We start from the raw sequence: 115,343 nt of genomic DNA, 5'->3' as shown, positions 1-115,343 counted from the left end.
AAATTATCTTTATTTAATGATGGTAAAGAACTTATGGACTACATAACTTTACCTGACATTGTTTTACCAGAAATAGTATTTTTAGATTTAAATATGCCCATAAAAAACGGCATGCAATGTTTAAAAGAAATACGAGACAATGCTACGCTTAAAGATTTATGTGTTGCAATTTACTCTACATCTTCATCTGAGCAAGATATAGAGGAAACGTTTGTTAACGGAGCCAACATATATATTAATAAGCCAAACAGTTTTTCTGCGTTAAAAAAAATTATAGAAAAAATAGTGAAAATTAATTGGCAATACCATACCTCTGCTTTAAACAGAGATAACTTTTTACTTCGTTTATAACTACAATAAAATAGAGCATAAAAAAATTTATTCCTTTTTGTGCTCTATCCATTTTATTTTTACCTCAATCCATTACATCACACCAAAAGAACTTTTTATAAAAAATTGTTTTGGTACATTAGCGAGTCTGTTATTTTAATTAAAACATAGAACGTGGTTAAGTCTTACAAAATATTTATAATTCTACTAATTATTGCTATTGCCTTACTTGCTTTTTTGGGCAGTAATAGTTACAAACAAATAAGAGAACAAGAGAAAACAGCAGAATTAGTTGTGTATACTTTACGTGTAGAGAGTGAAATTAACACCTTGTTTTCTGAGTATGCTTTAATGCAATCTCAAGTACTTAAAAACAAGCTTTTTAATAAAGTAAACCATACTATTTTATTAAAAAAGTACAAAGACAGTGCTAGAGAAACCTTTAGTAAACTTAGTTTTTTAATTAAAGATAAACCAGAACAGCAAAAAAGGTTAAATGAACTTGCTACCATACAATTTAAGTTTTATGAAGCTATAGACGAGTTTAATGCTTACAAAACAGATACAAAAAAAGAAAAAGTAAACGATAGTGCTTTGTTACAAAATGTATCTGTACTTATGGCTAAAATTGAAGGCATAAAAAAGAATATGCTTAGTCACGAAGAACTGTATTTGCAAGAACAACGAGACCAACTAACAACCTCCAGACGTTTAAATCCTATTACTACTCTTTTTTTAGGAATGTCTGCTATACTTATTTTTATAATATCTTTTTGGCAAATAAATAAGCAGCGCAAAAAAAATGATACAACAACTGCTTTTTTAAAAAGTGTTTTAAAAAACACAGAAAACATAGTTAGTTTTTACACTCCTGTAAAAAACACATCAGAAAAGATAATAGATTTTAAAATTGTTTACATTAATCATAACATAGAAAATATATTAGGTACTAAGGTAAAGGAAATGAAAGGTAAATTACTGTCTAACATATTACCTATGCAATTTAAAAATGGCGTTTTTGAACATTTGGTTACATGTTACGAAACCGGGAAAATGCAAAAGTTTAAAAGAAACTATGAGTTTAATAAAACTGACTACAGGTTTAAAAGTAGTGTTGTAAAATTAAATGATGGTGTTTTAGTTACTGCTGCAGATATTACAGATGAACATATTATAAAGAAAAACTTAACTGCTGCCAAAGATAAACTAGAATCTCAGAATTTATTATTATTAGATAATCGTGCATTTTTAAGTAATGTTTTTAAAAGTACGTCTAATATTGTAACCCACTTTAAATCTATTAGAGACGCTTCAAACAAAATAATAGATTTTGAAATTTTGTTTATTAATGATTCTCAAAACGAGAGTATTAAAAATAATATTCCATCAGAATTAAAATATAAGAAAGCTTCTGAAATTTATCCAGATATTTTTAAAAATGGTGTTTTTGAAAAAATGGTTAATTGCATAGAAAAAGAACAGCAAATAGAGTATGAAACTCATATAGAAAAAAATGGTAAAACTATTTGGTTAAATGCAACAGCCATTAAACTTAATGACGGTGTTACTGTTACGTCTAGAGATATTACGTTAGAGAAAATTAGGGCAGAAAAACTAAATATACTTAATGCCGAGTTAGAAATACAAAATTCTATATTTAAAGATGCAGAAGAGGTTGCAGATATTGGCAGTTACGTTTGGTATTTAGACTCTGGTACTGCTGTAATATCAGACAATTTTTATCGTATTTTAGGATATGAGCCTAAAGAATTTGAAGTTACTTTTGATAGTTACCGTAGTTTTATACACCCAGATGACTTAAAACTATACGACCAATTAGGCAAAGAAACAGTAGAAAATGGTACATCTACCATACATACTTACCGTGTTATAACAAAATCTGGTGCTTTTAAGCATATTTACATCAACGGACAAAAAGTTGTTAAAGATGGTAGAGATGCATCTGTTGGTGTGGTACAAGATATTACAGATAGTGTTAAAACTGAAGAAAAATTAAAAGCAAAAAATGAAGAACTAAAACGTTCTAACGCAGAATTAGAATCTTTTAACCGCGTGGCTAGTCATGACTTACAAGAGCCTATGCGCAAAATACAAATGTTTATCTCTAGACTCTCTGAGGGTGAAATAGAAAAACTATCAGACAGGGGAAAAATGTATTTTAATAAGATTGATAGCTCTGCTAACAGAATGCAAACTTTAATTAAATACTTACTTGCCTATTCTAGAATAAACAGAACAAAAAAAGATTTTGTAAAAATTTCTTTAAATGATACTATTGAAAAAGTTTTAGGTGATTTAGAAGAGTTAATTGAAGAATCTGGTGTAGATATTACAATTGATAATTTACCTACCATAAAGGCCATACCTTTTCAAATGGAGCAACTATTTAATAATTTGGTTAATAATGCCATTAAATATAGATCTACAACAGAAACTCCTAAAATTACTATTGAATGCAAAAAACTTACACGAACAGAAATTACCGATACCTTTAATAAAAGAAGAAAAAACTACTACCGCTTAACTATAAAAGATAACGGTATTGGTTTTGACCAAGAAAACGCTAAAAAAATATTTGGTCTTTTTGAGCGCTTACACCAAAAAGAACAATACTCTGGTACTGGTATAGGGTTGGCTATTTGTAAAAAAATAATAGTAAACCACAGAGGACATATTATTGCTAAAAGTAAGCCTGGTGAGGGCTCTACATTTAGCGTGTACTTACCGGCTTAATTTATTTTTTTGATGATTTTTTCTTGAGTTTCATATTTAAAAATTCTACTAATAAAGAAAATGCTATAGCAAAATACAGATAGCCTTTTGGTATAGCGCCAATAGTTTGTCCAAAAAATACTGTGCCAGATAAGTGAGCTGCCTCTGTTATAAGCATAAACCCAATTAATATTAAAAATGATAAAGCAAGTAACTGCATAGATGGGTGCTTACTTATAAATTCTCTTATTGTATTAGCAAAAGCCATCATTATAGTTATAGATATTACAACGGCTATAATCATTAGTATTAAAGAGTGGTTTGCATGTGTACCAATACCATTTGTCATTCCTACAGCTGTTAATATAGAGTCTATAGAAAAAATAAAATCTATAATTACAATTTGTACAATTGCTTTGGGCAATGTGGTTATTTTTTTTGCTTTTAATTCTTCTTCCTCTTCTCCTGGTTCATCTAGTTTTTCATGAATTTCTGATGTACTTTTATATAGAAGAAAAAGTCCACCAAAAAATAAAATAAGTGCCTGCCAACTTATGCCTACTTCTAACCAAGAAGTTGTAATAGTATAAAATGGCTTTTTTAATCCTACTAAAAAAGATACTCCTAATAATAAAAGGATACGTTGTACCATAGCCAGTAACAAACCTAAGTTAGTTGCTTTTTTTTGCTGCTCTTTTGGCAACTTACCAGCAGCTATAGAAATAAACACAATATTATCTATACCTAATATTATTTCTAAAAAGGTTAGGGTTATTAATGCTATCCAAGCATCTGCACTAGAAAAAATCTCTAACATAGTTAATGGCTTTTATGTAAATAAGTTGTTTTAGGAATGTTTTATAAAATTAAAAAAAATACCAACAAAACATTTAAAACAGCTTAAAAGGATTAAAATTTAATGCTATAAGGGCCAAAAACAGGGCTTTTCTAATAATTATATAACATAAAGCTAAAATTGTATAACAAAAAAAGACGGTCTCTTCACCAACTTTGTACCAAACAAAACAACAACGCTATGATACATATAAAACAAGCATGCATTACAAATTCTAGAGTTGGACGTAGCTGGGTTAAAGAATCTCTACGAACTAATAAAGAAAAACAAATATCTAATGATACAGATACAACTACAGATGGTCTAGAAAGCTTAAATAAAGAATAAGGGAATTTCCTTATTAGTATTTAATAAAACAATGATCAAAAAAAATAATATGAAAAAGCTATTAATACCGTTGGCAGTAATTTTAATAATAATTTGGGCTTTAGCCTTTTTTATCTACGCGTTAGGTTACATAGCACATATTTTTTTAGTAGTAGCAACTATCCTTTTTATTATAAAGGTTTTGCAAGAAAAATAATTAAGAATCCCTAAACAAGAAGCATTATGAAAGTTATAAATCTTAGAACAAACAATATAGAACAAGACTTTAATCAATTTAAAGAAGATCTAGGCGGCCGTTTAGAGTATACTCACAAAGAGTATTCTTTAGAATTAGATAATGATTTTGGGAAGGGTGAAATTAAAGGAGTATCTGTAAATAAAAATATATCTTTTATAGAGTATAATTTAATGTTTGCACAAGACACTGTTATTATTAGAAACACTCCTATTACTAACCCTATTTACTTTTTATACTGTGCAGAGGGGCAAATGAGTCACAGTTTTGGACAAGACGGTAAGCAAAGGTCATTAAACCAATTTCAAACAGGAATTTTTGCAAGTGACCCTAGTAAAGACGCTTGTTTTTTCTTTAGAAAAGGACAATCTGTAACATTTTCTAATATTAGTATTAATACATACTCAGAAAATAAAGATGATGAGGCAGATGACTTATTGCAAACTCAACTTTTAAAAACATTTATGCCATCTAAGGAAAAAGAGATTTTTGCTTATGTTGGATCCTACAACCTAAAAATTGCTGAAAAAATGCAGCAATTAGAAGCTATAAAACAAAAAGGAATTGTTAGACAGTTACTTATTAAGGGTATTGTACACACCGTTTTAGCTTTAGAAATAGAACAACACAACCAAGATAAAAAGAATGGTGCTACAAACTTTGGTTCTTTAACTAGAAGTGAAATGGATACCGTTAACGAATTATCTAGCTTTATAAAAAATTACCCAGAAATTAAGTATACACTAGTTTATTTAAGTAACAAGGCTGGTATGTCTCCTGCTAAACTACAAGAAGGTTTTAAACTGTTACACAACCGTACAGTATCTGACTTTATTAGAAATACACGTGTAGAAAAGGCAGAAAACTTGCTAAAAACTACAGATCTTAATATTTCTGAAATTGTATATACAGTAGGGTTAACTAGTAGAAGTTATTTTTCTAAAATATTTAAAGAAAAATACAACTGTAGTCCTAAATACTACCAAGAAAATCAATATTCTGCAGCACTTACTGCATAAATATTAAATATAAATACAATATTAAAAATCCGCTTATTAAGCGGATTTTTTTACGTTTAAAACGTAATCAATATCTAAAAATAACTTGTAAAGAGTTTTAGGTGATTATTGCTTAACGTATACACAAACAACAACTAACTACACACGCTATTTTAAAGCAACATACACTATTAAAAGCATTGTTTTTTACAACTATAATTTTAAATAGTAACATAAAAATAGTGCATAAAAAAAGGCGGTAAGATTAAAACCTTACCGCCTTTTTATTTAAATAGTTATTCTATTTAAAACTTTTTAAAGATGAACGTAACATCCAAGCCATTTGCTCATGCATTTGCATTATTGCCGTAATAAAATCTGCTGTACCTTCATCATTATGTGCTTCTGCATTTTCGCCTATACTCTCTCTAATAAATTTAATTATTGTTTGGTGATCGTCTAAAAGAACTTTCATAAAACTAGCACTATCATTTTGGTCTGGTCCGTTTTCTTTTAATTCAGACAACTCTATAAATTGTTGCATACTACCAGGAGAATAAAACCCTAACATACGTATACGTTCTGCTACTTCATCAATAGTATTTTCTAGTTTACCATATTCCTCTTCAAAAAATACGTGCTTGCTATGAAAATCTATTCCTTCTACATTCCAGTGTGCATTTCTGTATTTTGTATACATTACATACTCATCTGCAAGTAACTGCTTTAGCATATTTACTACCGCTTTTCTATTGTCTTTTTTAATTCCTATAGCTGTTTCTACTGTTTCCATTTTATATTTTTTTATGATTATAGTATAAAGGTAAGGCTAAGTACAAGCCTAGATTATCTCTATTAATTTAGAAATTAGCTCTAAAAAAAGTAACATATCTATCTACATAGCAAAACAACAAAATAAACATAACTAACTAATAATGAGTAAGTATCATTAAAACTCATAAAATAATTAACCTAATCAAACCAATTTTTAGCTCTAAACAAAGGTCTTAACAATTAAAAAAAAGATGTTACCTATATTGTATACTACAAACACAAAACAACTATGAATACTTTTTTATGGATATTATATGCAGTGGTAACACTAAGGAGTATAAGTAGTATTATATTTCATGGCAACAGACCTACAAAATCTTTAAGCTGGTTTTTAGCAGTGCTACTATTACCATTTGCTGGTCCATTACTATATTATATGTTTGGTGTAAACCGAAGAAAATTTAAATTCTTTAGAAAGAAACAAGAAGATAAAAAAAAGCATTTTGAGAAAAAATACAGAGAAATTCATAAGTTAGATAACACTGTAGATTTTAATTCGCCAAAGAAAAAGAAACTATCTAAACTTATTGAAACTAGTACTCTTTTAAAAGCATACAGTAACAACAACATTACAGTACTTAACAATGGCAAAGAAACTTTTGATAGTATTTTTGATGCATTAAAAAAGGCTGAAAAATATATTCATTTACAATATTATATTTTTTCTAAAGGTGAGTTAACAGAACAATTTTATTCAATTTTAAAAGAGAAAATTAACGCTGGCGTAGAAGTTCGCCTAATTTACGATGCATTTGGAAGCTACTCCTATAGAAATAAAACAATAAAAAGGTTTAAAGATATAGGTGTAAAAGCCTACCCAATGATGCCTATAGAATTTGGTAGCTTATTATTTAGCTTAAATTATAGAAACCACAGAAAAATAATTATAATAGATGGTAATGTAGGCTTTACAGGTGGTGTAAATGTAACAGACAAGTATATAAAACCAATTTCTAATGTTGGCATTTGGAAAGATATACACATAAAACTAGAAGGCCCAGTAGTAAACAGTTTGCACAGGGTATTTATAAAAGATTTTTATTTTGCTAGTAATGATGAAGTTCTATTACATAAAAAATATATTTCTAAAAATGAGGTTAAAGGGCAACATACTGCTCAAATAGTAGCAGCTGGTCCAGACTCTAAGCAACCTGCCATTATGCAGCAATATATAGAGATGATAAATATTGCCGAAAAATGTATTTGCATTGCTAACCCATACTTTATACCAAGCACATCTGTACTACAAGCTTTAAAAATTGCGGCTTTAAGTGGTGTAACTATAAATATTTTAATTCCAAAAGTGTCAGACTCACTTGTAGCAAAATACAGTATGTTCTCTAGGTTAGAAGAACTTTTAGAAGTTGGTGTAAATGTTTTTTTAAGACTAGATTTTTCTCATAGTAAAATGATATTAATAGATGGAGAAATAACATCTATAGGCTCTGGTAATTTTGATTACCGAAGCTTTGAGCACAATTTTGAAACTAACGCCATTATATACGATAGCGCAATAACCAAAAAAATACAAGCAGATTTTAATACAATTTGTAAACAAGACACTAAACTTAAGTACAGCACATTTAAAAACAGACCGCTATGGCACAAACTTTTTGAAGGTGTAGCCAAGTTTTTTAGTCCATTATTATAAAAAATTAGATACAGTAACAAACAATGAAATTTATAATTTATATAGCATTATTTATGAGTGTACAATACATAAACGCACAACATATTACTCCGCAAATTATTAAAAAAGAAGCCTTAATTGCTTTATCCTATTACCCACAATTAAAAAATACAGAAATAGAATTTAGATTTAAAAACAACATTAAAAAATCTACAATGCAGGCACAACCTGTATTTGGCAGTCTTTTACGATCTAAAAAAAAAAGAAAGTATTTAGTTTTAATAAGTGAAAAATTTAAAATATCTGGTAAAGAATTTAAAACTACAAATGTAGACAGCGATATATTAATTGGCTGGTTAGGTCATGAACTTGGTCATATTTTAGATTACCAAAACCGTAGTAGTTTAAATTTAATGTGGTTTGGTATAAAATACTCTTTGTCTGACAATTATATAAAAGAAGCTGAGCGCGCAGCAGATTCTTACGCAGTAAACTCTGGCATGGCTAACTATATTTTAAAAACCAAAAAGTTTATTTTAAACAACGCAGAGATTGATGAAGACTATAAAGCACGAATTAAAAAGTACTATTTATCTCCTGAAGAAATAATGGTATTAGTAAATGAATTAGAAAAAAAGAAGCAATAATTAATTGCTTCTTTTTTTTATATAATTTAAGAGTTATTTATCACAAAGTCTTCCCACTCTGCAAAACGCTCTTGCCCCATTACCCTTTCCATTTTTACCTGTCCGCCTTTCTTTTTATTACTTCCACTCCACTCATGAAAAACAGAAGGCATAACCGTAGTTACTTTAACACCCTCTAGAGCTTTAGACCTAGCAACCTTATAATTTTTATTTGCTTCTGTTAAAAAACGATCTAATTCTTGTGCTAACTCTGTGTTATTAATATTAGATTCTGTGCCTAAATACCAACAATGGTAAAAATCATCGTTAATACGGTTGGCACATAATGTATATTCTTGTATTTCTATATTAAATTGTTTTTCTAAATGTTGCACAGCATCATTTAACTTATTTACAGATAATTGCGAACCTACAGTGTTTAAAAAAAACTTTGTTCTACCTGTAATTTTAATTTCTGCACGTTCTATATCTGTAAACTCTATAGTGTCTCCTATAAGGTAACGCCAAGCACCAGCAACACTACTTAATATTAAAACATAATCTTGATTTAGCTTTACCTCTGCTATTGTAAGTGAAGGAGCATTTTGCACTAAAGAACCATCTGGCTTAATATAATCTGGATTAAAAGGAACAAACTCAAAATAAATTCCGTTATCTGTAACCAATTTCATGGCATCGGTTTCTGGTCTTTGCTGAAAAGCAATAAAACCTTCAGATGCCAAATAAGTATCTATAACTGTTATTGGCTTTCCTAATAGCGCATTAAAGCTTTTTTCATACGGTCCAAAAGCTACACCACCAGAGGTGTATACTTGTAGGTTAGGCCATATTTCATGTATGTTTTTTAGTCCGTTGTAGTCTATTACTTTTTTTAACATAAGCTCCATCCAAGACGGTATACCACTTAAGGCTCCTATATCCCAGTCTGATGCTTTCTCTGCTATACGTTGTACACGTGTATCCCAATCTGCAATTTGAGCAATCTCTTTTCCTGGCTTGTAATAGTTTTGAAACCAAAACGGAATATTACTAGCGCTTATTCCACTAATTTCACCTTCTAATGCGTTGTTATGTTCTTCTAAATCTGTAGAACTACCCAGCATCATAATTTCTTTTTCAAAAAAATCTGCAGGTAAATCAAAGTTTTTAAGTGCCAAAACTTGTTGTATACCAGCATTACGTATGGCTTTAACCATATCATCTGTAACAGGTATACGCTTGCTAGTTTTTCCTGTTGTACCAGAACTTAAAGCAAAATAATCTGGACTATTAGGCCAAGTAACATTTTCTTCTCCTTTTTGTACATTTTGCCACCAATTAGTAGTTATTTGGTCATAGTCTGAGAAGGGTACTATATTTTTAAACTCTTTCTCTATATTACCTGAGTTTAATATATGATCAAACTTATAATGCTTTCCAAATTTTGTATTTTCTGCTGTACTTAATAAACTTTTAAGTACTGCCTTTTGTTCTTCTACTGCATTATTACTTGTAGAGATAATATCTGAAGCATGAATAATTCCTTTAATTATGTTTCCTATTATAGCCATTTGTTAGTGTTTAAGGTGATTTAATATGCAACTAGGCCTATTGAAAAAAGTATCTAGGTCATATAGTAACAAAAGTCTTATAATTTTAAACAGGAGTTTAACTCATTTAAAACTATTATTAACACTAAGAAAATAAAAGGATGGTTAAAATTTAAGCATAAAAAAACCAGTAAATAAATTTACTGGTTTTGTTTTTTAGCTTATTGCCAAACAGTTATACTAATTAAGTAATACAAAGTTATGATGTTTAATGACTATTCCCCAAATAGTATTAATACTAACTCCAACGTTTTAACTTAAACACATATTACCTGGCATTGTTGCAATCTTAACATATTTAACACTCAAAAAAACTAATATTTCTGAAGGCAATAAGACTAAAACTTAGTACGAATTAACAAAGTCTATTACTTGGCCATCTAATAACCTTGGACAATAGATTTCTAGCTCTTCATCACCGTCATGATCAATAGTAAATACACTTTCTTCTCCTGGCATTAATGATTTAAGTGATTCGTTAGAATCATGACCTGCTATAGATAAGTAAGCATCATAATAAATTGGAGCTATACCATTATTTTTTACTGTTAAAATTGATTTACCGTCTATTTTAACAAATTTTGTTACCTCAAACTTATAACCAGTAGCTAAACTTGCTTCTTTAATTCTGTTTTTGCTTTGATATTCAAACTGGTCATTACCTATCATATATGTAATATGAAAACGCGCTGCAAAAGACTCAAAAGACTCTTCGTGTGGCCCATTAGGTGAAAGCACGTTTCTTTGGTCATAAGGCTCGTCATTTACATCATTATAATAACTAAACTCTCCTCCTATAGGTGAATTTTCAAATCTATCCCTTCCAAAAAAGTTATGCATTCTTGTATTATAATCATCGTGCTCAAGATGCATAAAAGAATCATCAAAAACACCAAAAGACATGTTTAATAAAGATGTATTTTGATTAATAGCGCTTTCATATTCAGAATCTCCAGCATCAATAGAAAGTGACCAATGTAGGCTGTAAAATACATCATTTAACTTATTTAAAAATGTTGTCTGAAAAGATGTACTAGGAAAAGTTCTACCCGGTATAAAAAGACCGTCATGATTATGATATTCGGCATAATGCCCAAAACCTACTTGTATAAATGCCAATCTGTTATCTTCATCATACTCCAATGCAAATTTTTCATAAAACTCTAAAATAAAATCTTTTAACTCTTGGCTTCTCCAATCTGGGTACCAAGTATCCTTACCTTCTGCTTCAGCCTTTTTTTCTTTATATCCATTACTATTTTTAATATACTGTGGTACAGTTGTCTTAAAACCTGGATATGTAATTCTAAATCTTAAAATTGCTTGATGATTTCTAGATGCTATATCATTTAATTTATTTTCAACAGCTGTCCAATCATAAACTCCTTTTTGAGATACAATATCATCATAATTCATATATGAATATTCTAAGCTATTTACCCCTTTGTTATTGTTATTATTATCATCCCAAAGTACTATTCCTGTCATTGGTTGCACTTTAGTAATTTCATATACACCACCTAAATTATCTACGGTGACATCAATTACTTCTTCGTCTACGTTTTCTTCAATATCATCAAAAAATTCGTCATACTTACCATCACAACTAACGGCAAAAGCACTAGCAATTAACACTACAAATAATAATTTTTTCATAATTTTTATTTTCAATTTAAAGTTAAAAAGAGCTCTTTTATGTTTTTTTATAAGCTCCATTATTTTTTTGGTTACTCTATATGGTTATTTGGCTTAGTTAACTTTAAGAAAAATACTTACGTGTAATTTCCTTTTACTAGATCTTTAATAAGAAATACTCTACAAACAACTAATTATTGTAATTAGCCTTTTATTGTTAGACTATGGTAGCAACAATAGTCTTATTAAACAAACAATATTAAATAGCGCAGCAATTAATCCTACAAGCAATATTTTCTTCATAATTTTTAAATTTTAATTAGAAAAGAGCTTGCATTATTTTTGCAATACAAGCCCGTGTATTAATTTATTTTAGAATAATTTTTTTTGTGGTTGTATTGTGTGGTGTTTTAACTTTTAGTATTACCATACCTCTTAATAAACTTTCTACAGGAACAACCTCTGTATGGTTACCAGTTTTTACATATGTATTTTTTGAAAAATATACAGCCCCATCCATACCTACTAGTTGTACAGATACTTCTCCTGCAATTTCTACTGAGTAATTAATAGAAATTTCATTTATTGCAGGGTTTGGATAAACTATTAAGTCTAAGTTAGTAACATCTACTTCTTCTTTTATTTTGCTTACTGTAATAACTTTACTAGCCGTAGCAGCTTTGTTAGCTGTAGAAGCACCTAGTGATAAGTAAACCATACTGTTACCATTTGTAGGTACAGCACCTAAACTATTACCCCAATTTTTAGTATGCCCTTCTAAACCTATACCTATTGTACCTGTGCTGCCTAAACCTAACTGAGACTTAAGTATTTTACCTTCTATACTTGTTGGGGTCATTACAAACTCTATACCCTCTGAGTTAATTACATTGCTAAAAGGCCACCCTGTACTTGCACCATTGTATTGGTGCAATACATTGTAATTTGCATCTATAAAATAATCGGTTTTATCTGTCCACATATAAGGGTGACCAGTTGCTCCGTTAGTATTTATAAAAACGTTGTACTCATCTAGCTCTTGTGCATCAATATCTGCGTATAAATAAATATAATTATCATCTGCATAACCGTAAATACTACTAAAAGAACTGCCAGTAACACCTGTAATTAATGGTTGATAATCCTCTACTGGGCTTTTATAACCATCTACAGCTAAAGTTCCTGCTCCAGATCCTCCGTTTAAAGTTAAATACACCATTCCGTTATTTTGTAAAGGAATAGACCCTACAGATGTTGGCCAATTATCAGTATAACCTATAATACCTAAACCTATGGTACCGGTATTACCAATGCCTAATGCATATTTAGGTATACGCCCTTCTATAGTTGTTGCTGTTTTAACACATCTAACATTCATAACACTATTATCTGCTGCAAAAGGCCAAGCTGCGTTACCGTTTTCATTGTAAGTGTTTAAAAGGTTTAAGCTTCCGTCTACATAGTAATTTGTTTTTTCTACCCAAGTTTCTTTAAAACCAGTACTAGAATTTGTATTTACAAAAATTGAATATTCTGGTAAACTACCTGAGTACTCTGCATATACGTACACAAAGTTTTCATCATCATAAGCATATATACTAGACCATACTCCTTGGTTTACGCCAGTTTGTAATGCTATGTAGTTTTCACTAGCACTATTTACACCATCTATCGCTGCAGATTGGTCTCCAATACTAGCTCCGTATTCTATAGCGCCGGCATCTACTATATCATTAAATATTCTTTCATTACCCAAATAGTCTACTTCATCTTCAGCTACTGTATATAAAGGGTCTCCAGCATCTATAGCTCCAGATGTAGGTAACAAGTTAAAGTCTACATTTGGACTTGTAGTATTCACAAATTTAGGATCTACAAACTGTGAGTTTTGGTCTAAATTTGGTTTTTGTTGTTGGTAATAAGCAAAATTTCCATATCTATCACCTCCAGCATTAGACCAGTCAAAGTAACCATTATGAGTACCTTCTTTATCTGTGTAATAAATATTATAGTCAAAATCTATAGTACTTAAATAGGGTACATTAGCATCTGAAGGTTTTACTACTACTACTAAATTTTCATTATCAACAGCATAAAAAATGTTATTTTTAACAGTTAAGTTTCTTACATTTCTAGCTATAATTAATTCAGCTCCTGTTAATACATCAAGGTATGTATCATTAGTACTACCATTTCTATAAGAAGTATTTCCTATTACTTTTATACTGTCTACATAAGCTTTTTCCTTATCTTCTGGTACTCCAAATATAAAACCTACATAAGAGTTATCATAAGCAATATTATTTTTAAGCGTATGGCCACCAGAGTTGGTATCTTCAGTCTCATTACCAATAGAAAAACCAACTTGCCCATCTGAAACTATATTATTTTCTACTGTAACGTATTTAGAACCATCACAATAAATACCAGCAGCAGTGGCAATAGGAGACCTACAGCTAGTTACTTTGTTATTTTTTATAAGACCATTACGTGCATAATTGTACTTTTCTAGTAAAGTAGCCCCAGTAATCTCCATAACCCATTCGTACCTACCGGCCGCAACAATTCCTATATTTTGTACTTCTGTAATTGTATTGTTTATTATTTTAAACCCATCAACATTACCATTAACCTGTATACCCTCTGTCCAACCTGGTATAACATGGTGTATATAATTATTTTTTATAACCACACCCTTAATAGCAGTAGTACTTGTACCGGTTACATTAATTGGCCCACAATTATCACTTCCAGTTGCAGATTTTAATATTGCTTTTTCTGATTCATTAAAATTTACTCTATTAATTAAAGGATCTACATTTGGAGTCCATGAAAAATCATAAATTTCATTACCTACTATTTCTATTTTTTCAGATGTATTTGCCAACTGTATACCAAACTTAGAATCCTTTACTAGTTCTCCTTTTTCGTTAAGGCTTTTTAAACTCTCATTACAGCGCATATTTTCTAGTTTAAACCCCTGTACTCTTACACTTTTAGCTCCGGATGTTACTGCTATTAATGAAGCAAACTTAACACTGTAAAGGTCTCTACCATTTATAATTACCTCTCCTTGGGCTTGTAATGTAAACCAATTACTACCTTTACCACCATTGGCAGATGTTATAAATATTCTTGTAGCTTCTGTTGGGTAATACGTACCAGGCTTAACTATAATTTGCTCATCAGAAACCATATTAGCAATACCTAACACATTACCTCTGTAGTCTAACGCAGCTCTTATTGTTTTAAATGGATACGTTTCTGAACCATTTGATGCAGTGGTTCCTGTATAACTTGCATCTACATACAAGGTTGTTGGTCTTGTTTGCGCTACACTTGTTTCTATTTGTGTAATACATAAAAGAAATGTAAACAAAATTAAGCTTCTAAGTCTATAATTTAGACTGGGCTCTTTTTTGGTTAAAACTGTTTTTAAGTAGTTCAAAATTGTTTTCATAGTAGTAATAGTAGTTTTTAGTTATTTTTTATAATTGTGGTTATCTATTTTTAAGTGCATTCTATTTGTTAAAAATCTAATTATCAGTTTCAATTTAAAAATGTGTTCGAGCACATTTTAAAGCAAATATATAAAAATATTTAGTGTTCTCGATAACATTTTTTAAAAAAATATTAATATTATTATAAATTTTGATTTAAAAAAACAATATTAACAGACTAAAAATCTTACAAGATTAGGTTCTTAAGTACTAAAAACATTAGGAAAAATAGAATTATATGTTTGAATAGTAAATAAAAAATATGATTAAAATAAAATTAATAGTTAAACCTAGTCTGGCAAATTATAATACATAACAAGCTACAATTTGTTAAAAATTATATTTTTATATAAGTTTTATTTTTATACATATACCATAATAAAAGATACATAATACAAAACCCTCCAAATGATGTTAATGCATTGTAATATGCTCCAAAAAACTGTTCTAGACCAAATAAAATATCTTCTGAAATTTTTGGAAAATTTAATACGTGAGACAGAACATAAGCTGTAATTGCATTAACTCCTATAATTTTTAAAGGAAGACTCCATTTTACAATACCTTTTACATCTATAACTAAATAAAATATATTGTACAAAAGCATACATAACCCTGATGATAATAAAACAAATGTACTGTTCCACAACTTTTTAACACTAGGATGAAATATATTTAAAAACAAACCTATTGTAATAAATGCTAACCCTAATAAAAAAATATGTAATGCTGTTTTTTTGGGAGATAAGTTTGATTTTAGTATTTCTCCTATAAATAAACCCGAAAGTGTAGTTGCTGTAAACCCTAAACTACTTAACAGCCAAGTGTACTGGTAACCATCATCAAACCTACCAAAAACTATATTGTCTACATAAATAGCAATATTTTTATCTGGTAATAACTCACTAATCCCTATACCTGGTACAGGTGCAAGCTCTAGCAACAATATATATATGATAATACATGTTGCAAAAGCTATATATCTATTTATTTTACTTAAATGAATATAAAATATACAAGCAAATAAATAGCCAACTGCAATGGCTTGTAATGTATTACTAAAAATTTTAAACTCATTAATACTAAAGTGTAGTAAATTTCCCTGTACAACCCAACCTAGTATAAATAAAATAAAAAAGCGTTTAATTATGTGCGGGTAAAGCTTTAATTTATTATCAATTTCTTTTTTTCGTTTTTCTAAAGAAAAAGGAATTACCACTCCTACTAAAAATAGGAATAAAGGCATAATAATGTCATAAAAATGAAACCCAAACCATTTTGGATGCTTAAATTGAGTAGCTAAAAAACCAGAAAAATTAGTTTGCGAAGCGCTATGTAAGTTTTCAAAAAAGTGATCTGCAAAAATAATCATAAGCATATCAAAACCTCTTAACGCATCTATTGATAATAACCTCTTATTTTGTTTATTTAAATTATCCACCTAAAAAATTATTAAACTTATGTGTAATAAAGCTGTCTAAATATTTTAAAAATTGATAAATTTTAGACTAGCCTTTTATTTTTTATGGGGAAAATATTAGCTAAAAAAGTTTGGTTTAAAACTAGAATTTTAAGCTTTATGTTATATAGCTACTACTTATAAATATTAGTTTGTATTATTTTTACTCACAAAGACCTGTAGACTCTATAGGAACCTCATAACTAACAAATTTACTAGTGCCTGTTACGTTAGGAAAAGTACCAACGGCAGCCCAACCAATAGTTAACTCTGTAAAAGCAAAGCTTATGGTACTACCTATAGAGCCAAACTGAGTTTTTGGAATACTAAATTCTATAGCGTTTGTATCATTATCTACACTAATAACACCAGATGAAGTAAGGTTTTCTCCAGAACCAGCTAAAGCAGACCAACCCCAACCTCCATTAGGATCTGTATGTTGAAAAAAAGACCCCCAAGAATTACTAAGCAAAGGACCTTCAAACAATAGTTCTGCTCCAGAGCCCTCTGGCCACTGCCAGCTTAAAAAACCGCTAGATGCGTCTCCGTCTGTACTTATAAATATATTAACTAGCTCCATTTGCATAGTAGAATTGCCTTCTAAGTAAACATTTACGTTATCTCCTTTTCCCCATACTTTTATTTTTTGCATGGATGCTGCTGTTGGTTCTTGATATAAATATTCTATAGATTCCCAATCTGTAAAATCACCATCAATTGCTATATCTACATCAAGAACTTCTGGAGCTGTAATTATTTTTGTTACAGCAGCCTCTTGTCCTAAATCATTAATTGCGGTTAATGTTACCTTTATCTCCCCTCCTATATTAACATACCTATAAGTAGGGTTCTCCTTGTCACAGTAAAAACTTAAATCTCCAAAATCCCATCTATAGGTAGTTGCACCTTCAGAAAGGTTTGTAAATGAAAATAAATTATCGTCATTAGAAAATGAAAAATCTGCAACAACATTACCATTATCAGAATTAGTGTCAGTGTCATCTGATCCGCAGCTCAAAATGAGAAAAACAGAAAAGGTGCTTAGTAAGAAAATTATTTTTTTCATAATCATTATAGTTAAAGATTAAATTTTGATTTTAGTTAATGGTTAGTGTGTGAGAAAGCTTATTTAAACCTTCTAATGCGTTCCAAGTATCACTATTTGCTAGTTGTATTGCATATTCTGGCCTGTCTGCCAATTTACTGCTTTGGTCTTCAATTTTTAAAAACAAGTCATATTTTCCTGCAGGAATTCCTGTTAATGCAACAGACTCATTTAATTGTAAATCTACATTAGGTAACACCTTTCTAACATCAAAATTTAATGCCTTTTTATACAAGGTTCCATCTGTAGCTTTAAGTACTAAAAAAGTATTTTTCTGATTATAAACTGGAGCATACCCAACATTACTTATCACTGCATTTAAATTAAAATTACTGCTAGCAGTTACTTCTTTTTGTAATTCTGCAGATTTTAAAACAAGTCTGTATCCTAACTTTTTTTGAAAATCTACAAAGCAGCTATTATTTCTCCAGACATTAAGCACTGGGCCATACCAATCTAAGTTTAAATATGTCCATTTTAACAAAGTCATTTCCTCCTCTGCTGTAGCACAACTAGCTGTTGGTATTCCGCTAGGCGGACAAGTTTCTCCGCCAGTAGGCACAAAACTTGCTTCATCACTAATATAACTTTTTTCAATAGTTACATTCTGGTAAGTACCGTAATCATCTACACTAGCTAAAAAACAATCGTTATGAAAACCCACACGGGCTATGTCTGTTGTACCGTACCCAACGGTTTCATCTATAGCATTGGTATAATCAAAAACTTCTTGCTTATATTTTGGTGTTCTTAATTGTATTTTTACTTCTTTAGGAAATACATCTAACAGCTTGTTTACAACGGCTTTTCTACTTTCTGTTGTTGTTAAGTTATTTGTTGAAAAAGCCCATTCTCCCCATGAGCCAATAAAACCAGCTTGTACAAAAGCTATTACATCTGCATTATCTGACACTATTGGTTTAAGCTGATCTAAGTGGTTTTCTATTATGTTTAATGGAGCATCAGTTTCATCAGAATTACTATTATATGCAAAACGCAAAACACATTTAATTCCTGCTTCCCTTAACCTTTCAAAATCTGTTTTAATAAGGTTTAACTGAACTTCACTTAAATCTGAATTTTTAAAAGCATCTAGATAGTATAGTCGTAAAATAATAGTTACATTTTCATTTTTTAAACTGTTTAATGTCACTAAACTTAACGGATCTCCTTCAGAGAGAACACTCCAGCTATGCATAAATCCACGTTCTGGATTAGAAATTACTTCTAAAGATTCTGTATATTTTATTTCACTTAACGTGTCATCTGCAATTACCTCATCATCACCAGAAGAACTACTACTACAGCTAATAACCATAATTAATAGTGTTAACGCTAAAATTCTATTTTTCATCATTTTATTTTTTATAATAGTTAAAAGGGTATTAGTACGTATTTTTTATCCAGTTATATGGTTTTCTTTTAACCCAATTACCTCTTGTAAAGTCAGGGAAATCTTGAGGTTCACCATTGTTTTCTATAGATGCTTCTGACAAAGGTGTTATGGCGCTCCAGGCAGCTGCATCATAAGCATCCATTGGTGGTGCTATATTTTTTTTAGCAGCTTCTACAAAAGCATGAATTACAAAAAAGTCCATACCTCCATGTCCAGATCCATTAGCTAAATCGCCAAATTTTTTCCATAATGGGTGGTCATATTTTTTTAACCACTCATCTGCTTTATCCCATTTATGAGGCTCTGTTATTTTATCTATATGAATTCTATTACCATCTACTTCCCATAAACCATTTGCACCCTGAACTCTAAAACCTAAGGAATAAGGTCTTGGTGAATTGGTATCATGAGTAACAATTATGCTTTCTCCATTAGATGTTTCTATGGTAGATGTTATTACGTCTCCCAGTTTAAAATTTAATTTTGCATTTGGATGATGTTTTCCTCCGTTCTCTACTATGTAATTATGAAGCCCTACTGCTTTAGTAGCTGTAGATGTTAGTGTCATAAACCTGTTACCTCTATTAATATCACACATTGCAGCCACAGGTCCAATACCATGAGTAGGGTAAATATCTGCATTTCTTAATAAGGAGTGTTGTGTTCTCCATGCAGATTCTGATATTCCTTTTTCTCCAAACTCTACACCTTTACCGTAGGGTGTTTTACCATCATTAAATTTTACATGTCTTAAGTCATGCTGATAACCACATCTAAAATGTAATAGTTCTCCAAAAACGTTTTGCTTTACCATATTAAGTACAGCCATAACGTCTCTTCTGTAATTAACATTTTCTAAAATCATTAAATGTGTTCCGGTTTCTTCATGTGTATTAACAAGATCCCAACATTCTTCCATTGTGTTGGCCGCAGACACCTCTAAACCGGTATATTTACCAGCTCTCATTGTATCTTTTGCCATAAGCGTATGCCACAACCACGGAGTAGAAATAATTACAGCATCTACATTGTTTAAATCTAAAAGGTTTCTATAATCATAATCATCTTTACCAAACGTTAAGGGCTTTTTTTGCCCTTTACTTGTAATTTTGTTTACTGCAATATCAATTCTTTTAGGGTCAATATCACATATTGCAGTTATTGTAATATCGTCCCTTAACAAAAGGTTATCTAAATGGTTAGTGCCGCGTAAGCCTACGCCTATCATACCTATTTTAAGGTTATGATGTTTATTATTATTATTATTATTAATTCCAAAAGTCAATCCTGGTAAAAGAGATATTCCTGTTCCTAGAATTGTACTTTTTTTTATAAAATTTCGTCTAGAGTCCATTATATTTTCTTAATTATTCTGTGTAATTAGTTGTTGTATTAAAGTGTAATTAATTTAGATATAAGGATTGCCTATTTATATACAAAATAAACAACCCTCACCTACTAAACTAACTGAACTAATTGTAACCTGGGTTTTGTAAAAAAGCACCTTTACCCTCACTTACCTTATCTAGAGAAAAAGGAAAGAGAGCTTTATGTGGAGCTGTTTGACTAGAAACACCATTTAAATCTATATTATAATCACTGTATTTACCGTGTCTAATTAAATCTGCTCTGTATTGGCCATTTTCACACCAATATTCATGAGACCTTTCTAATAAAATCATTTTATTAAATGTATCTATGTCTGCATAATCTGCTAGTAAAATTGCATCTAAACCTGCTCTATTTCTAACCATATTAACTAAATCTATAGCCTGTTGGCTAGGAGTGTTATTTTTATTAGCCAAAGCTTCTGCCTTAGACAATAAAACATCTGCATACCTATACATTACAATATCTACCGTTGTTATTGCTGTACTTCTGGCTGCATCTTCTGAAATTTTTAATGGTATAGGTCCGTATTGCATAATAGTACCAGGGTTACTTCTATTATAGGTAACACCATCTGTACCCACATACTCTGCTATAAGATTTGTTTTTCTTATATCTTGCTCTTCAAAAGAATCATAAAATTTCCAAGAGCTTTGTATTGTTCCCCAACCTGCTCTTCCTGGATAGTTTGATGGTAACACCATTAACTGCCATTGATTTTCGCTGGTACCGGCATAATCTGCAGGTATAGCCCAAATAATTTCGTTACTATCTACAGGTGCTTGCACATCAAACATGCTCAAATAATCATCCTCTAACTCATAATGGTTCATAGCCATTATTAAATTAGCCTGTTTTTCTACATCTGCCCATCTTTTTTCATGCAAATACAGCCTAATTAATAACATACGAGCCATACCCTGACTAAATCTCCCGTATTTAGCTTCTGATGGAGGTAACAAGTCTGAAGCTGCATCTAATAAATCTTTTTCAATAAAACGCACCATTTCATCATTACTTAACCTAGCTAAAGGTTCTTCACTTAAAGGATTTTTTAATACCTCTAATGGTGCTACTACTATTGGTCCATACATGTCAAAAAGTTCATAACACAACAGTGCTCTTGCACATTTTATCTCTGCTATTCCTGATATTTTTAAATTTTCATTAACAGAAGAGTTTTGAATTCTATCAATACTCAATGTCATACTACTTATTTTATTATAAAAATCATCATAAAAACGGGTTATGCCTCCACTATTTTGCGCAGTATAACTATGTAATGTAGCTAGTTGTTGAACTCCAAAATCACCTTGAAGAATTTCAGTAGTTGCATCTAAAACAAACATAGTACCTTTTTCAGATGTGGAATGGATACCATCAGAATAAGCTCCTCTTAAGGGATAATAAGCTGCATAAACCAATGATTGGATATCAGCCTCTGAGGTAGGAAAAATATCAGGATTAATTTCATCATAATTTACTGACTCTAATTCTGGATTACATGCAAATGATAAAGTTAAACAAGTGCCTAATAATATTAGTTTAATTTTTTTCATAATCATTTTTTTAAAATTTTAAGTCTAGACCAACAGTAAAAGTTCTAACATTAGGGTAAGATGCTACTAAATTTGATGTATCTCCACTAACATCAGGATCATAACCATTTGTTTCTGGATCTACTCCCTTATAAGGTGTAATAACAAATATATTTTGTCCGCCTACACGTAATGCTGCACTAGACAAATGTTTACCAAAACAATTTTTAGGAAATTGATATGATAATGAAATATTACTTAAACGTATAAACCAGGCATCTTGTAAAAAGAAATCACCAGAGTCATATAATGAATAACCAAAATTAGATCCTGGCCTTGTTGTAGATGGGTTTTCTGGTGTCCATCTATTCAATATATTTCTTAATGCATTTGCACCATTTTTTGCTACACCGTCTGTAGATACCCCGTAAGTAAAATCTGTTGCGTCTATAATTTCTCTACCAAACATTGCATTAAAATGAAAGTTTAATTGAAAGTTTTTGTAAGTAATCATATTACTAAAACCTGCAATAAAATCTGGGTCTGAAGAACCAAGTAATACAATATCTGCTTCATCAATTTTTCCGTCTGCTTCTCCTGTTCTTTGAAAAATACCATTTTCATCAACAATAGGGTTTCCAGATCCGTCTCTTAAATAACCGTTTACATCTTTTAATTTTATTTGACCAGGAAATAAATCTGGTTGTGCAGTTACTACTTCACCTGCTTGCATTATTCCATCAGATAAATAACTAAACTGCGCACGTATAGGATCATCTACATTTTCATAAACTGCTGGTTTCCAATCTGGAGCCCTTTCTAGCCACCTATCATCAAAGGTTGAATAAGTGAATGTACTTTTCCAAGTAAAATTTTTAGTTTGAATATTTACTGTATTTAAAGTAAACTCTATACCTCTACTTTGGGTTTTTCCAATATTTGCCCAAACTTGATTTATCTCGTTGTATGAGTTAATTGGGTTTAAACTTAAAAGGTCTGAAATTTCTTTGTCAAAAAGCTCTACAGATCCGGAAACTCTATTTTTAAAGAAACCAAAGTCTAATCCTAAGTTTTTTTCTGTTGTTGTTTCCCATTTTAAGCTTGGATTTGCTAACCTTGAAGCAAAAACACCAACTAGTACAGATTCATCAGGATTTAAATAAGCTGGTTTTGCAAAATATGAAGCAAATGCATTACCGCCTATATCTGCATTACCTGTTTGCCCATAACCATATCTTAATTTAAGCTGTGATACTTTACCCTTTAAACTTTTCATAAATGGTTCTTCTGCTATATTCCACCCTATTGCCATAGAAGGAAAGATTGCAAATTTGTTATTTTCTGAAAAATTACTGGAACCATCTCTACGTATTGTAGATGTTAAAATATAACGATCTTTATATATGTAATTTAACCTACCAAAATAAGATACTATTTTACTAGTAGATTTAGAGGAACTTACATCTGGCACTCCTGCTCCTGCATTCATATTATTCCATAAAAAAGCATCTGTAATAAAATCATTATTAGCTAACGAATTTCCACTAGACTCAAAATTTTGATGAGAGTAACCAGCCAATAAGTTTAAACTATGATCTTCTAAAATATTAGCTTTATAATTTAAGGTAATGTCTAAAAGTTTATCATTTTTTTGTTCACTAGCTATTGAAGCTCTTCCGTTTTCATTTTCTCCCCATAACGTAGTTCTTGGTAAATAAGTGTTTCTTACACTTAAACCCTGGTCTATACCTGCTTGGGTTCTTAAAGTTAAACCCTTTAATGGTTTTACTTCTAAATACACATTTGCTAATGTCCTATCTGTTCTTGCCTCATCAGATATAGTAAGTAGAGATGCTGGGTTTGGAATTATAGCATAATCTGGATTAGTTGGATAATTACCAAAACTATCTACCTCGTCTATTAACGGACTATATTGTAAAGCAGACCTTATTATTCCTGAGTTTTCAAAAGCTTGCCCACCTAATTGTGTATTTTGATTATTTATTGTACTCTTTGTAAAGCTTAGACCAATACTAATTTTATCATTAAATTTTTGATTTAAATTAAAACGTAAAGAAGCTCTTTCAAACTCAGAACTTTTTAAAACTCCTTTATGCTCAAATAAATTACCAGACAAATAATATTTAGTAGACTCTGTACCTCCTTTTAATGAAATATTATGTTGTTGTATGCCGCCATCTCTAGTAACTATATCAAACCAATCTGTTCCTTTACTTGCATTATTTATTTGATCGTCTGAATAAACCCTTGTAAACGGAATACCATTTACAGGATTTGCAATAGCATCCTGTAATGTTCTGTTGCTATATGGAGCTACTCTATTTAAAAAAGCCCAATTTTCATAAACAGCTTCATTTCTTAACTGCATATACTCAGGCGCATTTAAAACATCATAATTATTTTCATAAGCTTGGTAAGAGTATGATGTGGAATAATCTACTTGCACTTTACCAGCTTTTCCTTTTTTAGTTGTAATAATCACAACTCCGTTTGCTGCCCTGGCTCCGTATATAGCTGTTGAACTTGCATCTTTTAAAACCTCTATAGATTCTATATCATTAGGATTAAATGAATTTAAAATACCTTGTGTACCACCACTATACCTGTTACCATCTCCTGGCTCTGTTAATTGAGATATTGGAAAACCATCTACAACAATTAAAGGTTCATTACTAGCATTTATTGATGCTGCCCCACGAATTCTAATATCTAAACCACCACCTGGTTGTGCACTATTTTGAATAATTTGTAACCCGGCTGCTTTTCCCTGTAGCGCATGTGCTATTGAAGGAGTAGAAGACAAAACTAAATCATCTCCTTTTACCTGAGATATAGCACCTACCAAGTCTTTTTTTCTTTGGCTACCATAACCAACAACTATCACTTCCTCTAAGCTTGTATTATTTTGTGCTAATTTTACATTAATTACAGTTTGATCTGCCACTAACACCTCTTTACTTACATATCCTAAATAGGTGAAAATTAATGTTGCTGTACCGTTCTCTGGAATATTTATTGCATAAATACCATCAAAATCTGTTTCTACCCCAATAGAAGTACCTTTAACCTGAATAGATGCACCGGGTAAAATTTCACCAGCTTCATTAGTAACTTTACCTGTTACAATGCTCTGCTGCATATGATTTTTTTCTGTCTTTAGAGCAACAGAAATTTTATTATCAAATGACTTTGCACTAATCTCTAAGATTGAGAATATTACTAATAATAGAGCCAGATTAAACTTTAAATCATAACTCTTTATGCTTGGCAGCATTTTAAGTTTTTTCATATCGAGTGGTTTTGTTATTTAGTAAATTAATGTAATTACTCTATTTCTTATCTTATTAAAACTACACTTACTATAAGATGTAATATTTTATATTTCATTAATTTATGTAGCTAATATATGTCAATTAATTTGAAAAACAAGGCAAAAACACAAAAAATGTGTTCGAACACATAAAAACTTAAAACTATAAGCAATGTAATAAAAAAATGTACATGTGTTAATATAAAAATATACAGTATAAACTTATTTTAAACTAGTATTAAACACTAAAAAAAATAATAAAAACCTTGTTAAAAATTATAGTGCATATATACAAAACAGAAAGAACAGGCTATTATATTAGAATCTTAATTGTATTGACTAATAATATAAATGGTTAAAGCTAAAATTCCCATTTTACAAATGCTTCCATTGCTGCATAATAAGATAATCCCAACTGATCATAAATAGATGCAGTTTCTTTATTTCGATCTTCTGCTCTTTGCCAAAACTCTCTGCTATCTGCGCCCTGAAAAACTACACCATCTTTTTGAGACTGATGTTTAAAAATACCGCGTCTTTTTTCTAATACCTGGTCTGGTCCCATTGGCACAGCCATTTCTATTTCATCTATTCCCCACTCTTGCCAAGCTCCCCTGTACAACCAAACCCAACAATTACTCATATATGGTTTTGACTTTAACCTTTTTACTGCTTCAAAAATAGCATCTAAACATACTTTGTGTGTGCCGTGTGGATCTGCTAAATCTCCTGCTGCATAAATTTGATGTGGCTTTATTTGATCTATAAGATCTATAGTAAACTTAATATCTGCTTCTCCTAAAGGATTCTTTTCTATTGTACCTGTTTCATAAAAAGGAAGGTTCATAAAATGAATTTGGTCATCATTTAAACCTACAAAATAGCTTGTAGCTCTTGCCTCTCCTTTTCTTATTAAACCTTTTATATAACGTACCTCTTCTATATCTACTTCACTAGCTTTTTTATTGGCTAAAAATTTAGCCGCTTTAGCAAAAATCTCTTCTGCTCTTTTGTCTTCAACAGAAAATTTCTCGTTATAATCGCACACAAAACTAGCAAAACGCAAAGCCTCATCATCTGCTACTGCTATATTACCAGAGGTTTGATATGCTACGTGTACTTCATGACCTTGTTCTACCAATCGTTTAAAAGTACCACCCATACTAATAATATCATCATCTGGGTGTGGACTAAAAATTAGTACTCGTTTTTTTTCTGGTGTAGCACGTTCTGGCCTGTTGCTGTCATCTGCGTTAGGTTTACCGCCTGGCCAACCCGTAATTGTATTCTGCAGCTTGTTAAATATTTTTATATTGATGTCGTAAGCCGGACCAGAATCTGCCAACAAATCGCTCATACCATTTTCTATATAATCCGCATCTGTAAGCATTAAAATTGGCTTATTTAAATGAAGAGCCAAGCTTAATACCGATTTTTTAATCAACTTATCTGTCCACTCTACTTTTTCTACCAACCAAGGAGTATCTACTCTTGTTAGTTTAGAAGCCGCTTCTTTATCTAAAACAAATACAGCATTGTTATGTTCTTGCAAAAAAGACGCTGGTACTTTATTTGTTACTTCTCCTTCTACAGACTGGGCTATAATATTAGACTTACTCTCTCCCCAAGCCATTAGAATTACTCTTTTGGCTTCCATTATTTTTTTTACTCCTAATGTTATTGCTGTTCTTGGTGTATTACTTAAACCTCCAAAATCTTTGCTTGCTGCAACTCTAGTAATATGGTCTAATGCTACTAATCTAGTTTTAGAGTTTTGTAAAGATCCAGACTCATTAAAACCTATATGACCATTACCTCCTATACCCAAAATTTGTAGATCTAAACCACCAGCTGCTTCAATTTTAGATTCATAATCACTACAGTATTTAGAGATGTTTGTTTTGGTTAAAGTACCATCAGGAATATTATAATTTTCTGGTAAAATATCTACTTGGTCTAAAAGTAGTTCTTTCATAAACCTAACATAGCTGTGTATAGAGTCTGGCTCCATAGGGTAATACTCATCTAAATTAAATGTAACTACGTTGTTAAAACTTAGCCCCTCTTCTTTATGTATTCTTACTAATTCCGCATATAAACCTTTAGGCGTAGAGCCTGTAGCTAAACCTAATACGCACCTTTTATTCTCTTTTTGTTTTTCTCTAATTAAATTTGCAATTTCATTTGCTACGGATTTTGATGCGTTTGTAGAGTTTTTAAAAACAACCGTATTTATATTTTCAAATCTTTTTTCAAAACCTGTAGCCTTATCAATATTACTTTTTAACATCTTCTAATTTTTTATGTTTGTTTTTATAACAATATAATTGCTGACTAATACGTAGAATTATAACCGTATTAATTTGATACTCTACATTAGTAAACACTGTATAAATAGGTAATTGGTTAAATATTTACCACTATTTATCTTTTCTCCAACTCTTAATTTTATGTCCCCAAATAGCAAAAAAGAGAATTAAAATATAGCATGGGATCAAAATCCAGTAACTACTTGTAGCTGCTATGGTAGTAGCTTCAGCTTCCTGCATTCCGGCGGTAATTAATTTGTATTTATCTGCATCTACAATTTTACCATACAACGGAGGTATTATTGCCCCTCCTGATATTGCCATAATTAACATTGCAGAACCTTTATTTGTGAATTTTCCTAAACCATTAAGTGTTAAGGGCCAAATAGCTGGCCAAACTAAGGCATTTGCAATACCTAAGGCAGCTACAAATAGTACAGACGTAAACCCAGTAGTATTTAAAATAGCTATGCTAAAAATAAGTCCTAAAAAAGCACTGATAATTAAAGCTGTTCTTTGTTTAATATATTTTGGAATTAAAAATATACCTAAAGTATAAGTAGCCACCATTGCTAGTAATGTATAGGTTGTAAAAAATTTAGCCTCTTCTCCTGTAAAACCTAAAGAAATTCCGTAAGCTATAATAGTATCTCCTGCTATAACTTCTGCGCCTACATATGCAAACAAGGCTAATACACCTAGCCACAAATGAGGAAATTGAAATATGCTAGTTTTTTCTTTCTCTCCTTGGCTAGATACTTCTGGTTTACTTACCTCTACATTGGGTAATTGCGCTTCCTTAATTAAAACTCCCAAAAAAGCTAACACTGTTGCCATTATAAGATATGGAGCAAATACACTATCTGCCATCATATCTAATGTTCGTTCTTTTTCTTCTAAAGAAACAGATTCTAGCTTTTCTTTAACTCCGTCTATACCAGATAGTAAAATAGCTCCAAAAATTAAAGAACCTAAAGCTCCTGCCACTTTATTTGCAATTCCCATAATAGCTATACGCTTTGCACCGCTTTCAATAGGACCTAGAATGGTTATATAAGGGTTTGCAGCTGTTTGCAATAATGTCATGCCCATACCCTGTATAAATATACCTAATAAAAAAAACCAATAAGTTCTGGCTTCTGCAGCAGGTATAAATATTAAAGCTCCTACTGCCATAATAAACAAACCTAAAGACATCCCTTTTTTATATCCTATTTTTCCTAAAATATAAGAAGAAGGTAGTGCCATTATAACAAATGAAATATAGGACGCTGTAGCCACCAAATAGGATTGTGCATCTGTAAGTTCATTTATAGTTTTCATAAATGGTATTAACGCACCATTTATCCAGGTCACAAAACCAAAAATAAAAAATAACCCTGCAATTATTGCTACAGGCATTATTGTACTATGTTTCTTTTTTACCGTCATTACTTTTAGTCTTTATATTAATTTTTACTTCATTACTAAAATTATCTTTGGTTACTTGCAGATGCTATAAACATCATTTTGGGTTAGGATAGGTTAGGTCTGTTTTTGTTAACTTTAGTGTTTATAATTAGTATTCTTAGATTTAAATATTTTATATTTTCATTTTATTAAATTGCTCTGTTAAACTTTCTATTAATTTAAACTGGTTTTTACAACGATCTAAATTATGTTCTATATAAGATGTTTTATAGTAGGTATCGTTATTTAAGTAGTCTGTTAAAAAACGAAGCCCCATTATAAAAATCATTGTTTTAGCTCCTAATGGCAGGTATTTTATTTCTAATGCAGTAAGGTCTGGTTTCATTTCTTTTAAAAAACCCTGTACGTAAGCGTCATAATAACTAATATTAAACTTTACTTTACTTAGGTCTTTCTCGTCTTCTGCAGCAGTATTACAAATGGTTCTTATTGCATCACCAAAATCATAATGCACAATACCTGGCATTACAGTATCTGTATCTATTACACAAAGTCCTTTTTTATCTAAATCAAACAGTATGTTAGAAATTTTAGTATCGTTATGAGTTACTCTTAATTTTATGTCTCCAGACGCTTTTAAATTCTCAATAATATGCATCTCTTCTTTTAAATCAGAAACCAACTTTATATATTTATTTGCTTTAGACAACCTATCTTCAGATGCTTTACTTAACGCTTCATTAAACTGATTAAACCTAAAAGACATATCATGAAAATTAGGAATAACATCTATTAAATTACTAGGATCAAAATCACTAGTTAGGTTTAAAAAATCTCCCATTAATTTACCTCCTTCATAGGCAACCGTTTCACAACTCACTGTTTCATATGTAATACTGCCTTTTATATAAATCATCAAATTCCAGTAATTATCATCGTTATCTTTATGGTAATTAGCACCATTTAGTGTTTTTACAAAAGACAGTACTCTACGCTTTAATTCAGTTGGAGGTAAATGCTTTTTTTTATCTTTTAAATGATTACTAATTAACACTTTGTTATTTATTAAACCTGGCACATCTTTAAACACCCCACTATTAATCTGTTGTAATATGAAAAAGGAATTTTGTTTGGTTTTTATAAAGTATGTATCATTAATATGACCAGAAGCTAATTGATCAAATGAAATGATTTCATCATTATTATTAAAGTAAGCATAAATAGAATTTAATTTATTCAATATCATATTACCAAAGTTTAGAAGGATAAATATTAGCTTTTATTAATTTTTGAATTTCTTGCTGAACTATTTTTTTATCTTCCTTATAAGTAACACCAAACCATTTTGAATTTGACTTTAAAACTTTGACAGTTGTTTTTTTAGAATTTAAAATATTGTTTACAACTGTTGGTATATAAAATTCTGCCTTTAAATTATTTTTATTTTCTTCTAAAAATTTAATAAAGAGATCACTTCCAAACTCAAAACATTTTGGAGTAAAACCCCAAAAGTTCATAGAAACAATTGTTTTTCCACTTATACTAACCATATGCTCATCATCACTCTTATAAAAAATTTCATTGTCAATTTTCTCTATATGAGTTCTTTCTGTTACACTAGTTAGGCAACCGTTTTCACTTATTTTACACTCCCCTCTAGAAACATAACCGTAATCTGACACTGTATTTTCTAAATAATACGCCATTGTATTAAAGTTATAAGACTCGCTATCTGTATTAATTAAGCAATCAGCCATTTTCTCAAATGCTTTTTTACCATAAAAATCATCTGCATTTATTATTGCAAAATTTTCTTTAACAATATTTTTAAGCATCAAAAAAGCATGGCCAGTTCCCCAAGGCTTTTTACGTTCAGGGTTTATATACTTCTCAGGAACACTATCTATTTCTTGAAAAACATAAACCAACTCTACTTTATCTCTAAGCTTATTTTCTATCAGCTTTTTAAACTCATCCTCAAAGCTTTTTCTAATAATAAATACAAACTTTCCAAACCCTGCTTCTATAGCATCATAAATTGAAAAATCCATTATAGTTGCCCCATCTTGGGTAAACTTATCTAACTGTTTTAACCCTCCATAACGGCTTCCCATTCCTGCTGCTAAAATGACTAAAGTTGGCTTGGTGTTACACATATTTAATTCTTAAAATTATTATTCTAAATACTCATTCCCCTGCTAATGTATAAATGAATTTTGATAAAAAAAAGAAAAACAGGTAAAAATGTGCTCGAGCACACTAAATAAATGTTTTCGAGCACATTTTTAGATATTAGTTAAAAAGTTTTTTATCTTTGTTTTATGAGAAAACACACTATTAAAGACATTGCTAAACTTGCCGGTGTATCTAAAGGAACCGTAGATAGAGTATTACATAACCGTGGAAAAGTTTCCCAAAAAGCATTGGAAAGTGTTAACAAAGTTCTTAGTGAAATTGATTACAAGCCCAATATTATTGCTAGGAGCCTAAAAAACAATAAAATACATAAAATTTGTATTTTACTACCAGATCCAAATTTAGACTCATATTGGTTACCGTGTGTAGAAGGTATTAATGAAGCAATAACAGAGTTTAGCTCTTTTAATGTTGATATAGAAATTTTTTACTTTAACCCTACCAGCATTACTTCGTTTATAAAAACAAACGATATTTTATTAGAGACATCTCCAGATGCAGTTTTACTAGTTCCTCTTTTTTATAAAGAATCTCTTGATATTATTGACAATTATAATTCTTTAGGTATATTATCTGGTACATTTAACAATCAAATAAAATCTAGAATAATAAATAGTTTTGTTGGACAAGATCTATTTCAAAGCGGAAGAGTTGCTGCCAGCCTTATAGACTTATTTTTAAATGAAGGTTTAATTGCTATTGTACATATTGATGAAGAGTATGAAAACGCTCTACACATGCAAGAGAAAGAAAAAGGTTTTAGAAATTATTTTTCAGAATCTAAAAATCAAAACTTTGATATAAAAACACTAAAGTTAAAGTCTGACAATGTAGATGAGAGTTTTAGTGATTTTTTAAAAAACAGTCCTGATTTAAAAGGAGTTTTTGTTACTACCTCTAAATCCTATCAAATTGCCGAAATAATATCAAAAAATAAAAATACAGATGTTGCTTTTGTAGGCTATGATTTACTTGAACAAAACATTAGCTATTTACAAGATAAAACAATAAAGTTTTTAATACATCAAAATCCAAAAAAACAAGCTAACATTGGGGTTACACTGTTAGTAGAGCATTTAATTTTTGATAAAAAAATTACTGAAGAAGTTTTATTGCCTTTATATATTATTAATGGCGAAAATGTAAAAGATTACCTTAATTAAACACATTATTGATCTAGTAAATTTAGTACACCAAAAGATGATGATGTATGAAAATTTGGATATTGGGTATTAGGATTTACCCAAGAAATCCAAGTTGACTCATAATTACAATTTTCTGTTTTACTATATTTTGCTCTAAAAATTCCAGTTTCAATTTTATAATTTTTAATTAAACCCAACTCTTCTAAAGAATTTATAGTTATAGAACCTTCTACCGTAAAATAATTACATTTAATGTTAGACTTTACAACCAATTCATTCTTAGGCCAATTCCAATCAAATTCAAACTTCCTTTTTGCATTAGCTCTAAAGTCTAAAATTCTTGACGTAGGATCAATCTCTATACAGTAATATGGATTAAGAGAATCGTTCATTTTAAAAAACAGCTCTACCCTATCAGAATTGCCTATACTTTGCACACTATCATCTTCTTTATTTATTAAAACTTGAGAATCATAAACTTTAAAGTAGAAGAATAACTTTTTTGAATCCCAAAGAGACCTAAATTCTATTCTAGAATTTGGCCTTCTGTCCCAAGCAGAAACAAAATCTGAAAGAACCTCTGCTTTACCCCATAACATATGGTCTCCCTTACCATTAATAACAAGGCTATCTTCTTTAATAAACTTAACATTATAACTCTTCATACAGTATGGTTTATTGTCACTATTTTATACTAAAAACGTAACATTATTGCTAATCTATTTAAATTTTAAAAGAAAGAAAAAGAAAAAGGATTAATTTTGTGTTCGAGCACATTTTTTTAAGTAATAATTACTAATAAGTGGATAAAAATGTATTATCAATAATATAAAAGGTATTTTTTATTTTTAAAATAATAATTGTTGCTTCAATTATTAAAAAATTTAATTACACAACATAAAAGTACACCTAAACATTAAGTTAAATAGAAGAAAAATACTAGATAGGTAAAAATTAGGCATAAAAAAAGCCAGTAAAAAATTACTGGCTTAATTATTTTGAGTCTTTCTACTCAATTGTCGGGGTGGCAGGATTCGAACCTGCGACCTCCGCGTCCCAAACGCGGCGCGATAACCGGGCTACGCTACACCCCGATAGGTTATCAATAATTTCAATTTAGAGAAATTTTCTGTCCTCGCAATTTGCTTTGACAGCTATTGCGGAGAGACAGGGATTCGAACCCTGGGTAAGTGTTTCCACCTACGACGATTTAGCAAACCGTTCCTTTCGGCCACTCAGGCACCTCTCCAATACTCTTTAATGAACTTGCGCAGTTTTCAATTGCGAGTGCAAATATATAACGATTAAGGGTAGCTACCAAGCTATTTTAAACTTTTTTTGACTTTTTTTTAATTCTTTTTTCTAACCGCTTCATTATAAGAACATTTGTAGTAAAACTTTTTTTCACTTTATTTTAAATTTGATGCTATTACTTAAAAATGTCTCTTATTTGAGCATCTTATATATATAACTATAGTATCTATATATTAATTTTTATTCTTTAAAAAAGTTCAAGATTTGCTTCAAAATAATAAAAATAAAAAAAGTGAAAATAAATATAAATTTTACTTGCATATTAAACATAGGTTATTGTATATTTGCACCCCGAATAACAAACCATTTGTTATTTAAATGGTCGCGTAGCTCAGCTGGATAGAGCATCTGCCTTCTAAGCAGACGGTCAAAGGTTCGAATCCTTTCGCGATCACAAAAAGCCTTCAGTTTTACTGAAGGCTTTTTTGTTTTATATTAAAAAATTCTTCTATACATTTTAAGGTTACATCGCACTGTTTTTTCAAAAGAAAAAGACATAAATAGTTAATAATCATTTTTTTAGTAAAAATTATTAATATTTGTTTAAATTTAAAACATAAAAGTACTTAGTTAGTCATTTAAAATACTTTCTTTTAGCTTTTTATTTTCTTACTTTAATTATGTTTTATTAGGCTTGATTAACTAAAGAAAATATATATCTATTAGTTAATTATAAAACACATAAAATGCTACGTTTTAATTTTAGTAAGCTTGCTGTTATTTTTGCTTTAATAATATGCTACGGATGTAATAACAGCAAAGAGGATGCTAAAAAATTAACTATTGGATTTTCACAAACTGGAGTAAATGATCAGTGGAGAAAATCTATGAATGAATCTATGCAAATACAGAGTGATTTTAATTCTGATATAGATTTAAAAATACTTGACGGAAAAGATAATGTAGAAAAACAGATTGAAGATATTAAGCAGTTTATTAAAGAAAAAGTAGACGTTTTAATTATATCTCCTATAAAATCTAAACCAATTACACCATTTGTTAATAAAGCAATAGAACAAGGCATACCTGTATTAATTGTAGATAGAAAAATTGATGGTCAAAATTACACCTCATATATTGGTGGAGATAACATACAAATTGGTAAAAACGCAGCTAACTACATAGCATCTTTAAATAAGAATGATGATAAAAAAATATTAGAAATAACAGGACTAAAAGGATCTTCACCTGCTAAAGAACGTCATTTAGGCTTTAAATATGTTATAAGTGCAATAACCAATTTAAGTATTACACATACTATAGAAGGTAACTGGGAGGCCAACTCTATAAAAGAGCCATTAAATACTTATTTAGATAAGAACAAAGACATTGATTATATTTTTTGTCACAACGACCGTATGGCTCTAGGTGCTTGGGAAATACTGGTAGATAAAAAACTAGATAAAAAAATAGATGTAATAGGTGTTGATGGATTAACTGGCGCAAACGGAGGTATACAGCTTGTAAAAGATAAAATATTAAAGGCTACTATATATTATCCTACTGGTGGTGATGAAGCTATAAAAACTGCAATTAAAATTATTAACGGAGAAAAAGTAGCTAAAAAAAACATATTAGAAACTATAGTTATAGATAGTAGAAATGCTGATATTATGAGTAATCAGTTTGATAAAATCATTCAACATCAAAAAGACATTTTAAAACAACAAGAAAAAATTAAATTACAAGAAGAAACCTATACAAACCAAAGTAACGTTTTAAAAATAGTATTTGGTTTGTTTATTTTAAGCATTGTTCTTGGTATATTTAGTATTTATAGTGGTTATAATATTAAAAAGAAAAAGCAAGAGTTAGAAGCAAGTAATATTGAAATAAAAAAACAACGAAATAAAATTAAAAAAATAGCAACAGAAGCTGAGTTAAGTAATGAGGCAAAAGTTAACTTTTTTACAGGCTTATCTCATGAATTTAAAACCCCTATTACACTTATACTTTCTTCTATAGAATCTTTATCTGACAATAAAACCATAAGAGATAATAATTTAACAAAAGATATAAGGTTAATTTTTAACAACTCTAAACGTTTGTTACGATTAATTAACCAACTATTAGATTTTAGAAAAGCAGAAGAACATCAGTTTAAACTAAAAGCTTCTAAAGTTAATTTATTAGAGTTTTCTGAAACAATTTATGAGGACTTTAAATATGAAGCTCAAAAAAAAGATATCAAGTTTACACTAGAAACAAACAATAAAGATTTAGAAATTTATATTGATAAAAATTTAATAGATAAGGTTTACTTTAACTTACTCTCTAATGCTTTTAAATTTACACCAGAAAATGGAGAAATTACTATAAAAATTGAAGATCATAAGAATAAAGATTTTATAAATATATACTTTAAAGATACAGGTATAGGAATACCACGTGACGATTTAGATAAAGTATTTAAAGCTTTTTTTAGAGGTACAAACAACAACAAATCTAGTTCTGGAATTGGCTTGCTACTATCTAAAGAATTTATAGAGCTGCATAAAGGCTCCATAGCTGTTAGCAGTAAACTAGGAACAGAATTTACTATAAAATTACACAAAGGTAGCAGCCACCTTAGCGAAGATGAAATAATTTGTGAAACTGATGTTTTAGAAACTTCTGTTATCAACTTTTTTAATGAAGATGAAGACAATGTTTTTAATGAATCTTCAATAGCGGATAGCCAAGATAATTACGTTATTTTAATTATTGAAGATAATCTAGATTTAATAAAATTTTTAAAAAGTAAACTATCTCTAAACTATGAAGTTCATTTATCTAACGGAATAGACGCAATTGAAAAAGCATTAGATATTATACCAGATATAATTATTTGTGATGTTAATTTGCCAGATAAAGATGGGTTTACTATTTGTGAAGTTTTAAAAAATGATTTACGTACCTCTCACATACCTACAATAATACTAACCGCATTAGAATCTAAAGATTCTTATATAAAAGGACTAGAATCTGGTGCAGATTTGTACCTTACTAAACCATTTAGTTTCTCTGTTTTATCTCAATCTATAAAGACAACAATATATAATAGAGAAAAATTAAGATATTACTTTATTAATAATATTCATAAAATCAACTCTCAAGAAAACTTTGGCTCTACAGAACAAGATTTTATAATACAAATTAATAATTTAATAGAGGATAATATAGACAACTCTAATTTTTCTGTAGAGACAATGGCAGAAAATTTAAACATATCAAGGGTTCAGCTTTATAGAAAACTAAAGGCTATATTAGGTGTAAATGTTAGTGACTATATTTTAAATACAAGACTAGACAAAGCAAAAAAACTACTTAAAGAGTCTTCTTTATCTATTTCGGAAATTGCCTATGCAACTGGCTTCTCTTCTCCTAATTACTTTTCTACAAGCTTTAAAAGTAAATTTGATACATCTCCAAAACAATACAGAGACACTTAATTATTTAAAAATTTAGGTTTAACAGGACTTGGACTTTAATTAATTAATAATTGAAACGATAAATGTATGTATCAATTTTATACAAAAGCTGTATCAATTTTAAACACTCATCTACACAAACCACAAAACAAATACTTAAACAACTAATTTTAAATTAGTTAGGCACTCATTACATTATCAAACTTAATTGATTCAAATAAGAAAGTGTTTCTTAAAATTGAAGCGTAACTTGCACTTCACTTTAAAAACTAATAAAAAGATAAATACGCTTAAATAGTGTAGGCTGGCATAAATATTGATTTCTTTTTAAAGAAAATAAATTAAGTCATAATATCTTTTTAACGATATAAAAATAAACTACTGTTCCCCAAACAGGAAGCCTTACTAATATATATTAGCAAGGCTTTTTAGGTTAAAATTATTTTTTTAGATATTCTCTTAATTTTATAAAAGGTGCTGTTTTACGGTTTTTAAAAGCGTGTATAAAACTACTTATTATTAAAATACCTGCAGCAGCATAGGCAATATAAACTAACTGCTCCTCTACTCCTTTATTAGCAATTGCAATTGCAATTGCAATTAAAGCCCAAGCGCCAACAAGGGCAAACTCTCGCATATTACGTGTCCACGTTACAATTAAGTTAATTATTACTGCTATTACAATCATTATAATAGTCCATACAAAGGGTGCTATACCAAAACCACCCCAATTAGTTTTTACTAAGTATGCAGATACATTTGCAATACTAGCAACAGTTACCCAGCCAGCATACAATACAAAAGGCCACCATAAAAATGCAATTACAGTTATTGGCGCATCCCACAACTCCATTTTATTATTTAATATGATTTTTAAAATTGAAAAAAGTAATATAAAAATAAATACACAAGACAATGCCGTGTAACCATATATCCAACTAACAATCCAAAAACAATTGGCTAAACAAGAAATTACAAACCACCATCCTATTTTTAATACAAAGTCATTATCTCTAACCCTTACAACTAGGCTCCTGCCTTGATATAGTATAAAAACAAACAACAAAAGATAAATAACCCCCCATATAGAAAAAGCATAACCAGCAGGTGTAAATAAGGTTTTTAAACCTCCAGACACCTCTCCTATAGTTGTACCATTCATTTTACCTGTATTAGACAAGTAATTTACTATTAACGTAAAAATAAATGCAATACCGTTAGCTATTTGTAAACTTTTCTTCATCTTTTTTCTTTTTCTATAAGTTACAAAAGTAATACTGCAAAACCAATTCTGATTTGCTAGTTTTGTAAGTATGTAAAGTAACTATAAAATACAAATGAGCAAGAAAAAACCAATTTCAAAAATAATATATGTCTTTGCTGCGCTACTTTCAATTTGGGCAACAATTCTTATTTTCCAAAGATTATTTTTAAATGATATGGATTATTACAACCCATATAACAACGAGCTTGTTTTTCCTCTTTTTATATGTCTATTTTACATTAGCTTATGTATGTGGCTTATTCCTAAAATGAAAAATAAAATTTTTAGAAATTTCATTTTTATAATTAGTCCACTATTATTAATATCATATGCGTTTTTTGACATTGCAGATAGCAATAAAATAGAATTTGGCACTACTTGGACAGCATCAGAAGTTTTTATAGAGTTAGTATATAGTAAAACCTTTTTTATACCTTTATTATTAATTGGTATGTCTTTAAACTTTATAGTAAATCTATGGTATTACAACAGTAAGGCTAAATAAATTAACTGCAGAGAGTATAAGTGTTTTTTAGTAATAAGCTTTGTATTTTACAAAATATTGCTTGAGTAGATAAAATATTTGGTGATAATATTAGACGTGAAGATGGAAATCTCGACGTTATAATTAAGCCCCAAGCAGCAAAAAATGACTGGTTTAGTGCTAAAAAAATTGAAGCTAAGCTTTACTTACAAAACATAAAGTTCTAATAAAATAAAATTTTATAATAAAAAAAAGCCACCGTAATGGTGGCTTTCATATTTTAGATAATTATAAACTTATAACCATCTCCTTCAGAGAAGTAAAGATTTTTATGGTTCTTCTTAAACCAATTTACCCATTCCTTATCTGTTTTAAAGGTTTGCTTAGTATATCTTAATAACAAGCGGTACGCCATTTCTTTATCTCTTCCCGTTTTTAACATAGATACAGCCTTCTCTAACAATTTAATATCATTATTTGCTATACCAAGAGACTTAGCATCTTCGTCTAAAATCATTTTATACCAACCATACTTTTCAGGATAAAAATAGTCTAAGTTTTCTTTATAATAATTTTCATTAACTCTTTTAATTTATTGTCTAACTCTTCCTTAGTTGGGTTTCTTAAAATAATTTTTCTGTTGCTATCTATTAATAAGGTGGTTGGCAAATGTGGTACCCCATAAGATTTTGCTACTGCTCCGTACGCATGATTTTCACTAGGGTCATAAACGTGACTCCAAGGTGTTTGATCTTCTATTATTGCTTTCTCCCATTTTTCTTTTTCATCTGCTGTACCAACACCAACAATTGTAAAGCCTTTTTCTTTATATTGTTTTCTTAGTTCTTTTAAATGAGGAAATGATGCTCTGCATGGCACGCACCAACTAGCCCAAAAGTCTACTAAAATATACTTACCCTCTACCTTAGATAGGGTTAATTCTTCTCCTTTATTGGTATTTAAAGTAAAGTCTGGAGCTGTATTACCTACACCAATATTTTCAAAATTATCTTTATATATTTTTGTAATAAAACCTTTAAAAAAAGCCGTTTTACGAGCGTCACCTTTAAAAATGTTGTAAAATTCTTTTAACTCGTCTCTCGTCATTCTACCTTCTGTATACTGTACTCCCAAAACATATGGAGCTAAAGTAGAGCTAGGGTTTTCTCTAACGTAATTGTATTTTAAAGCAACACGTTCATCATTTCTTTGTAACATTAAAGGTCTAAGTTCTTCCTGTAATGCCATTGCTTTATTAAGATCTTCTTTACTTTTAGTTTCTTTGGCTTTTGCGTATAATTCTCTAATTTTTTCTAATGGCTTATATTTTTCGTTATTAAATAAACTTTCTTGTGATTTCTTTATTTTCTCATACTCATCATTAGACTTAGAACCTTTAACATCTAATGTAAATCTAATATCTCTCCCTGTTATATTAGATACGTCTCCACTTACAGTTATATCACTGTTTTCTATGAAAAAAGAACTAACATATTTATCTACCATAAGGGTGACTTGATCCGGAAACTCTACTTTACCAGAAAACTGAAACTTACCATCTTTAATTATTGTACTATCTAAAACTACAGCTTCATTAAAGTTTAAAGAGCTACTACTTAATAGCTTTGCATAAGTATTATTTGCTCCCTTTATTATTCCGTTTATAGTGTAACCTTCAAATTTTGGTTGTTCTTTTTGCTTTTCTTTACAAGAATAAAAAGCGGTAGTTACACTTATAAATACTACTAATACTTTTAATATTGATCTCATATTATCATATTTTATTTTAATAACTCTTCTAACATTTCAAATGCTTCTTCTCCACCGCCAACAAAGCGTTTAACAATGTTACCTCGTCTGTCTATAATAAACTTTGTTGGAAAACCTTGTACATTAAACCTATTTACAAAATTGTCTGTTGTGTTAGCTTTATCACTTAATAACTGCTGCCAACCATACCCATTCTTGGTTACAAAAGCCGCAATTTTTTCTTTTGTATCACCAGAGTTAATTCCTAATACAACTAAATTATCTTTATGTTTTTCCTGAAACTCTTTTACCTGAGGCATTTCTGCTACACAAGGTCCACACCATAACCCCCAAAAATCTATTAATATATACTTCCCTTTTAATGAGTTAATATTAAACTCTTTACCCTCTAGGGTTGCTGTTGTTTTTATAGATGGTACTGGTGAGCCATCTGCAGTAGCTTTTATTCCGTTTATACGTAATTCTACGGCTTTATAATCTGGATACTCCGCCAAGTCTCTAGATAAAGAAGCAAATAACTCCTCTGCCTCTTCATTAGTAACTTGTGTACGCAGAATTAAATCATTTAAATACCAAGCTGAGGCTACAGAATTTGGATTACTTTTTATATGATTTGTTAAAGCTTTAATAGATTTGGCATAAATTGCTTCTGCTTGTTTATTGTTTGCTTTTATTTGTACAGAATCTGTCTCATAAGTATTTTTTACCGCTAAGTTTCCCATTTGGTTATACATTGGGTACATTAACTTATTTGCTTTAGCTAAACTGTTGTTAAATTTATCGCCGCTTGGGTAGGCATTCATAAAATCTGTTGCCTCTCCTTTTACTGTAACATTTGCTCCGGGAAAAGCGTAAAAATTTAGATAAGCGCTTTTTACAGGAAACATTCCCCTACCTCCTTTTGGTTTTTTAAAAAGTTCTCCATCAGGACCATTAAAACCAGGGTATACCCGTATCTGAGACATATTTGAAATAGTACTAGAAAAACTAAATTTTCCGTCTGTTACAATTATAGAGTCTGGTAAAGTTTCTCTTGTATACTTTTTATCTGGATGTCTAAAATACAAGTTACCTTTTAACCCTTTTATTTCTCCTTTAAGTGTAAAAGTATCTTTTGTATCTTGGGCATTAACACTACCTAATAAAGCTAAACTAGCTGTAAAGGATAAAACAATGTTCTTTATCAATTTCATATTATAATTATTTTATTACTTAAAAAGCTCTTTTAGTTTAGCATCTAACTCTTCTTTAGATGGGTTTCTTAATACAATTGTTCTATCACTATCTATTAATAGTGTTGTAGGTAAATGAGGAACACCATAAGATTGCGCTACTGGACCGTAAGCATGGTTTTCACTTACATCATAAACATGATTCCAAGGCGTTTTATCTTCTTCAATTGCTTTCTTCCATTTTTCTTTTTCATCTGCTGTACCTACACCAACAATTGTAAATCCTTTTTCTTTATACTGTTTTCTTAGTTCTTTTAAATGAGGAAAAGATGCTCTACATGGCACGCACCAACTAGCCCAAAAATCTACTAAAATGTACTTACCTTTTACGTTTGATAAAGTTAATTCTTCACCCTGTACTGTTTGCAAAGTAAAATCTGGCGCAGTATTACCTATTCCTAGATTCTCAAAATTATCTTTATATATTTTTGTTATAAATGTTTTAAAAAAGGTTGCTTCACGTGCATCTCCGGTAAAAATTTCATAATATTCTTTTAATTCTTTTCTAGACATTCTGCCCTCTGTATACTGCACTCCAAGAACATAAGGTGCAATTGCTGAACTTGGATTTGCTTTTACAAAATCATATTTAATATTCTTATATCTTGCTCTTCTTTCTTCTGCTAAACTTTGTAAACTCTCCTGTTTTTTTACAGCTTCATTTAATAATTCTTCATTACCCTCTTCTTTAGCTTTTACATACATTTGCCTAACCTCTGTAAAAACATCATATTTTGGATCTTTAAAAATTGCTGATGCTTTTTCTTCAATTTCTTTATACTTATCTTGTCCCTTAGATCCTTTTACGTCCAAGGCAAACATATTCTCCCTGTCTTTTAAAGTCTCTACATCTGTTGCAATTTCTATAACACTATTCTCTAAATAAAAATTTGACTTATACTCTCCTAATACTAATGTAACCATATCAGGATTAGCTATTTTACCTTCAAATTTAAATTTACCGTCTACAACAGCTACACTGTCTATTACATTGATTTTATTTTGATTAAAAATTTGGTAATCTGTAATTTTAGCATAAGAATTATCTAATCCATTTACCGTTCCTGTAATAACATAACCATCTTCTTTTAGTTGATTCTTTTCTTTGTTTTTACAAGAGGTAAAAGCAAGAGCTACAATAGCAATTGTTATATATATTGTTTTTATGATTTTCATTTTTTTGATCATTTAATTTTTATACGATAATGATTTTATCTATTATCTATTTTTTTGATTGAAATAGAAGGTTTGTTTTATATGAACTCCCTTAAAACAGATGCCAACTTTAATAATAAATTATTTTAATACAGAAGAGAAAGCAACAATGTGCCTATTAAAAGAATTACTAAGAATTATATAACTCTTAGTAATTCTAATTTTATAATTTATTAATATTCATTTTGTTTAATAACACCTCCTGAAGTAATAATTTCTTGATTTGGTATTGGGTGTGCATATCTTCTTGACCCTTTAGGTAAAGTATAAGTTTGTAAGGATGAATTATGATCTATAGTTACTTGGGAATAAGGATAAAAATTTCTAGTAATATTATCTACATCATCAGATGGGTCTTCATTAGAATTATAACGTTTTAAATCGTACCATCTTAAAACAAAAGGTAGTTCTCTTCTACGTTCTTCCAATACTTTAACTAATGCATCTGACTGTGATGTTCCTGACAAGTTAATAACATCTGCTGGTGCGTTTACATCTATTCTGTTAGCACGTAAAACGTTTGCTGTTTGCAACCCATCTGCCCAAGAGCCTTGTCTTATTTGGCATTCTGCTTTAATTAAAAGCATCTCTGCCGCTGTAGGCCCTGATATTAAATGACTAAAAACTGTTTGATAACCAGACTGGCTATACAATGGTAAACCTATACCATCACTCCCTCTCAAATAAGATAAATTTTCAACAACAAAATGTTTGTACCTTAAATCATAACTAGCATTGTACGTACTTAACAAATCTTCTGAAGGCCAAAGTTGACCAATAGGGCTAGACATTTCTCTATTATAATACGCTTCAGTCCAATAAAAGATATCATTAATTACTGATGTATTAACAATATAATCTCCATTGTAAATTTCGGCTGTTTCAGATGTACTAGGATCTCCATCACTCTCAATATTTACTATAATCGAAGTCTCTACAATATCTGTATTAAAATTAATTAATGTACTTTTTTCATTAAGAGCATCCTGTGCATATTTTTGAGCTTTCTCGTAATCATGCAATGCTAAATAATACCTAGCTGCAAAACCATTAACAGCCACTGTACTTGCTCTCCAGATACGATCTAAACCATTAAATTTTTCTAACTGACGATTAATTTTAAGAGCCTCTTCTAAATCCTCTGTTATAAAATCATAAGTATCTTGTAAACTAGCTCTTTCTAAAGTCTCTTCATAACTAGTGCTTCTCTTAATTGGCAAGCCCATTTCTTGCTCATTCCCCTTTAAAGACAAACAATAAGTATTTGCTAATAAAAAATAGCTATATGCTCTTATAAAGTGAGCTTCTGCTTTTAAATTAGCTTTTTCTTGAACAGTACCTTCTACATCATTTAATGCTAACAAAACTAAATTAGCATTAAATATTTTTTTCCATTCACCATTCCATACACGTGTACCTCTTGCGTCTAATGCTGGAAACTCTGTATTCCAAGTATACTCATGTGCTACCGGTGCCGTAAACTCATTAACATCTGCATTAAAATAATCTATATTAATACCAAAGTCATCTGTAGAATAAATTAACTCAGAAGAATTTTCTTGACTAAACACTCTAAGGTCATTTAATAAGCCTGCAATATCCTCTATTGTAGTAGGTACTACTCCCTGAGATTTTGAGGGAGCCTCGTCTAAATAATCATCACTGCACCCTACATATAGAGTACTTACAAACATTAGTAAGGTTAATAATTTATATGTTTTCATCTTAAGTTAGTTTTAAAAAGTTAAGTTAATACCAAATGTATAGCTAGGTTGTAGCTGTATACTACCTCTTGGATATTCTGGATCTTCACCAAAATCATTAAATAAAATTGTACCCAAGTTATTTCCTTGCAAGTAAAACTGTAAGGAATTAACACCTAGTTTATCAACTACAGTTGAAGGCAGGCTGTAAGTAACATTAACTTCTTGCAATCTAATATGTGAAGCATCCTCAATGTAACTATCTATATACGGTGCATAAGTCCCATACCTAAAATAAAGAAAATTATCTGTTATAATTGGAGGAGTAGCTGAGTCATCCCCAGCATTTAAAGCCTCAGAAACATAGCTGTTTATTGGCCTATTGGTTTGTGACTGGTAATCAAATGACGGGCGTCTAAATTTATGCCCAAATTTACCTTGAAGGATAAAAGATAAATTAAAGTCATAAACTTTAAAAGAATGACTAGTACCAACAAATGTAGGACTAACACTAGTACCAGATGGCAACAAAAAGTCTACACCATTTCCTGTAGCACTACCTAAAAAAGAAACTAATTCTCCATTTAGACCATAAAATGATGGTGCGTCAACTCCTGAAACATTATTTACTCCTGCATATTGATAAGACCATAACGTATTAGCATTATAACCCTCCGTGTAAGCAAATGAAGGAGAATTAACAGCAACAGAAGTTAATTCTCTAGAATCATAATTTGTCTTAAAAAAACTCTTTATCTTATTATCGTTATGAGAATAATTAACAGAACCATTCCATACAATATCGTTTCCTTTTATTTTTACAGAAGTTCCTAAATCTATCTCGAACCCTTTATTTTCCATAGCACCATTATTAATCTGTGCTGTGGTATTACCATTAACATTTGGTATAGATTGTAAAACAATTAAATCACTACTCTGTTTATTATAGTAATTAACAGAACCGTTTAATTTATTATTAAAAATAGCAAAATCTACACCTACATTTAATGATTTAGTTTTCTCCCACCTTAATAAAGGGTTACCAACATTAGAAACCGAAGATAAAGCTTCACCTGTTACAGCATCTGGTACTGGGTTAAGACTTAATAAAGGAATAGCAGATGTACTGCTATCTACATTACCACCTACACCATAAGTAGACCTTAAACTTAAACTATTTAACCAATCTACGTTGTTTAAAAAAGATTCATTATGCATATTCCATGATAAACCAACAGACCAAAAAGGATTTGACCTTATAGATGTGTCATCTGCAATTAAGTTTGACGAATCTGTTCTATAACTACCTGTTACTGTATATTTATTATCATAAGTATACCCAATGTTTGAATATACACCAACAAACCTATCTATATTCTCTGTTAAAACAGTTTGATTGGTATAGGAAAACGGAATAAAAGGAGAATTTATTAAATAATTTAAAACCGGTCTACCAAAAGCATAGCCCGCATAACTTTGTCCAAAAGTTATATTATCTGGTACCCCACCTATTGTTTGTAATGTTTTTTCATTAAATCCAAATTTTGTTGGGTCTACAGTAGATTTAGCTACTCTTTCTTCTGCTTGAAAACCCGCTAAAAAAGTGACTGCATGCTTGTCTGCAAATGTACGATTAAAGTTTAACTGATTTCTAAAAGTATAAGCATTAACCCTCTGATTATTTGTTTGTAATATACTTCCAGATGGTATCACCTGGTTTGGAACTCCAAAACCAGAAGCGTTAGGGATTGAGCTTAAAATTATAGCTTCTCTTACCCTGTAATTGTTTTCGTTGTAGAAATTTCTTCCTTTAGTGTCAAAAATTTCATATTGTATACTAGATGTTACATTTAAGTTTTTTGTAATATCATATCTTAATGCTGCTTGAACACGCGTATTTAACCTTTTTGTTGTTAAGTCTCTATTATTAGCATCTGTAATTGGATTATAAGACAAATCTCCTCCGTAAGGAAATAAGTTTAAATCTGGACGAAACATATTTTGAGCAAAAATATTATTGTACAAATAAGACATATCTACCAAACTACCGTCTTCATTCTTTAACATATCTGATCTAGATAACGCGCTCAACTCAGTTAAACTAGCTCCGTTATTTTTTTCCTCGTTGTATTGTAGCATTGCAGAAAAATCTAACTGAAGCTTATTGGTAAGTTTTGTTGTATTACGAAAATTAATCAAATACTTGTTTATGTTATTGCCTTGAAAAAAATCTCTACTATCTTCATACAATAAAGATAAATTATTACTCATTTTAGAGTTTCCGCCAGATATATTAATATTATGCTGCTGAATCATAGGATTTTGCAACAAATTATCTTCTATTTGCTTTGTATTATCTAAGTTAGCATACTTAGACAGTAAAGCATCCCTTTGATCATTTGTAATACCTCCGTATTGAGCATCATAAAAAGCAGTATACACTGCTGATCTTGATGCACCATATGCAAGTAAACTATTAGGCGTAATTGGATTAAAGCCCCTACCAAAATTACTACCGTCAAAAGCTAATTTTAAATATGCTATTTGATCTTTACTAGTAGCTCTGTTTAAAGAGTAATTAACATCTAACTTTGGTGAAATTCTAACAAACGACGACGCAGACACTTTAAGTTCTGTAGATGTATTATTTTTTGTTGTAATAACAATAACCCCGTTAGATGCTTTTGCTCCCCAAATAGAAGATGCAGCTGCATCTTTTAAAACAGTAACACTTTCTACATCATTTGGGTTAATACTACTAAAACCACCTTCTACAGGAAAACCATTTAACACTATTAAAGGTTCTTTATCTGCACCTAATGTTGTAAGACCTCTAATTTGAATACTAGAATTACCATCTGCATCTACAACTGATTGAACACCTGATAGCACTCCGTTTAGCCTTTCTGATATGTTAGATGCTGGTTTTTCTAACTGGCTCTTTTTTACAGATGCATAAGCTCCTGTAGACCTCTCTTTTGTTATTTTTTGATACCCTGTAGAAACAAGAACAACTTCTTCTAACTCACTTATTCTTTCTTTTAAAGTGACTTTGTAACTTGTTTTATTCTTAACTATTTGAGAAACAAACCTTTCGTAACCAATTCCGGTAATAGCAAGGTAATTGCCCACATCTCCCATAATTTTAAAATTACCATCAAAATCTGTAGTAGTACCTCTAGTTAAAAAATCTTTGTTTTTTTCTGTACCATCCCACTTACGGGTTGTAACAAAAACGTTCATACCTAATAAAGGGTTACCAAATTCATCTACAACTTTACCAGTTATTTGAGTTTGAAAAAAACTCTTTTTATTAGTTTTTTTTACAATTGCAATTGTTTTATTTTGCAAAAACTCATAAGATACATCACTACCTTTTAAAGTTTTATCTAACAGATCATTTGCTTTTATAATCCCTTTATGTAATGCTATTTTAGGGTACGCATCAAAAAAACCTTCACTATAAATAAATTTATAGTCGGTTTGTTCCATAATAATATCAAAAACCATATCTACGCTTACAATAGCATCTGCTTTGATACTAATTTTAGCATTTTGTGAAAACGAATTTGTAGTGGTAAAACTAAAAATTGCGGTACACCATAAAAAGATAAAAGCTTTCATAATCGTCATCATTAGTTTTCTTCTATAGCAGAAGAGAACATTCATTAATTTAATTTTCATAAATTTGAGTGTTTTTTTGGTTAGTTACTTAATTAATCGAGATTCAAATAAAAATGGGGGATAAAGTGTTATTCTTTGGACGGCATAAACTTTGTTCCCTTTATTTTATATAAACTATTCTATTTTCTATTTCATAGGCATTTATATTACTTGTGTTTTTAATTATTTGTAAAATTGTTTCTATATCTTGATTTTTACCTAGTACTCCTTTAAAATTGATATTCTCTAATTCTTTATTTTCAATAACAAAATCTACATCATACCATCTAGATAGTACTTTCATTATTTCTTTTAAAGACTTGTTCTTAAAATTAAAATTACCTTTTCGCCAAGCAATTTCGTTTTCTACATTTACATTGTATACCTCAACTTTTTCAGAAATGCCATTTGCTATTACCGCTTGTTGTCCTGGCAACATATCTGCTTTAAAAGATTTATTTTCTAATACAATATGCCCTTCTACCAGAGTAGAATAGATAAAGTTTTCATCCTTATAAGCTTTAATATTAAACTCGGTTCCTAAAACAGCAATATTTTGTTGATTTGTTATTACATTAAAACCATCTCCGTTATTATCTTCACTAGAGGTAACATCAAAATAAGCTTCTCCGTATACTAATTCTACAGATCTAGTTCTTCCCTTTTTAAAATGAACAGGATATTTTAACTTAGACTCAGAATTTAACCAAACCTTTGTACCATCTGCTAGTTCTAAAGCAAATTCTCCTCCTCTTGGTACAGTTAAAGAATTATAAATAACTTCCTTATTTTGCTCATTACCTGGTAAATAGGTTAACTCTTTACCATTAGTTGTAGCATTACCAACATTAACTTGTTTACCGTTTTCTAAAATAACAACAGAACCGTCTTCTAAAGAAAGTGTTGGTTTACTTAAACCTCCTTTTATTTCTGTTTTTACAACTTGTGTATTATTTGTGATAGTATTAAAAAGTGATGCTTTAAAAAACACCCCTGTAATTAAGGTTCCTGCAAATACAGCAGCGGCAGCATACTTTACAAGTTTTATTACCTTAGCATTTGTTGCTTTCCTTTTATCTTCAGCTATTGTATGTAAAAGAGCTGCTCTAGTTTTTTCAATATCAAATTTTTGAAGCACAAAATCTGAAACTACATTTATTTTAATGTAATCTTTTAGAGATTCTTTGCTTTTTACCTCTTCGTTAAGTTCTTTTTCTAGTTTATCTAACTCTTTTTTGGAAGACTCTCTAGTAAGGTACTTAACTATTAGTTTATCTAACTTTGAAACTTTTTTCTTCATTATATTTTAAACATATATACATTAATACGTATGCATTTTACATAACCCTAACATTTTATTAAACTTTTTTATATATTGGCAACATATTTAACCAATGTTTGTCATTTTATATGAACCCCCAACTAAATAACAACATTAAATTTATTAATGCACTAAAGTCTGGTGATGAGTCTGCATATAATAAATTGGTTACAGATTACCACCAAAAGCTTTGTGTATATGCACATAATTTAACTCATGACCGTGACGAGGCAGAAGATATTGTACAAAATGTTTTTATGAGGATTTGGCGTAAAAGAGATAAATTAAAAGCCGATTTTTCTTTACAGAGTTTTTTATACAAATCTGTTTATAATGAATTTATAGATCATTATAGAAAGCAAAAAAATGTATTCCCGTTAGAAAAAAAATATTTAGATGCGCTACACAATTTAGTAGAAGAGACAGATGTAATATCTTTTGATAACCTGATAAAGAAGGTTAAAACAGAAATACAAAATTTACCTCCAAAATGTAAAAACGTATTTCTTTTAAGTAAACAAGAAGGCTTAACTAATATAGAAATAGCAGAATATTTAAATATCTCTATAAAAACAGTTGAAGCACAAATAACAAAAGCATTTTTTATTTTACGCACTAAGATTAATAAAAAAACAGATAGTAATCTATTTTTATATTTTTCTGTTTTAAAACTCAAAAGAGTATTACTTTTTAAAAACTAAAAAGACGCAACAAAAAACTGTTACGCCTAATTAACTAAAAAACGAATTATTAAAAAACTATTTTTCTATATCTAAGATTTTTAAAATTTTAGAAAAAACTTCTGTATTTTCATAAACCCCAGAAAAATTATAAGATTGTGGACCATATGCAAATATTGGTACCATAACACCTGTATGATCATGAGTTACAAAACCGCCTTCTATTTCATGGTCTGCTACACTACCGTTAGATACACTTAAACCTCCTGTTTCATGATCTGCTGTTATAATTACTAATGTTTCTCCATTTTTATCAGCAAACTTAATTGCCTCAGTAATAGCTCTGTCAAAATCTATAGTTTCTGCAACAACACCCTCTGTATCATTGTAATGCCCAAAAGAATCTATTTGTGCAGCCTCTACCATTAAAAAAAAAGGTTTATCTTTTTTATCTAAAAAACTTATAGCTTCTTTAGTTGTTGCTGCTAGTAAATTACCTCTATCTGTTTTTATAGACGGCACACCACCATCTGCTAAAAAAACACCTAATTTATCTGCTGTACTTTTATTTATTTCAGAAGTTTCATCTACCATTATGTACTTACTTTTCAATGGTATTTTTTTGTACAAATTTGCTCCACCTGCGGCAAAAAAATGTAGCTCAGTTTTAAGTAAATCTTCTGCTATTTTTTGTGTTTCTCCCCTATCTTTTTGTTTTGCATAAAAAGAGGACGGAGTAGCACCTGTTATTTGATCTGTAGTTATAATTCCTGTAGAAAAGTTAGACTTAGCTAGTATGTCTACTAAGGTTGGTAATGGCTTGCCATTTATGTCTGTACCTATAGCCCTATTATTTGTTTTTTGTCCTGTTGCTAATGCTGTACCAGCAGCAGCAGAATCTGTTATTAAATCGTCTGCAGATTGTGTTTTAATTAATCCTATAGATTTAAGCTGTGTAAGGGTTAAGCTGCCGTTATTAGCTAAAACGGCAGCCGTAATTTGAGATAACCCCATACCGTCTCCAATCATTAAAATTACATTTTTAATTGGCTTTTTACTACCATCTAAAGCATAAGTAGGTTTGTAAACATTAGATGTAATTAAAGCTGTTGTAGTACGGTTTTTTAAAGTTTTTACATAGGTTACACATTTGTTAGGCATATCTGTATTAATAACGTCTACTCCCATTTCTACAAATGCTCTCCAAGCTGTTTTAGAATCTGGAGTTGCCCAAAAACGAAATGGTTTATTTAATTTTTTAGCAGCTACTATTGCTGCATTTACTTTAGCAAAATCATTGTGTGTTAACCTGCCTTTACCATTCCACTCAGTATATTTTTTAAAACTAGTACTAACCATTGCTACTTTTTCCCAGTCTTTATTATCTAGTGTATTACTAAGTTCTTGATGGTCAAAAGAAATATACTCAGGGTATGTGTGGTATGTGTTAGCTTTTGGTCTATTACCAGATATTAAAAACTCTACATTATTGTGAGTTATAACTTCTGGATATTTTTTTAGTACAGAGATTACTTTTTTTAAGGTCTTCTCTGCATGAGACTTAACATCTACCATTACTATTAGTCTAGATGTGCTAAGTTGTTTGTTTTGTACTGCTTGTTGTAAAGGATTTAAATATAAACTTTGTAGTGTATTATTTTCTAAAATTTCATTTTCAGTATGTGCTATGTATAATTCATTGTTTTTTAGCCAAACATCTGCTTCTACAATATTGGCTCCGCTAGAAAAAGCATTCCAAAAAGGTACATTTTGTAGATAATCATTATGAGAATGAATAAGAACTTGATTTTCTTTTTGAGCAAAAGAAATCATTGAAAAAAAACTTACGGCAAGTATGATACATTTTTTCTTAAATGTTAACATATAAGTATATTATAAAAAGGTGCTGCGCAATTACAGCACCCTTTCTTGTTAAAAAAAACTAATTGAAACTTTATTATTTTACCATCCTTTGTTTTGTGGTATTCCTGAAGATTCTATAACAGTATTTGGAATTGGCCATACATTCATAAAAGAAGCATCAAAATTTCTGGCAGGCCATACTATTTCTGATGTGTAAGGAGAATCAGGATTAGCTCTGTCTGCATAAATTCTACCATAAATTGGCTCTCCGTAAGTAGCTGCTGCATCTCCCCAACGAACCAAATCAAAATGTCTGTTAGCAAATTCACCTGCTAATTCTACTCTACGCTCGTGCTTAAGATCTTCTATAGTTGCGTTAGTTATTGGTGCTAAACCAGCTCTATCTCTAACCATATTTAAAGGAACATCTCCATTTTTACCGTCTGCAATTAACGCCTCTGCTTTCATTAACAACACCTCTGCGTAACGCATTAATGGTACATTGTAAATTGTAGTTGGGTTATCTCCATTCGTATTTACATATTCTCCTATTGGATCTTCAAATTGGAACTCATACATATACTTATTAAACTGAAATCCAGAGATTGAATTTTCAGACTGATACCTTCTATCTTCTCCAAAATATTTAAAGTCGTCTCCAAAATTTAAGATAGTAACACCTCTACGTACGTCTCCTGCTTCATACTCATTATACAACCCTTCTGACGGAGTGTAGTATCCCCAGCCGTTATATTTACCCCAACCTTTGTTTTCTAACATAACACCAGATAAAATACTACCACGATCTAAACCAGAATTAACAGACCAAATGTACTCGCTTGTCCAGTTGTTTATATGACTATGTAACTCTCTATAGTCTACTTCTGGATTATCTGTATCTATTAAAGCTCTACCAGAACCAGATGTTGCAATTGCATCTGCATACTTTACAACTTCTGCGTATCTAGAGGCATCATACGCTGCCCAATACAAATTAGTTTTTGCTAAATATCCTAAAGCGGCATCTTTGTGAGGACGACCGTAATCTTCTGCCCCGTACTCTGTAAACAATGGTAATAAATCCATCGCTTTTTTAAGATCTTCTTCAATTTGCTTGTAGTTTTCTACAACAGAAGCTGGTCTTGCGTAGCTACCACCGTCATCAAACATATTATCTACGGTAATAATTGGCACACCTCCGTTTACATCATCACCATAAGTATGAGCCACCCAAAAGTAACTAAAGGCACGCATAAAATAAGCTTCACCCAGCACACGATTTTTTGTGCTTTCAGATATTTCCATTTCTGGTACGTTTAATAAAATATCATTAGCACGTCTAATAGTCTGGTAACTTTTACTATAACACGTAGATGTGTAACTACCCTCACTACCATTTATATTAAAATCTTTAATAACATCTGCTGTAGCTTTAATACGACCCGTAATCATATCATCTGATGCATTAATGTACCAGAAAAAACCTCTACCAAACATTTCTTGGTCAGACATTAATTGGTATAAACCATTTGCTGCCTGTATGGCATCAGAATCTGTTTTCCAAAAACTCTCATTAGATACTTTTCCTAACGGTTCTAAATTTGTAAAATCGTCTGAGCAAGAACTTAGGTTTAGCCCTAAAACACCCATTGCAATTAATCCTATTTTTTTATATGTATTTTTCATTGTATTCTTTTTTTTAGCGTGATTATAATGACAGTAATAATCCTAGTGTGAATGTTTTTGCTACAGGGTATTTAGCTATATCTAAACCTTTACCTCCTACTTCTGGGTCTAGACCAGAGTAGTTAGTAAATGTTACTAAATTTTCTCCTGATACGTACATTCTTAATGATGATCCCTTAGATAAATTATCCATTACTTTTGAGCTAAAAGTATACCCCAATGTTACGTTTTTAATGCGCAAATATGATGCATCTTCTAAGTACCAACTAGATGCGGTACCAAAGTTTTTATTATCATCTTTTGTAGAAATTATAGGAATATCTGTATCTGTATTTGTTGGTGACCAAGAATCTAATACTCTATTGTCTAAGTTATAACCAGATAATGCAGCATTATAGGTTGTAAATTTATAGCCATTAAAAGCTTTTACTCCTGCTACACCTTGCATTATCACATTAAAATCGAACCCTTTATAGTCTAAATTAGCACCTAAATTATAAGTTACTTTAGGTTGGTAAGCATTATAATACTTACGATCCTCAGACCCTATTTTACCATCGTTATTAGTATCTTGAAATTTAAAATCTCCTGGTCTTGCATTAGGTTGTATTAAATTACCATCTTTAGTATAAGCATCTATTTCTGCTTGTGTATTAAATATACCCAATTGTGGTATTAAATATGGTGTATATAAAGCGCCGCCAACTTCCGTTTGATAAGGTACCAATACACTTCTAACATTATCTTTATGATAAAAAACATCCTGACCTATTGATGCATAACCGTCCAAGTTTTCTAACTTATTTTTTATAGTTGTTGCATTGGCATTAATACTATAGTTCAGTTTTCCGTTTGTGTTTGTGTAAGTAGCAGAAACCTCTAAACCACTATTCTTAACCTGACCACCATTTACGTCTGCAGGAGATATACCTTGGTTAATATCTGCTAAACCAGGAATAATCATTCCTTTGGTTGTTTTCTCAAAATAATCTACAGTTAAACTTAAACTATTATTAAATAGTGATGCATCTAAACCAAAATCTAAAGACTCTGCTGTTTCCCATTTTAAATTTCTATTAGCATTTCTTTGTACGTAACTACCAACATTATCAAAATAAGTACCATTTTCTCCCATAATTACATTACCGCTTGCCACAGGAACATCAAAAGGATAATAACCGCTAATAGACTGTATGTTTCCTATTTCTCCCCAAGATGCTCTAAATTTTAAATCGTTAATTGCATCTATATTAAAGAAAGACTCGTTAGATATTCTCCAACCTGCAGATACAGATGTAAAAGTATCTGATTGGTTTTCTACAGCTAATCTAGAAGACTCATCACTACGTATACTACCAGATATGTAATATTTATTATTGTAATTATACATAACCCTACCAATTGCAGAAGTTAATGCTTCTTCAAAAGGATTATTACTTGGCTTATTTAGTAACTCAGCATTTTGCAGATACTGGTTAAACGGTTCTTCCGATGAAAACCCCGTTCCACGTAAAGAAATATAATTTCCTTTTGTGTTTTGTGCCGAATAAATTGCAGTTACATTTAAGTTATGATTACCATAAGATTTATTATAAGACAATTGGTTGTCCCATATCCATTTATTTTGATTGCTGTTTGTTTGTAATAATGTATTTTGACTATTACTACGACCTAATTCTGGCACTCTTGGGTAAAACTCTTTTGTTCTGTTATCTTTATAAGAATAAGAGTAATTAGACTTAAATGATAAACCGTCTAACAAATCATACTTAAAATATACGTTTGCATTTATAAATGTACTTGGAGACTCCTTTGTTGGCCTTAACAATAAAGATAAAGGATTGTAGACATCTCCGTAAGCACCTGCAAACTGAGATAAACTTTCTGGTACTACACCTGCAAAACTACCATCCTCATAACGCGTTGGTGATGCGGAAGGCATATAAATTGCATTTATAATTGTACCAGAGTAAGGATTATCTGTGTTTGTACCATAAGCCTCATCTCTAGAGAAATAAATATTTTCTCCTACTGTAATTTTATCTGTAATATTATAGTCAGACTTTAATCTTAAACTATAGTTTTGAGAACTAGTACCTTCTAAAACACCTTCTCTATCTCTAAAAGCAAAAGAAGTATAATAATTAAATTTTTCACCTGCACCGCTTAAATCAATATTTAAATTATTTACAGTGGCATCTCTAAAAATAGCATCAATCCAATTTGTACGGTTTACTTGTCCGTAAGGATTTTGGGCTGCATCATGAGCAGACTGTCTTGGTGTACCTGCATTATCTGCTGCTAAGTTATATACCTCAGATTGCTGTTTTGCCGTTAAAGGTGTTGGTAAATTAGACGCTGTTTTAATACCTGTATAATAGTTAATATTTAACCTTGGTTTACCTGTTTTTCCTTTTTTAGTTTCTATTACAATTACACCGGATGCAGCTTGTGCACCATAAATTGCAGCAGAAGCCGCATCTTTTAATACAGATATAGAAGCTATATCATTAGGGTTTATTTCTGGTCCGTTGTATGGTAAGCCATCTACAACAACCAATGGAGACTCTGAGTTTAAAGTACCAATACCTCTAATTTTTATACTAGCAGTACTTGTTGGGTCACCACCAGAACTTAATACGGTAACACCTGCTATGTTACCTTGTAAAAACTCTTTATAATTACCAACTGGCCTACTTGTAATTGTACCAACATTTGCCGCTGTACCAATTGCAGAGGTTAAATCTCCTTTTTTAGTAGAGCCATAACCTATAAGTACAACCTCATCTAAAGAATTTGTAGCTTCATCTAAACCAACAGATACTGTTTGGTTTCCACTATAAGCAATTTCTTTAGATGCAAAACCTAATGAAGATATTACAAGTACTCCATTTTCTTCTTTTAACTCTAAAGTAAAGTTACCATCAAAATCGGTTGCCGTTCCTGTTGTAGTTTTACCTTTAATAGTTACTGCGGCACCAGAGATTGGTAACCCATCATTGTTAGACACTACTGTGCCCTTTACTGTTACCTGCGCTAACATGGTAGATAAACACCCTAAGCTGAGTGTTAGAAAAAAGTATAATTTTTTCATTTTAATTTATAGTTTTTGTTTTTTTCAAATGTATTGTGTGGTTGTTTTTAGTGGGGGTAAAATTGTTTCAACAAAGAGGATTATTAGTACAAAAAAACCTTAGTGAGCATCAAAAAATAGGACTTTTGTTACAGTAACATTAACCTAACATACAGCTAATCCTAAGCATACAATGCACGCTATACTTTTTGCTCCTTGTATACCTTGGGGCTTACCCCAAAATGTTTTTTAAATGTGCGTCCAAAGTATTTGCTATCACTATACCCACACTCAAAACCAATTTCTGAGATATTAAATTTTTTGTTTTTTAGTAAATATTCGGCTTTTTGTAAACGAAGAGATGTTATAACATCTGATGGAGACTGCCCTAAATGCTCCTTAAATAATCTATAACATTTAATTCTAGATATTTCTAAAATAGAAATAAGTTTTTCTACATTAAAAGATGGGTTAGATAGTTCTTCTTTTATAACTTCTAAACTACGTTTTAACAGCTTTTCATTACCAGATTGCATATCATTTTCTTCAGTAAGAATTTTAAAAATCTCTTGCTGAAACTTGTTATGTCCCCGACCTAAACTTCTATTAACTAAAGATGTTATTTTATTACTGATAAAAGTTTTACTTGCAGGCAATTGTATTACCGCATCTATACCAAACTCTAAAGAAGTCTCTTGTAATGCATAATTAATTTCTTCTGATATGTACACCAAAGGAACTCTGTCTTTCTTTGGTATTTCTTTATATTTTTGTAGAAAATAGGCTATTTCTTTTGTAAAACCTACTTGATAAAAGACCAAAACATCTAAACGTAATTGTTTTAATGCCGATGATAAATTGGTTACTACATTTTCAAACAGTAAATAATTACTTGTGTTTTTTAATAACTGATTGGTTATATCAAAATTAGAAGCATCTGTATAAACAAGAATATTATTTTTATTAGCCGGAAGATTTTCTTTTAAGTCTAGATGCTTCCAAGAAATAGTTTCTACTGCCTTAACGTTGTTTTGAAGAACAGCAACTGGCAAACAAAATTGAAAATTAAACCTATCTGCTTCTAATATATTGCAAGTGCCATTTAAATCTTTTATTAAAACCAAAAATGCTTTGTAATAAGGACTATAATTTAAAATATTTTTTACATTACTTTGCAATAAAGTACTAGTAGATGTTACTTTAAATTGCAGCTGATTACCATTTATAAGAACGGTAACATCTAATGTACTTTTGGTTTCTGAGTATTTTATAATATCATTAAAAATATACTTTAGTAAAAGTTTTAGCCGCAATAAATCTACCTCTACCCAGGCGATATTTTTATCTAACTGGGCATTAAAATTAGCGTTATTTTCTTTTAGTTTTTCTTTTACATTAGTTACTATGCTTTTTAATATTGGCAGCAAATTAACCGACGTTAATTTTACTTCTCCCAAGTCTTTAATATGGTCTAAATAGTTCCATTCTGATACTAGATCTATTATTTTTCCTGATTGTTGTAACAGCTCTTTTTTTACATTCTCATTATTTTTTATATCATGAGATGCCTTTAAAATAATAGATAATGGTTGCTGAAATTGAGATAATACAAAGGTTTTAAACTTATCTACCTCAAAATCCTGATTTTTTAAATTATTATGTAAGTCTAGTAGCTTTTCTTTTTGAAGTAATATTTCCTGGTTTTTCTCATCTAACTGACCATTTATTTTTAAGAGATCTTGTTTCTGCTTTTCTATTAATTGTGTACGGTTAGCTATTTGCTCCTCTAGCTTTTTATGTTGTGCTTTAGATGCCTTACTTTTTAAGTAAAAAAATGCAAAAGCCGCACTTATAAATACAAATAAAACTAATGTAAAAAAGGTTATGGTTTGATAAAATGCTTTTTCAATATGTAGTGTAAACACCTCTTTACCGGCTTCATTTTTATCATTCTTAACCAAAAAAGAATATGTGCCAGAAGCTAAATTTTTAAATTGAAGACGTTGTTTACCCTTTGCTAAAATCCAATCTTCATTTTTACCGTGTAGCTTGTAATAGTAGCTAGTATTTTTATCAACCGGAAAAACTACAGGGGTAATAGTTACTACAACATCATTTTTACTATGCGCTCTTGTTAGCTTTTTTTCTGTTATTTTTTGCTGATTAAACTCTACCTTAAGTTTTGGTTTATTGGGATTAAAACTCATAGCATTAGGATTAAAGTAATTTAAACCATTAACGCCTCCAAAGAACAATAACCCCTTATTGTCTTTATAATATGCTCCTTCAGAAAATTCTGATGCTTGCCAACCTTCTTTAGGATTAAAAGCAGTAATAGTGTAGGTTTGCTTGTCTATTACAGCAATACCTTTTGTGGTACTAATCCATACTTTATCTTCATTATCTAGCAAACCATATACCATATGGCTAGGTAAACCTTCATTGTCTGTACTGTTATTTATTATTCCTTTTTGCTTGTTATAAACACTTATACCTCCCAAAGAACCAATCCAGTAATTATCTGTTTTAGGGTCTATGTATAAAGAATAAATACTGTTTCCTAAAATTCCGTTTTCTTTTTTAAGGTGTGTTAATTCTTCTGTTTGTAAATTAAAAAACAAAACACCGTCATCTTCTGTAGCAAGAACAAGCTCATTTTTATATTTTTTTATATTTCTAATGTGGTAACTATTAAGTAATTCTTGTCCTTTAAAAGACTCAAACTTATTAGTGTTTAGGTTAAATTTTGCTACTCCTCCCCAACAAGCAATCCATAGTATTTTATTTTTGTCTTCATAAAAAGAGTAGCTTCTATTGCTGGGCAATTCTGGTATATTTAATGCATTAAAAGCTTTGTATGAATTATTTTTTACCCGAAGTAAACCTGCATAAGTACCAGCCCAAATACTACCATCACTTGCGGTATAAAGACTTCTAACACGCTCCCACTCGTAATTATTTTTAGATTCTTTTACTTTAAACTTTAAATAACACTTAGTATCTTCACTGTAATGGTATAAACCACCATTGTAATAGCCTATCCAAATGTTACCATTATTATCTTTTGTAATTGCCCTTGTAGTTTCTACTGGTAAATGAGGAAACTTAATAGGATGCGGTGTTACAGACGAAATTTCTTCAGACCCGGTATAAGCCATACTTATACCTCCATCTTTTTGCCCCAGCCATACGTTACCAAACACATCTTGGCTAAGTGCTGTTACCTCATTACTATAAAAGCTATACGGTGTATACAAATCATAGGTATAATGATGAACCACATTTGTATTTAAATTTGTGGTGTGGTTTGGTATTATATAAATTCCGTTTTTAAAAGTAGCAAACCACAAATTGCCTTGTTTATCTTTTAAAACATCATTTATAATTAAATCTGGGTATTTATCTAGAATAAGTTTTTTGTAGGCTTTATTTGGGCTTGTATAATCTATATTCTCTTCTGTTTTTACAAAACCATTGTTGGTATATGTATATGTAAAACCTCCTGCTTTTACATTAAGGTCTCCGTTAGTTGCTAAGAATAACCTATCTGCTTTGGCTTTAAAACTAAAATGTTTAAATTTATTATTACCTAGATACTTACTTATATGCCCTTCTTTAGTATAAATCCAAATATTATCTTCTGCATCTTTTTCTATATTAGTTAAATAATTATTTGGCAGAGATTCTGGGTCATTTGCGTTATGCTTAAAGGTTTTAAATGTATACCCATCAAAATAATTTAAGCCATCTAAAGTAGCAATCCATAAACCACCATCATTATCATTCTCTATGTCTAAAATAGAGTTGTTAGATAATCCCTGATCTGTAGTATAACTTATAAATTTTAATTGTTGTGCGCTGCCAAAGAAACAAGGTAATAAGGCTAATAGTATATATATTTTAGTTTTCATCGCTATTTTTACAAATAGCTAAAATACCTTGTCAAAGTCAAGTTAATATTAGGTTTAGATTAACAAAACCTTTATTTAATATTAGCATATGATGTTACAAAACAACGTTTCTAGTAAATTAAAATAGCGTGAAATTTTGATTATAAAAACGAAAACGCTGATAACAAATTGCTACCAACGTTTTCCAGAAATAAAAACTAAATTAAACTCTTGCTAAAGATTACAAACTAAACCATTTGCAAACTTCTTGTTTTATAACCTGATCTCCTCTTTGCAAACAATCCCATTCATTTGTTGCTTGGTTGTACCTGTAATCGCCTTTCCAAAGAGAAATCTTTTTTTGTATTTCTTTAATAGCATCACAGATAAATAGTAACTCTTTGTTAGTCATTAGTGGATGTAAAGATAAACGTACCCAACCAGGCTTAATAGTTAGATCTTTATTTATAATGTTACGCGTAATTTTTTTAGATGTTCTTTTATCTATATCAAGCAAATAATGACCGTAAGTACTTGCGCAAGACCAACCTCCCCTAACTTGTATACCAAACCTATCGTTTAATAAACGTACCATAAGGTTGTAGTGAATATTTTCTACAGTAAAAGAAATACAACCAATTCTAGGAGCATTTAAATCACCTAAAATATGTAAACCATTAATCTCTAAAAGCTTTTCGTAACTTAATTTAATAAGTTCAGCTTCTCTTTTATGCATTTTAGAAACATCCATTTTGTCTTTTAATCTAATAGCCAAAGCAGCTCGCATAGTTTGTAAAAAGCCTGGTGTACCACCGTCTTCTTTAACCTCTATATCATCAAAATAACTATAACTTCCCCAAGGATTTGTCCATTTTACGTTACCTCCTCCTGGAGTATCTGGACATTTAGCATTGTACATTTTTTTATTAAAGACTAGAACTCCACAGCTACCTGGTCCTCCTAAAAATTTATGCGGAGAAAAAGCAATAGCATCTAAATAAGCTTCAGGATCTGCAGGATGCATATCCATTTTTACATAGGGTGCAGATGCTGCAAAATCTACCACGCAATACCCATTATGTTTGTGCATAATTTTAGCTAACTCATGGTAAGGAGTAATAATGCCTGTTACATTAGAACAAGCTGTAAATGCACCTATTTTTGTAGGTCTATCTGCATATTCTATCAGCTTTTCCTCTAAAATATTTACATCTACAAGTTTATTTTCATCACACTCTAAAATCACAACATCTGCCAAGGTTTCCATCCAAGAAACATGATTAGAGTGGTGCTCCATATGTGTAATAAAAACAACTGGCCTGTCTACTCTATTTGGTTTGTGTTTAAAGCTTTTACGTAACCCTATTAAACGTTGAAGCTTAACAATTGCCCCAGTCATACCAGTACCAGTTGTTACTAAAATATCTTCTTCATTTGCATTAACGTGCTCTTTAATTACTTTACGAGCTAATTTATATGCGTACGTAGATGCTTTACCTGTTTCACTAGAAAAAGAATGAGTATTAGCAACCATTGGTCCTATTTTATACTGCATTTTTTCTTCAATAGGCGCATATAACCTTCCGCTTGCTATCCAATCTGCATATACCAATTTTTGTTCCCCATAAAGGGTTTTAAAATAATGGTTACTTCCAATGACTCCCTTAGAAAATTGCTGAAAGTAATTTTCTAAATTTTCTTTCACTAAAACTTCTTCTTTAACACTCACAACTTTTAATTTAATTCGGTTTTTTTGGTCGATTTTTAATGTAATATTTAAAAAGGGCTACCCACTAAAAAATAGCCCTTTAAACAACATTCTTTCATTTTTTATTGATTGACTAATTCAAAAATTTATACTAAAAAACAAAGTATAAAGAAAGGTGCTGTTATAGATATACTTTACTACAAAATAATAAAGCTTTATTTTTTTATTATTGATATTGTACTATATACTATTAAGACGATTAATTTTTAATTAACCCTTACTTACGTAATGTTAATTTTATTTTTATGTTATTTTTTTAATCAAAATCAGAAAAATTAAAGTTCTTTATTTTTTAAAAAAAGTAGTGTAATTACTTTATTAAAACAGAGAAAACAAGCCTTAACAGAGAAGCACTTTACAGTCGTAATATGTTAACTAAGTAAAAACAAATGTTCATTTTAATTTCTTCAACTACATCTATTCAATTAAAAAAAAGTATCATAAATAAGCTTACGCATACAAAAGCCTAGTATTCACAACATTAATACACTGTTCGGTATTTTTCAATATAAATTAGCTATTTAAATTGAATAACTTTTTTAACCAAACCATTAGTTTATTCATAAGAAACTTTTTTATGATAAAATTGAATCTAAAATTATCTCTCACAAACAGAATAAAATTTGCTAAACTATTCACGCTTTTTATTTTCTTATTTGTGTCTCAATTATTTTTTGCTCAAACCTCTGGCGTATGGTCAGATGCTGGTGGGGGAAAATGGACATCTATAAGCTCAGATGGTTTAGTTAGAATTGAGGTAACCGTTACTGGTTACGTAGATATTCTTGGCGGTGATACTATGCTTTGTTCTCCTGATGCTTTTAGTGACCCAACTATTACGGGCACACCATCATTAGCTTTAGAAGTTAATGGTAGTAACGGCTCTATTTCTTTTGAGTTTTATGACACCAGAACAAATACATTAGCAGACATACTAAACCCTATTTTACACGTTGATAAAGTTGGAGTAACAGGACTTCTTTTTAGTAACACTACTGGTATTTTTTATTTACAGGACGGATACAATTGGAATAAACTAAGCGCTACTGATAGATTTCTTTCTGATCCAAGCTTTTTTAGAGGTCAAAACTTATTTGAAATATTAGGAGGAACTAGAGAATGTGATAATACTGCCGGAGGAAGTTTACAGGTAACTGACTTTATAAACACCATAAACTTAACTACAGGACTTGAAAGAAATGGAACCTCTTTAGTTGGTAATAATGCCCCTACTGAAGACGAAGTAGAATTCGCTTTTTCTAACCTAGTAATAAACCCGTGCACGTCTGGTGCTACTGTTGGCACACCTACAGATAATGACACAGATGGTGATGGTATAAATAATAGTTGCGATTTAGATGATGATAATGATGGTATTTTAGATACAGAAGAAGGTATTTGTACTCCTGTACAGTCTGCTGCTTGGACAATTGCTGGCACTACTGCTTCTTTTAACTATGGTAACGGAGTTATTGCTAATGTTACTACAACAAACTCTACCAACTTTGTAAGCGGTAATTTTACAAGTCCAGCTCTAAATTTCTGGACAGAAGATTTACAAGGAGATACTTCTCTTGCTGCAACCTATGATAACGGAGTAACAGTTACAGTTGAATTTGTAGATGCTGCCAACAATCCTGTTTTTATAGATAAACCTACGCTTCATTTAGACCGTATTGGTGGTGACGATGGCACCGATCAGACCTCAGCAGAGATAAGCCTTTTAAACGGTTTAACGTGGTCAGAACTTGCCGGCACATTCGATTTTGTTTCTACTGCAACCACAGTAAAAGATGGCGGTACTGGTTTACCATCAGACGGATATAGTCCAGAAAGTTCTTTAAAAGATAGTGATGGTTCTGCTGCTGGTACGTTACAAATTAATCAAAGGGTTTCAACTTTTACATTGCAATTGGCACAGACATCTTCTACAGGAGCTGAGGATGAAATAGAACTTATACTTTTTGCTTGTAAAGACAGAGATTCTGATAACGACGGAATTCCAGATTTAATAGATTTAGATTCTGATAATGACGGAATTTTTGATGTTATTGAAGCCGGACATAAACAAGCCCATACAAACGGAATTCTAGGAACAACAGTTAGTGATGATGGTATTTTTGATGCCTTGCAAACTAGTAGTGGTGTTAATAGCGGTAGTGTAGATTATACAATTTCCGACTCAGAAGCTACACCAAATGGCACTCCAGATTATTTAGAGCTAGATGCTGATGGTGATGGTTGTAATGACGTTTTAGAAGCAGGATTTACAGATCAAAATAACGACGGAATACTTGGTAATTTACCAACAGTTACTGCAGCTAATGGTACTGTTATTAGTGGTATGGTTGTAGACGGTTATACCACGCCTACCAATGCAGATAGTGGTTCTGGAAATACTGACTTTGATTTTCAACAGATAGGACAAGCGCCAACTATAACTAACACAGCAAACCAACCACAAGATATTTTAACCAATGGCACTAACCCAGAAAATTTTGTAGTTACTGCAACTGGCGAAGCTTTAGCTTATCAATGGCAAGTAGACCGTTTAGATGGTAATGGTTTTGTAGATATAAATGATGCCAACACTGTAGATATTTATACCGGAAGCACAACTAGCACTCTTACATTAACAGGAATAACAGCTAGTTATGATGGGTTTTTATATCAGGTTATTATTAATGATGAAACTTTTTCTTGTGCCACTCTTACTTCTAATAGTGCTACAATTATTTTTGATGATACACCACCAGATGCCCCTATAGTTGTAATTACCGAAGACATAAATAATGATGGTTTTTTAAATACAAGCGAATCTGTTGGAGATGTTAATGTTACTATTACATTACCTGCAAATACCGCTGAGAATGATATTTTAACTGTAAACGGTACAAATCAAACATTAACTGCTACAGATATTACAAACGGAGAAATACTTGTAACCTTTACTCCTCCTGCAGAAGATGGCTCTTTAACTGTAACTGCTACTATTACAGATCCTGTAGGTAATACAAGTAATCCTGGGGTAGATACTATCACTTTAAATACTGCTCCAACTTCTGCTCCTACAGTTGTAATTACTGAAGATATTAACGATGATGCTATTATAAACAGTACGGAATTGGTGGGAGATATTGATGTTACAATCACTTTACCTGCCGAAGCTGTAGAGAACGATATTTTAACCATAAATGGAACCAATCAGACTTTAACAGCGGCCAACATTATAGCTGGTGTTGTAACTACAAGTTTTGTTAGTCCGGGTGAAGGTAATACAATTACTGTAACTGCATCAATCACTGATACTGCAGGAAATACAAGTACAAACGGAAGCGATTCTGCTACAATAGAAACTGTTGCTACATCTGCCCCTATAATTGTTATTACTGAAGATGCCAATAATGATGCTATTATAAACAGTACAGAATTGGTGGGTGATATTGATGTTACCATTACGTTACCTACTGAAGCTGTAGAGAACGACATTTTAACCATAAATGGTACTAACCAAACTTTAACTGCTACAGATATTAGTACTGGTACTGTAACTACTAGCTTTGTTAGTCCGGGTGAAGATAACACCATTACTGTCACAGCATCAATTACAGATCTCTCAGGAAATACGAGTCCAGAAGGTAGTGATTCTGCTAAAGTAAATACTACTTCAACTTCTGCTCCTACAGTTGTTATTACTGAAGATATTAATAATGATGGTATTATAAACAGTACAGAATTAGTTGGCGATATTGATGTCACAATTACATTACCTGCCGAAGCTGTTGCTGGAGATATTTTAACCATAAATGGTACTAATCAGACTTTAACTGCCACAGATATTAGTACTGGTGCTGTAACTACAAGCTTTGTTAGTCCAAGTGAAGGCAATACTATTACTGTAACTGCATCAATCACTGATGCTGCAGGAAATACAAGTACAAACGGAAGCGATTCTGCTACAATAGAAACTATTGCTACATCGGCTCCTACAGTTGTAATTACCGAAGATGCTAATAATGATGCTATTATAAGTAATTCTGAGCTTTCTAGTAATATTGATGTTACCATTACTTTACCTGCTGAAGCTGTAGAGAACGATATTTTAACTATAAACGGTACCAATCAAACTTTAACTGCCACAGATATCAGTTCTGGTACTGTAACTACTAGCTTTGTTAGTCCGGGTGAAGGCAATACTATTACTGTGACTGCAACTGTTACAGATACCTCAGGAAATATAAGTCCAGTTGGTAGTGACTCTGCTATAATTGACACTACAGCAACCACTGCTCCTACAGTTGTAATTACTGAAGATATTAATGATGATGCTATTATAAACAGCACGGAATTAGTTGGTGATATTGATGTCACAATTACATTACCTGCCGAAGCTGTTGCTGGAGATATTTTAACCATAAACGGTACTAATCAGACTTTAACTGCATCAGATATTACTGCTGGTACTGTAACTACAAGTTTTACTAGTCCGGGTGAAGGCAATACAATTACTGTTACTGCATCAATTACTGATGCTGCAGGAAACACTAGTACTAACGGAAGCGATTCTGCTACAATAGAAACTATTGCTACATCGGCTCCTACAGTTGTAATTACTGAAGATGCTAATAATGATGGAATTATAGGTAATTCTGAGCTTTCTGGCAATATTGATGTTACCATTACTTTACCTGCTGAAGCTGTAGAGAACAATATTTTAACCATAAATGGTACTAACCAAACTTTAACAGCAACAGATATTACTGCTGGTACTGTAAATACTAGCTTTGTTAGTCCGGGTGAAGGCAATACTATTACTGTGACTGCAACTGTTACAGATACCTCAGGAAACATAAGTCCAGAGGCTAGTGATTCTGCTGTAATTGACACTACAGCAACCGCTGCTCCTACAGTTGTAATTACTGAAGATATTAATAATGATGCTATTATAAACAGTACAGAATTAGTTGGCGATATTGACGTTACAATTACGTTACCTGCCGAAGCTGTAGAGAATGATATTTTAACCATAAACGGTACTAATCAGACTTTAACTGCTACAGATATTAGTAATGGTACTGTAACTACAAGTTTTGCAAGTCCGGGTGAAGGCAATACAATTACTGTAACTGCATCAATCACTGATACTGCAGGAAATACAAGTACAAACGGAAGCAATTCTGCTACAATAGATACCACTGCTCCTGTTCCTACTTTAACTATTGATAACGTTACTGCAGACAATGTAGTAAATGCTAGTGAGGCAACATCAACCATAACTATCACGGGTACTGTTGGTGGCGATTTTAATACTGGAGATCTTGTGACTCTTACGATAAATGGAAATTCGTATTTTAATGGTGTAGATGCATCTGGTAATTTTAGCATTCCAGTTAATGGTAGTGATCTTGCTGCAGATGCAGATTTCGTTATAAATGGCGAGGTAAATACCTTAGATTTGGCTGGTAATGTTGGTACTGCTACTAACAATAAACTTTATGATGTAGATACTACTTTGCCTATACCCATTATTACAATAAATAATATTACGGCAGACAATACTATTAACACTACTGAAGCTACAACCACAATAACAGTAATTGGTAATGTTAGTGGAGACTTTTTAACTGGTGATGTGGTTACTTTAGTAGTAAACACTATATCATACACTAATACAGTAGATGCCTTAGGTAATTTTAATATACCTATTACGGGTTCTGAACTTACTGCAGATGCAGATTTAACCATAAATGGTAGTGTTAACACAACAAGCACAGCAGGAAATACAGGTACAGGAACAACAAACAAAACATACAATGTAGATGTTACTGCTCCTACACCTACCCTAACAATAAATGATGTTACTACAGATAACATTATAAATACCACAGAATCAACATCAAACATAACTATTACAGGTAGTGTTACAGGAGAATTTAATAACGGAGATACAGTTACACTATTAATAAACGGTGTTTCTACTACAGGTACTGTTAATGCTTCCGGTATTTTTAGCATTACTGTTAATGGTGGAGACCTCCTTGCAGATGCAGATGTAACTATAAATGCTAGCTTGGCTACCACAGATACTGTTGGTAATAGCAATACAATTAATACAACAAAAATATATGCTTTAGATATTATAGCTCCTACACCAACAATTATTATTGATAATGTAACCGCTGACAATACTATTAATGCTATTGAAGCTTCAGGAAACATTACAATTACTGGTTCTGTAACGGGAGAATTTGCTCCTGGTGATACGGTTACACTTTTAATAAACGGTGTATCTACTACTGGTACTGTTAGTAATACAGGAACGTTCAGTATAATAGTGTCTGGAAATAATTTAGCTTTAGATGCAGATACTACTATAAATGCTAGTTTAACTACTACAGACTCTGCAGGCAATAACAATACAGTTGCTGCTACTAAACTATACAATGTACAAACTGCAACTATTGCTACACCTGTTATTAGTAGCATTAGTATTGATACAAATATTCCTGATGATGCAATTACATCTGACAATACTCTGTCTATTTTTGGAACATCTGAACCAAACAGAATTATAGATATTTATATTGATGGTGTTATTATAGGTACTGCAACTGCTAATGCTACAGGTAATTGGACTTTAGACCATACTGCAACTGTTTTACCAGATGGAAACTATGATATTACTGCAGTAGCAAGCGATACTTTTGGCAACATTAGTTTTTCTTCTACAGTATATCCTATTGTTATAGATACCGTAGCTCCTATTGTAAACGATGAAATAACAGATAACCTTACTCCTGTTATTACTGGTACTGGCAGTATAAATGAAACCTTGCTTATTAGTATAGATATTGATGCTGATGGTACACCAGAAGTTACTTATACAGTTACAACAGATGCTGCAGGTAACTTTAGTTTAGATACAAACACGGCTACTCCAAATAGTGGTGCTTTACCTAATTTAAGTTTCCCTAGTACATTAGATATTACTGTTTCTGATACAGCAGGTAATACTAATACAGCTGTTATTTTTATTACAGATGATTTTGATAATGATGGCTTAACAAATTATGATGAAGTTGCACTTGGTACAGACCCTAATGACGCAGATACAGATGATGATGGTGTTACAGACGGACAAGAAGTTACTGATAATACCAATCCTCTAGATGATTGTGATTCTATCTCTGGTATGCCTTTAGATACATCGGACTGTGATGATGACGGCTTAACTAATGAAGAAGAAAATACAATAGGAACAGATCCTAACGATGCTGATACAGATAAAGATGGAATTTTGGATGGGCAAGAAGTTGTAGATAATACAGATCCTCTAGATGCTTGTGACTCTATTGGCGGTACACCTCCTTTAGGAGTTGCTTGTGATATAGAAATACAAAATGAAAACATTACGCCTGGTACTGCAGATGGCACATTTGTAATAGTAAACATAGAAGCTTTTCCTGATAATACTGTAGAAATATTTAATAGATGGGGTGTAAAAGTATACAGTACAAAATCTTATGATAACGCATCAAGAGCATTTACAGGTATTTCTAATGGTAGAGCCGTAGTTAAATCTAGTAGTACGTTACCTGCTGGTGTGTATTATTACATAATTAACTATTTAAAAGATGGAGAAGCTAAAACTAAAAATGGCTATTTGTACCTAAATTAATTATAAAAAATGATATCAATATATAAACATAAAAAACACGTATTTAGCCTTATTGGTGTACTGTTATTTGCTTTTGGAGTTAACGCTCAACAAGATGCGCAGTATACACAATATATGTACAATACAATTTCTATAAATCCGGCTTATGCTGGCTCTAGAGGTGCGTTAAGTATAGCCGCATTACACCGCTCACAATGGGTTGGTTTAGATGGTGCTCCTGTTACACAAACTTTTAATATTCACGCTCCAGTTTCTGCAAAATCTGGCTTAGGATTATCTGTTGTTAATGATGAAATTGGTAACGGTACAAACCAAGACACTTACATAGATGCTTTGTATTCTTATACCATTAAAGCATCAGAAAAAGGAAAAATTTCCTTTGGATTAAAAGCTGGTGGTCATTTTTTAAATATAGATCACAACAAACTAAGAGCCAATAACCCTACAGTTGCTGTACCAGATAATGGTGTAGATAAACAATTTTCTCCAAATTTTGGTGCGGGTATTTATTATCACGAAGATCGGTTTTATGCAGGTTTATCTGTTCCTAATTTTTTAAAGACCAAACATTTTGATGAATCTTCAACAAGCACATCATACATTGCAGAAGAGCAAGTAAACTGGTATTTAATTACAGGTTATGTTTTTAATTTAAATTCTGATTTAAAAATGAAACCAGCCACATTACTTAAAACAACTTATGGTGCACCGTTACAAGTAGATGTATCTACTACGTTTTTGTACAAAGACAAATTTTCTATGGGTGTTGCTTATAGGTGGGATGCTGCTTTAAGTGCCCTTATTGGCATACAAGCAACACAGCGCCTAATGGTTGGTTTAGCTTATGATAAAGAAACTACAGCCTTAGGAGGAACCAATTTTAATGATGGTTCTTTTGAGGTGTTCCTTAGATATGATTTTAAATCTAAGATTAGAAATGCACTAACACCAAGATTCTTTTAATATGAAGATAGATAAAACTATAATTGGTTTGTTTTTGCTTGTAATTGCACAGTTCTCTGCTGTTGCACAGACAAAACAGTTAGCAGAAGCAGACAGGCTTTTTAATACTAAAGCCTATGCACTTGCAATAGATGCTTATACTAAAGCAATAGAAAAAGGAGAAAGCTCTATAGATATTTATAAAAAATTAGGTGATGCCTATTATTTAAATGCCAATTACAAAGATGCTGCCAATTGTTATGCAAAATTGATGAGTCCTGACATTAAAAATTCTGATTCAGAGTACTTATTTAAATACGCACAAACGTTGAGGTCTAACGGTAATTATGACGAAGCAGATAAAATAATGCTTCAGTTTAATAAAATTAAACAGCAAGACTTAAGAGCTTCTAAATTTATTGAAAAACTAGATTATTTAGAGAATCTAAAAAACATCAAACAAAAATATACTTTAACTAATTTAGAATCTAACTCTGTAGAGTCTGACTTTGCCCCGTCGTTTTACAAAGACTCATTAGTTTTTTCTAGCGCAAGAGATACCGGTTTTTTAGTAAATAACTTACACGAGTGGAACAATAGGCCTTTTTTAAATTTACATACCGCAAAAAAAGACAGTTTAAATTATGTATACCTTGGAAATTTTGCAAAAGAATTAAACACAAAAACACACGAGTCTTCTTCTACATTTACAAAAGATGGTAAAACAGTATATTTTACAAGAAATAACTCTGAAAACGGTAAGTTTTCTCCAGATAAAAACGGGCTAAGCAGACTTAAAATTTACAAGGCTACATTAGAAAATGGAAAGTGGACAAATGTAACCGAGTTACCTTTTAATAATGATGAGTATTCTGTTGCTAACCCAACCTTAAATTACACAGAAGATAAGCTTTATTTTGCTTCAGATATGCCTGGTACACTTGGTGCTTCAGATATTTTTGTTGTAGCTATTAATAGTGATGGTAGCTTTGGTGAACCACAAAATTTAGGAGCTACAATTAATACCGAAGGCAGAGAAACATTTCCTTTTATTTCTGAATCTGAAACCTTGTATTTTGCTTCAGACGGACATCCTGGTTTGGGTGGTTTAGATATGTTTTACATCAACCTACAACAAGAAAATGCTGAGGTTCGTAATATGGGAAAAGGAGTTAATAGTAGGCAAGATGATTTTTCTTTAATTATAAACGAATCTAAAAATGAAGGTTTTTTAGCATCAAACAGACCAAAAGGTAAAGGAAGTGATGATATTTATAGGTTTATTAGAGAATCTGTAACCAAAGTAATAAAGGGGAAAGTTATAGACAAAGAGACCAATACAATTGTAGTAAATGCTATGGTAACCATTTATGATTATGAGAATAATAATTTAGTAGAAACTGTTAGTGATGAAAATGGTTTTTTTACAACAGAAGTAAATTTACCTGAAAAAAAATATCGTTTTACAGCTAAGAGTGATGGTTATGCAGATGCTGTAAAGTATATATACTCACCTAAAAACAATACTAAAATTGAGAAAGTAGTTTTAGAATTAGAGAACTCTAAAGAAGCAACAGCTGTGGGTTCTGACCTATCAAACTATTTAAAATTAAAATCTATTTATTTTGATACAAATAGTTCTTATTTACGAGTAGAATCTTATCCTGACTTAGACAAGGTTGCTAACTATATGTTAGAGAATCCTACGGTGGTAATAGAAGTTGGTTCGCACACAGATAGTACAGAGAGTGACACCTACAACCTATGGCTGTCTAACAGAAGAGCAAAATCTACTGTAAAATATCTTGTATCTAAAGGTGTAGACCAAAGTAGAATTACGGGTATTGGTTTTGGAGAATCTCAATTACTTAATAAGTGCAAAAACGGTGTAAAATGCTCTAATGAAGAACATGCTGTTAACAGAAGGTCTGAGTTTATTATTATTACCAAATAAACATAAAAAAGCCAGAAATACTTCTATTTCTGGCCAAACAAAAAAACTTACTAACATCTGGTTTAATTAACTTTAAACTCAAATATTTGTGAATTAGAACTGTTATTCTCTTGGTCTGTTGTAACAACTTGCCAATAATACACAGTTCCAGAACTTACAGAACTCTCTAAAAAAGCATCTGTAGTTGTACCTATACTTGTTGCTGGCGGTGATGTTGTAGCTAAAAACACTTCATAATCTTTAATGTCATTATCTACATCTGCTCCGTGCCAATGCAATGTAATTTTGTTGTTAGATGCAGATACCGTTTCTCCTATCTCTGGAGATATTGCTTCTGCCATAAAAGGTGCATAATTTACAATTCCGTCTCCTGCTAAATAAAATTTCCAAACATCACTCTCTGCAGTTTCTGTAGTTGTGTTAGATGTAGAAACTACGTACCAAGAATACGGTTCCCCTTTTGTTAAGGTAATTGTTGTTGTTTCTGCTGTTGCCGTAAATGTATTAATTTGCTCTGTAGTCAAATTTTTAACAACAACATTGTAACCATTTGCATTAGTTGCTCCTTGCCACGTAAATGCTACCGAAGCCTGGGTGTTATTTATAGTTGTACCTGTTAAGCAAACCTCGTCATTAGCTGGCAAACTTAATGTAGATGCTGTTGGAGCAAAAACTTCTGGTTCAACCGGACTATCATCACCTCCGCCACCGCAACTAGATAAAATTACTGCAGCTATAAATCCGTATATTTTTAAATACTTTGTATGCATTACTTAATAATTTTAAATGTTTTGTTTATTGTTTTTCCTTTTACCACAACAACATACTTACCTGTTTTTAAGCTGGTAGTTGGTATCACTATTTCTCTATTGGCATCAATACTTTTAGTATCCGTTAGCAATTGTCTCCCTGTAAAATCAAACAAAGAAACAGTTACACTAGTATCCTTACCTGCACAGTAAACCGTTAAATTTGTTACAACAGGATTAGGAAAAAAGCGTACTTCCTCAGATACAAAAACTTCTTCGGTAAACTTACCTTGACAATCTATACCCGTTTGGGCAGATATCCTGTTCATTCCTGGTTGCAACTGTAAATCAATATGTTTACCACTAGTTTCATACGTAATTCCATTTAAGGTTACAAAGTAGACCTCAGCCCCCTTTAAGGATAAACTCACGCTTTTTAAAGATCTATCTATTTTAGAAGAAACCGATAAATCTTCAGGCTCAGTAATAACCAGTGTAAAACATTGCTCGTAATCTGTTTCACCCTCAATAGTAAAACAAACTGTATATGTACCGGCACTTAAATCTTCTAAAACTAGCTCTGCTGTAAAGTTTTCTTGTACAGAAAAACTATTAGGTCCAGATACTGTTGCCGTGTAATTTAAATTTTCTGCCGTAGTAATATTAATTTTGCCGTTGTTAGCATCTTTACAAGTTTCGCTAACAGTAGCAATTTGGTAATTTGTAGTGGGTAATGTAAACAGACTACAACCGGTAACAGTTACAGTAGTGCCAACAGGAGTGTTAGGACAAGCGTCATAAGCATTTACAACACCATCACTATCCAAATCATTAGGATCTACAAAAGGTTTATCTGCATAAATTATAAACTCACCTGCTTCTAAATTTATGCTTGTAGCGGTTGCTGTTACTTCTAGCGGTGTGTTTTTACTTAAAAGATTATACCAAGTACCGGTTCCTTGAAAATCTGCAGTTATACTTTGCGCAGACATTCCAAAATTACCTAAAACAACAATATGCTTTATTTGGTCTACTGTTGCACTCTCTAGCGTTAAATGTATTTTCTTTAAACCGTTTGTGTTAGATGCATCAATAGTAAAATTAGAGGTGCTAAATACTTCTGCATTTTTCTTTAAATTGATAATCTTGCTCCAGCTATTGTAAACTGCTTTTCTATTAGGATTATCTGCATACTCCCACAGTATTGGCTTATTACCTACTCTGCCATTTTCTTCAATAGAAATATCATACCCTAATTCTCCAAACTGCCATATCATTTTTGGTCCAGGAACCGTAAAGAAAAAAGCACCTGAAGTTTGTAAACGCTCTAAAGATGTATTTAAGTCTTTAGTAGAGTAATTGCCTTCTTCATTACCAAAATTTAAACTCTTGTAAAGCAATCGTTCCTCATCGTGACTCTCCATAAAAGATACTGCAGACGCTTGTTTAAATCCTTTTTGAGCATAAGAAACACCAGAAAAATTAGATTTACCAGCTGTATTGTAACCCATTAAAGCTTCATTGTAAGCCTCCGTTTGTTTGTTCCAAAGTAAAATTCCTTTACCTTCTGCAATTCTATAATCTGCCCACTGCTCTTCTTCTGTTATACCTCCTAGGTGTTCAAAAATGATATAAAAATCACCATTTACAGTCCACTGGTCATCTGCATATTGTTTTAAAACATCTACTCTGTCTTGTTGGTAAGCATTAGTACAGCTATCATCATTTGCTGCACAATTTTGAGTAAACCCCTTAGTTAAATCCCATCTAAAACCATCTAAATTATACTCCTCTATCCAATATTGAGCAGTACGTTTAACATACTCTTGTGTAGCTACAGATTGGTGATTATAATCATTAAAAACGCTGTAAGAGTGCTTTGCTTCCTGATTAAAAAATGGGTTATCTGTAGTAACTTTTCCTCCTAAACCACCATTGCTATCATTCCAAAGCCTAAAATAAGGGTTTTGACCACTAGCGTGATTGTAAACTACATCTAAAATTACAGCTATACCTCTGCTATGGCATTCATCAATTAAACTTTTAAAAGCATCTTTTGTACCGTAATATTTGTCTAATGCCATATGAAAAGATGGATTGTATCCCCAGCTTTCATTACCATCAAACTCACTCACAGGCATAAGTTCTATAGCATTTATTCCTAACTTTTGTATATAGTCTAACCTGTTTTCTAAAGCTTCAAAAGAATGCAAAGCATCAAAATCTCTAAGCAATACCTCATAAATTACTAGGTCTGTTTTGTCTGGTGCAACAAAATTTGTTGTTTCCCAGTTATAATCTGTATCACCAGTACGCAAAACAGTAACAGCCTCAGTTGTCAAATTTGTTGGGTAAGCAGGTAAATTAGGATAAGTAACCTCATCTATATATTGGTCTGAGTAAGGATCTAAAACTAAAGTAGAATAAGGATCTGCAACATTAATTTCAAAATTCACCAAATATTGATACATATGATTGGCTTGTGGCGTTAGACCTGTTAGCTCTATCCAAAACCTATCTGTAGCACTATCTTTTTTCATAAGATAGTTATTGTCTATTTGCCAGTTATTAAAGTCACCAATAACGTGCACAAAATCTTTTAAAGGAGCATATAAAACCAGTATTGCTTTTGTAGCATCTACTGGGTCTAAATTAATACCGTCTAACATACCAGCAGGTACTGGAGCTTCTTCTACTGTTGGTGAAACTACAGCATTAAAAATTGCCGATTTAGTTTCAGTATCTTTTGTAACTTCTAAACTAAAGTTACTATTTTCTGTTACAGCATAGCTATAACTATAGTCTGTAATTGCTGTTTGCGTGTCTACTATTATATTGTTTGCCTTTAAAACAAACGTTGCACTTATTGAAGAAGTAGCAACAACGGATATACTCTCGCCAGAATTTAAAACAGTTGTAGTTTTTGCTGGTGAACTAAGGTTAAATTGAAATGTGCCAACATTAAAAATATAGTCTTGCGCTTTTTTATCACCATCCCCATTTTTTGCTTTAATAAGTATTCCTATTTGTCCAATATTAGTTCTATTAAAAAAACTAGAGGGAGTTAAGATAAAGCTATAAGTACCATCACCATTGTCAGTAAGTTTTTGGTTTTCATTAGAGTTTGTCCAGCTACCATTAGTAGGAGAATCTTGAGAGTTTTCACCGTCTGCATCTAAGGACCAAGCCCAAAGATATGCATCAGAAACACCCCAAGCAGATACATCTAAATTAGATACTGTAATGGTAATTTCATCGTTCTCACCAAAAGCTTCTGGAGAAACTGAATAGGTTATGTTTTGCTGTTGTGCAAAACAATAACCACTTATTAAAATAATAAATATTAAACACTTTTTCATAAGGTTCAAATTATGTGGTTGATTGTATTTTTTGGTTGATTATTAAATATTAATTATAAAAAATAAGGCTGATTACAAATTATAATCAGCCTTAAAAACTAAAACTTAACTACTTACTCAGCAACTCTATTTTATGCTATATTCTAAAGTTACTGGGTTAAAAGTTATACTATAATCTCCTGCAGATACTGCAATGTTGTTTTCAGATTCCGTATCCAAAATTCCGTCTAACTCTAGATCTCCAAAGTTTACTTTCCAATCATTATTTTTCCTTATTTTTATTTCACCATCAACTAAGGTAACCTCAGCTACCCAGTTGTCAAACAAAGGATTGTAAGTAAAAGGCATATCTGGACCATCCCATCCATTTGTTGTTGCACTACCTACAACTCCCCATGAATACAACTCTATAGAGTAGGTTAAATCATTCTCGTTAAAAACGATTTTATATGTACCAGCTGTAACAACTATATTTGATCCATCTGCCTCTAAAACACCATCAGATCCACCATAATTTGTATCCCAAGCATTGTCTGCTCTAATCTTTATTTCACCATCTGTTAATGTTACATAAGCAACAAAAGTACCTGCGTCCAAAGATTTATCTGTAGTCTGATAAAATGGCATATCTGGACCATCCCAACCATTTATTGTAGCATCACCTACTAATCCCCATTTAGAGCTTAAATCTAACTCTGCAGCGTACGGTGTTATGCTTAACGTACTAACATCAGAGAACATACTGGTATCAGAAGATAAAATAGTTTCTATTTTTACTTGAATTTCTGTAGCTACACCCGGCTCAGCTCCCAAGTTTATTAAAATCTGATTTACTTCTTCTGTCTTAAAAGTAAAAGTTGTATTTTCTTCAATACTTTTAACTTCTGCACCACTAAAATCACCTCCTACTAAATCAAATAAAAGTTGGTAACTTTTTCCAGAGGCAACTCCTAATTCTGGTTCATTAAAATTAATAGTTAAAGCATCTGCCTCTTTATCGTCTTTATCTAACACTAATGTAGTAGTAGAAAAATTTGCAACTCCTGTAGATGCTGTTGATGATATTTGTGCCAAGTCTGAGTCATCATCACAAGATGTAAACAGTGCTAGACTCAAACAAAGAATCCATATATTTTTTAATATTATTTTCATCATTTTAAGTTTTTAGGTTAGTATCCAGGTGTTGGTACAAGGTTTGGATTTGCATTTAACTCTGCACTTGGCATTGGATACAAATCTCTAAAACTTTCTGAGGTTCTACCTGCCGGAATTCCTCCTTTAAACGGCCAAACACCTACATCTGAAAATTGTCCAAAACGAATTAAATCTGTTCTTCTGTGGTTTTCCCAATATAACTCTCTTGATCTTTCATTTAGAATAAAATCTAAGGTTAAATCGCTTGCTGTTATGTTACCACTAGTATCACCATAAGCTCTTTCTCTTAACAAGTTTACATAGTTAACAGCATTTGTAACATCACCACCTGCACCTCTAACATAAAGCTCTGCATACATTAAGTAAGCATCTGCTAAGCGAAAAACAGGAAAATTAACATCTACATTATTACCAGAAGCATCTGACCCTTGTACACCATTAATATCTACATTACGATATTTAGTTACAGCATATCCTTCTGTAAAATCAAACGGGTTAGTAATTTCTAAAGACTGACCATCTGTATAAAACATTGCTCTAGAATCTGTATCACCAGAAATATCATCAAACTTTTCTACAAGACCTTTAGTACTTCTAAGACCTCCCCAGCCACCATTGACTCCAAATTCTGCAGGATCCATTGTGCCGCCAATTGCCGCATGAACTAGATAAGTTGTACCTCCAAATGCTGCATTTGTAATACCATCAAATAAGAATGGATAAATAATTTCATTCTCGGCTCCGTTTCTGTCATTATCGGCTAAAAACAAATAGTTATAATTTGGAACTAAAGAATAAGCGTTGCTATTAATAATTTTACTAGTAAAATCTAAAGCTTCTACATTCATTGCAGTACCCGTATACACTTCTGCATTTTGGTATAATTTAGCTAGTAACATCCAAGCAAAAGCTTTATCTGCTCTACCATATTCATTTTGGCGAGGTTCTGGCAATCTTGTTTCTATGTCTAACAACTCAGCTTCTACAAATTCAAACACCTCTTTACGTGTAGCTTGTGTAGGTAAAAAAGCTCCAACAGGATCGTTTTCATCTACTAATGGGATATTACCATACATATCTATACCGTGCCAATAACTAAAAGCTCTTAAAAAACGAACCTCATCTCTATATCCGCTTATTTCACTTTTTAAAGAAGCATCAACATTACCACGACCATCTAATACACTTTCTTCTGTTTCTCTTAAAAACTGATTAGCCAATCCTATTTGAAAATAAATTCTTGCATACATTGCTGTTACAAAAATATCTGAAGAAGTCCATACGTGGTTATTAATATTATGTATGGTCTGATCATTCCATGCAATAATTGCTTCTTCTGTAGACAATTCCTGAATAGTAAATAACATTCTTAAATAGTTAGAAAAGTTACCGTCTATACCAGAAATATCATCAAAATTACCACTAGTGTCTTGTCCTCTTAAAGAAAAACCTCCATATATTTTAGCCATAAACTGTTTATATGCAGCAGTATCACTAAATGTATTACTAGATGTTTGCGATGTAAGAGGCTCTAAATCTAATTCGCTTTCACACGAAGAAAAAATAAAAGCAAAAACAATGGCAAACGCTCCTAATTTTAATTTTATATTTTTCATACTGTTATCTTTAAAATTTTAAGTTTAATCCTAACAAGAAAGTTCTTGGTCTAGGGTAAAAATTATTATCTATACCACCACTAATCTCTGGATCTATACCATCATAATTAGTAATTGTAAACACATTTTGTACAGTAGTTTGTATTCTTAAACTAACTTTATCATCTTTAAATGCATTCTTAAAATTGTAACCAAGCGTTACGTTGTCCATTTTTAAGAAAGAAGCATCTTGAATATAGTAATCTGACAATAATTGGTTGTTTTTAAAACCTGTATCTAAAATAGAAGTACTTACGTTTCTGTTAGAGCTTAATGAATTTAAACCAAACTCGTTACCCGTAGAAGAAGCAACGTTGTTATAGGCGTAATTACCTATACTAGCTCTCATTGTAAAGTTTAAATCCCAATTTTTATAATTTGTATAAGAAGAAAAGCCTAGTAAATAATCTGCAGAAGGGTTTTCTTTAACATATAAATCTCCTGTATCTGATGAACCACCAGAAACACCATCACCATCCCTATCTACATATACACCTTCTAATGGTTTACCATCTGCATCATAAACTTGTTGGTATACAAGAAAAGAACTTTGTGCAGAACCTACTTGGTGTATTTGCACAGTGTTACCTACTCCTCCAGATATACCTCCTGTAGCTACGCCTATAAAACTAGGATCATCAACAGTGTTTAATTTTGTTATTTTATTAGTTAAATAAGATAAATTAAAACCAAGGTTCCAATTAAAACCTTCTCTCTGAAAAATATCAGAGTTTATAGAAAATTCAAAACCACTATTCTCTAAATCTCCAATATTTGTAATTAATTGGTTTGTAAGATTAGATCCAGAAGGTATAGGTATTTGGTTTAAAATATCATTACTTTCTCTTGTATAATACTCTATACTACCATTAATTCTATTATTAAAAAAACCATAGTCTAAACCAATATTGTATGTTTTAGATTCTTCCCACTTTATATTAGCATCATAACCTGCTGGTCTTATAGTATTGTAAAAAGTATCTCCTAATTGATATTGCTGATTATCTGTACTAACTTGGTAAACTGGAAGGTATCCAAAATCCTGATTAATTTCTTGTTGTCCTGTTTCTCCGTAACCAATACGTAATTTTAAATTAGATACAGTTTCAGAATCTTTTAAAAAGTTTTCTTCAGATATGTTCCAAGCAAAAGCTGCTGCAGAGAAATTACCCCATCTGTTATCTCCACTAAATCTAGAAGAACCGTCTGTTCTATAACTTAGCGTTAATAAATATTTACTATCATAAGAATATCGTAATCGAGATACATAAGACTCAATTGCATTGTGCGTAGCAAAAAAAGTAGAATTTTCTGTACCTGATATCAAAGGATTGTTTGCATAGTTTTCTCTATAAAATTTTTGAAAAGTATGACCTACTGTTAATTCAAAAGTACTTTTAATACTTTCTACCTCTTTTTTATAATTAACAAAAAAGTCTGCTAAAGTACTTCTACGCAAGCTACCGTAGCTACCAGTAATACTTTGTGCATTTTGTGCTGAAGCTGAGTTAGGGTCTGTACTTGTTTTACCATATCTCTCGTTATAATCAAAACCAAGAGTAACATTAAAGTTAAGTCCGTCTAAAAAAGGAGCATAATAATCTAATTTAACATTACCTATTGCTCTTTTTGTTTCCGCTTCATTTGATGACTGATTAATTAACCCTAGTGGGTTTCTAGGAGCTAAGTTATTTATACTTCCATCATTATTTAACCACTCATAATAACCTCCGTAATTGTTATTACCACTATATATTGGTTGTGTAGGATCAAACTGTAAAGCTGCCCCTATTACACCTCCGTTAACAAAATCATCATTGGTTATAGACCCATTTAGGTTTACGTTAATTTTTAAGTCATTATCAAATAAGTTCTGACGAAAATTTAAAGAACCAGAAGTACGCTCAAACTTAGAAGTTTTTACAAGTCCTTCTTGAGTTGTGTATCCAATAGACCCTCTGATCGCTGAACTTTCAAAACCTTTTGAAATTGTTAAGTTAGCATCTGTACCATAAGCTTCTTGAAAAATTTGATCTTGCCAATCTGTATCTGCATCTCCTAATAAAGGAACAGCTAAAGCTTCGTTTTGACTACCAATTAACACATTTCTGTACTGACTAGCGTTAAGTACATCTAATTTTTTTTGAACTGTACCAACAGAACCATTTGTATTTACCTCTACTTTTAAAGGAGCATTTAATTTACCACTTTTAGTAGTTATTAAAATTACCCCTGCAGAAGCTCTAGAACCATATATTGCTGTAGAAGACGCATCTTTTAAAACAACAAAACTTTCTATATCATTTGGGTTAATTGAGTTTAAAGCAGAAACAGAACTTCCGCCTGTTGTACCTTGATCTACAGGAACACCATCTATAACAACAAGTGGACTATTATTAGCTGATAATGAAGAATTACCTCTAATAGTTATAGTTGCTCCTTGTCCTGGCTGGCCTCCTGGTGCAACTACGCTAACACCTGCAGTCTTACCTGTAATTAATTGCTCTGGTGAAGTAATTGCTCCAGAGTTAAATTCATCAGTACTTACTTTTTCAATAGATCCAGTAGCATCTTTTACGGTTGTAGTACCGTAACCTATAACTACTACTTCATCTAAAGCTTCGGTAGATTCTACCATTTCTACATCTAATGTACTAGATGTTACTTTTACTTCTCTAGAATTGAAACCTACAGATGTAAAAACAAGTATATCACCCATATTTACATTCTTAATTTCGTACAATCCATCAAAATCTGAAATAGATCCATTAGTTGTTCCTTTAACAACAACATTTACTCCTAATAATGGAGACTTTGTAACGTTGTCTGTAATTTTTCCTGATACTGTTTGTTGTGCAAAAAACAGTAAGGGAAAAAGAAGAAACACTCCTAAAAAGATATTCTTTAGTTTATTCATAAAGTTAGTTTGAGTTAATAATTTGATTAAAACTTAACACATTTTTATATTTCGCTTTGTGAAAGTATATGCTTAACTTTAATTTAACAAATCTATAGAGTTACGCAACGGGTTGCATGTTAACAACTTTATCAAAAAGTGTGTTTTTATGGTAAAAAATTAGTCCAATTTTAATAGATTGTTATTTATTTGCTATAAAAAATTAAGTATTATCAATTTAGAGTTAATACTTAGTTGATGTTCACAAACGTTGTATCTTTATACTATGAAAGCCAAAATTACCATAAAAGACATTGCAAAAGAACTTGGTGTGTCTTCTTCTACTGTCTCTAGAGCCTTAAAAAACAGTCCAGAAATTAGCGAAGAAACTCGTAAAAAGGTAAAAGCTTTTGCAGACCTATACCATTACAAACCAAATATGCTAGCGCAAAAACTGCGCAATAATAAAACAATGGTTATAGGTGTAATTATTCCTGAAATTGTACATCACTTTTTTTCTAGAGTTATTAGCGGAATTGAAAAAATAGCTAACGGTAGAGATTACAATGTTATGATATGTTTATCTAACGAGTCTTACGAAAAAGAAAAGTTAAACATACAAATGATGGCTAACGGAAGTGTAGATGGTTTACTTGTTTCTATAGCTAAAGAAACCTTAGAAAAGGGAGACTTTGAACACTTTAATGAGTTAAAAGATTATAATATTCCTTTAGTTTTGTTTGACAGAATATCTGATGATATTACTTGTGATAAAGTTATTGTAGATGATATTGGTGGTGGTTACAAAGCAACAAAACACTTACTAAATGTAGGGTGTAAAAATATTGCTATTTTGTCTACACCAGATCACGTAAATGTTGGAGCATTACGTACCATTGGCTACAAAAGAGCCTTAGAAGAAAAAGGAATTACCATTAATGAAGATCTTATTTTTAAAGTTAATGATAACTCTAGTATTACAGAGCAAATAAGTGCATTTATGCATAATTCTACTTTAAATTATGATGGTGTTGTTGCTGTAAATGAAATATATGCTGCCAACGTTATTAAAATTGCCAAAGAAAAAGATTTACAAATACCTAATGAGCTTTGTGTTGTTGGCTTTACAGACGGATTAATATCCTCTTTTTCAACACCTTCCCTATCTACAATAGACCAGCACGGTATAACCATTGGTGAACATGCAGCTGAGTTATTATTAGATCGTATTCAAAATAAAGACATAAATAAAGAATACCAACGAAAGGTTATTTCTACAGATTTAATCGTTAGAAAATCATCAGAAAAAAATACAGTTTTGTAATCTGTATCAAAAATTTTATATCTTTACCGCATCAAAATATTAAACTTAACACTTAATATTTTTATACTTCGCACCGTATACACGCCATACAGACACTAATCTTGGCGCTGTATTTTTATATTTAATATTTACATTATGGAAAAACAGAAACTTGGTTTCTGGCAGATCTGGAACATGAGTTTCGGGTTTCTGGGAATTCAATTTGGATTTGCCTTACAAGGAGGTTTTATGTCCAGAATTTTTCAGACGCTAGGTGCAGAAAAAGATGATATACCTCTTTTATGGATTGCTGCTCCCTTAACGGGACTAGTTGTACAACCAATTATTGGTTATTTAAGCGATAGGACTTGGAGTGCTCGTTGGGGAAGAAGAAAACCTTACTTTTTAATTGGTGCTATACTTAGCTCCCTTGCTTTATTTTTAGTACCACACTCACCTGTTCTATGGGTTGCTGCTGGTTTTTTATGGATTTTAGATGCATCTATAAATGTATCTATGGAGCCATTTAGAGCTTTGGTAGCAGATAAATTACCAGATTCACAACGTTCTTATGGGTTTGTTATACAAACTTTAATTATTGGTATTGGCACCTGGGTAGCTAGTAACCTACCTTGGATGGTTTCTAAACTTGGTGTTAGTGATGCTGCTCCGTCTGGAGTTGTCCCTATGTCTGTTAAAGTAGCTTTTGCTATTGGCGCTGTAGTGTTTTTAATAAGCATACTGTATACCATTTTTACAACCTCTGAATATCCGCCAGAGGACATAGAAGAGTTTAAAAAAGAGAAAGCCAAAAAAAATCAGTTTATTCCAGATATCCTAAACAATATCGGAAATATGCCTTCTACAATGAAAAAATTAGGAGTTATTCAGTTTTTTAGCTGGTTTGCCTTTTTTACAATGTGGAGTATGGCCAATCCTGCCTTAACAGAGCACGTATTTAATTCTCCTGCTCCTGTAGAGGCTAATTATAATATGGAAATAGCTTCTGATGTAGAAGCTTTTAATATAACAAACGAAGCGTTTCAGAAATCATCAAATTTAGTAGGTTCTTATATGGGAACTTACGGTTTATCATCTATGGCATTTGCTTTAATTCTAGTCTTATACACTTCAAGAAAAAGAATTAACAGAAAAATGGTACATATGTTTTCTTTAATTATTGGAGGTGCTGGTTTTATACTAATGTATTTTATTCCGTCTCCAGAGTACTTAACAGTTTGCTTTGTACTTATTGGTTTTGCTTGGGGTAGTATTTTATCTATGCCATATGCAATGCTTTCTAGTGCTGTAGATCCAAAAAGAATGGGAGTTTTTATGGGCATTTTTAATATGTTCATTGTAATACCACAAATTATTGCGGCTATTGGCGGCATAAATATTATATCAAACTTATTAGGAGAAGAAGCTATAAATGCAATGATTGTTGCTGGTATTAGCTTGATTATTGCAGGATTATGCAACTTCTTAATTACCGAAAAAAGTGCAATTTCTTATCAAACAATAGAAGAATAAAATGAAAAGAAAAGGATTCATATTTGACCTAGATGGCGTTATTGTAGATACTGCCAAATACCATTTTTTAGCTTGGCAAAAACTAGCTAATTCTATTGGTGTTGAATTTACTCATGAACAAAATGAGCAATTAAAAGGTGTTAGTAGAGTAAAATCTTTAGAAAAAATACTTAACTGGGGTAATATTACTCTAGAAAACGAAGAGTTTATTGGCTTAATGGCTAAAAAAAATGAAGATTATTTACAACATATAGAAAAAATGGATGCTTCTGAAATTTTACCAGATGTACCAAGAATTCTAGAGTTATTAGAAACACAAAACCAAGGCATTGCTTTAGGTTCTGCAAGTAAAAATGCAGAAGTAATACTACAAAAAGTAAGCTTAATACAAAAATTTAGTGCCATTATAGATGGTAATGGTGTTACTAAAGGCAAACCAGATCCTGAGGTATTTTTAAATGCTGCAAATGCACTATCTATTGCCCCTGAAGATTGTATTGTTTTTGAAGATGCAACAGCTGGTATAGATGCTGCTAATGCCGCAAATATGATTAGCATTGGTATTGGAGATGCATCAATATTAAGCAAGGCTGACTATGTTTTTAAAGATTTTACAGAAATCTCATCAGACTTTATACAAGAATTAATAAAAAAATAAATGTAGATAATAGCTTACTCAAAAAGTAACATCTGCAAGAATCAATAGCATAAGAAATTATGAATCAAGATTATATTATACCAAACAACTGGTCTATCATAGAAGAAGGTTTTAACACAGACAGAGTTAAATCTTCAGAAAGCTTGTTTAGCATTGGAAACGGTGCAATGGGACAAAGAGCTAATTTTGAAGAACACTACTCAGGACCTACTTTTCAAGGTAGTTACATAGCTGGTGTTTATTACCCAGATAAAACTAAAGTTGGCTGGTGGAAAAAAGGATACCCTGAGTATTTTGCTAAAGTATTAAATGCTCCTAATTGGATTGGTATTAACGTACAAGTTAATGGCGAAAACCTGGATTTATTTACGTGTAAAGTAGATAATTTTAAAAGAGAATTAAATATGCAAGAAGGTTGGCTGTCTAGAACTTTTACAGCTACTCTAAAAAATAATGTAATTGTTTCTGTAAAAACAAAACGTTTTTTAAGCTTAACATTAGATGAAGTTGGTGCTATTGACTATACCATTACTCCTGTAAACGTAGATGCTACAATAACATTTAGTCCTTATTTAGATGCAGGCATTACCAATGAAGACACTAACTGGGATGATAAGTTTTGGGAAATAACAAACATAAATTCTATAGACAACAAAGCATTTATAGAGGCACATACTTTAAAAACAGAGTTTAATACCTGTACTTTTATGGAGTCTGAATGTTTTTTGAATGATAAAAAAGCAGGTATTGTTCCTATAGTTGAAAAAATAAAAAACAAAATAACATATAGCTACACTGCAGATGTAGATGCAAACTCTACTTTTTCTATACATAAATTTGCAGGGTATACAGTAGATAGGAATCACGCTAAAGAAAACTTAATTTCTGCAGCTACAGAAGTATTAAACAAAGCTACTAAAACAGGTTTTACTGCATTATTGCAATCACAAAAAGATGCTTGGGCTACTATTTGGGAAACATCAGACATAACAATAGATGGCGATGTAAAAGCGCAACAAGGTATCCGTTTTAATATTTTTCAGTTAAACCAAACATACTTAGGTACAGATGCACAACTAAATATTGGACCTAAAGGTTTTACTGGCGAAAAATATGGTGGTAGTACTTACTGGGATACAGAAGCTTATTGTTTGCCTTTTTATATGGCTACTAAAGACCAAAATGTTGGTCGCAATTTATTAGCATACAGGTACAATCACTTAGAAAAAGCTATTGAAAATGCAGAAAAATTAGATTTTTCTAACGGAGCTGCCTTGTACCCAATGGTAACTATGAATGGCGAAGAGTGCCATAATGAATGGGAAATTACCTTTGAGGAAATACACAGAAACGGAGCCATTGCTTTTGCTATTTATAATTATTATAGGTATACAGGAGACTACAGCTATATTCCAGAGAAAGGATTAGAGGTGCTTATTGGTATTGCCCGTTTTTGGCACCAAAGAGCTACTTTTTCTACCAAGCAAAATAAATATGTTATTCTTGGTGTTACTGGTCCTAATGAGTACGAAAATAACATAAACAATAACTGGTATACCAACTATATGGCACAATGGTGTATTAATTACACCGCAGAAACTATAGCTACTGTTAAAGAGAAATACACTACAGATTATGAACGTGTTATGTCTAAAGTTAATTTAACTTCTGATGAAATTAAAAAGTGGAAAGACGTAGCAGATAATATGTATTTCCCTTTTTCTGAAGAGCATAATGTATTTTTACAACAAGACGGATTTTTAGATAAAGAATTAACTCCTGTTTCTGATTTGGATACTGCTTTTAGACCTATAAATCAGAAATGGTCTTGGGACAGAATTTTACGCTCGCCATACATTAAACAAGCAGATACTCTACAAGGTTTTTACTTATTTGAAGACAACTTTACAAATGAAGAAATAGAGCGTCATTTTGATTTTTACGAGCCTTTTACAGTGCACGAAAGTTCACTCTCTCCTTGTGTACATAGTATTTTAGCTGCAAAGTTAAACCGTATGGACCAAGCATATAGCTTTTATTTAAGAACATCAAGATTAGATTTAGATGATTATAATAAAGAGGTAGAAGAAGGCTTACATATTACATCTATGGCTGGTACTTGGATGAGTATTATTGAAGGATTTGGTGGTATGCGCGTACGCAACCACAAACTATCTTTTAGCCCTAAAATACCTAAAGAATGGGAAGGCTATTCGTTTAAAGTTAATTTTAGAAACCATACAATTAAAGTAAGTGTAACTCAGTCTAAAAATACTTTTGAGCTATTAAAAGGAGAAGAGCTTACGATACTTGTAAATGGCAATTCTATTACTATTAAACAGAATAATTTAATTACTGCTTAAATATTATTTTAGCTATGAAAAAAGGATTTTTAAGTGTTTTTGTATTAGTTTTTGCTCTTTTTGTTTCTTGTTCTCCTAAAAAAGAACAGAAACAAGAAGTAGCGCCTATTACAATTTCTAATGATATAGAGCGCATAGAACCACCAAATTGGTGGGTAGGTTTTAAAAACAATAATTTACAATTGCTTGTTAAAGATCCAAATATTACAGAAGCTACTGCTACTATTTCTAAAACAGGTATTTCTATAAAAAAAGTAACTAAAGGTGATAGTCCTAACTATTTGTTTATTGATTTAGAAATTGATAAATCAGTAACCGCAGGCAAGTTCAACATTACTTTTACTACTAAAGATGGTGCTAAAAAAGTTGAGACATATGAACTTAAAGAACGAAATAGAAAAGCTGATGATTACTTAGGTTTTACTAGCGCTGATGCTGTTTACCTAATTACCCCAGACCGTTTTGCAAATGCTGACACTAGTAATGATATAGACAGCACCTTAAATGAAAAAGCAATAGACCGTACTAACGATTATGCCAGACACGGAGGAGATATTAAAGGCATTACAAATAATTTAGATTATATAGATAAATTAGGTTTTACCGCTATATGGCCAAGTCCGCTTTTAACAAATAATATGTATAACGCATCTTACCACGGCTATGCTATTACAGATTTTTATGGTGTAGATCCTAGATTTGGTACTCTGGAAGAGTATAAAGAGCTTGCTGTAAAAGCAAATAAAAAAGGTATTAAAGTTATTATGGACCAAGTGGCTAACCATTGCGGATTAGAACACTGGTGGATGAAAGATTTACCTTTTAAGGATTGGGTTAACTACCAGGATGAGTTTACAAACAACAAACCTGTAGAAATATCTAACCATAAAAGAACCAGTAACCAAGATATTTATGCATCTAAAGCAGATAATAAAATAATGACTCACGGTTGGTTTGGTAACCATATGCCCGATTTAAATCAGCGTAATCCTTTTTTAGGAACATATATAATTCAAAATAGTATCTGGTGGATAGAGACTTTAGAATTAGGAGGTATACGCCAAGATACATACCCTTATCCAGATAAATATTTTATGGCAAATTGGGCCGGCTCTATTATGGCAGAATATCCTAACTTTTCTATTGTTGGTGAAGAGTGGAGTTACAATCCTTTACTAATTGCTTATTGGCAAAAAGATAATAAAAATAAAGATGAGTACCAGTCTAACCTTACCTCTACTATGGATTTTGCCATGCAACAAAACATTGTAGATGCCTTAAACCAAGATGAAACTTGGGGTACAGGACTAGTAAAAGCATATGAAGGGTTAGCTAATGATTTTGCGTACCAATCTCCTAAAGATATTATGGTGTTTTTAGACAATCATGATATGGACAGAGTGTTTACTCAACTTAATGAAAATGTAGAAAATACAAAAATGGCAATAGCCTACACAGCTTTGTTACCACGAATTCCTCAGTTTTATTACGGTACAGAAATTTTAATGCAAAACACGGCTAAACCAGGTGATCACGGACTAATACGTACAGATTTCCCAGGAGGATGGAACACTGACACTACAAATGCATTTACAGGAGAAGGCTTAACTACCAATCAAAAAGAAATGCAAAATTATATGAGTACACTATTAAATTTTAGAAAAAATAGTGAGACTATTCATAATGGCAAAACCATACATTTTGCTCCTGAAAATGGCGTTTATGTATTATTTAGAATTTTAAATGATGACGTAGTTACCATCATCCTAAATAAAAATGAAGATCCACACCAACTAGATCTTTCTAGGTTTAAAGAGGTTGGTTTAGATGGTAAAAAAGTAACTAATATTATAACAAACAAATCTTTTAATTGGAAAGAAAATTTACTATTACCAACCAAAGGAGCTACAATACTAACAACAAAAATTAATCAATAAAATGAAAAAAATAATTACAATTTTATCCTTATTTGCAGTAGTAATATCATGCAAGGAGAAAGTTAAAAAAGAAGAAAACAATGTAATTGCAGAAAAAGAACCAATTGCTGTAACAGAAGTTATGGAAGATGGGGTAATTTACGAAGCAAACATACGCCAATACTCACCAGAAGGAACTTTTAATGCTTTTTCTAAGGATATTCCTGTACTAAAAAAATTAGGCGTTAAAGTTATTTGGGTAATGCCAATTAATCCTATTTCTAAAATAAAGCGTAAAGCTACTGGAGAAAAATTTACAAGTGAAATTGAAAATGAAGAAGAACGTAAAAAATACTTGGGAAGCTACTACTCTGTATCAGACTATAAAGCAATAAATCCAGAATTTGGTACGTTTGATGACTTTAAAAATATGGTAACTACTGCACACGATAATGGTATTTTAGTTATTGTAGATTGGGTACCAAACCATACAGGTTGGGATCATCCTTGGATTAAAGATCATCCAGAATATTATACTCAAAACGAGCAAGGAGAAATTATAGATCCTATAAACCCAGAAACAGGAGAATCTTGGGGATGGACAGATGTTGCTGATTTAAATTACGATAATAAAGAAATGCGTAAGGAAATGATTAGTGATATGAGATTTTGGGTAGAAAAAGCAGACATTGATGGCTACCGAATGGATGTTGCACACAAAGTCCCTGTTGATTTTTTTAATACTGCTATAAAAGAAATGAAAACAGTAAAACCAATTTTTATGTTAGCAGAAGCAGAACAGCCAGACTTACTACAAAATGGTTTTGATATGCAATATGGTTGGGAAGTTCATCATATTTTTAATGAAATAGCTAAAGGAGAAGCATCTGTTTCTGAGTTTGATGCTTATATGGTTAAACTAGATACTATTTTAGAAGCAGATGATATTAATATGAACTTTGTTACCAACCACGATGAAAACTCTTGGAACGGTACTTTATTAGAAAGAATGCCTAATAACAAAGAAGTATTTACAGCATTAACCTATGTTATGCCTGGTATGCCACTAATTTATTCTGGTCAAGAGTATGATATGGAACATAGATTACGCTTTTTTGAAAAAGACACAATTCCTAAAACTAAAGGAAAATATTTTACTTTATTAGAAAAACTAGGCGAATTAAAAAATACTAATTCAGCTTTAAACGGAGGTAAAAAAGCTGCTAATTACACAAGAGTTAACACATCTAATAACGAAGCTATACTAGCATTTAAAAGAGATAAAGATGGTGAAACTGTTTATTTTATTGCTAATTTAAGTGATACTATAAAAGAAGCAACTATTAGTTTAAATGGTGAATTTACAGATTACATCTCTAACAACACTTTTGCTATTGAAGAGAACACAGCTTTAAAATTGACTCCTTGGGAGTACCATATTTTAACGGTTAAACAGTAGAAAAAAATACTCATAAAAAAAGCGCCAATTTTATATTAAAATTGGCGCTTTTACTTTTTAAAAATATATCCTATAACGGAATGTTACCGTGTTTACGCTTAGGCACATTTACAACTTTATCCTCTAACATTGCCATAGCTTTTATAAGTTTTTTACGGGTATCTTTTGGCAAAATAACCTCATCTATAAAACCTCTTTGAGCAGCACTGTACGGATTAGCAAATGCATCTGCATACTCTTGTTCTTTTTCTGCTAATTTGGCTGCAGAATCTTCTGCCGCTTGTATTTCTTTTCTAAAAATAATTTCACTAGCTCCCTTAGCTCCCATTACTGCTATTTCTGCTCCAGGCCAAGCATAGTTCATATCTGCACCAATGTGTTTAGAGTTCATAACATCATAAGCACCACCATAAGCTTTACGTGTAATTACGGTTACTTTTGGCACTGTAGCTTCACTTAAAGCATATAATAATTTGGCTCCGTTTGTAATAATACCATTCCATTCTTGATCTGTTCCTGGTAAAAAACCTGGTACATCTACCAATACAAGTAGAGGAATATTAAAACAGTCACAAAAACGTGTAAAACGAGCTCCTTTTTTAGAACTTTCTACATCTAAAACTCCTGCTAAACTCATTGGTTGGTTGGCAACAATACCAATACTCCTACCCGCTAAACGAGCAAAACCAACAACTAAATTATCTGCGTAATCTTTATGTATTTCAAAAAACGAATCTTCATCAATAATTCCGTTTATAACAGTACGCATATCATAAGGCTGATTTGCGTTTTCAGGAACCATAGTTTCTAATTCCTCTCTAATTTCATCACCCAAAGTATAAGGTAATTTAGCTGGTTTATCCTCACAATTTTGAGGCATATAGCTAATCATTTCTTTAATTTGGTTAATACATTCTATGTCATTGGCTGCAGTAACGTGTGTTACTCCAGATTTTGTAGCGTGTGTTTTTGCACCTCCTAATTCCTCTGAGGTTACCTCCTCATTTGTTACTGTTTTTACAACATTAGGACCAGTTACAAACATATAGCTAGAGTTTTCTACCATTAAAGTAAAATCTGTCATAGCTGGCGAGTAAACAGCACCACCTGCACAAGGTCCCATAATTGCAGAAATCTGAGGTATAACACCAGAAGACATCACGTTTTTATGAAAAATATCTGCATAACCACCTAAAGAACGTACACCTTCTTGTATTCTTGCTCCTCCACTATCATTTAATCCAATTACAGGTACGCCAATTTTCATAGCCATATCCATAATTTTACATATTTTTTCTGCGTGGGTTTCAGATAATGCACCTCCAAAAACAGTAAAATCTTGTGCAAAAACACAAACTTGTCTTCCGTTTATTGTTCCGTAACCAGTTACAACACCATCACCATAAAACTGTTGTTTATCCATTCCAAAGTCAGACGTCCTATGGGTTACTAAAATTCCCATTTCTTCAAAAGAACCTTCATCTAACAAAAAATGAATACGCTCACGAGCAGTTAATTTACCTTTAGCGTGCTGTTTTTCTATACGTGCTTTACCACCGCCTAATTTAGCTAAATCTATTTTAGACTGTAATATATTTTCTTTGCTTTGCTCTCCCATTTTACTTTGTATTTCTGTTAGTTCTCCAATTGGAAGTTTCTTGTTCTGGTGTTTTTACTATTTTAGTATACTCGTTAAATAAGTGTACGCCAAATAAGGCTGCCACTTTATGTTCTGGTAAACGAGCTGCTATTAACTTATCTGCAGAATAGTATTTTTTAACAAAATGTGTATCAAAATCTCCAGATAAAAATGCAGGATGCTCACAAACAAACTTTCCAAAAGACAGTGTTGTAGATGCTCCTTCAATTTTATAATCTTCAATAGCAGTAAGCATTAATTGTATTGCTTCTTCTCTGGTATCTCCGTAGGTTATTAGTTTAGACAACATAGGATCGTAATAAATAGGTATTTCCATACCTTCTTCAAAACCATCATCTAAACGTATGCCTTTACCTTTTGGTCTTTTATAGGTTGATAACGTACCAATACTAGGCATAAAGTTATCCAAGGGATCTTCTGCATAAACCCTAACTTCTACAGCGTGACCTTTTATTTTTAAATTGTTTTGCGTTATTTGTAATGTCTCATTTCTAGCAACTTTAATTTGTTGCTCTACCAAGTCTACACCTGTAATTAATTCTGTAACAGGATGCTCTACTTGTAAACGTGTATTCATTTCTAAAAAATAGAAATTTTTATCAGCATCTAATAAAAATTCAACTGTACCCACACCAACATAGTCACAGGCTTTTGCCACTTTTATAGCTGCATCTCCCATAGCTTCTCTAATTTCTGGAGTAAGTACAACAGAAGGCGCTTCTTCTACCACTTTTTGATGTCTACGTTGTATGCTACATTCGCGCTCAAATAAATGAACCACATTACCGTGATTATCTGCTAAAACCTGAATTTCTATATGTCGTGGAGAAGCCACATATTTTTCAATAAAAACAGATCCGTCTCCAAAGGCAGCAACAGCTTCACTAATGGCACGTTTCATTTGCTCTGGTAACTCTTCAATATTTTCTACAACTCGCATACCTTTACCACCACCACCAGCAGCAGCTTTAATAAGTATAGGAAAGCCTATTTCTTTTGCTATTTTGGTTGCCAAAGCTACATCTGTAATAGCTTCTTCAATACCAGGAACCATAGGAATATTATAATCTTTAACCGCTTCTTTTGCAGCTAATTTATTTCCCATAACTTCTATAGCGTGTGGCCTTGGACCAATAAATGTGATACCTGCTTTTTCTACTTTTTTAGCAAACTCAGCATTTTCACTTAAAAAACCATATCCTGGATGTATACCATCTGCCCCAGTATCCTGTGCAGCTTTTAAAACTTTTTCCATAACCAAGTAAGACTCAGAAGATGGTGCTGCTCCTAAGCATACCGCTTCATCTGCAAACTTTACGTGTGGTGCCTCTCTATCTACATCAGAAAAGACAGCAACAGTTTTTATTCCCATTTTTTTAGCAGAGCGCATTACTCGTAATGCAATTTCTCCTCTATTTGCAACTAGAATTTTTTTCATTTTTATGCGATCTCTATTAATAATTGTCCTTTTTCTACTGCATCATCCTTAGCAACATTTATTAACTTTACTACACCATCACTAGGTGCCGTAATAATGTTTTCCATTTTCATTGCAGATAATACCAATACTTGTTCTCCTTCTTTTATCTCTTGACCTTCAGCAACCAAAATATCTAAAATAAGCCCTGGCATAGGAGCATTAATATTCTTTTCTTTTTTAGTGTTAGATGTTAGTAACCCCATTTGTTTAACCATTTGGTCGTACTCATCTGCAATAGCAATAGTATAAGTATTTCCGTTTACCTCTACGGTAAGTTCTTTTGCTAAATAATTAGCGTGTAATAATTTAGCACTATACTTTTTATTATCTTCTAAAATATGGAATTCTGTATCTGATTTTTTAACAATATCTAACTCAGAAATATCCTTACTATCTAAAGCTATTTCTTCATTATTTACTGAAACAACGTATGTTTTCATAATATAATAGTTTATAAAATTTAATGGTTAGTTAGAATAACTTTTAATTACTCTGGATATTCTATTCTAAGGTGATAAATATTGGTAAGCTTTAACTTTAACACCTTTTTAATTTCTACAATTTCTTTAAAAGTAATGTTTGCATTAGAGTATTGATTGGCTCTCATTTGTCCGTCTATAATCTTATCTACAAACTCATCTATCATTAAAAAAGTAGGATTTTTTAAACTTTTAGATGCAGCTTCTACAGCATCTGCCATCATTAAAATTGCTGTCTCTTTAGAAAAAGGTAATGGACCAGGATATTTAAAATCGTCCTCATTTACATTTTCATCTATCTCAGATTGCTTTTTGTAAAAATAATACACTTTAGATGTTCCGTGGTGTACTCTAATAAAATCTATAACACGGTCTGGCAAATTATTTTTACGTGCTATTTCTATTCCGTCTAAAACGTGATTAATTATAATTTTTGCACTTTCTATTGGTGTGTGCTCGTTATGCGGATTTACATTAGTTACCTGATTCTCTGTGAAATAGGTAGGATTTTTCATTTTACCAATGTCGTGGTATAAAGCACCTACCCTAACCAACATTGCATTTGCTCCAATTTCTTGTGCTGCAGCCTCAGCTAAATTTGCTACTTGCAAAGAATGATGAAATGTACCTGGCGCTTTGTTAGACAGTTCTTTAAGTAACTTAGAGTTGGTATCTGATAGTTCTAGTAGAGATACATCAGAAACTAAACCAAATATTTTTTCATAAATGTAGATAAGTGGTTGCACAAAAAGTGTAATCATTCCGTTTAATAAAAATACCCCAAAAGTAATAGCGTACATATTATTTAAATTACCCTCGTGTATAATATGAAAAGCAAAATAACCTATAATATATATTAACGTAATTTGACCAACAGAAATAAATAAATTGGCTCTTTTATATAGTTGAGAAACTGTTAAAATGGTTACAATACCTGCCATTATCTGAAGAAAAATATACTCAAAACTATTAGGCACTACAAAGCCTAAAATAAGCAATGTAAGTACGTGTACAAAAAGTCCCAAACGGGCATCAAAAAAAGTTTTTAATATTAACGGTAAAATACAAAGTGGTACTACGTAAACATAGGCTTCATTATACTTTATAACCATAGTAGTTATAAAAACCATTAATAAAATATTAAAAAAGATAAAGGTTACCTTGGTGTTATTTTTAAATACAGATGTTCTGTATTTTTTTAAAAAAAGCAATAACATAAGCAATACTAATGCTACCAAAATAGTGTAACCAGATACTATTACGTAATAATTATTTTCAGTCCAAAGCTCAGACTCAAACTCCTGTTTTAAAGAGTTTAATATTTTATAGTTTTCTGCCTCTACAACTTCTCCTTTTACAATAATTAGCTTACCCTCGTCTACGGTTCCTCTTGTTACAGAAATTTTAGCTAATTCTTCATTTAAAGATTTTTTAGAGATATTATCATTGTAAAATACATTAGGTTTAACAATATCAAAAAACAATTGTTTAAACTTTGTATTATACCCTGTTAACTGTTTTTTACGTAATACAGAAGTTATAATTTTATCTATACTTTGTATGCTTGTAATATCTTTAAAGCTTAATTCTTTAGCTTCATTATTACGTAGTAAAAAAAGCTTTTGGGCTTTAGACGTAACTTTATTCTTTTTTAAAATTCCGTTAGCATAAAGTGTACCTAATATTTCTTTACCAACGGTTTTTAAGTATCTTTTTTCTTCGGAATTAAAATCAGAATTTTTAAAAACCTCATCAAAATTAGTCGTGTAGTTTTTATAAACAGATGAAACTATGTCTTGATTGTAGCTGTAATAGTCTAGATGATTATTTGTAACCGTTTGCTTTTCCTTATCAATCTCAGATACATCTTTCTTTATTGAAAAATCAAACGGTGCGTATAAATTCTCGTACTGCCAAGGTTTTCCTTTTTGAAACTCATACTTAAACTTACCCCCTTTTGGAAAGAAAAATACAATTAAAAAGATAGTGCCAACATAAAGAAAGCACTTGTAAAGTAACGATTGATTTTTATATATTTTCTCCAAGATATTTTTTGTAGTTAAAGTAACTTTTTCCAAAAATAGAAAATTATGCGCTTAAAAAATGGTTTTGACAAAAGAACCCTGTTCTATGTGCATTAATTTATTAATTTTGCAACACCAAAAAATTTAGAATTTATGAAAGATGTTGTTATAGTTTCTATGGCAAGAACTCCAATTGGGAGTTTTTTAGGATCATTATCTAGTGTTGCTGCACCAAAATTAGGTGCAATTGCTATAAAAGGCGCTTTAGATAAAATAAAACTAGAGCCATCTCAGGTTCAAGAAGTTTTAATGGGTAATGTAGTACAAGCTGGTGTAGGGCAAGCTCCTGCTAGGCAAGCGGCTATTTATGCTGGTATACCAAACACAGTTCCTTGCACAACAATAAATAAAGTTTGTGCTTCTGGTATGAAAACTATAATGCAAGCTGCACAATCTATTGCTTTAGGTGATAATGATATTGTTGTTGCTGGTGGTATGGAAAATATGAGTATGGTACCACACTATGTACATTTAAGAAACGGACAAAAATTTGGACCAACATCATTAGTAGATGGTTTACAAAAAGATGGTTTAGTAGATGCTTATGACCAAAACGCTATGGGCGTTTGTGCAGATGTATGTGCTACAGAATATGAGTTTAGTAGAGAAGATCAAGATAATTTTGCAATACAGTCTTATAAGAGATCTGCAGCTGCATGGGAACAAGGTAAGTTTGCTAACGAAGTAGTACCTGTAGAAGTACCACAAAGAAGAGGCGAGCCTGTTATTGTTTCTGAAGACGAAGAATTTAAAAATGTTAAACTAGAAAAAATACCAGCATTAAGACCTGCTTTTACAAAAGAAGGTACTGTAACTGCTGCTAACGCATCTACTATTAATGACGGTGCTGCTGCTCTTGTACTTATGAGTGCAGATAAAGCAAAAGAATTAAACCTAACACCTTTAGCTAAAATAAAAAGTTATGCAGATGCTGCACACGAACCAGAATGGTTTACAACAGCACCATCTAAAGCATTACCAAAAGCTTTAGGAAAAGCAGGTATAGAAATAGGAGACGTAGATTATTTTGAGTTTAACGAGGCTTTTTCTGTTGTTGGTTTAGCAAATATGAAAATATTAGGTTTAACAGATACTAATGTAAATGTAAATGGAGGCGCAGTATCTTTAGGACACCCACTTGGTTGCTCTGGAGCCAGAATTGTAATTACTTTACTAAGTGTATTAGAACAAAATAACGGAAAAATTGGAGCTGCTGCTATTTGTAATGGCGGTGGTGGTGCATCTGCAATTGTTTTAGAAAAAGCGTAATATAGCGGAATAGAACAATTTTTATGCAATACGGTATTTGTAATCTTAGTATAGTTCCAGTAAGGTTAACCCCAGAAGAAAATTCAGAAATGGTCGCACAGCTTTTATATGGCGACCATTTTAAGGTTTTGGAACACCGTAAATTTTGGAGTAGAATAAGAATTGCTTTTGATGGTATTGAAGCTTGGGTTAGCAATAACCAATACGTACTTATAGAGGAAGATGAATATACAGCTTTAGAAGCCACTACAGATGTTGCTCTAAGCTCTGACTTAATAGCTTTTATATCTGCAGGTAGTAATGACTTAATGCCAATTTTAGTAGGTTCTGTTTTAAACGGAATTCCAATATTAGACCACTCTTATGATGGCAACTATATACAGGGTGTACAAGCTAAAGCAAAACTTATAGATGCTGCATTAATGTACTTAAACAGTCCGTATTTGTCTGGCGGAAAAACTCCGTTTGGTACAGATAGTGCTGGTTTAACACAAATGGTTTATAAAATAAGTGGGTACAAATTATTACGTACAGCACAAGAACAGTCTACACAAGGAGAACCTTTAAGTTTTATTGAAGAAAGTGAACCTGGAGACTTGGCATTTTTTGATAATAAGGAAGGGATTATAGATCACGTGGGTATAATTATGCAAGACAATTATATTATTCATTGTCACGGAAAAGTACGTATAGACCGTATAGACCATACCGGAATTTTTAATGCCGAATTAAAAAATTACACTCACCAGTTACGAGTTATAAAAAAGATTATTTAATAACAATTTAACTTGTTTTACACGCATAAAAAAAGCCTTCATTTCTGAAGGCTTTTTTAGTTATTATATATTAAAAGATTACTCTCCTAACAACTTCTTTAAACGCATAAAGTTTTCTGTATCACCTAATGCACCATAAATATTCTTTAACTGTGATAACAATGCTTGGTTACCTGGAGTTTGTTTTAAAGCATCTTCTAAAATTTGAGCTCCTTCTTTAAACAACCCGTCTTTTTGTGCTTTCAACTCATCATACTTAGCAATATCTGCTCTAGAACTTCCTAGTGCATTCATCGCATCAATTAATCCGTTACCTTCGTTTACATACGTAGTAGATAAGTTTAATTGCGCGTTAACATAAGCTGGATTAAGTTCAATTGCTTTTTCATAAGCAGATCTTGCTTCTGCAATATTATCTTGCTCCATATTAATAACACCAATATTGTAAAACAAATCTGGATTGTTAGGATCTACTCTAGTAGCTTCTGCCATTAATACTTTAAACTGATCTTTATGACCCAATTTATACTGTAAGTTAGCCTCGTTTAAAATTAAATTTACATCACCAGGATTATTAGCTCTTGCTTCTTTGTAAGCTTCTAATGCTTTTTCATCTTCTCCTAATTGAGTATAAATAAGTGCTATGTTTTTAACAATTTCTGCTTTTCTAGATGGAGACTTCTCCTCTTTTGGCTCTTTGTATTGTTTAGACTTCACCATCAAATCTCTTTGTGCTTTAGCCATTTCTTCTCTTTCTCCTGTTGCAATGTTTACAGCAGAGTATTTTACTTCGCTACCATCATAGTTTAAGTCTTTAAGTTCATTATAGTACTTAAGTGCTTTTTCCATATTTTGTGCATTAACAGCACTGTTAGCAGCATAAAATAAATAAACTGTATCTTTTTTACTTAAGTTATATGCTAAGTAAAGTTTATCTGCACCAGCATCAAACTTTTTCTCGTTATTATCTTTAATTGCAGCATTAACAATATCACCAGTCATACCAGTCATAGCCTGTTTAGCTTCTACTGTGTATTTCTTTTTACCTACTTCTTCTTCGTAAGCAATTAAATCATTAAAAGCAGCAATAGACTCTTTAAAAGCACCTTGCTCACCAGCCTTAGCTAGTTTAGAATATGTTTTTCCTTTTACTAGGTAGTATAACGCTTTTGTTTTTGCATCTGCAGATCCTAATAATGGTTCTGCTTTTGCTAAAGCAGCTTTAGCTTCTGCTGCATTGTCAGATTTTAATGCTTTATCAGCAGCCTTAACTTCATTCTTTTGTGCAAAAGTCATTGCAGAAAAAGACATTGCTGCCGTTAATATTAAAAATTTAGTTTTCATTTCAATTTCTATTAAATAATTAGTGTAAAAAATTTATTCTTCAGTTGATTCCGTTGTATCATTATCAAGAGCCGTGCCATCTTCTGTAGAAGCATCACCTTCTATAGCGTCAGGAGTTTCTCCTTCTAAACCTTCTTCGTCTACAGCGTCTTCGTCTTTCATAACTTTTGCAACTGCTGCAATAGAATCTTTTCCTTTTATATTTATTAATCTAACACCTTGTGTTGCTCTACCCATTACACGTAAATCTTCTACGCCCATACGTATTGCAATACCAGACTTATTAATAATCATTAAATCATCAGAATCGGTAACATTTTTAATAGCTACAAGTCCTCCTGTTTTATCAGTAACACTAATAGTTTTAACACCTTTACCTCCTCTGTTTGTAATTCTGTAATCTTCTAAGCTAGAACGTTTTCCGTAACCTTTTTCAGAAACTACTAAAATATTATCATCAAAGTTGTGTACAGATATCATACCTACAACTTCATCATTATCATCTGCAAGTGTAATACCTCTAACACCAGAAGCATTTCTACCCATTGGTCTAGTCTTGCTCTCCTCAAACCTAATTGCTTTACCAGATTTTAATCCTAAGAATATTTGACTAGTACCTGTTGTTAATTTAGCTTCTAATAACTCATCACCGTCTTTAATACCTATAGCATTAATACCGTTTAAACGAGGTCTAGAATACTGTTCTAAAGATGTCTTTTTAACAGTACCTTTTTTAGTTGCCATAATAACGTAGTGACTATTTACGTACTCTTCATCTTTAAGATCTTGTGTACATATAAAGGCCATTACCTTATCATCTTGCTCTATATTAATTAGGTTTTGTATTGCTCTACCTTTAGATGTTTTACTACCCTCTGGTATTTCGTAAACACGCATCCAGAAACATTTTCCTTTTTGTGTAAAGAACAACATATATTGGTGATTTGTACCAACAAATAAATGCTCTAAAAAGTCTTCGTTTCTTGTAGATGATGCTTTTTGTCCTACACCACCTCTATTTTGTGTTTTGTACTCTGTTAATGGTGTACGTTTAATATAACCTGCATGAGAAATGGTAATTACCACTTGCTCATCTGGTATCATATCTTCAATACTTAAATCGCCACCTGCAAAATTAATTTCAGATCTTCTTTCGTCTCCGTATTTCTCTTTAACTTCAGTAAGCTCATCCTTAATAATTTGCATTCTACGCTCTTCATTAGCAAGAATATCTTTTAAGTCTGCTATAGTTTTTACTATTTCGTCATACTCTGCTCTTAACTTGTCTTGTTCCAGACCTGTTAATTGACGCAAACGCATTTCTACAATTGCTTTAGCTTGTATTTCTGAAAGTTTAAACCTCTCTATTAAGTTTTCTCTAGCTTCATCAGCATTAGAAGAGCCTCTAATTATAGCAATTACTTCATCTATATTATCAGATGCAATAATTAAACCTTCTAAGATATGAGCTCTGTCTTCTGCTTTTTTAAGCTCGTACTGCGTTCTACGTACAACAACCTCATGCCTATGTTCCACAAAATAGTGAATCATTTCTTTAACATTAAGTAACTGCGGTCTACCTTTTACAAGTGCAATATTGTTTACACTAAAAGATGTTTGTAACGCTGTATATTTAAATAAGGTATTAAGTACAATATTAGGTATAGCATCTCTTTTTAAAATGTATACAATACGCATACCGTTTCTATCAGATTCATCTCTAATAGTAGAAATACCTTCTATTTTTTTATCGTTAACAAGATCGGCTGTTTTCTTAATCATATCAGCCTTATTCACCTGGTATGGTATCTCTGTAACTACAATACACTCTCTACCTTGAACTTCTTCAAAAGTAGCTTTTGCACGCATCATTACACGACCACGACCTGTTTTAAAAGCCTCCCTAACACCGTCATAACCATAAATAATACCACCCGTTGGAAAATCTGGTGCCTTAATATGTGTTATTAACTCATCAATCTCTATATCATTGTTATCTATATATGCTATTGTACCATCTACAACTTCAGACAAGTTATGTGGTGGCATATTTGTAGCCATACCTACTGCAATACCAGAAGCTCCATTAACTAATAAGTTAGGAATTCTTGCAGGTAAAACTGTCGGTTCTTTTAAAGAATCGTCAAAGTTTAACTGGTGATCTACTGTATCCTTATCTATATCTGCCAACATGTCATCGGCAATTTTACGCATACGTGCTTCTGTATAACGCATTGCTGCAGGGCTATCACCATCTATAGAACCAAAGTTACCTTGACCATCTACAAGCATATAACGTAAACTCCACTCTTGAGCCATACGTACCATAGAATCATAAACAGAAGTATCTCCGTGTGGGTGATACTTACCTAAAACCTCACCCACAATACGGGCAGATTTCTTATGTGCGCTATTGGAACGAACACCCAATTCATGCATACCATATAAAACCCTCCTATGTACTGGCTTTAAACCATCTCTTACATCTGGCAAGGCACGTGATACTATAACCGACATTGAATAATCAATGTAGGCAGATTTCATTTCGTCTTCTATGTTTATTGGAATAATTTTTTCCCCTTCTGCCATATTAAAATCTTAAATACTAATTTGATTAAAAATTCATGCCAATATACATAAAAACATCACGAGAAAAGTAATATTTACTCACTTTAATACATTATTTATTAACACTTTTTAATATGCAAATAGTTAATAATTATTTAAAATATGATAGTCCAAGCCGCTTTTTTCGACAAATAATCAAACTTTAACGAATATAGGAACAGTATTTGCCTTATATAAAAATAGATTTATTACTTTTATAATTGATTAAGGATTAATTTATGGATGACAATTTTTCACCTAGAGTAAAGGATGTAATTGCGTATAGCAAGGAAGAGGCGTTAAGACTTGGACACGATTTTATTGGTACCGAGCACTTAATGCTTGGGTTACTAAGAGACGGAAACGGAAAAGCAATTAACATATTAGATGCATTAGAGGTAGATTTAGATCATTTGCGACGCAAGGTGGAAATACTAAGCCCAGCAAACCCTAGTTCTGACAATTTGCAAAAAGATAAAAAAAACTTGCACTTAACAAGGCAAGCAGAACGCGCGTTAAAAACAACATTTTTAGAAGCTAAACTTTTTCAGAGTTCTTCTATTAATACTGCGCACTTATTATTATGTATTTTGAGAAACGAAAACGACCCTACAACAAAACTTTTACACAAGCTAAAAGTAGATTATGATAATGTTAAAAGCGAATTTAAAACTATCATCACTAAAGATGAAGACTATATAGATACACCAAGAGCAGAATCTTTTCCTGGTGACTCTGATAGTGACAATGATGAAAGGGAAAGCTTTGGAGGCTCTACCGCTGGCCCAAAATCTAACAAAAAATCTAAAACTCCTGTTCTAGATAACTTTGGTAGAGATTTAACCAAAATGGCAGAAGAAAACAAGTTAGACCCTGTTGTTGGTAGAGAAAAAGAGATAGAGCGTGTATCGCAAATTTTATCTCGTCGTAAAAAGAACAATCCGCTTTTAATTGGTGAACCTGGCGTTGGTAAAAGTGCCATAGCAGAGGGGTTAGCTTTACGTATTATAAATAAAAAAGTATCTAGAATTTTATACAACAAGCGTGTTGTAACACTAGACTTAGCTTCTTTAGTTGCTGGTACAAAATACCGCGGACAGTTTGAGGAGCGTATGAAAGCTGTTATGAATGAGCTAGAAAAGAATGATGATATTATTCTTTTTATTGATGAAATACACACTATTGTTGGTGCTGGTGGTGCTACCGGAAGCTTAGATGCATCCAATATGTTTAAACCTGCATTAGCTCGTGGAGAAATTCAATGTATTGGTGCTACAACTTTAGATGAGTATAGACAGTATATAGAAAAAGATGGTGCCTTAGAACGTCGTTTTCAAAAAGTAATTGTAGAGCCTACTTCTGTAGATGAAACAATAGAAATTTTGCAAAATATTAAAGGTAAGTATGAGGAACACCACAATGTAAATTATACTGATGAAGCTTTAGTAGCCTGCGTAAAATTAACGAACCGTTATATGACAGATCGTTTTTTACCAGACAAAGCTATTGACGCTTTAGACGAAGCAGGATCTAGAGTACACATTGTAAATATGGATGTACCTAAACAAATTCTTGAGTTAGAAAAACAATTAGAAGATGTTAGGGAACTTAAAAATACTGTTGTTAAAAAACAACGTTATGAAGAGGCTGCTAAGTTAAGAGATGACGAAAAAAGAATTGAAAAAGATTTAGCACTTGCTCAAGAAAAATGGGAAGAAGAAAGTAAATTACATAGAGAAACTGTAACAGAAGAAAATGTTGCAGATGTTGTATCTATGATGAGTGGTATCCCTGTAAACAGAATTGCACAAACCGAAATTAATAAGTTAGCTGAATTACCTAACCTTATTAAAAGTAATGTTATTGGCCAAGATGATGCAGTTGCAAAAGTATCTAAAGCAATACAACGTAACAGAGCCGGACTTAAAGATCCTAACAAGCCAATTGGTTCGTTTATATTTCTAGGTCAAACTGGTGTTGGTAAAACACAATTAGCAAAAGTACTTGCTAAAGAGTTGTTTGATTCTGAAGATGCACTTATACGTATTGATATGAGTGAGTATATGGAGAAATTTGCAATCTCTAGATTAGTAGGTGCACCTCCAGGATACGTTGGCTATGAAGAAGGAGGACAATTAACTGAGAAAGTACGTAGAAAACCTTACTCGGTTGTATTATTAGACGAAGTAGAAAAAGCGCATCCAGATGTGTTTAATATGATGCTACAAGTATTAGATGATGGTTTTTTAACTGATAGCTTAGGTCGTAAAATTGACTTTAGAAACACTATTATTATAATGACATCTAATATTGGTGCACGTCAATTAAAAGACTTTGGACAAGGTGTTGGTTTTGGTACGTCTGCTAAAAAAGCACAAGCAGATGAACACCAAAAAAGTGTTATAGAAAACGCTCTTAAAAAAGCGTTTGCTCCAGAATTTTTAAATAGAATTGATGACGTTATCGTCTTTAATCCTTTAGAAAGAGCAGATATTCACAAAATTATTGACATAGAATTAAGTAAACTATACACTAGAATTAAAGATATAGGATACATTTTAACATTATCTGAAAAAGCTAAAGACTATATTGCAGATAAAGGATTTGACAAACAATATGGCGCAAGACCTTTAAAAAGAGCTATTCAAAAGTACATTGAAGATGCTTTAGCTGAAGAAATAGTAAATTCTAAACTGGAAGAAGGTGATAGTATTTTTATGGATTTAGATGATGACAAAAATGAACTTACAATTAAAATTGAAAAAGAGGGTAAAGCTTCTGAAGCATAAAAAATTATAAGTAACTTATTAAAAAAGGGATCAATACATATTGATCCCTTTTTTTTATACCGAAAAACTTTTAACTTAAAGATTTTGCCATTCATTATTCATATTAGCAACTGTTAAAGGATATATTAACCTTTTATCTAGTTTTTTTCTAATTATCTTAACATAAAATTATTTTAGCGCCCGAACACTATTTTATTACATACATATATGAAGATGGGGCAAACCAGAAAGGCTGTAATTGTTAAAGAATATCAATTAGAGTCTGGAAAAATATACATCTATGATAATTATATGGTAGCTTCTTTTGATGAAGGCACTACTATTACATTAGAAAAAGTTTTTCAAATTATAGGCATTTCAGAAATACATTTTAGAGACAGAGATTTTGGATACATTAGTTTACGCAAAAACTCTTACGCAATAGACCCTACAGTTTATAACTTTGTTAGAGGATTAGAAAATTTAAAAGCATTAGCAATTGTTTCTGTAAAAGAAATAGATATGCATAATTTTAAAATTGAAAAAATGTTCTACAAAAAACCAATGAAGTTTTTTATAGAATACTCTAACGCATTAACTTGGGTAAAAAGAAGGTTAGGTTCTGCAGCGACAGCAAAAGCTAAAGAATAACTTTTAGTGTCGCTACTCTAACCTATATTTAAGCTTTTTGCTGTTCCTGTTGTTGTGGAGCCTCTGGCCTTTTAAATAATTCTATAAACGCCCCTCCTATAGAATTTGCAATATTAGAAGCTGTTAGAGATTGATATCCCAAACTCTCTACAGCCAAGTCCCCTGCACTACCGTGTAAATAAACACCAAAAATTGCAGCAACCACTTGCGGATATCCTTGTGCAATTAACCCAGTTATTACTCCTGTTAACACATCACCACTACCAGCAGTTGCCATCCCTGGATTACCTGATGTATTTATAAATCCTTTACCTTTATATAATACTATAGTATGAGCTCCTTTTATAACAAGCACACATTTGTGTTCTACAGAAAACAACTTAGCTTTTTCTAATTTATCAAAATCATTATCCCACTTACCAACCAAACGCTCTAACTCTTTAGGATGCGGTGTTAACACACTATCTTCTGGTAAGAAACTAAATAATTCTTTATTTTCTGATAAGATATTTAGAGCATCAGCATCTATAACTAAAGGTGATTTATTTTGCTTTAAAAAGCTTACAAAAGCAGTCACAGTTTCTTTTTCTTTTCCTAAACCAGGACCAACGCCTATTACTGTTGGCTCTAAATCAAAATTAAAATCAGAAACAATAGTGTCATTATCTGCTGTCTGCACCATAATTTCTGGCATAGAACTCTGCATAGGGACATAACCACACTTAGGTAAAAAGGCAGATACCAATCCGCTACCAGCATTTAAAGCTCCTTTAGCAGCTAGTATTGTAGCTCCAATTTTACCATAACTACCCCCAATTATTAAAGAATGACCATAAGTTCCTTTATGACCAAATTTTTCTCTAGGGATATAACTTTGTAAAACTTCATTTTTACTAATTAGTGTGTAATCCGTTTCTGTAACGGTTAAATATTCTACATCAATACCTATATCTATAATTTCCCACTGATTGCAATAAATACCCGTTTGCGGTAAAAAGAAAGCTAATTTAGGTGACTGAAAAGTAAGTATATGATTTGCCTGTATTATAGCATTAGGATCCTCTACAACTTTATTTAAAAATAAACCCGATGGAACATCTACCGCTAAAATAAAAGCTTCTGTTTTGTTTATATGAGTCATCAACTTAGCTACCCAAGTCACAGGTGTTCTATTTAAACCAATACCAAAAATAGCATCTACAACAATATCTTCTCTCCCTATTTGTGGTAATTCCGTCTCCTCAGACAAAAAGTTAGGCCAAACATTTCTATCCTTTAAACGTTTTAAGTTTGTTAAAAACTCATCTGTTCTTTTTTCATTATAATTTACAATGTACACTTCTATATTATAACCGTGCTCTTGTAAATGTCTTGCAACAGCTAAACCATCTCCTCCATTATTACCTATACCACAAAACAAATGTATTTTAGGTTGTGCTCCTTGCAAACGCAAGTGCAACCAGTTAAATATTTGTACTGCAACACGCTCCATTAGCTCATCACTAGTAATTTGCTGTTTTTTAATTGTAAATTTATCAGCTTGGTATATCTGTTCTCCTGTAAAAATCTTCATTCTATAAAAATATTAGGCTTTTACTATTAAAATGGTAAAAGTTTTAGAAATCATTTGTTTAAAAAGACAAAAGTACTACATTTGATTTGTTAATAAGCAAAGCTTAAACAAACATTTTGGACAACGTAACTACATTTTCTACTACAATTTTTACTTGTGTTATTACTAACACAACAATTACCCCATTGGGGTAATTTGCTATATAATACACGTCCGTTATACGTATTGTTTTATCAATACAACTTACAAAAATCTATAATTATTTTACAATGAAAGTATTAAAGTTCGGCGGAACTTCGGTTGCCAATGCCAATAACATAGGGTTAGTTAAAAATATAGTTAAAAATTCTACTGAAAAGACAGCTGTAGTTGTTTCTGCTTTTGGAGGCGTAACAGATCTATTATTAAAAGCTGCAGAATTAGCTTCAATACACCAAGAAGACTACAAAAAAGTATTTTTAGAGATTGAAGATAGACACCTTTCTACCATAAAAGAACTAGTGCCTGTTACTAACCAAAGTAGAGTTTTAAGTAAAGTAAAAAACGAGCTAAACATTTTAGAAACCTTATTAGAAGGTGCATTTTTTATTGGAGAAATAACACCAAAACTATCTGATAAAATTGTTAGCTATGGCGAGTTACTATCTTCTTATATAATTAGCGAATATTTTATTTCTCAAGACTTAGATGCTGTATATAAAGATAGTAGAGAGCTTTTAAAAACAAATTCAAATTACGGAAAAGCAGCCATTTATAATTTTGATGAAACAAATAATGTAATTGAAGATTTTTTTAATAATAATTCTGCTAAAATTACGGTATTGGGTGGTTTTATAGCATCTTCAATTAAAGGAGACTCTACTACTTTAGGTCGTGGTGGGTCAGATTATACAGCTGCAATTATTGCAGCTGCTGTTAACGCAAATGATTTAGAGATTTGGACAGACGTTAGCGGTATGTATACTGCCAATCCAAAACTTGTAAAACAAGCTAAAGCTATAGTTAATATATCATATAAAGAAGCAATGGAGCTTTCTCACTTTGGTGCCAAAGTACTGTATCCTCCTACAATACAACCTGTACTCACAAAAGGAATTCCTATTACAATTAAAAACACATTTGACCCTAAATCTCAGGGTACTACTATTACAAAAAATCTGGAACAAAATGGTAAAACAGTTCGCGGCATTAGTCATATAGAAAATATAAGCCTTATTTCTTTAGAAGGTCCAGGTATGGTAGGAATTCCAGGAATATCTAAGCGCTTTTTTGAAGTTTTATCTATAGCACAAATAAGCATTGTACTTATTACTCAAGCATCATCAGAACACTCTATTTGTGTTGCAATTGATGCCAATGACGTTAATTTAGCAGAAGAAGCTATTAATAATGAATTTGAATATGAAATCTCATTAAAAAAAATAAAACCAGTATTAGTAGAAAATGATCTTGCTATTATAGCTTTAGTTGGTGATCATATGAAAAATCACCAAGGGTTAAGCGGTAAAATGTTTAGCACGCTAGGAAAAAATAATGTAAACATTAGAGTTATAGCTCAGGGATCATCAGAACGTAATATTTCTGCTGTTATAGATAAAAATGACGTTAAAAAAGCCCTAAACTCTCTTCACGAAAAGTTTTTTGAAGAAAACACAAAACAATTAAATTTGTTTATTATGGGAGTAGGCAATGTAGGTTCTAAACTATTGCATCAAGTTAAACAACAAAAAAAATATCTAAAGGAAAATTTAAAACTAAATATAAGAGTTATTGGTATTTCCAATTCAAGAACTATGTTTTTTGACGAAGAAGGTATCTCTCTAAAAAATTGGGAAACATTGCTTACTAGTGGAGAAAAAGCAAATAAAGAAGCCTTTTTTGATAAAGTAAATAAACTAAATTACAGAAACAGCATATTTGTAGATAATACAGCTAGCGCAACAGTATCTAATACTTATGCAGACTATTTAAGCAATAGTATTTCTGTGGTTACATGTAATAAAATTGCCTGTTCATCTGAATATACTAATTATAGTAAATTAAAGTATTTAGCGCAAAAATATAATGCTCCGTTTTTATTTGAAACTAATGTTGGTGCTGGCTTACCAATTATAGATACTCTAAAACATTTAATTGCTTCAGGAGATAAAATTTTAAAAATACAAGCTGTTTTATCTGGTAGTTTAAATTTTGTATTCAATAATTTTAATGATAAAACTACATTTCATGATGTTGTAAAACAAGCACAAGAAGAAGGCTACACAGAACCCGACCCTAAAATTGATTTAAGTGGGATTGATGTTGCTCGTAAAATTTTAATTCTAGCTAGAGAAAGTGGTTATAAATTAGATATTGAAGAAATTAAAAATGCACCGTTTTTACCTGAAGAAAGTTTAAACACAACTAATAATGATGACTTTTTTGCTTCATTGATTAAATATGAAGCATCTTTTCAAGACATGTATAAAGCAGCGGCAGAAAAAGACTCAAAATTAAAGTATGTAGCTCAATTTGAAGACGGTAAAGCTAGTGTTGGACTACAACATATTCCTAAAGAACACGATTTTTATAATTTAGAAGGAAGTGACAATATTGTTTTATTTTTTACTGAAAGATACCCTAACCAACCTATGATTATTAAAGGTGCTGGTGCAGGTGCAGATGTTACGGCTTCTGGAATTTTTGCTGATATAATAAGAATAGGAAATTTTTAATTATGAAAAACGAAATCAGAGTATTCTGTCCTGCAACTATTGCTAATATTTCTTGTGGTTTTGACGTTCTAGGAGTTGCACTAGACAATGTTGGCGATGAAATGGTTGTAAAAAAAACAACTAAAAAAGGCATTACAATAACCAAAATAGAAGGTCAAGATTTACCTTTAGAAACACATAAAAATGTAGCTGGCGTAGCTGGCTTAGCGTTATTATCTGCTACTAATTACAGTGGTGGTTTTGAAATAGAAATTTATAAAAAAATTAAAGCTGGCAGCGGTATTGGAAGTAGTGCAGCCAGCTCTACTGGTGCCGTTTGGGCTATGAACAAGTTATTAGGAGAACCTTTTTCTAATTTAGAATTAGTGCAATTTGCTATGAAAGGTGAAGAATTAGCCAGTGGAGTGCAACATGCAGATAATGTTGCTCCTGCTATATATGGCGGTTTTACTTTAGTCCGCAGCTATAATCCTTTAGATATTATAAAAATAAATACACCTAAAGAATTATACGCTACTGTAATTCACCCACAAATAGAAATTAAAACATCAGACTCAAGAAAAATACTAAAAACAACTATTTCTTTAGCAGACGGAATAAAACAATGGGGAAATGTTGGCGGATTAATAGCTGGTCTTTACACAGAAGATTATAAGCTAATAGGAAGATCTCTAGAAGACCACATAGTAGAACCTATAAGATCTATTCTTATACCTGCTTTTGACAATGTTAAATCTGCATCGTTAAATGCTGGTGCGTTGGGTTGTGGTATTTCTGGTTCCGGACCTTCAATCTTTGCTTTAAGCCAAGGAAAAGAAATTGCAGAAAAAGTAGCAAAAGAAATGCAAAATGTATATAATAAAGTAGGTATAGACTATGATATTCACGTTTCTAACATTAATACCATTGGAGTAAAAAAAATAGCATAGCATTTAAATTTTTACAACAACACATTAATTATAATAACAACAACATTCAAGACCTGTTTTATATTGATTTTTAGACATCTAAAAAAACATATTAAGTTTTGTGGTTTGTTTGGTTGTTAGTATATTACCAGTATAAAGAAATCCAAATACAAACATTATGTTGGAAGACAGCAAAGAAGAACTACAAAACAATGTAGGGGGTGAAGAAAATTCAGAAACTACTGATGCTAATACTGTTTCAGAGAAAACTACTGAAATAACAAGCGAAGGTGCAGCTAAAAAAGAAACATCTGAGGAAATAAACAAAGATGAAAAAGAAATTTTAGATGAGATTGAAGAAACCAATGCAGAAGATGCAGAGGATAATGACAATCAACAAAGACACGAAATTCCCCTATTAGATTACCATGCTATGAGTATGGAAAACTTAGTTGGAGAACTACAGCGCTTAGTAAAGAATGAAAAAGTACAAGCCATTAAGAAACATATTGATGGTATCAAATATGAATTTGATTTAAAATTTCAAGAATTTCTTGAGCACAAGAAAGAAGAATTTATAGCTAATGGTGGTAATGAAATTGATTTTAGATACAACTCCGTAACTAAAAGACAGTTTAATGAAGTGTATTCGGATTATAGAGAAAAAAAAGATGCTTATTACAAAAACTTAGAAAGCAACTTAAAAACTAATCTAGAAAAGCGTCTTCAAATAATTGAAGACCTAAAAGGGTTAGTAAATGTTGAAGAAGATATAAACACTACCTACAAAAACTTTAAAGATCTACAGGAAAATTGGCGTAACGCAGGTCCTATTCCTAGAACCGACTATAACAATGTATGGCGTACTTACCACCACCACATTGAAATATTCTACGACTTTTTACACTTAAACAGAGAGTTAAGAGATTTAGATTTTAAACACAATTTAGAAGAAAAACTTAAACTTATTGTTCGTGCTAATGCATTAGCCAATGAACCAGACTTAAACAAAGCTTTTAGAGAGCTACAAACATTACATAAAATCTGGAAAGAAGATATTGGTCCTGTTGGGAAAGATCATAGAGAACAAATTTGGGAAGAATTTAGTAACGCTACTAAAGTTTTACATCAAAGAAGACAAGATTACTATAAAGATCTAGACAAAGTTTACGAGGTTAACTTAGAGAAAAAGAATGATATAATCTCTAAGATCAAAGACATTGCAGAAAATACTTCTAGCAATCACAAAGAACTTCAAAAACAAATTAAAGAAATTGAAGCTCTTAGAGAAGAATTTTTTAAAGCAGGTAAAGTACCTCAGAAATTTAATGAGGAAACTTGGGCAACATTTAAGGAAGCCGTTAAAACATTTAATAAATCTAAAAATGCTTTCTACAAAAATTTAAAGAAAGAACAACAAGACAATTTAGATAAAAAAAGAGCATTATTAGAAATTGCTCTTGCCACAAAAGATAGTGAAGATTGGGATGTTGCTACTAAAGAAATGAAACGTATACAAGGCGAATGGAAAACTATTGGCCATGTCCCTAGAAAGTATTCAGATAAAATATGGAACGAGTTTAAAGGAGCTTGTAATCATTATTTTGATAGATTACACGCTTTAAAAAATCAATCTAGCAAAGAAGAACTTGTAAACCTTGAACACAAAACAGCGTGTTTAAACAAACTTAAAGAATTTCAATTATCTGGAGACAGATCTAAAGACGTTGCTGATATAAAAGAATTTATTAATGAATGGAAAAAGTATGGTCACGTACCTTTCAAAAAGAAAAACATTAATAACAAGTTTAATACCATTTTAGATGCTATTTTTAGAAAGCTAGATATTAGTAAACAAGAGTCTGAATTACTTAAGTACGGTGATAAAATTCAAAAATTATCTGCAAGCGATAATGAAAACGCTATCTACAAAGAAAGATTATTTATTAAAAGGAAAATTGATGAAAGTAAAAATGAAATACGTCAATTAGAAAATAATTTACAATTCTTTTCTAACGCATCTGAAGACAATCCTTTAGTAAAAAATGTTCTTAAAAATATAAATAGTCAAAAAGATTCTTTAAATACCTGGAAAGCAAAGCTGAAGAAGTTAAACATATTGGAAAACAGTATTAACAAAGAAGAGGAAGATACTTCAGGAGAAGAAGAATAAATAACATAAATTCAATTTTACAGAAGAGAGTAACATAATGTTACTCTCTTTTTTTGTTTACACGCATAAATATAAACAACAAAAGTCCTAGAAGTTAGCTTCTAGGACTTTTGTTTTATTTGGTTTAATCTTATTACTGCTTGCTATAAAGTATTGTTTGTATAGCACATACAAAGCAGTTTATAATTTGTAACCTTTAATTTTAGGGTATAAAAAAAGCCCTTATCGTTAGATAAGGGCTTCTCAAAAAAAAGGCGACGGCCTACTCTCCCACCTAGTGGCAGTACCATCGGCGCAGATGAGCTTAAC

The 115,343-nt window shown here is 31.4% G+C and carries 68 protein-coding genes and 3 tRNA genes (1 of these 71 running past the window's edge); 28 read left to right on the top strand and 43 right to left on the bottom strand.

Annotated features, from left to right (window positions below; all coding sequences use genetic code 11):
• Positions 1–351: the 3' portion of a response regulator gene (locus tag Q4487_RS00355; RefSeq protein ID WP_303543800.1), read on the top strand. It extends 96 nt beyond the left edge of the window; the window shows 351 of its 447 coding nt (coding positions 97–447); the start codon falls outside the window, past its left edge; it ends in the stop codon at positions 349–351.
• A gap of 153 nt (positions 352–504) precedes the next feature.
• Complete coding sequence (locus Q4487_RS00350) at positions 505–3,084, top strand: PAS domain-containing sensor histidine kinase (RefSeq protein WP_303543798.1); 2,580 nt, start codon at positions 505–507, stop codon at positions 3,082–3,084.
• A gap of 1 nt (position 3,085) precedes the next feature.
• Here the strand turns inward: Q4487_RS00350 and Q4487_RS00345 are convergent, their stop codons facing one another.
• Positions 3,086–3,880: a TerC family protein gene (locus tag Q4487_RS00345; RefSeq protein ID WP_100896387.1), complete on the bottom strand. Its 795-nt coding sequence runs from the start codon at positions 3,878–3,880 to the stop codon at positions 3,086–3,088.
• A gap of 219 nt (positions 3,881–4,099) precedes the next feature.
• Between Q4487_RS00345 and Q4487_RS00340 the strand changes: the two genes are divergently transcribed.
• The 3 genes from Q4487_RS00340 to Q4487_RS00330 are packed head-to-tail and all read left to right on the top strand — an operon-like array spanning position 4,100 to position 5,500.
• Positions 4,100–4,246, top strand: coding sequence for a hypothetical protein (locus Q4487_RS00340; RefSeq protein ID WP_157811138.1), 147 nt, complete (start codon positions 4,100–4,102; stop codon positions 4,244–4,246).
• Positions 4,247–4,295: 49 nt separating this feature from the next.
• Positions 4,296–4,442, top strand: coding sequence for a lmo0937 family membrane protein (locus Q4487_RS00335; RefSeq protein WP_157811139.1), 147 nt, complete (start codon positions 4,296–4,298; stop codon positions 4,440–4,442).
• A gap of 26 nt (positions 4,443–4,468) precedes the next feature.
• Entirely contained in the window at positions 4,469–5,500 is a 1,032-nt protein-coding gene (locus tag Q4487_RS00330; protein WP_303543795.1) for an AraC family transcriptional regulator, read from the top strand.
• 280 nt (positions 5,501–5,780) lie between these two features.
• Here the strand turns inward: Q4487_RS00330 and Q4487_RS00325 are convergent, their stop codons facing one another.
• Positions 5,781–6,272, bottom strand: coding sequence for a Dps family protein (locus tag Q4487_RS00325; protein ID WP_100896389.1), 492 nt, complete (start codon positions 6,270–6,272; stop codon positions 5,781–5,783).
• A gap of 270 nt (positions 6,273–6,542) precedes the next feature.
• On the opposite strand from Q4487_RS00325, the gene cls reads away from it, so the two are divergent.
• Together cls and Q4487_RS00315 are read left to right on the top strand one after the other, a co-directional pair.
• Positions 6,543–7,964, top strand: a complete 1,422-nt coding sequence (cls, locus tag Q4487_RS00320; RefSeq protein WP_303543787.1) for a cardiolipin synthase — start codon at positions 6,543–6,545, stop codon at positions 7,962–7,964.
• 23 nt (positions 7,965–7,987) lie between these two features.
• Entirely contained in the window at positions 7,988–8,590 is a 603-nt protein-coding gene (locus Q4487_RS00315) for a hypothetical protein (RefSeq protein WP_303543785.1), read from the top strand.
• A 26-nt stretch (positions 8,591–8,616) separates the two neighbouring features.
• Here Q4487_RS00315 and Q4487_RS00310 read toward each other — a convergent pair whose 3' ends face one another.
• From Q4487_RS00310 to Q4487_RS00250, 13 genes are all read right to left on the bottom strand, one after another.
• On the bottom strand, positions 8,617–10,140 hold the full coding sequence (locus Q4487_RS00310) for a GH3 auxin-responsive promoter family protein (protein ID WP_303543782.1): 1,524 nt from the start codon (positions 10,138–10,140) through the stop codon (positions 8,617–8,619).
• Positions 10,141–10,524: 384 nt separating this feature from the next.
• The gene (locus Q4487_RS00305; protein WP_303543779.1) at positions 10,525–11,835 is read right to left on the bottom strand and encodes a hypothetical protein; all 1,311 of its coding nucleotides are present in this window, start codon (positions 11,833–11,835) and stop codon (positions 10,525–10,527) included.
• Positions 11,836–12,181: 346 nt separating this feature from the next.
• Complete coding sequence (locus Q4487_RS00300) at positions 12,182–15,274, bottom strand: T9SS type A sorting domain-containing protein (protein ID WP_303543776.1); 3,093 nt, start codon at positions 15,272–15,274, stop codon at positions 12,182–12,184.
• A gap of 377 nt (positions 15,275–15,651) precedes the next feature.
• Positions 15,652–16,755, bottom strand: coding sequence for an acyltransferase family protein (locus Q4487_RS00295; protein WP_303543772.1), 1,104 nt, complete (start codon positions 16,753–16,755; stop codon positions 15,652–15,654).
• A 181-nt stretch (positions 16,756–16,936) separates the two neighbouring features.
• A complete protein-coding gene (locus Q4487_RS00290) occupies positions 16,937–17,839 on the bottom strand; it encodes a PKD domain-containing protein (protein ID WP_157811141.1) in 903 nt (300 codons plus the stop codon).
• Between the two features lie 31 nt (positions 17,840–17,870).
• Positions 17,871–19,232, bottom strand: a complete 1,362-nt coding sequence (locus Q4487_RS00285) for a DUF4832 domain-containing protein (protein ID WP_303571871.1) — start codon at positions 19,230–19,232, stop codon at positions 17,871–17,873.
• Positions 19,233–19,263: 31 nt separating this feature from the next.
• Positions 19,264–20,628 (bottom strand): Gfo/Idh/MocA family protein, encoded by a 1,365-nt coding sequence (locus Q4487_RS00280; protein WP_303543766.1) that lies wholly within the window; start codon positions 20,626–20,628, stop codon positions 19,264–19,266.
• Positions 20,629–20,746: 118 nt separating this feature from the next.
• Positions 20,747–22,222 carry a RagB/SusD family nutrient uptake outer membrane protein gene (locus Q4487_RS00275; RefSeq protein WP_198519444.1) on the bottom strand — a complete coding sequence of 492 codons (1,476 nt, stop codon included), beginning with the start codon at positions 22,220–22,222 and terminating at the stop codon, positions 20,747–20,749.
• A 10-nt stretch (positions 22,223–22,232) separates the two neighbouring features.
• Complete coding sequence (locus tag Q4487_RS00270) at positions 22,233–25,511, bottom strand: TonB-dependent receptor (protein WP_198519445.1); 3,279 nt, start codon at positions 25,509–25,511, stop codon at positions 22,233–22,235.
• Between the two features lie 382 nt (positions 25,512–25,893).
• Positions 25,894–27,822, bottom strand: coding sequence for a glucosamine-6-phosphate deaminase (nagB, locus tag Q4487_RS00265; protein WP_303543760.1), 1,929 nt, complete (start codon positions 27,820–27,822; stop codon positions 25,894–25,896).
• Positions 27,823–27,952: 130 nt separating this feature from the next.
• Positions 27,953–29,272 carry a sugar MFS transporter gene (locus Q4487_RS00260; protein ID WP_303543757.1) on the bottom strand — a complete coding sequence of 440 codons (1,320 nt, stop codon included), beginning with the start codon at positions 29,270–29,272 and terminating at the stop codon, positions 27,953–27,955.
• Between the two features lie 151 nt (positions 29,273–29,423).
• A complete protein-coding gene (locus tag Q4487_RS00255) occupies positions 29,424–30,497 on the bottom strand; it encodes a phosphotransferase enzyme family protein (protein ID WP_303543754.1) in 1,074 nt (357 codons plus the stop codon).
• A gap of 1 nt (position 30,498) precedes the next feature.
• Positions 30,499–31,407 carry a sugar phosphate nucleotidyltransferase gene (locus tag Q4487_RS00250; RefSeq protein WP_303543751.1) on the bottom strand — a complete coding sequence of 303 codons (909 nt, stop codon included), beginning with the start codon at positions 31,405–31,407 and terminating at the stop codon, positions 30,499–30,501.
• 165 nt (positions 31,408–31,572) lie between these two features.
• On the opposite strand from Q4487_RS00250, the gene Q4487_RS00245 reads away from it, so the two are divergent.
• A complete protein-coding gene (locus Q4487_RS00245) occupies positions 31,573–32,610 on the top strand; it encodes a LacI family DNA-binding transcriptional regulator (protein WP_100896404.1) in 1,038 nt (345 codons plus the stop codon).
• Positions 32,611–32,615: 5 nt separating this feature from the next.
• On the opposite strand, the gene Q4487_RS00240 is transcribed toward Q4487_RS00245, so the two are convergent.
• The 3 genes from Q4487_RS00240 to Q4487_RS00230 form a co-directional block, all read right to left on the bottom strand.
• Positions 32,616–33,257: a sugar-binding protein gene (locus Q4487_RS00240; protein WP_303543748.1), complete on the bottom strand. Its 642-nt coding sequence runs from the start codon at positions 33,255–33,257 to the stop codon at positions 32,616–32,618.
• Between the two features lie 354 nt (positions 33,258–33,611).
• Positions 33,612–33,686: transfer RNA gene (locus Q4487_RS00235), tRNA-Pro, on the bottom strand.
• Positions 33,687–33,752: 66 nt separating this feature from the next.
• Positions 33,753–33,841, bottom strand: a tRNA-Ser gene (locus Q4487_RS00230).
• A 385-nt stretch (positions 33,842–34,226) separates the two neighbouring features.
• On the opposite strand from Q4487_RS00230, the gene Q4487_RS00225 reads away from it, so the two are divergent.
• Together Q4487_RS00225 and Q4487_RS00220 are read left to right on the top strand one after the other, a co-directional pair.
• A tRNA-Arg gene (locus tag Q4487_RS00225) sits at positions 34,227–34,300 on the top strand.
• 292 nt (positions 34,301–34,592) lie between these two features.
• The gene (locus Q4487_RS00220) at positions 34,593–37,337 is read left to right on the top strand and encodes a substrate-binding domain-containing protein (RefSeq protein WP_100896406.1); all 2,745 of its coding nucleotides are present in this window, start codon (positions 34,593–34,595) and stop codon (positions 37,335–37,337) included.
• Between the two features lie 418 nt (positions 37,338–37,755).
• Here the strand turns inward: Q4487_RS00220 and Q4487_RS00215 are convergent, their stop codons facing one another.
• Positions 37,756–38,559 carry a tryptophan-rich sensory protein gene (locus tag Q4487_RS00215; RefSeq protein ID WP_303543746.1) on the bottom strand — a complete coding sequence of 268 codons (804 nt, stop codon included), beginning with the start codon at positions 38,557–38,559 and terminating at the stop codon, positions 37,756–37,758.
• A gap of 94 nt (positions 38,560–38,653) precedes the next feature.
• Here Q4487_RS00215 and Q4487_RS00210 point away from each other — a divergent pair, with 94 nt between their 5' ends.
• The gene (locus Q4487_RS00210; RefSeq protein WP_303543744.1) at positions 38,654–39,085 is read left to right on the top strand and encodes a hypothetical protein; all 432 of its coding nucleotides are present in this window, start codon (positions 38,654–38,656) and stop codon (positions 39,083–39,085) included.
• Positions 39,086–39,344: 259 nt separating this feature from the next.
• On the opposite strand, the gene Q4487_RS00205 is transcribed toward Q4487_RS00210, so the two are convergent.
• The 7 genes from Q4487_RS00205 to Q4487_RS00175 all read right to left on the bottom strand — a co-directional run bounded on the left by Q4487_RS00205 (position 39,345) and on the right by Q4487_RS00175 (position 49,947).
• Entirely contained in the window at positions 39,345–39,581 is a 237-nt protein-coding gene (locus Q4487_RS00205) for a hypothetical protein (protein WP_303543742.1), read from the bottom strand.
• 35 nt (positions 39,582–39,616) lie between these two features.
• Complete coding sequence (locus Q4487_RS00200; RefSeq protein ID WP_303543740.1) at positions 39,617–40,834, bottom strand: TlpA disulfide reductase family protein; 1,218 nt, start codon at positions 40,832–40,834, stop codon at positions 39,617–39,619.
• An 11-nt stretch (positions 40,835–40,845) separates the two neighbouring features.
• The gene (locus Q4487_RS00195; protein WP_303543738.1) at positions 40,846–42,027 is read right to left on the bottom strand and encodes a TlpA disulfide reductase family protein; all 1,182 of its coding nucleotides are present in this window, start codon (positions 42,025–42,027) and stop codon (positions 40,846–40,848) included.
• A gap of 15 nt (positions 42,028–42,042) precedes the next feature.
• Positions 42,043–43,242, bottom strand: coding sequence for a TlpA disulfide reductase family protein (locus Q4487_RS00190; protein WP_303543736.1), 1,200 nt, complete (start codon positions 43,240–43,242; stop codon positions 42,043–42,045).
• Between the two features lie 212 nt (positions 43,243–43,454).
• Positions 43,455–45,005 carry a RagB/SusD family nutrient uptake outer membrane protein gene (locus Q4487_RS00185; RefSeq protein WP_303543734.1) on the bottom strand — a complete coding sequence of 517 codons (1,551 nt, stop codon included), beginning with the start codon at positions 45,003–45,005 and terminating at the stop codon, positions 43,455–43,457.
• Positions 45,006–45,017: 12 nt separating this feature from the next.
• Positions 45,018–48,668 (bottom strand): SusC/RagA family TonB-linked outer membrane protein, encoded by a 3,651-nt coding sequence (locus tag Q4487_RS00180; RefSeq protein WP_303543732.1) that lies wholly within the window; start codon positions 48,666–48,668, stop codon positions 45,018–45,020.
• Positions 48,669–48,768: 100 nt separating this feature from the next.
• Positions 48,769–49,947, bottom strand: a complete 1,179-nt coding sequence (locus Q4487_RS00175; RefSeq protein WP_303543730.1) for a FecR family protein — start codon at positions 49,945–49,947, stop codon at positions 48,769–48,771.
• Between the two features lie 110 nt (positions 49,948–50,057).
• Between Q4487_RS00175 and Q4487_RS00170 the strand changes: the two genes are divergently transcribed.
• Positions 50,058–50,669, top strand: a complete 612-nt coding sequence (locus tag Q4487_RS00170) for an RNA polymerase sigma factor (protein ID WP_100896416.1) — start codon at positions 50,058–50,060, stop codon at positions 50,667–50,669.
• 57 nt (positions 50,670–50,726) lie between these two features.
• On the opposite strand, the gene Q4487_RS00165 is transcribed toward Q4487_RS00170, so the two are convergent.
• The 5 genes from Q4487_RS00165 to Q4487_RS00145 all read right to left on the bottom strand — a co-directional run bounded on the left by Q4487_RS00165 (position 50,727) and on the right by Q4487_RS00145 (position 62,889).
• Positions 50,727–52,481: an alkaline phosphatase gene (locus tag Q4487_RS00165; RefSeq protein ID WP_303543727.1), complete on the bottom strand. Its 1,755-nt coding sequence runs from the start codon at positions 52,479–52,481 to the stop codon at positions 50,727–50,729.
• A 129-nt stretch (positions 52,482–52,610) separates the two neighbouring features.
• Positions 52,611–54,197 carry a RagB/SusD family nutrient uptake outer membrane protein gene (locus tag Q4487_RS00160; protein WP_303543725.1) on the bottom strand — a complete coding sequence of 529 codons (1,587 nt, stop codon included), beginning with the start codon at positions 54,195–54,197 and terminating at the stop codon, positions 52,611–52,613.
• 22 nt (positions 54,198–54,219) lie between these two features.
• Positions 54,220–57,291 carry a TonB-dependent receptor gene (locus Q4487_RS00155; RefSeq protein ID WP_303543723.1) on the bottom strand — a complete coding sequence of 1,024 codons (3,072 nt, stop codon included), beginning with the start codon at positions 57,289–57,291 and terminating at the stop codon, positions 54,220–54,222.
• A 179-nt stretch (positions 57,292–57,470) separates the two neighbouring features.
• Entirely contained in the window at positions 57,471–61,181 is a 3,711-nt protein-coding gene (locus Q4487_RS00150; RefSeq protein ID WP_303543721.1) for a two-component regulator propeller domain-containing protein, read from the bottom strand.
• Between the two features lie 220 nt (positions 61,182–61,401).
• Positions 61,402–62,889, bottom strand: coding sequence for an aminotransferase class V-fold PLP-dependent enzyme (locus Q4487_RS00145; protein ID WP_303543720.1), 1,488 nt, complete (start codon positions 62,887–62,889; stop codon positions 61,402–61,404).
• 616 nt (positions 62,890–63,505) lie between these two features.
• Here Q4487_RS00145 and Q4487_RS00140 point away from each other — a divergent pair.
• Genes Q4487_RS00140 through Q4487_RS00130 form a run of 3 tightly spaced genes read left to right on the top strand, consistent with a single transcriptional unit; the run spans position 63,506 to position 73,502 of the window.
• On the top strand, positions 63,506–70,606 hold the full coding sequence (locus Q4487_RS00140) for an Ig-like domain-containing protein (protein WP_303571870.1): 7,101 nt from the start codon (positions 63,506–63,508) through the stop codon (positions 70,604–70,606).
• Positions 70,607–70,615: 9 nt separating this feature from the next.
• Positions 70,616–71,569: a type IX secretion system membrane protein PorP/SprF gene (locus tag Q4487_RS00135; protein WP_303543716.1), complete on the top strand. Its 954-nt coding sequence runs from the start codon at positions 70,616–70,618 to the stop codon at positions 71,567–71,569.
• A gap of 1 nt (position 71,570) precedes the next feature.
• A complete protein-coding gene (locus Q4487_RS00130) occupies positions 71,571–73,502 on the top strand; it encodes an OmpA family protein (RefSeq protein ID WP_303543714.1) in 1,932 nt (643 codons plus the stop codon).
• Positions 73,503–73,564: 62 nt separating this feature from the next.
• Here Q4487_RS00130 and Q4487_RS00125 read toward each other — a convergent pair whose 3' ends face one another.
• From Q4487_RS00125 to Q4487_RS00105, 5 genes are all read right to left on the bottom strand, one after another.
• Positions 73,565–74,272, bottom strand: coding sequence for a hypothetical protein (locus tag Q4487_RS00125; RefSeq protein ID WP_303543712.1), 708 nt, complete (start codon positions 74,270–74,272; stop codon positions 73,565–73,567).
• Positions 74,272–77,610: an alpha-amylase family glycosyl hydrolase gene (locus Q4487_RS00120; RefSeq protein ID WP_303543710.1), complete on the bottom strand. Its 3,339-nt coding sequence runs from the start codon at positions 77,608–77,610 to the stop codon at positions 74,272–74,274. The genes Q4487_RS00125 and Q4487_RS00120 overlap by 1 nt, the downstream gene beginning before the upstream one ends.
• A gap of 126 nt (positions 77,611–77,736) precedes the next feature.
• Positions 77,737–78,765, bottom strand: coding sequence for a SusE domain-containing protein (locus Q4487_RS00115; protein WP_303543708.1), 1,029 nt, complete (start codon positions 78,763–78,765; stop codon positions 77,737–77,739).
• A 14-nt stretch (positions 78,766–78,779) separates the two neighbouring features.
• A complete protein-coding gene (locus Q4487_RS00110) occupies positions 78,780–80,381 on the bottom strand; it encodes a RagB/SusD family nutrient uptake outer membrane protein (protein WP_100896428.1) in 1,602 nt (533 codons plus the stop codon).
• Positions 80,382–80,391: 10 nt separating this feature from the next.
• Positions 80,392–83,337, bottom strand: a complete 2,946-nt coding sequence (locus Q4487_RS00105) for a SusC/RagA family TonB-linked outer membrane protein (protein ID WP_303543706.1) — start codon at positions 83,335–83,337, stop codon at positions 80,392–80,394.
• Positions 83,338–83,602: 265 nt separating this feature from the next.
• On the opposite strand from Q4487_RS00105, the gene Q4487_RS00100 reads away from it, so the two are divergent.
• From Q4487_RS00100 to Q4487_RS00075, 6 genes are all read left to right on the top strand, one after another.
• Positions 83,603–84,640, top strand: coding sequence for a LacI family DNA-binding transcriptional regulator (locus Q4487_RS00100; protein WP_303543704.1), 1,038 nt, complete (start codon positions 83,603–83,605; stop codon positions 84,638–84,640).
• A gap of 135 nt (positions 84,641–84,775) precedes the next feature.
• Positions 84,776–86,152: an MFS transporter gene (locus Q4487_RS00095; RefSeq protein ID WP_303543702.1), complete on the top strand. Its 1,377-nt coding sequence runs from the start codon at positions 84,776–84,778 to the stop codon at positions 86,150–86,152.
• Position 86,153: 1 nt separating this feature from the next.
• Positions 86,154–86,810 (top strand): beta-phosphoglucomutase, encoded by a 657-nt coding sequence (pgmB, locus tag Q4487_RS00090; RefSeq protein WP_303543700.1) that lies wholly within the window; start codon positions 86,154–86,156, stop codon positions 86,808–86,810.
• Positions 86,811–86,869: 59 nt separating this feature from the next.
• Positions 86,870–89,173, top strand: a complete 2,304-nt coding sequence (locus Q4487_RS00085) for a glycoside hydrolase family 65 protein (RefSeq protein WP_303543698.1) — start codon at positions 86,870–86,872, stop codon at positions 89,171–89,173.
• A 14-nt stretch (positions 89,174–89,187) separates the two neighbouring features.
• Positions 89,188–91,110, top strand: a complete 1,923-nt coding sequence (locus tag Q4487_RS00080) for a glycoside hydrolase family 13 protein (protein WP_303543696.1) — start codon at positions 89,188–89,190, stop codon at positions 91,108–91,110.
• A 1-nt stretch (position 91,111) separates the two neighbouring features.
• Positions 91,112–92,548, top strand: coding sequence for an alpha-amylase family glycosyl hydrolase (locus Q4487_RS00075; protein WP_303543694.1), 1,437 nt, complete (start codon positions 91,112–91,114; stop codon positions 92,546–92,548).
• A gap of 70 nt (positions 92,549–92,618) precedes the next feature.
• Here Q4487_RS00075 and Q4487_RS00070 read toward each other — a convergent pair whose 3' ends face one another.
• Genes Q4487_RS00070 through Q4487_RS00055 form a run of 4 tightly spaced genes read right to left on the bottom strand, consistent with a single transcriptional unit; the run spans position 92,619 to position 98,245 of the window.
• On the bottom strand, positions 92,619–94,166 hold the full coding sequence (locus tag Q4487_RS00070; protein WP_100896436.1) for an acyl-CoA carboxylase subunit beta: 1,548 nt from the start codon (positions 94,164–94,166) through the stop codon (positions 92,619–92,621).
• A gap of 1 nt (position 94,167) precedes the next feature.
• Entirely contained in the window at positions 94,168–95,646 is a 1,479-nt protein-coding gene (gene accC, locus Q4487_RS00065; protein ID WP_303543692.1) for an acetyl-CoA carboxylase biotin carboxylase subunit, read from the bottom strand.
• Positions 95,647–95,648: 2 nt separating this feature from the next.
• The gene (locus Q4487_RS00060; protein ID WP_303543690.1) at positions 95,649–96,128 is read right to left on the bottom strand and encodes an acetyl-CoA carboxylase biotin carboxyl carrier protein subunit; all 480 of its coding nucleotides are present in this window, start codon (positions 96,126–96,128) and stop codon (positions 95,649–95,651) included.
• Between the two features lie 47 nt (positions 96,129–96,175).
• Entirely contained in the window at positions 96,176–98,245 is a 2,070-nt protein-coding gene (locus Q4487_RS00055) for an HD family phosphohydrolase (protein WP_303543688.1), read from the bottom strand.
• A 99-nt stretch (positions 98,246–98,344) separates the two neighbouring features.
• Between Q4487_RS00055 and Q4487_RS00050 the strand changes: the two genes are divergently transcribed.
• Positions 98,345–99,520 (top strand): acetyl-CoA C-acyltransferase, encoded by a 1,176-nt coding sequence (locus Q4487_RS00050; RefSeq protein ID WP_303543686.1) that lies wholly within the window; start codon positions 98,345–98,347, stop codon positions 99,518–99,520.
• Positions 99,521–99,543: 23 nt separating this feature from the next.
• Entirely contained in the window at positions 99,544–100,296 is a 753-nt protein-coding gene (locus Q4487_RS00045; protein WP_303543684.1) for an NlpC/P60 family protein, read from the top strand.
• 78 nt (positions 100,297–100,374) lie between these two features.
• On the opposite strand, the gene Q4487_RS00040 is transcribed toward Q4487_RS00045, so the two are convergent.
• Complete coding sequence (locus tag Q4487_RS00040; RefSeq protein WP_100896441.1) at positions 100,375–101,640, bottom strand: tetratricopeptide repeat protein; 1,266 nt, start codon at positions 101,638–101,640, stop codon at positions 100,375–100,377.
• A gap of 33 nt (positions 101,641–101,673) precedes the next feature.
• Positions 101,674–104,229, bottom strand: coding sequence for a DNA gyrase subunit A (gene gyrA / locus Q4487_RS00035; protein ID WP_100896442.1), 2,556 nt, complete (start codon positions 104,227–104,229; stop codon positions 101,674–101,676).
• Positions 104,230–104,486: 257 nt separating this feature from the next.
• On the opposite strand from gyrA, the gene Q4487_RS00030 reads away from it, so the two are divergent.
• Positions 104,487–107,036 carry an ATP-dependent Clp protease ATP-binding subunit gene (locus Q4487_RS00030; protein ID WP_303543678.1) on the top strand — a complete coding sequence of 850 codons (2,550 nt, stop codon included), beginning with the start codon at positions 104,487–104,489 and terminating at the stop codon, positions 107,034–107,036.
• 207 nt (positions 107,037–107,243) lie between these two features.
• Complete coding sequence (locus Q4487_RS00025; RefSeq protein WP_198519447.1) at positions 107,244–107,666, top strand: STAS/SEC14 domain-containing protein; 423 nt, start codon at positions 107,244–107,246, stop codon at positions 107,664–107,666.
• Between the two features lie 28 nt (positions 107,667–107,694).
• On the opposite strand, the gene Q4487_RS00020 is transcribed toward Q4487_RS00025, so the two are convergent.
• The gene (locus tag Q4487_RS00020; protein ID WP_303543676.1) at positions 107,695–109,239 is read right to left on the bottom strand and encodes an NAD(P)H-hydrate dehydratase; all 1,545 of its coding nucleotides are present in this window, start codon (positions 109,237–109,239) and stop codon (positions 107,695–107,697) included.
• Positions 109,240–109,508: 269 nt separating this feature from the next.
• On the opposite strand from Q4487_RS00020, the gene thrA reads away from it, so the two are divergent.
• The 3 genes from thrA (at position 109,509) to Q4487_RS00005 (ending at position 115,034) form a co-directional block, all read left to right on the top strand.
• Positions 109,509–111,953 carry a bifunctional aspartate kinase/homoserine dehydrogenase I gene (gene thrA / locus Q4487_RS00015; protein ID WP_303543674.1) on the top strand — a complete coding sequence of 815 codons (2,445 nt, stop codon included), beginning with the start codon at positions 109,509–109,511 and terminating at the stop codon, positions 111,951–111,953.
• A gap of 2 nt (positions 111,954–111,955) precedes the next feature.
• Positions 111,956–112,882 (top strand): homoserine kinase, encoded by a 927-nt coding sequence (locus Q4487_RS00010; RefSeq protein ID WP_303543672.1) that lies wholly within the window; start codon positions 111,956–111,958, stop codon positions 112,880–112,882.
• A gap of 157 nt (positions 112,883–113,039) precedes the next feature.
• A complete protein-coding gene (locus tag Q4487_RS00005) occupies positions 113,040–115,034 on the top strand; it encodes a DUF349 domain-containing protein (RefSeq protein ID WP_303543670.1) in 1,995 nt (664 codons plus the stop codon).
• The last annotated feature ends 309 nt before the right edge of the window (positions 115,035–115,343 follow it).

This window comes from Cellulophaga sp. 3_MG-2023 (assembly GCF_030546975.1).
Lineage (GTDB): Bacteria > Bacteroidota > Bacteroidia > Flavobacteriales > Flavobacteriaceae > Cellulophaga.
Note: the sequence above shows the minus strand (reverse complement) of the source record. Positions and strands in the feature narration are given on the sequence as shown.

What these genes read in the sequence shown, in the direction of transcription:
- Q4487_RS00345 (WP_100896387.1), bottom strand. Translation starts at nt 3,880, where the DNA reads ATGTTAGAGATTTTTTCTAGTGCAGATGCTTGGATAGCATTAATAACC.
- Q4487_RS00340 (WP_157811138.1), top strand. Translation starts at nt 4,100, where the DNA reads ATGATACATATAAAACAAGCATGCATTACAAATTCTAGAGTTGGACGT.
- Q4487_RS00335 (WP_157811139.1), top strand. Translation starts at nt 4,296, where the DNA reads ATGAAAAAGCTATTAATACCGTTGGCAGTAATTTTAATAATAATTTGG.
- Q4487_RS00330 (WP_303543795.1), top strand. Translation starts at nt 4,469, where the DNA reads ATGAAAGTTATAAATCTTAGAACAAACAATATAGAACAAGACTTTAAT.
- Q4487_RS00325 (WP_100896389.1), bottom strand. Translation starts at nt 6,272, where the DNA reads ATGGAAACAGTAGAAACAGCTATAGGAATTAAAAAAGACAATAGAAAA.
- cls (WP_303543787.1), top strand. Translation starts at nt 6,543, where the DNA reads ATGAATACTTTTTTATGGATATTATATGCAGTGGTAACACTAAGGAGT.
- Q4487_RS00315 (WP_303543785.1), top strand. Translation starts at nt 7,988, where the DNA reads ATGAAATTTATAATTTATATAGCATTATTTATGAGTGTACAATACATA.
- Q4487_RS00310 (WP_303543782.1), bottom strand. Translation starts at nt 10,140, where the DNA reads ATGGCTATAATAGGAAACATAATTAAAGGAATTATTCATGCTTCAGAT.
- Q4487_RS00305 (WP_303543779.1), bottom strand. Translation starts at nt 11,835, where the DNA reads ATGAAAAAATTATTATTTGTAGTGTTAATTGCTAGTGCTTTTGCCGTT.
- Q4487_RS00300 (WP_303543776.1), bottom strand. Translation starts at nt 15,274, where the DNA reads ATGAAAACAATTTTGAACTACTTAAAAACAGTTTTAACCAAAAAAGAG.
- Q4487_RS00290 (WP_157811141.1), bottom strand. Translation starts at nt 17,839, where the DNA reads ATGAAAAAAATAATTTTCTTACTAAGCACCTTTTCTGTTTTTCTCATT.
- Q4487_RS00285 (WP_303571871.1), bottom strand. Translation starts at nt 19,232, where the DNA reads ATGAAAAATAGAATTTTAGCGTTAACACTATTAATTATGGTTATTAGC.
- Q4487_RS00280 (WP_303543766.1), bottom strand. Translation starts at nt 20,628, where the DNA reads ATGGACTCTAGACGAAATTTTATAAAAAAAAGTACAATTCTAGGAACA.
- Q4487_RS00275 (WP_198519444.1), bottom strand. Translation starts at nt 22,222, where the DNA reads ATGAAAAAAATTAAACTAATATTATTAGGCACTTGTTTAACTTTATCA.
- Q4487_RS00270 (WP_198519445.1), bottom strand. Translation starts at nt 25,511, where the DNA reads ATGAAAAAACTTAAAATGCTGCCAAGCATAAAGAGTTATGATTTAAAG.
- nagB (WP_303543760.1), bottom strand. Translation starts at nt 27,822, where the DNA reads ATGTTAAAAAGTAATATTGATAAGGCTACAGGTTTTGAAAAAAGATTT.
- Q4487_RS00260 (WP_303543757.1), bottom strand. Translation starts at nt 29,272, where the DNA reads ATGACGGTAAAAAAGAAACATAGTACAATAATGCCTGTAGCAATAATT.
- Q4487_RS00255 (WP_303543754.1), bottom strand. Translation starts at nt 30,497, where the DNA reads ATGATATTGAATAAATTAAATTCTATTTATGCTTACTTTAATAATAAT.
- Q4487_RS00250 (WP_303543751.1), bottom strand. Translation starts at nt 31,407, where the DNA reads ATGTGTAACACCAAGCCAACTTTAGTCATTTTAGCAGCAGGAATGGGA.
- Q4487_RS00245 (WP_100896404.1), top strand. Translation starts at nt 31,573, where the DNA reads ATGAGAAAACACACTATTAAAGACATTGCTAAACTTGCCGGTGTATCT.
- Q4487_RS00240 (WP_303543748.1), bottom strand. Translation starts at nt 33,257, where the DNA reads ATGAAGAGTTATAATGTTAAGTTTATTAAAGAAGATAGCCTTGTTATT.
- Q4487_RS00220 (WP_100896406.1), top strand. Translation starts at nt 34,593, where the DNA reads ATGCTACGTTTTAATTTTAGTAAGCTTGCTGTTATTTTTGCTTTAATA.
- Q4487_RS00215 (WP_303543746.1), bottom strand. Translation starts at nt 38,559, where the DNA reads ATGAAGAAAAGTTTACAAATAGCTAACGGTATTGCATTTATTTTTACG.
- Q4487_RS00210 (WP_303543744.1), top strand. Translation starts at nt 38,654, where the DNA reads ATGAGCAAGAAAAAACCAATTTCAAAAATAATATATGTCTTTGCTGCG.
- Q4487_RS00205 (WP_303543742.1), bottom strand. Translation starts at nt 39,581, where the DNA reads ATGATTTTAGACGAAGATGCTAAGTCTCTTGGTATAGCAAATAATGAT.
- Q4487_RS00200 (WP_303543740.1), bottom strand. Translation starts at nt 40,834, where the DNA reads ATGAGATCAATATTAAAAGTATTAGTAGTATTTATAAGTGTAACTACC.
- Q4487_RS00195 (WP_303543738.1), bottom strand. Translation starts at nt 42,027, where the DNA reads ATGAAATTGATAAAGAACATTGTTTTATCCTTTACAGCTAGTTTAGCT.
- Q4487_RS00190 (WP_303543736.1), bottom strand. Translation starts at nt 43,242, where the DNA reads ATGAAAATCATAAAAACAATATATATAACAATTGCTATTGTAGCTCTT.
- Q4487_RS00185 (WP_303543734.1), bottom strand. Translation starts at nt 45,005, where the DNA reads ATGAAAACATATAAATTATTAACCTTACTAATGTTTGTAAGTACTCTA.
- Q4487_RS00180 (WP_303543732.1), bottom strand. Translation starts at nt 48,668, where the DNA reads ATGAAAATTAAATTAATGAATGTTCTCTTCTGCTATAGAAGAAAACTA.
- Q4487_RS00175 (WP_303543730.1), bottom strand. Translation starts at nt 49,947, where the DNA reads ATGAAGAAAAAAGTTTCAAAGTTAGATAAACTAATAGTTAAGTACCTT.
- Q4487_RS00170 (WP_100896416.1), top strand. Translation starts at nt 50,058, where the DNA reads ATGAACCCCCAACTAAATAACAACATTAAATTTATTAATGCACTAAAG.
- Q4487_RS00165 (WP_303543727.1), bottom strand. Translation starts at nt 52,481, where the DNA reads ATGATTTCTTTTGCTCAAAAAGAAAATCAAGTTCTTATTCATTCTCAT.
- Q4487_RS00160 (WP_303543725.1), bottom strand. Translation starts at nt 54,197, where the DNA reads ATGAAAAATACATATAAAAAAATAGGATTAATTGCAATGGGTGTTTTA.
- Q4487_RS00155 (WP_303543723.1), bottom strand. Translation starts at nt 57,291, where the DNA reads ATGAAAAAATTATACTTTTTTCTAACACTCAGCTTAGGGTGTTTATCT.
- Q4487_RS00150 (WP_303543721.1), bottom strand. Translation starts at nt 61,181, where the DNA reads ATGAAAACTAAAATATATATACTATTAGCCTTATTACCTTGTTTCTTT.
- Q4487_RS00140 (WP_303571870.1), top strand. Translation starts at nt 63,506, where the DNA reads ATGATAAAATTGAATCTAAAATTATCTCTCACAAACAGAATAAAATTT.
- Q4487_RS00135 (WP_303543716.1), top strand. Translation starts at nt 70,616, where the DNA reads ATGATATCAATATATAAACATAAAAAACACGTATTTAGCCTTATTGGT.
- Q4487_RS00130 (WP_303543714.1), top strand. Translation starts at nt 71,571, where the DNA reads ATGAAGATAGATAAAACTATAATTGGTTTGTTTTTGCTTGTAATTGCA.
- Q4487_RS00125 (WP_303543712.1), bottom strand. Translation starts at nt 74,272, where the DNA reads ATGCATACAAAGTATTTAAAAATATACGGATTTATAGCTGCAGTAATT.
- Q4487_RS00120 (WP_303543710.1), bottom strand. Translation starts at nt 77,610, where the DNA reads ATGAAAAAGTGTTTAATATTTATTATTTTAATAAGTGGTTATTGTTTT.
- Q4487_RS00115 (WP_303543708.1), bottom strand. Translation starts at nt 78,765, where the DNA reads ATGATGAAAATAATATTAAAAAATATATGGATTCTTTGTTTGAGTCTA.
- Q4487_RS00110 (WP_100896428.1), bottom strand. Translation starts at nt 80,381, where the DNA reads ATGAAAAATATAAAATTAAAATTAGGAGCGTTTGCCATTGTTTTTGCT.
- Q4487_RS00105 (WP_303543706.1), bottom strand. Translation starts at nt 83,337, where the DNA reads ATGAATAAACTAAAGAATATCTTTTTAGGAGTGTTTCTTCTTTTTCCC.
- Q4487_RS00100 (WP_303543704.1), top strand. Translation starts at nt 83,603, where the DNA reads ATGAAAGCCAAAATTACCATAAAAGACATTGCAAAAGAACTTGGTGTG.
- Q4487_RS00095 (WP_303543702.1), top strand. Translation starts at nt 84,776, where the DNA reads ATGGAAAAACAGAAACTTGGTTTCTGGCAGATCTGGAACATGAGTTTC.
- pgmB (WP_303543700.1), top strand. Translation starts at nt 86,154, where the DNA reads ATGAAAAGAAAAGGATTCATATTTGACCTAGATGGCGTTATTGTAGAT.
- Q4487_RS00085 (WP_303543698.1), top strand. Translation starts at nt 86,870, where the DNA reads ATGAATCAAGATTATATTATACCAAACAACTGGTCTATCATAGAAGAA.
- Q4487_RS00080 (WP_303543696.1), top strand. Translation starts at nt 89,188, where the DNA reads ATGAAAAAAGGATTTTTAAGTGTTTTTGTATTAGTTTTTGCTCTTTTT.
- Q4487_RS00075 (WP_303543694.1), top strand. Translation starts at nt 91,112, where the DNA reads ATGAAAAAAATAATTACAATTTTATCCTTATTTGCAGTAGTAATATCA.
- Q4487_RS00070 (WP_100896436.1), bottom strand. Translation starts at nt 94,166, where the DNA reads ATGGGAGAGCAAAGCAAAGAAAATATATTACAGTCTAAAATAGATTTA.
- accC (WP_303543692.1), bottom strand. Translation starts at nt 95,646, where the DNA reads ATGAAAAAAATTCTAGTTGCAAATAGAGGAGAAATTGCATTACGAGTA.
- Q4487_RS00060 (WP_303543690.1), bottom strand. Translation starts at nt 96,128, where the DNA reads ATGAAAACATACGTTGTTTCAGTAAATAATGAAGAAATAGCTTTAGAT.
- Q4487_RS00050 (WP_303543686.1), top strand. Translation starts at nt 98,345, where the DNA reads ATGAAAGATGTTGTTATAGTTTCTATGGCAAGAACTCCAATTGGGAGT.
- Q4487_RS00045 (WP_303543684.1), top strand. Translation starts at nt 99,544, where the DNA reads ATGCAATACGGTATTTGTAATCTTAGTATAGTTCCAGTAAGGTTAACC.
- Q4487_RS00040 (WP_100896441.1), bottom strand. Translation starts at nt 101,640, where the DNA reads ATGAAAACTAAATTTTTAATATTAACGGCAGCAATGTCTTTTTCTGCA.
- gyrA (WP_100896442.1), bottom strand. Translation starts at nt 104,229, where the DNA reads ATGGCAGAAGGGGAAAAAATTATTCCAATAAACATAGAAGACGAAATG.
- Q4487_RS00030 (WP_303543678.1), top strand. Translation starts at nt 104,487, where the DNA reads ATGGATGACAATTTTTCACCTAGAGTAAAGGATGTAATTGCGTATAGC.
- Q4487_RS00025 (WP_198519447.1), top strand. Translation starts at nt 107,244, where the DNA reads ATGAAGATGGGGCAAACCAGAAAGGCTGTAATTGTTAAAGAATATCAA.
- Q4487_RS00020 (WP_303543676.1), bottom strand. Translation starts at nt 109,239, where the DNA reads ATGAAGATTTTTACAGGAGAACAGATATACCAAGCTGATAAATTTACA.
- thrA (WP_303543674.1), top strand. Translation starts at nt 109,509, where the DNA reads ATGAAAGTATTAAAGTTCGGCGGAACTTCGGTTGCCAATGCCAATAAC.
- Q4487_RS00010 (WP_303543672.1), top strand. Translation starts at nt 111,956, where the DNA reads ATGAAAAACGAAATCAGAGTATTCTGTCCTGCAACTATTGCTAATATT.
- Q4487_RS00005 (WP_303543670.1), top strand. Translation starts at nt 113,040, where the DNA reads ATGTTGGAAGACAGCAAAGAAGAACTACAAAACAATGTAGGGGGTGAA.